Here is a 111,011-nt window from a genome sequence, read left to right on the forward strand (position 1 = left end):
CGCGGATGGCGTGCGCGAACTCCAGAACCGCCGGGTGGAAATCACCTACGGTCCGGGCTCGGGCATGTAAGCCAAAGCCTTACCAGGCAAAACGATTTGGGGGCCGGAGCAATCCGGCCCCCTTTTCGTTATGGTGTCTGGCGAATCGCCAGAAGGAGGCAAGAATGAAGCCGATCGCCAGTATCGTCCCCCTCGCAATCAGCATCCTGTCAACGAGCTGCGCCAGCGTCGGCCAGATCCCGACCCAGAAACTGGCGACCGCGACCCTTCATCAGGCGAATGGTGCCCCGGCTGGCTCGGCAATCATCACGGCCGCAGGCACCGAGGTTTCCATTACGATCGCAGTCGTCGGACTTCCTCAGGGTCCCCACGGGATGCATTTGCATGCCATAGGCAAATGCGACGCCCCGGCGTTCACCAGCGCCGGTGCGCACCTCAATCCGCATGCCCGGCAGCACGGCCTTGAGAATCCGGCTGGCAGCCACCTGGGCGACCTGCCTGGCATCACCGCCAATTCGATCGGTGCCGGTACGGTGACGGCCAGCCTGCGCGGCTCGCGTGAAGAGATTGAGGCAGCGCTGTTCGACGCCGATGGGACGGCCATCGTGGTGCACGCCGCAGCCGACGACAACCGCACCGATCCCACCGGCAACAGCGGTGTCAGGATCGCCTGCGGAGTCTTGACGCGCTAGTCGCGCTCCCCCGCCCGCTCCACCCGGCTCGCCTCGGCAGAGGGAACCGCACGATAGGCATAGACCAGCAGCGCCAGGGCAATCGGCGCGGTGACCAGCAAGGCCAGGATCCCGGCCTGCAGGTTGCCCTGTAATTTGCCGTCCACGATCGTTCCAGTGAGATCGGAGATCTGTCCGACGAAGTACGGGCCAAATGACAGCCCGACCAGGGTCGTTCCCAGAAAGAATGCTGCTGTGGCGGTACCGCGCATGCGGGTGAGGACCAGATCCTGCGTCGTCGCCGCTGCCGCTCCCAGCGCCGCAGCGCCGCACAGGCCGGCGACGAAGTTCCAGGCATAGAAGGCGAACGGATCCTGAGTCGTGAAGCCCAGCCAGATTGGCACCACCGGTGCGACAACCCCGAACATGATCACCAGAATTCGTCCGGCTGGGTTCCGCGCACGCAGTGTATCAGCGACACGGCCGCCCGCAATCACCCCCAGAAAGCCCGACAGCGCACCATTGGCGCCCAGCACCGTGGCCAGTTCCTGCTTGGGAATATGCAGCACGGTTTCGGCATAGGGTGCCGACCAGAAGGCCAGCGCATAGGACACGAACGATATCAGGCCATAGCCCAGAGTGGTGCAGATGAACGCCGGCGTGCCCCAGATCAGGCGAAAAGTGGCCGGATCGCGCGCGCGCAGGTCACTTGCCCAGGAAAACACCGCATAATAGCCAAAGCTGACCGCCGACCATTGCGGCACATTCCCGGTCAGCGCGATCATGGTCAGCGCGAACGTCGCGAGCATGGCCGCCGCTGCCAGGTTGATCAGCAGCGCAACCGGTCCGCGCTTCCACGCTCCCCACAAGGTAAATGGCGGGACGATCGTCGACAGGTCCTTGAAGAACAGCGCGAAGGGCCGCTCTGGTGTGACCCGCGCTTCCCCATCCATTGCTCCGCGCGCCGGTTCGCGCAGCGTCGCGACCCAGACTGCCGCGATCAGCCCTGGCAGACCGACCGCCAGGAACGCCGCCTGCCAACCAGCCAGACCCAGCGGTGCATCAACCGGATAGGCCTTGTTCCAGGCCTGCATGATCTCTGCCCCGATCAGCAGTGAAACGCCCCCGCCAATGTAGAGGCCTGAGGAATAGACCGCGAGCGCGGTTGCGCGCTGGCGCTTGGGAAAATAGTCGGAAATCAGCGAATAGGCCGTCGGGCTGGCGGTTGCCTCGCCCACGCCCACGCCCATTCGCGCGAGCGTCAGGGTCCAGCGATTGTTCGCAAAGCCCGAGAGCGCCGTCATCCCCGACCACAGCGCCAGGCCCAGGCTGAGCAGGCGCACCCGGTGCCAGTTGTCGGCCAGCCGCCCCAACGGGATTCCAAACAGTGCATAGAACACGGCAAAGGCCGCGCCGCCCAGGAACCCCATTTCGCTATCGCTGAGCTGCAGGTCCCGTTTGATCTCAACCGCAAGGATGCTGACAATCTGCCGGTCGATAAAATTGAGGACATAGACCACGACCAGGATCGAGAGCACGTACCAGCTGTAAGAGCTGGCCCGATCCTGCCCAACACCGGGCTGTTTCGTGGTATCCAAATGCTCTCTCCCCATTCCTTCAGGCTGCATAGCGGGTCGGATCGACCAGCCCGGCCTTGGCAAATCCTTCGCGCCGCAGCCGGCATGAATCGCACAGTCCGCAGGCCCGCCCATCGGGCTGCGGATCGTAGCACGACCAGCTCATCCCCGCATCCAGCCCAAGCCGGTCCGCCTCGCGCGCAATGTCGGCCTTGCCCAGAAATTGCAGCGGCGCGTGGATGGTGATCTGGTCCCCTTCCGCCCCGGCCTTGGTGGCCAGCCGCGCCAGATCTCCAAAGGCTTCGATGAATTCAGGGCGGCAATCGGGATAGCCCGAATAGTCGAGCGCGTTGACCCCTATGAATACATCGCGTGCGCCCAGTGCTTCGGCCCAAGCCAGCGTCAGTGACAGGAACACCAGATTCCTCGCCGGCACATAGGTGACCGGGATATCTTCCCCCACACCTTCCTTGGGAACGTCGATCTCATCAGTCAGCGCCGATCCGCCGAACTGCCGCAGATCGAGCGGCAGAATCACATGGCGCTGGGCACCAACATTTTCGGCGATCGTCCGCGCCGCCTCGATCTCACGCCGGTGGCGCTGGTTGTAGTCGATCGTCAGCGCCTGGATCGCATAGCCTGCTTCGCGCGCAAGGCCTGCGCAGACCATCGAATCGAGCCCACCCGAAAGCAGGACGACTGCGTTGCGGCCAATGCCTGATTGTCCTGCATCCATGCCCTGTCGCTAGCCGCTGACCGCGACCAAGGCAATGGCTTCAGCCGCCGGTGCAATCTCCCACCCGCCGGGCCTCGGCGGCGAATTCGAACGGCAGACCACCAGAGATCCCCTGGCTCTGCACCTGGACCAGGCGATTCGTTTCGCGGCGGATTTCGGTGCGGCCATAGCCCTTGCCGCGGCAGGTGTATTGGACCACCACTTCGCCGGGGCTGTCCGTCACCACGAAAGTCTCGCACGGCAGGCCGGCATGGCGCAGCTGGATCAGGCGGCGCCCGCTCTGCAGGCAGATCCGCTGTGGGGCCGCGCCAGTACGCTCGCGCAGTTCCCAACGCCCGGCCTCAAGCTGATCAAGCATGGCCAGCGACGGCCCGCCACCGTAAGCCGGTGCAGCCAGTGCGATGAAGCCCGCCAAGGCGGCTTTGGCCATCGAAACCCTGATCTTCCCCACCTGCGTTAATCCTTGCAACGAAACGCCAGGTCATCTGGCTATTCGCGACCGCACTGACTTGTAACACAGCGTCAATCGCCGGCCAACCGTGCAATCTTATCGACGAATGGTTTAACCTAAGCTGAAATTTCGAACAGCCGCGAACAAAATGCGCAATCGACCACGATCAGCCCGCGTTCGTCGCGCATGTCGGTCCGATCAGCTTCGGGGAACTTGGCGATCACCGATTCATAATGCGCAACACTGCAGCGGCAGCCCCGCTGGAGCGGACCGCCAAGGTCGAAACGCACTTCCGCTTCGTCGTGAAACAACCGCCAGACCAGCGCTTCAAGCGACAGGTCGGGATCAACCAGTTCATCATGCCGGATCGATCCGGCCAGCGCGGCGACATGGTCCCATTCGGGGTGATCGAGCCGGACGTGGAGCCGCTCGCGCCCTTCCTCGCCTTCAGGCAAGTGCTGGACCAGCAGGCCGCCCGCAACACAGCCCGCGCCATCGTTGCGCGCCGCAACGCGGATCAGCGTAGGCACCTGTTCCGACTGGAAGAAATAGGCCTGGCAAGCCTCGGCCAGCGAATCGCCTTCGAGCGGGACAATCCCCTGATAGCGCTGCCCGGTGGAGGCCAGATCGAAGGTGATTGCCAGATAGCCCTGGCCGAACAGTGCATAGAGCGATGGATTGGCGCCCAGCGCGGCCAGCCGATCGGCATCGTGGCGGACATAGCCGCGCAGCTCGCCATTGCGATAATCGCAGACCAGCAGGTCAATGATCCCGCTTTCGGTCTGGGCCTGCATGGTCAGCTGCCCATCCCCGTCCTTCATCAGCGAACCGATCAGCGCGGTTACGGTCAGGGCTTCGGCCAGCAGGTGTGTGATCGCCGGCGGATAGGCATGCGCGCCCAGCACCGTATCGAGCACAGGGCCCAGCCGCACCACCCGCCCGCGCACATCGCGCGCCGGGATGGTGAAGCTCATCACCCGGTCATAGCCGGTCTCGCCATCGACGATGTGCTGGGCGGCGCTCACAGCTGGCCGAAGACCCAGCGCAGCACACTCTTCTGCGCATGGATCCGGTTCTCGGCCTCATCCCAGACCACCGAAAGCGGCCCGTCGATCACGGCGTCGGTCACTTCCTCGCCGCGATGCGCAGGCAGGCAGTGCAGGAACAGCGCATCCGCCGCCGCCCCGGCCATCAGCGCCTCGTTGACCTGATAGGGTGACATCGCCGCAACTTTCGCTGCGCTGTCGGCCTGGCCCATCGAGATCCAGGTGTCTGTGACCACGACCGCCGCACCGGCGATTGCTTCCTGCGGGTTGCGGGTCAGCGTGATCTGCGCGCCCTGTGCGCGGGCACGCTCGATGTAAGCCATGTCCGGATCGAAGCCCTCGGGCACGGCCACGCGGACGTTGAACTTCATCAGGCCCGCCGCCTCGACGATCGAGCTCAGCACGTTGTTGCCATCACCCAGCCAGGCCACTTCCAGCCCGGGCAGCGGCTTGCCGTGTTCGACGATGGTTTGCAGGTCAGCAACGATCTGGCAGGGGTGCGACTGGTCGGTCAGCCCGTTGATCACCGGCACGCTGGCATAATGGGCCAGTTCTTCGATCTTCGCGTGATCATGGGTGCGGATCATGATCGCATCGACCATTCGGCTGAGCACCCGCGCGGTATCGGCAATCGTCTCACCGCGGCCAAGCTGAGTGGTGCCGGCATCGAGCACCAGCGCACTGCCGCCCAACTGGCGCATCGCCATATCGAACGAAACGCGGGTGCGGGTCGAAGCCTTTTCAAAGACCATCGCCAGCACATGCCCGGCCAGCGGCGCATCGCCATCGGGCGCGCCCTTGGGCACGCCGGCGCGATAGGCCTTGCGCTCCATCGCATCGCCCAACATCGCCGCCAGCGCATCGCCGCCGGCATCGCTCAGGTCAAGGAAGTGCCGGGTCATGACGTGGCCGCCGGAGGCTGATAGCTGGCCGCGCCGGCCGAGAGCTTGTCGAAGAATTCGTCGATTTCGACATCGCCGATCACCAGCGGCGGGACCAGCCGCAGCGTCTGGTCACCGGCAGCAACGGTCAGCAGCTGGTGATTGTCGCGCAGGTGGCCAACGAATTCGCGCGGCTCGAACTTCATCCTGATGCCCAGCATCAGGCCCTTGCCGCGAACCAGCTCGAACAGTTCGGGATAGTTGCCGATGAACTGTTCAAGGCGGGTGCGCAGACGTTCCGAAGTGGCGCGGACCTGGGCCAGGAATTCATCGTTGGCCACCGCATCGAGCACCGCTTCGCCAGCCGCCATGGCCAGCGGGTTGCCGCCATAGGTTGAACCGTGAGTGCCGATCACCATGCCGCGCGCGGCCTTTTCGGTGGCGAGACAGGCCCCGATCGGAAAGCCGCCGCCCAGCCCCTTGGCGCTGGCCATCACATCGGGCACGATCCCGTACTGCTCGTAGGCATAAAGCGTGCCCGAACGCGCCATCCCGCACTGCACTTCATCGAGCGCCAGCAGCAGGTCATGCTCATCGGCCAGCGCGCGCAAGCCCTGCATGAATTCCTGCGAGGCCGGACGGATACCGCCTTCGCCCTGCACCGGTTCGACCAGGAAGCCCGCGGTGTTGGGACCGATCGCCGCCTTGGCACCTTCAAGATCGTCGAAATCGACGTATTTGAAGCCTTCGAGCAGCGGGTAAAAGCCCTTGTGCATCTTCTCCTGGCTGGAGGCGCTGATCGTCGCCATGGTCCGGCCGTGGAAGGCGTTGCGGAAGGTGATGATCTCGTACTTGCGGTTGTTGCCGACATGCTGGTGATAGGCGCGGACAGTCTTGATCGCGCATTCGACCGCTTCGACGCCCGAATTGGTGAAGAACACCGTATCGGCAAAGGTCAGGTCAACCAGCCGCTGGGCCAGGTGTTCGCCCTGCGGGCTGCCATAGAGGTTCGACACGTGCATCAGCGTGGCGGCCTGACGCTGGATCGCGCCGATCAGCCCTTCATGGCTGTGGCCCAGCAGGTTGACCGCGATGCCCGCCGCAAAATCGAGATATCGGCGCCCGTCCTCCCCGATCAGGTGGCAGTGTTCACCCTTGACCGGGCGAAAGCCGCAGCGGGGATAGACTGGCATCAGCGGGGTAATGGACATTGCGGTTTCCTTCTTGAAATCGGGTGTTTCGGCAATTCGAAAACGACAAATGGCGGCCCCGTAAAGGACCGCCACCTGTGCTTCTCTAAAGCTTCGCCAAGGCCGGGACAACCCCGGCCCAAACGAAAGCAATCAACCCTGAAGCGGAGTGAGGTTGACCGCCGAGTACTTGCCTCGTCGATCGACTTCGATGTCGAACTCAAGCCGGTCGCCCTCATTGAGGCCCGACATGCCCGAGCGTTCGACCGCGCTGATGTGCACAAAGGCATCGGCCTGGCCATCATCGCGAGTGATAAAGCCGAAGCCCTTCATCCCGTTGAAGAACTTGACCGTGCCGCTGGCGCGTTCTCCGGTCAGCTGACGCTGCGGCGCTTCGCGCTTTTCAACCGCGATCACATCGCCGACGACTTCAAGGTCGCTGGCCGAAATCTTGCCGCCGCGATCGACCAGCTGGAACTTGAGCTGCTGACCTTCGGCCAGGCCTTCAAGCCCTGCACGTTCAACCGCGCTGATGTGGACGAACACGTCTTCGCCGCCGGCATCCTGCTGGATGAAGCCGAAGCCCTTGCCCGCGTTGAAGAACTTGACCGTGCCGGTGCCTTCGCCAACGACCTGGGCCGGCATGCCGCCGCCACCGCCGCCGCCGCGCGGGCCGCCGAAGCCGCCACCACCGCCGCCGCCGCGCGGGCCGCCGCCAAAGCCGCCACGATCGCCGCCGCCGAAGCCGCCGCGACCACCACCGCCGCCGCCGAAGCGGTCACCGCCGCCACCGCCGCCGCCCATGAACGGATCGAAATTGTCTTCGCCGAAACCGTCCCGCTTGTCGCGGCCACGCCCGCGACGCCCTCTATCAAAACCCATAAATTCGCTACTTACCTTCGATTCGCCCCACGCAAGACCCCCGGTGGCGCGGACGAATCGCACCGGGCGACAGGGCAAACGGCTGTAAAGCCCCCTCCTCTGCACTTTTCCACATACCCGAATCATTTGCGATTGGCGAACGGAATCAGCGCCGCGCCTGCGAGCACCGGCAACTGTGACATTTCTGCACGAAACATAACTACGCAGCGGTGCCGGATCGCGACTCTTTGCTGCCGCGCCGCGCACCATGCTTGCCAGCGGCGGCGCGGCTTGGCACAGCAGGCGGATGTTCCGCCAACTCAACGATCGCATCCTGGCCAGCCCGCAGATCGGCCTGGCCGAAGTGGCCGAAGCCGCCCGGCTGGGCGTGGGCCTGATCATCAACAATCGCCCCGAAGGCGAAAGCGACGATCAGGTTCCCGGCGCCGAGATCGAGGCTGCGGCCCGCGCGGCGGGGATCGACTATCTCGCCATCCCGGTCACCCATGCCGGCTTTTCCGAAAGCCAGGTCCGCGCCATGGCCCAGGCCCTGGCCGCGAGCGAGCGCAAGGTGCTGGCCTATTGCCGCTCGGGCACGCGTTCGACGCTGCTGTGGGCCCTGGCCGAAGCCAGCCGCGGGCAGAGCCCGCATGCGCTGACCGCCGCCGCCGCCCAGGCCGGCTATGACCTGACCCCGGTGCGCGCACTGATGGACATGCTGGCCGCCCGCGGAAGCGAGGGGCAATGATCGGCCAGCTGCTGCAACTGGCCGGATCGGTGCTGGGGGTGCTGCTGCTGGCCTTCGTCTGCAAGCAGCTGGGGCTGGGTGAAGACGTCCGGATCGGTTCCGAAGACGAAGCGCGCCGGCTGGCCGCCGAAGCGCTGTGCGGGTTCGAAGCCACCGATCTGGCGCTCGACCGGGCCGGGATCGGGGCCTTGCTGCGCGATGGCCAGGGCCGGGTTATGCTGCTGCGGCGGCACGGCGCGCATTTCGCCTCGCGCCTGCTCGACAGCCATGCCTTTGCCCGGCTCGACCGCAATTTCCTGACCATCGGCACCGGCGAAGACTCGTTCGGCCGGGTCACGCTCGATCTGGGTGACAAGGCCCAGGTCTGGGCCAGCAGCCTGCGCCACGTGGGAGGGGGAGCCCGTGCCTGATTTCAATCCCGTCGATTACGCGGTGCCGGGCTTCATCCTGCTGGTCCTGATCGAAATGCTCTGGGCGCGGGCCAGGGCGCCCGACAAGTACGAAGCGCGCGACACGCTGGTTTCGCTGGCCATGGGGGTGGGCTCGACCGTCGCCGGGCTGCTCACCGGCGGACTGGTCGCCGCGCTCTATTTCGCGGTCTATCCCTATCGTCTGGTCGAGATCGGCTGGCAGTGGTGGGCCTGGATCCTGTGCTTCGTGCTTGATGACATGGCCTATTACTGGTTCCACCGCTTTGCCCACCGGGTGCGCTGGATGTGGGCCAGCCACGTCAACCACCATTCCAGCCAGCACTACAACCTGTCGACCGCGCTGCGCCAGACCTGGACCGGCACGATTGCGCTGGGCTTCCTGTTCCGCTTGCCGCTGGTGGCCATCGGGTTCCATCCGGCGATGATCTTCTTCTGCGGCGGGCTCAACCTGATCTACCAGTTCTGGTTCCACACCGAAGCGATCGACAAGTGCCCGCGCTGGTTCGAAGCGGTGATGAACACCCCCAGCCACCACCGCGTCCACCACGCCACCAATCCGCTCTACCTCGACAAGAACTATGCCGGGGTGTTCATCGTCTGGGACCGGATGTTCGGCACCTTCCAGCCCGAACTGGCGGGGGAGCGGATCCACTATGGCATCGTCAAGCAGCTGGGCAGCTTCAACCTGCTGTGGGTGGCCTTCCACGAATGGATCGGGATTGCCAGGGATGTCTGGTATGCGCCGTGGGGGTCGAAATTCGGCTATGTCTGGCGCCCGCCCGGCTGGACCCACGATGGCAGCCGCGACACATCCGACATGATCCGCGAGCGCTGGCTCGCGCAGCGCGGCGAGGCTCCTGCCGAATAGCATTGCCCCCGTTTAACCGAACGCTTAAGTCCTGACCCGAAGCAAGCGGAGTCAGGTGCGTGGACCAATTCGATGTGGTGGTGATCGGCGGCGGCAGCGCGGGCAGCGCGGCGGCGGCCAGGCTGGCGGCGGATGGCAGGCTGAAGGTCTGCCTGCTCGAAGCCGGCGGGGCCAACACCACCATGGCGGTGCGCACCCCCGGGCTGCTGGGCTTCCTGCCCAAGGGTTCCAACTGGGCCTTCGATACCGAACCGATGGCCGGGCTGGGTGGCCGGATCGGCTATCAGCCGCGCGGCCGCGGGATGGGCGGGTCCAGCTCGATCAACGGCATGGTCTATATCCGCGGCAACCAGTGGGATTACGACAACTGGGCCGCGCTGGGCTGCACCGGCTGGGCCTGGGACGATGTGCTGCCGGTGTTCCGCCGCCAGGAAGACAACCAGCGCGGCGCCAGCCAGTTTCACGGTGCCGGCGGGCCGCTGCATGTCAGCGAGCTGATCTCGCCCAGCCCGGTCGGGCAGGCCTTTGTCGATGCCGCCAGCCGGCTGCAACTGCCGCTCAACGACGATTTCAACGGGGCGCGGCAGGATGGCTTTGGCCAGTACCAGGTCACCCAGTACAAGGGTGAGCGCTGGTCGGCGGCGCGGGCCTTCATCGATCCGCTGGCCGGCAAGGGCAACCTGGTGGTCAGGACCGGGGCAACGGTCGAACGGATCGTGATCGAACAGGGCCGCGCCACCGGCGTTGCGGTGCGGCTGGGCAATCGCAGCGAGGTGATCCGCGCCCGCGGCGGCGTGGTGCTTTCAGCCGGGGCCTTTGGCAGCCCGCAGATCCTGATGCTGTCGGGTATAGGCCCGGGCGCGCATTTGCAGGAGCACGGGATCGACGTCGTGCTCGACAAGCCGGCGGTCGGCGCGGACCTGCAGGACCACTGTGACTATCTGGTCGGCTATGAGCTCAACGATCTGTCGCTGTTCGGCGGATCGCTGCGCGGCCTGATGAAAGTCGCCGCCTCGTTCATCGAACACCGGCTCAAGCGCACCGGGATGCTGACCACCAATTTCGCCGAAAGCGGCGGTTTCGTGAAGATCCGCCCCGATGCCCCGGCGCCCGATGTGCAGTACCACTTCATCCGCGCGATCATCCAGAACCACGGGCGCGACCGGCTGAAGGAACACGGCTTCTCGCTCCACGCTTGCGTGCTGCGGCCCGAAAGCCGCGGCTGGGTCAGGCTGAAATCCCCCGATCCGCTGGCCGCTCCGGCGATCAATCCCAACTTCCTTGATGACGAGCGTGACATGGCCCTGCTGCGCGATGCCGCGCGGCTGATGTACCGGATCGCCGAAACCCCGCCGCTGTCGCAGCTGGGCGCGCGCGAACGAAACCCGATCGACTACAACGACGATCAGGCGCTCGAAGCCCGGATCCGCGAGGTTTCGGACACGATCTATCACCCGGTCGGCACCTGCCGGATGGGCAGCGATTCGGCTGCGGTGGTCGATCCCAGGCTCAAGTCGCGCGAGATCGAGGGGCTGTGGGTGGCCGACGCCTCGATCATGCCGCGGTTGGTTTCGGGCAACACCAATGCCCCTTCGATCATGATCGGCGAACGCGCCGGGGAATTCGTGGCGGCCGCCCTCCAATGAGCGTCGCCTTCCGCCGCGAGAGCGACGACGAACATCTCGAGCCCAAGTTCGAACTGCCGATCCCGCCCGGCCCCAACCTGGTCACCGCGCGCGGGCTGGCCCTGATCGAAGCAAAAGTGGCCGAGCTCGAAGCCGCGCTCCCCGCCCTTACCGAAGAAGAGCCGCGCAAGAAGCACCTGCGCGAACTGCGCTACTGGCGCACCCGCCTCGCCACCGCCGAACCGACCGAAGCGAAGGGCGCCGAGGTGGTCGGCTTCGGCAGCCGGGTCGAACTGCTGCTGAACGGCCAGCCGCGCGTGATCGAACTGGTCGGCCATGACGAGGCCGATCCGGCGGCTGGGAAGCTTGCCTTTACCGCCCCGCTAGCCCGCGCGGTGATGGGCGCCGAGGTGGGGGATGTGCTGGACTTTGGCGGGAAAAAGGGGGCGGTTGAGGTGATGGGGGTTGGGGCGATGACCTCTCCTTCCTCACAATCCATCTAACACTCCCCCGTCACCCCGGGCTTGACCCGGGGTCCCGCTTTTTGGCGAGAGGTTCGAAAAGGCAGTGGGACCCCGGGTCAAGCCCGGGGTGACGGAATGGGGGGATGAGGTGCCGAGGTCTAGGGCTGAAGCGCAACTGCTGAGACGCAACATCCGCGCCTAGTTCAGATGCTCAAACAGATCGGACCAATCGGGATTGGCGCGCTCGATCAGATCGAACTTCCATTCGCGGCGCCAGCGTTTGATCCGCTTTTCGTGGGCAATGCAGTCTTCGATCGAATCGCCACGCTCCGCCCAGACCAGCCGGTCGAGATTGTAGCGCTTGCAGAAATCGGACCCGTCACCTTCTCGGTGCTGGAAGATGCGGGCCGCGAGGTCAGCGGTAACCCCTACGTGCATCGTGCCGCGATAACGGTCGGCCATGATGTAGACCCAGCCACCCTTTCGTTCACGATCCATTGATGGAGATGAAACGCAAGCGGGACCCCGGGTCAAGCCCGGGGTGACGGGGTGGTTTGAGGATAGTTACCCCCGCGGCCCCTTCGGGCGGCCCTTGTGGAACACCCGCTTGCCCGCGCCGCCCGGGCCGCCCTGGCCGCGGTGCGGTTTGGGTGGCGGGCCCTTGCGGCGTTCGCGGGCTTCCATGCGGGGCGGTTCGCTGGGTTCGATCGTGACCCCGCTTTCATCCTCGCCGCCGGGGCTGGCGGTGCGCTTGACCGCGTCGGCGAATTTGCGGGCCACCGCGCTGGGAACCTGGAACCAGGTTTCGTGCTGGCCGATCCGGATTGCGCCCACCTCATTGCGGGTGATGTGCCCGCGCCGGCACAGCAGCGGCAGGATCCAGCGCGCGTCGGCGTTCTGGCGGCGGCCGACGTCCATCCGGAACCAGACCACATCCTCGAACCCCGGACGGTGGCGTTCCGCCTGGGCGGCGCGCTGGGCTTCGTGGGTGCCGGCAATCAGCTCTTCGGGCGCAGGCAGCTGCGCGCGGTGCGCACGGACCAGTGCGGCGGCGATATCTTCCGGGCTGCGTTCGGCCAGCAGCCGCGCGGCGAGATCGCGGTCATCCTCATCCAGCTCGACCGGCGCGAGCAGGGTGGCAAGCAGGCGCTCATGGTCATTGCGGCGGATATCCTCGGGGGTCGGCGCCTCGCGCCAGTCCGCCTGGATTTTGGCGCCGCGCAGCATCGATTCGACCCGCTTGCGGCGCGGATAGGGGACCACGATCACCGCAGTGCCCTTTTTGCCCGCGCGCCCGGTGCGGCCCGAGCGGTGCTGGAGCGCTTCGGCATCGCGGGGGATTTCGACGTGGATCACCAGGCTGAGCGTCGGCAGGTCGATCCCGCGCGCCGCAACGTCGGTCGCCACGCAGACCCGCGCGCGCCGGTCACGCAGCGCCTGCAGCGCGTTGTTACGCTCGGCCTGGCTGTGCTCGCCCGACAGCGCCACGGCGGCGAACCCGCGCTCGATCAGGGTGGCGTGGAGGTGGCGGACATTGTCGCGGGTGGCGCAGAACAGCATCGCCGTTTCGGCCTCGTGAAAGCGCAGCAGGTTGACCACCGCGTGCTCGATCTGGGCCGGGGCAACCGTGACCGCCTGATAGGCGATATCGCCGTGGCCGCGCTCTTCGCCGATGGTCGAGATCCGCAGCGCCTCATGCTGGTAACGCCGCGCCAGTGCGACGATCGGTTTGGGCATGGTGGCCGAGAACAGCAGCGTGCGGCGGCTGGCGGGGGCGGCATCGAGCAGCTCTTCCAGATCCTCGCGGAAACCCATGTCGAGCATTTCGTCGGCTTCATCGAGCACCACGCTGCGCAGGGTCGAAAGATCGAGCGCGCCGCGCTCAAGGTGGTCGCGCAGGCGGCCCGGCGTGCCGACCACCACATGCGCGCCATGGCCCAGCGCACGGCGTTCCTTCGACGGGTCCATCCCGCCCACGCAGGTCGCGATCCGCGCCCCGGCCTTGGCATAAAGCCAGGTCAGCTCGCGGCTGACCTGCAGCGCCAGTTCGCGCGTGGGGGCAATCACCAGCGCGAGCGGCGCAGCGGCCTGCGGCAGGGCGCCTTCCGCCAGCAATTCGTGCGCCACGGCCAGGCCGAAGGCGACGGTCTTGCCCGATCCGGTCTGTGCCGAAACGATCAGGTCACGTCCGCGCGCCTCGGGCTCAATCACCGCGCTCTGGACAGGGGTCAGCGCAGTATAGCCATGCGCGGCGAGCGCTTCGGAAAGAAGCGGGGTTACATCGGGGAAGGACATGATTGGCCGCCCCGTAGAGGAAATGACGGCGTTTGGCTTGGATTCTTTTTTGGCCGGCTGACGCCGGTGCGGCCGGACATCCGTCCGGCCTGGCAACACCGGCCCGCTCCCCCTCCCGGCCACCCATACCATAGGGATACCCTAATGGGTGGTCGGGAGGGGGAGCGGGCCGGTGTTGCTAGCCAATCGCGGAGGCGATTGGCGCATCCGATCAATGACCCCCGCAGGCCAGCGCCTCGACCACGTCTTCGACCCGCGCCGGATCGCCCAGCGCCAGCACGTGGCCCGAGCTGGCAGCGTGGAGCGGGTCGCCGTTCCAGTCGCACATCACCCCGCCGGCACCTTCGACCACCGGGATCAGCGCGGCATAGTCATGCAGCTTGAGGTTCGCCTCGCAGACCACGTCGAGCTGGCCCATGGCCAGCATGGCATAGTTGTAGCAATCGCCGCCCATCACCATCCGTTTGTGATCGGTCTTGGCAGCCAGCGCCATGAAGTGTTCGCCGTCATGGTCGTCGAAATAGTGCGGGCCGGTCGTCGCAAGGGCGGCTTCGGACAGGCTTGGGCACGGCCGTGTGCGCACTTGGGTACCGTTGAAGGTCGTCGGTGTGCCGGTCAGGCCCACCCAGCGTTCGCCCAGAATCGGCTGATCGATCACCCCCAAAACCGGCCAGCCTTCCTCGACCAGCGCGATCAGGGTGCCGAAGATCGGCCGGCCGGCCATGAAGGCAGTGGTCCCGTCGATCGGATCGAGCACCCAGGTCCGCCCCGAATTACCGGCGGTCGCCCCGAACTCTTCCCCATGCACCGCATCGCGCGGAAATTCGGCCTCGATCAACCGCCGCATCGCCTGCTCGGCAGCGCGGTCCGCCTCGGTCACCGGGGTCCGGTCGCCCTTGCGTTCGCTGCCGATCCCGGTGCGGAACAGTGGCCGGATCGCCTCGCGCGCGGCATCGGCCAGGCGGTGGGCAAGCGCCAGTTCGGCTTCGAAAGCCATCAGTCGAACAGGCTGGAGACCGAGCTTTCCTCGGCAATGCGGTGGATTGCTTCGCCCACCAGCGGCGCGATCGAGAGCACGCGGATCTTGCTGCCCGGGGCCAGCGCGGCCTCGCTCGGCTGGATCGAATCGCTGATTACCAGCTCCTTCAGCGCCGAGCCGTTGACCCTTTCTACAGCCGAGCCCGACAGCACCCCATGGGTCAGGTAGGCGGTGACGCTGTTGGCGCCCGCATCCATCAGCGCGCTGGCGGCATTGCACAGCGTGCCGCCCGAATCGATGATGTCGTCAATCAGGATGCAGTCCCAGCCCTTCACATCGCCGATGATGTTCATCACCTCGGAAACGCCCGGCTTGTCGCGGCGTTTGTCGACGATCGACAGCGGCGCGTTGTTGAGCCGGCGGGCCAGCGCCCGGGCCCGGACCACCCCGCCGACATCGGGCGAAACCACCATCAGGTTGTTACCCCCGGTCCGCTGGAGGATGTCGGCCGCCATCACCGGCGCGCAATAGAGATTGTCGGTCGGGATATCGAAAAATCCCTGGATCTGCCCGGCGTGGAGGTCCACCGCCAGCACCCGGTCAGCCCCGGCCTGGGTAATCAGGTTGGCCACAAGTTTGGCCGAAATCGGGGTGCGCGGACCGGGTTTGCGGTCCTGCCGGGCATAGCCGAAATAGGGCAGCACCGCGGTGATCCGCTTGGCCGAGGCGCGGCGCAGCGCATCGATGCAGATCAGGAGTTCCATCAGGTTGTCGTTGGCCGGGGCCGAAGTCGACTGGATCACAAACACGTCCTCACCACGGACGTTTTCCTGGATCTCGACGAAGATTTCCTGGTCGGCGAAGCGCCGCACATCGGCCTGGGTCAGCGGCAGCTCAAGATAGCCTGCAATTGCCCGTGCCAGCAGCAGGTTGGAATTTCCGGCCAGAAGTTTCATCGAGTCGCCCTTTCCCGCACAAATCAGCCCGCGCCCGGCCTTAGCGGGGCGCGGAGCGATTGCAACACGGGGGGCGAGTGAAGGTGTGGATCAGCGTTTGTTGCGGTGTTCACCCGAAACCCAGCGGACCGTGCCAGAGCTGGCGCGCATCACCACCGAATTGGTGGTGATCAGCCCGTCCTTCATCCGCTTGACGCCCTTCAGCAGCGAACCATCGGTCACCCCGGTAGCGGCGAAAATGCAGTCGCCCTTGGCCAGCTCGTCGCGGGAGTAGATCTTGTCGAGGTTGTCGATCCCCCACTTGCGGGCACGCCCGCGCTCGTCTTCGTTGCGGAACACCAGCCGGCCGTTGAACTGCCCGCCGACGCAGCGCAGCGCGGCTGCGGCCAGCACGCCTTCCGGCGCGCCGCCCTGGCCCATGTAAAGGTCGATGTTGGTTTCCGGGTTGGTCACCGCGATCACCCCGGCCACGTCGCCATCCCCGATCAGCACCACCCCGCAGCCCAGACCGCGCAGTTCGGCGATCAGATCGGCGTGACGCGGCCGGTCGAGCACGCAGACGATGATTTCGTCGGGCTCGACGCCCTTGGCTGCGGCCACCGCCTTGACGTTTTCGGTCGGGCTCTTGGCCAGGTCGATGATCCCGTCGGGATAGCCCGGGCCGACCGCCAGCTTGTCCATATAGACGTCAGGCGCGTTGAGCAGGTTGCCTTCTTCGGCCACCGCCAGCACGGCCAGCGCGTTGGGTCCGGCCTTGGCGGTGATCGTGGTTCCTTCCAGCGGATCGAGCGCGATGTCGATCTTCGGGCCGGTGCCCTGGGCCGAGCCGACCTTTTCGCCGATGAACAGCATCGGCGCCTCGTCACGCTCGCCCTCACCGATCACCACGGTGCCGTCCATCGCCAGCTCGTTGAGCGCGGCGCGCATGGCTTCGACCGCGGCATGGTCGGCGGCCTTCTCGTCACCGCGCCCGATCAGCGTCGAGGCGCCGATTGCGGCAGCTTCGGTGACGCGCACCATTTCGAGAACGAGAACGCGGTCGAGCACCTTGGAGGCGGGAGTCGTGGTCATCTTGCTTGGTCAGCCTTTTGCATAGGTATGTAGTGGCGCGCTTAGCCGCGCCGCCGCGCTCTGTCGAGGGGGCGGACAATGCGTCAGGCGCGATATGAAAGACAAATGTTCAGCGAGGATTAAGCGCCGCTCGGCTCCCTGCCGGTCCTTACACAAGGAGCAACAATGCGGCGCATCACCCTGGCCCTGCTGGCCAGCCTGACCCTGACCAGCGCCGCTGCGCATGCGCAGGATAGCGCCGCCGCTCCGGCCGGCGATGCGCTTGACCAGAAAGTTGCCGAGCGGCTGAAGCAGACCCGCGAGGTCTATGGCCCGACCGAGAAGAAGAAGACCTGCGCACCCTCCTCGGCTGGCGAGCTGGTGGTCTGCGCCGATCACGGCCGCGACCAGCGCATGCCGCCAACGTCGCAAACCGACCCCAATTCGCTGGCGGCGCGGCGCGCGCTCAACAACGGCATCCCGCGCGCACCCCAGCTCGACAAGGGCTATTGCCCCAGCTGCCCGCATTTCGGCTGGGCGCCGCCGCCGGTCTATTATGTCGATGTCAGCGCGCTGCCGCAGGCGCCCGAAGGGTCGGACGCAGACAAGATCGCCAAAGGCGAAATGCCCGCGCCCTGAGGCTCACTCGCCCAGGATATGCAGCACCAGCGGCGGCTCGCTCAGGCTGGGCGAACCGTCAAGCAGGCGCAGCGCCTCGCTCACCGCGCTTTCGGGGCCTTCGTGGGTGACCATCGCCACCATCACCGCCCCGGCATCGCCCGCGCGGCCCTTCTGGATCAGGCTTTCGATCGAGACCCCGGCATCGCGCAGCGCGGCGGTAATCTCGGCCAGCACACCCGGACGGTCGGCAACCATGAAGCGGATGTAGGCACGGCTCTGGCGGTGCCCGGTGGCCGCCGGGGCCAGCGCCTCAAGCTCGGCCACCGGCATCGAGAAAGCGGGGCCAAGTTCGCCCCCGCCCACTGTCGTGCGGGCAATGTCGATCAGGTCGGCCACCACTGCGCTGGCAGTGGGACCATCGCCCGCGCCCGCGCCCTGGAACAGCAGCCGGCCCGAGAAGTTGCCCTCGGCCACCACCGCATTGGTCGCGCCATCGACGTGGGCCAAGGGATGGTCGAACGGCACCAGGTGCGGCTGGACCCGCTGGAACAGGCCATCCGCGCCGGCCTCGGCCATGCCGATCAGGCGGATCACATAGCCCAGCGAGTGTGCCTGGGCGATATCGGCAGCGCGCAGCCGGGTGATCCCCGAAGCAGCGACCGAGGCGAAATCGACCTTGGTGCCGAACGCGACCGCCGACAGGATCGACAGCTTGTGCGCGGCATCGATCCCTTCGACATCGAAAGTCGGATCGGCCTCGGCATAGCCCAGCGCCTGGGCTTCGGCGAGCACGTCGGCAAAATCGCGGCCCGTGTCTTCCATGGTTGAGAGGATGTAGTTGCAGGTGCCGTTGAGAATTCCATAGACCCGCTCGATCGCATTGGCGGCGGCGCCTTCGCGCAGCGCCTTGATCACCGGAATCCCGCCCGCGACCGCAGCCTCGAATTTGAGAGCAACCCGTTTGGCTTCGGCCTTGCCGGCCAATTCCAGCCCGTGGTGCGCGATCATTGCCTTGTTGGCGGTAACCAGCGCCTTGCCGGCCTCGATCGTGGTGCGGGCCAGCGCCAGCGCCGGGCCATCGGAGCCACCGACCATTTCGACCACCACGTCAACATCGTCGCGTTCGCCAAGGATCACCATGTCGTCTTCCCAGGCATAGGGCGAAAGATCGACCCCGCGCGACTTGCTCCGATCGCGGGCCGATACCACCGTAATCTGGATTGGCCGCCCGGCGCGGCGCTCGATCAGCGCGCGGTTTGCTTCGACCAGGCGGATCACCCCGGCACCAACGGTGCCCAGGCCAGCCAGTGCAATCTTCAACGGTTCGGCCATCTTGCTCCCTTTCACCGCGCGGGCCTTAGGCACGGCGCAGCGGCGGAGCAAGGAAACTCGTTACTTGCGGGTGCGCGGGCAGGTTCCGAGCTGGCCGATCACGAAGGCATAGTCCTGCGCGGTCATTGCCCGGTCGCGTTGCCGCTCGGAAATGTTGGCGGCGGCGGGCAGCTGCGGCGGCAGGAAGCAGGCCAGGCGATACCAGCCCAGGGTCTCGCGGCGCGGGGCCAGATCACTGGCGACCAGTTCCGAGAACGACGCCCCCCAACGCGGTTCGCTACCCGGCTTGCGGGTGACTGTGATTGCGGCCGGTTCACCGTTGGCAGCCGTCAGGAAGATCTGCGTTTCACCCTCACCCGCCAGCTCGCCGCTGACGTGGATCGCCTCGCGCACGCCGGTAATCCGCTGCGGTGCACCCTGGGCATAGAGTTCGCCCAGCAAGGCCTTGGTCCTGCCTTCCAGCGCCGGATCCCACAACAGCTGCGCATCGGGAGCGACCAGTTGCAGCTCACCCGGGCGCGACGGGACCGGGCGGGCAAACAGGATCACACTCTTCTTCTTGAACGGTACCGGCTTGCCTTTGGCATCGAGTGGCAGGTCAACCAGATAGATCAGCGCGCCGCCCAGCGGGGCCGTGCCGGCGATCAGCGCCTCGGTTTTGGCCTCGACATAGAAGCGCCCCCAACCCGCGCGCAGACCGCGCGCGCGCTCAGGCTCGACCTGGACGATCTTGCGCGGCTGGGCGCGAATCACCAGCGGCGCATGGTCGGCAAGATCGGCAAGATCGGCATAGGAAACCGGGATCGGGACCGGTTTGGGCTGCGAATCGGCCTTGGCCAGGCCTGCCGCAAGCAAGGCGAGCAGCGCCAGACATTGCCCTCCAGATCGAATCGTCAATCGCATGACAGTGCTTCCCATGTTCTGCGCCACTCCCGTCGATGCCTTGCTGAAGCGCAGGAATCAGCGCGATTTTCAAGGCTTTTGATCTTAACATAAGTGAATCGAGGGTTAACCGATAAAGCGTTGCGCACCGGGCTGCTCGGAGCTAAAGCTCGGGCAAAACCGGGCTAAACAAAAAGCAAAGCCCGCGATCTGGCCTTTGGGAGCGTCGGGCGTTCGCAAGGTTTTCCGGATTGACCCGCAGGGTGGAAATTAAGAATTTGGGCGTCCGGGTCTCTTTCGGGGATTCGGGCGTCGGGACCGGGTTTCGGCCCGGAGGGACTGTTATGGAGTGATGCGTCTGAATGGCCTACGCTGACCAAGAGATGAGTGGCAACCGGATTGCCGCCTTTGTCGTCGTCGCCCTTCTTCACCTCGCCCTTGGCTATGCGCTGGTTACCGGCCTGGCCTATGAAGGGTTCAAGCAGGTGATGAAGAAGGTGACCACCGTCGACATCAAGAAAGAGGAGAAGAAGGAGGAGAAGCCCCCGCCACCCAAGAAGGTTGCGGCTCCGCCTCCGATTGTGGCTCCTCCGCCGAAGATCAACGTGAGCACCGTCTCGCCGCCGATCCAGACGGTAACCACGCCGCCTCCGCCGGCGCCGATCGTTCCGGTCGCTGTGCCTGCGCCGCCGTCGGCTCCGCCGGCGCCGCCGCCAAAGGTCGCCACCAAGCCGCTGCAGCCCAAGGGCAACCCCGGCAACTGGGTGACCAACAACGACTATCCGACCCGCGCCCTGCGTGAAAATCGCAGCGGGACCACCGGCTTCCGGCTTACTGTCGGCACCGATGGCCGACCGACCGGGTGCGACATCACCAGCTCCAGCGGCAGCCCGGATCTCGATTCGACCGCCTGCTCGCTGCTGATGCGTCGCGCCAAGTTCCAGCCCGGTGTGGATAGCGACGGCAATCCCGTAGGCGGCAGCTGGAGCAGCCGTTTCCGCTGGGTTATCCCGGAAGAGTGACAGTTTCACGGGCATCCGCCCAAAGATTTTTGGTTTCAAATTTTTCTTCTTGAGAGGACTATCGCATGGTTTTTGAACTTCTCGCCGCTGCGACCAGCGCTGCACCGCAGAACAAGTTCGGTTTCGCCGAAGCGCTCGAGCAGGGCGGCTTCATCGCCTATGCCACGGTTATCATCCTGGGCATCATGTCGTTCGGTTCGTTTTTCATCCTGATCACCAAGTGGATCGAGCAGAACAAGATCCTGCGCCAGTACAAGGAACTGCGCGCTTCGTTCTGGCGCGCTCCTTCGCTCAAGGAAGGCGCTGCCAAGCTCGAAAAGAACAGCGCATGGCGCCAGATCGTTGACGATGGCATGGCTGCTGAAGAACAGCACGGCAAGATGGTCAACGAAACCGACGCCCATGACTGGCTGCACGGCTCGCTCGCCGCTTCGGTCAACTCGGTCAACTCGAAGCTGGCTGGCGGTCTTCCGTTCCTCGCCACCGTTGGCGCGACCTCGCCGTTCATCGGTCTGTTCGGGACCGTCGTCGGCATCTACCGCGCGCTGATCGCGATCGGCATTGCCGGTTCGGCCTCGATCGACAAGGTCGCGGGTCCGGTCGGTGAAGCTCTGATCATGACCGCGCTCGGTCTGCTCGTCGCGGTTCCGGCCGTGCTTGCCTACAACTACCTGCAGGCTCGCAACAAGAGCATCGCCGAACTGCTGAACGGCTTCTCGTCGGCCGTTCTCGCGAACATCAACTCGAAGGGTGCCGTGAAGCCCGCCGTGGCTGCTGCCCCGGCTGCTGCTGCCAAGCCCGCTGCTGCTGCTCCGGCTGCCAAGCAGTAAGCCTGTCCGATAGCGCCGGGCGACCTGGTCGCCCGGCCTTCGGAACCAGCCGGATTGCGCGCCACAAGGCACCAAAGGCAATCCGGGGCAATGCATTAGGATAGGATGTAACCATGGCGATATCGATGGGCGGCGGCGGCGAAGAGAAGCCGATGTCAGACATCAACACCACGCCCCTCGTGGACGTGATGCTGGTGCTCCTGATCATCTTCCTCATCGCGGTTCCGGTCGCGATCCAGACCATCCAGAAGCTCAAGATCCCTGTGATGCCTTCGCAGGAATCCAAGGACAAGGTCGAGAACCTGCTGCTGACCGTCAGCACCACTGATGGTGCCGGCCGCAGCGCAGGCGATCCGGGCTTCGAGGGCGCACAACTGGGCGGCGAATGCCGGGTCTATTTTAACAACATCACTGCGGTCGATTCGAACGAGCTGCTCAAGCTCTCGTACGAACGTCTCGACAAGATCGTGAAGCGCGCAGGCGGTCCGGAAGCTCTCAAGAACAATCCGGAACTGGTCCCGCAGGTTCATATCCGCGGCGACATTGCGGCTCCGTGGCGCTGTGTTGCGGGTGCGATCTACAATGTCCAGATGGCCGGCTATCCGACCGTCGGGTTCATTTCGACCCCGGTCGATCCCAACGGCTGATCGGCCCAACGGCCAAACCAGCCCGGTCAACTTTTTCAGGAGTAACCCACCATGGCAATGTCAGGCGGCAAGGACGATGGCGAGCCGATGATGGAAATGAACACGACGCCGTTGATCGACGTCATGCTCGTTCTCCTCATCATGTTCATCATCACCATCCCCGTGGCCACCCACGCCGTGAACATCGACCTTCCCAATCCGTCGGCTCCGCCGCCGGACACCGTGATCAAGCGGGACAAGAACAAGGTCGTGGTCATGCCCAACAACGACATCCAGTGGAACGGAACGTCGGTGACCATCAGCCAGCTGCGCGGCGCTCTGAACGCCACGCTGGCAATCAAGCCCGAGCCGGAACTGCAGTTCCAGCCCGATGGCCAGGCACCGTACGACACCACCATCCAGGTGTTGAACGTCATCAAGGTTTCGGGCGTCACCGCCTTCGGCTTTGTCGGCAACGAACAATATGGCGCCTTCGGCAAGGCAGCCAACGCTCCGCCGGCCAAGTAAGGCCAGCCACAGCAAACAGAACCAGGGGGCGGAGCAATCCGCCCCCTTTTTCTATGCCCGGCATCCACTGACACCCGGTCAAACGCCTATACACGAATCCCTCTTGCGAACTACATGTTATACTATACCCTGCATGAGGAACGTGACCCGCGTTGATGGAGGTATCCCATGGCAGCCCTAATCCAATCACCCGCCAGCAACCCGATCGGCGAAATCAACACCACCCCGTTGATCGACGTGATGCTGGTCCTGCTGGTCATGTTCGTGCTGTCAGTCCCCGTGGCCAGCAATGTCACCGAATTCGACCTCCCGACCGATGGCGGCACCCCGCCCAGGCAGGTGCTCGAACGCAACCAGGTCACGATCGGTCCGGACGGCGCTGCCAGCTGGAACGGTCAGGCGCTCAGCGACGGCGAACTCGCCGCCACACTCGCCGCAGCCGAGCGACGCGTCCCTGAACCATTGGTGCTGTTCGAACCCGATGGCCGCGCGCCCTATGGACGCTCGGCGCAAATTCTGCGGATCGTCAAGCAATCGGGGCTGTCGGCCTTTGCCTTCGTCGGCAACGAACGCTTTGGTGACTTCGGCAAGGCCTCGGCCCGGCACTGAAGCGCCTTAATCGGCGTGCGGATCGTCCGCCGGATCGATCCGCATCGCCGCACCGGCCAGCCCCTCGGCCTCGAACAGCAGTTCGTCATCGGCCATGCCCTGCGGCACCGATTCGCGCCCGATCATCACCAGCACAGGCACGGCCAGCGGGCTGACCCGATCCAGCCGGACATGACGCAACTGGTGCGCGGCCCGCCCGAGCAGGTCGGCAAGCCGCCCGACATCGGTCATCCGCGCCCGCGCGTCGGCCCAGGCCGCCTCGATCAGGACATGGTCCGGCTCGTATTTGCGCAGCACGTCATAGATAAGATCGGTCGAAAAGGTCACCTGCCGGCCTGATTTGCGCTTGCCCGGATGCTGGCGTTCGACCAGCCCCGAAATCACCGCAACCTCGCGAAAGGCGCGGCGCAGCAGGTAGCTGTCCTGGACCCATTCGGCGAATTCGTGCGCCAGGATATCGGGTGACAGCAGCGCGGCAGGATCTTCAACCGCGCGCAGCCCCCAGACCGCCAGTGAATAGTCATTGGCGACGAATCCCAGCGGCATCAGCCCGCGCTCTTCCATCCGCCGGGTGATCAGCATTCCCAGCGACTGGTTCGCCGGCCAGCCTTCGAAGGTGTAATAGGCGGTGAAGTGCTTGCCTTCGTGCGGAAAGCTCTCAACCAGCAGCTTGCCCGGTTCGGGCAGTTCGGAGCGCCAATCCTGGACTTCCAGCCATTCGCGCACATCATCGGGAAACCGCGCCCAGCCCGCACGGTCAGCCAGCAGCGCCTGGACCCGCTGCGACAGATGCGTCGTAAGCGGCATGCGCTGACCCATATAGCTGGGGATCTGCCCGGCCTTCTTCGCCGCGCGCACCACCAGTTCGCTCTCGCGCATCGCCTCGACCTCAAGGTCAAGCCCGGCAAAGCGGATCGTTTCGCCGGGACGCAGGCTGGCGGCGAAGCTCTCCTCGACCCGGCCCAGCGAGCGGCCGTTGCGGAAGGTCACTTCGACCATCTCGCTGTCGATGATGATCCCGGCATTGAGCCGGTAGCGCGCAGCGTGATCAGGATGGGTCAGCCGCCACAGCCCGTCCCGGCCCTGGGTGATCCGCCGGAACCGGTCATAGGCCCGCAGCGCATAGCCCCCACTGGCCACGAATTCGATCACCCGCCCCCATTGCCCGCCATCAAGCCAGGCATAGGCGCTGGCGCTGCGCACTTCCTCAAACAGCGCGGCAGCATCGAAGGGCCCGGCGCAGGCCCGGCCCATCACGTGCTGGGCCAGCACATCGAGCCCGCCCGGCCGGAACGCCTCGCCATCGCGCTGGCCTTCGGCCACGGCCTGCTGCGCTGCGGTCGCTTCAAGGAATTCGAAGCGGTTGCCCGGCACCAGCAAGGCGCGGCTGGGCTGATCAAGCCGGTGATTGGCCCGGCCGATCCGTTGCAGCAGCCGCGAGCTGCCCTTGGGCGCCCCCATCTGCACCACCAGGTCGATATCGCCCCAGTCCACGCCCAGATCGAGGCTGGCGGTGGCTACCAGCGCGCGCAATTCGCCGCGCGCCATCGCCCCTTCGACCTTGCGCCGCGCCTCTTTCGACAGCGATCCGTGGTGAATGCCGATCGGCAGGTTTTCCTCGTTCGCCTCCCACAGCTTCTGGAAGATGAATTCAGCGAGAAAGCGGGTGTTGCAGAACACCAGCGTGGTCCGGTTGGCACGGATCGCGGCGATCAGCTGCGGCACCGCCCAGGCAGCGGCATGTCCGCCCCACGGCACCCGCGCATCCTGAGGCAGCAGGATCGCCAGCTCGGGCTCCGCCCCTTCCTCGCCCTTGACCAGAGCAACGCGGGTGGCATCGCCGCCAGGTGCCAGCCAGGTGCGGAAGGCATCGGGCTCGGCCAGTGTCGCCGACAGTGCGACCCGTTGCAGCCCGGGTGACAGCGCCTGCAGCCGGGTCAGCGCCAGCGCCAGCAAGTCGCCGCGCTTGGTCGGGGCGAAGGCATGGACCTCGTCGATCACCACCCGCTTGAGACCGGCGAACAGCGCGTCGGCTTCGGGGTAGGACAGCAGCAGCGACAGCGATTCGGGCGTGGTCAGCAGCACATGCGGCGGGCGCACCCGCTGGCGCGCCTTGCGTTCGCTGGGGGTGTCACCGCTGCGCACCTCAACCCGCATCGCCAGTCCCAGTTCCTCGATCGGGGTCAAGAGGTTGCGCTGGACATCGTGCGCCAGCGCCTTGAGCGGCGAGACATAGAGCGTGTGCAGCCCTTCTTCGGGCGCCGTGCCGCCCAGCCGCGAGGGGCAGAAGTCAGCCAGACTGGGCAGGAACCCGCCCAGGGTCTTGCCCGCGCCGGTATCGGCGACCAGCAGCGCGTGCCGGCCGCTGGCGGCCACTTCCAGCATTTCGGCCTGGTGACGCCGCACCCGCCAGCCGCGCGCGGCAAACCATTGCGCCAGTTCGGGGGGAAGCATGCCGGTCATCACGCTCCTTGTAGCAGTCCCCTTCCCTCGCGCCACGGTTCCTGCAATCATCGCCCGGTGAGCGCATCCTCGATCATCACCGAGCAAGCCCTGACCGGCACCGGACTGGCGCTGGCGCTGGGCCTGCTGGTCGGCGTGCAGCGCGGCTGGGCCCAGCGCGGCGAGCCGGCCGGGCATCGCTTTGCCGGGATCCGCACTTATGGCCTGCTGGGCCTGGCGGGCGGGATCGCCGGGGCCCTGCAAGCCCAGGCGGCCGGGCTGGCACTGGTTCTGCTGCTGGCCACGGCGGCGCTGGTGGTGCTGGGCTATTGGCGCTCAACCCAGAAAAATCCGTCGATCAGCGGCACCGCCAGCCTGGCCGGGCTGATTACCCTGGCCGCCGGGTTCCTGGCCGGAAGCGGCGAATATGCCTTTGCCAGTGCGCTGGCCGGGGTGACGGTGCTGGTCCTGTCGCTGCGCAGCCGCCTGCATCACCTGCTGCGCCATATCGACGAAGCCGAGATGATGGCGATCGCCCGCTTTGCGCTGATCGCGCTGGTGATCCTGCCGCTGCTGCCCGATACGCCGATGGGCCCGTTTGATGCCTGGCGGCCGCGCCAGCTGTGGATGGTGGTGGTGCTGGTTTCCGGGCTGTCGTTTGCCGGTTATCTGGGGGTCAAGCTGCTGGGCCCAGCGCGCGGGGTGCTGGCAACTGCCGCAGCCGGGGCAATGGTCTCCTCGACCGCGGTCACCGCATCACTGGGCGGAAAGCTGCGCGATGGCGCGCGCGACGTGCTGCTGCTCAACGCCGGAATCGCGCTGGCCAGCGCGGTGATGTTCCTGCGCGTCATGGTGCTGACCCTGGTGCTGGCGCCGTTCACTTTCACGCCCTTTGCGACCCTGGCTGTGCCCGGCATGCTGGCCAGCCTGGCCGCCACCGCGCTGTTGCTGCGCCGTCACCGCGATGGGGCAGCACCGGACGAAGCGCTGGTCGCAGTGCGCAACCCTTTCGATCTCAAGCCGGCGCTGCTGCTGATGCTGTTGACCATGGCGCTGACCGTGGCGGCGCGCTGGGTGCTCGAACGGTTCGGCAATGCCGGTCTGGCCACCGTGCTGGCGATTTCGGGAACGGTGGACGTCGATTCGGCGGTGATCACCATGGGCAATCTGCCCCCGGGCACGCTGAGCGCGGAAACCGCCGCGCTGGTACTGTGCGCGCCGGTGGTGCTCAACACGCTGTTCAAGTGCGCCACTCTGGCCGGTCTCGCCGGACGCAAGGGGTGGCCGGGGATCGCGGCGATGCTGGCCAGCGTCGCCGCGCTGGGCGGAGCCGTGGCACTGTCCTTGTAGCGATAAGATGAGCAGGCATGGCCGCTTTCGAGCGGCGAGCAATCAATGCCCGGCTTGCGGGCCACGCTCCAGCCCTGACGCCGCCAGCTGCGCATCGACTTCGGCCATCAGCCGGTCGAGCCCGGCCTGGTCATCGCTTTCGGCGCGGGCGACCAGCACGTCCTGGGTGTTCGAGGCGCGCAGCAACCACCAGCCGTCCGGCGTCGAAACCCGCACCCCGTCGATCCCGTCGACATCGGCCCCGGCCGCCTCGAGCCGGGCCTTGACCTCGTCGATCACCGCGAACTTGCGGCTTTCATCGACCTGGAAACGCAGTTCGGGCGTGTTGACCAGCGCCGGCATCGCGCCGCGCAGTTCGGTGACCGACCGCCCTAGCCGGGCCGAGGCTGCGATCAGCCGGATTGCGGCATAAAGCGCATCGTCGAACCCATAGTACTGGTGCGCGAAGAACACGTGGCCGCTCATCTCGCCAGCGAGCGGCGCGCCAATCTCCTTCATTTTGGATTTAATCAGGCTGTGTCCGGTTTTCCACATAGTCGGCCGTCCACCCAGCTGAGAGACCCGGTCGAATAGAGCCCGGCTGGCCTTCACATCGGCGATGATCGCCGATCCCGGCTCCATTTTCAGGAGGTCTTCGGCGTAGATCATGAGCAGCTGGTCACCCCAGATTACCCGGCCCTGTCCGTCGATCGCGCCGATCCGGTCGCCATCGCCGTCAAAGGCAATTCCGAAGTGGAGGTTCTTGGCCGCGACCAGTGCCTTCAGATCGGCCAGGTTCTTTTCTTCAGTGGGATCCGGATGATGGTTCGGGAACGTCCCATCCACTTGGGTGAAGAGAAGATGGTGTTCGCCAGGAAGCTTCTGGACCAAACGTTCGAGCGCGGGGCCGGCGGCGCCGTTACCCGCGTCCCAGCCGATCCTGAGATCAGCCAGCTGCGCGGGATCGATCCCGGCCAGCCCTTCGACCAGCCGGTTGACATAGGTCTCAAGGATCTCGCGCCGGGTGCTGGTGCCGGTGCCGCTGGCCCAATCGCCTTCGGCCGCCATCTGGCCGAGCCGCTGGATATCCGCGCCGAAAAACGGCCGACCCCGAAATACCATCTTGAAGCCATTGTAATTGGCGGGATTGTGGCTGCCAGTTATCTGAATGCCGCCCTGCACCTCTTCAATTGAGGCTTCGGCGTAGTACAGCATCGGCGTCGGTCCCAGGCCAACCCGCAGTGCATCCAGCCCGGCATCGTTGATCCCGCGCACCAGCGCTTCTTCCAGAACCGGCGAGCTGGTCCGCCCGTCAAAGCCGACCGCCACGCAGCGCCCGCCATCGCGGCCCAGCAAGGTCGCAAAACCGCGCCCGATCGCATAGGCATCGGCTTCGCTCAGGGTTTCGCCGATGATCCCGCGGATATCGTATTCGCGCAGCACGGTGGAATGGAACTGGTGGCTCATTGTTTTCCTGCCTCGATCCTGTCGAGCCGCGCGAGCAGTAAATCGCGCGCGGCATTGGCGGCGTGAACCGCCTCGTTGGTACCGCCCCGGTCGGGATGGACCCGGGTCAAGAGACGCCGGTGCGCCTCGCTTATCTCGCTGCGGGTAGCCGCCCGGTTAACGCCAAGCAAGGTGCGGGCCTGAGCTTCCTGCTGGGATTGTTCGCTTTTTCGCCACAGCTCCCACGGCCAGCTGCCGGTCAGCGCCTTGCACAGCACCGAGCCCAGCAGGACGAGAGTGAGTAGCTTGCCCAAGCGCTTGCCCGTCAGCCCGCGCCGCTCAGCGCCAGTTCGGGCTCGCGCCCGGTCGGCATCGGCAGTCCCAGCGCTGCAACCAGCGCACGCAGTTCCTGCCGGGCGACCAGATGACTGGTGCCGAGTTCGCCAAGGTGCCCCTTGTCGAGCAGGGTCAGCCCGGACGGGAACAGCTCGCGATAGATCACGCGCTCGGACAGCCCGCTGGCGATCCGGAAGCCGACGCGCTTCGACAGCTCGGTCAGGGCCTGGTCCAGCCGGCGCATGTTGCGCGCTTCGGTATGCTGGGTGCGGTTGCGCACCACCACCCAGTCCATCTCGCGGCGCTTGTCCTGGATCGTGGCCATGGCCCGCTTCTTGCGCGCTTCCCAGATCAGTTCGGCATAGAACGACAGTCGGCGAACCTTGAAGGTTTCGGCATCGACCTGCCCGATCAGGTCGAAATCGACGAAGCTGTCATTCAGCGGGGTGACCAAGGTATCGGCTTCGGTCGCGACATGCCGGGCGAAGGGATCGTCGCGCCCTGGCGTGTCGAAGATCAGGAAATCGGCCTGCTCGCTCATTTGCGCGGTCAGCGCGTCGAGCTGCTCGATACTATCGCCCTGGAACACCGCGAAGCGGGCGTTGGGCAGATCGATATTGCGGCGGTTTTGCGTGTCGCTGCGGTTTTCGAGGTAACGGTGCAAGGTGCGCTGGCGCGGGTCGAGGTCGATCGCGGCCACCCGGGCGCCCTGATAGGCCAGCGCCACTGCCACATGGACTGCGGTGGTCGATTTGCCCGTCCCCCCCTTTTCATTGGCGAAGACGATACGATGGGGACCGGAATGCGAAGTCACTTTGCTGATCTGACCTGTGTTTGAATGGTTGCCGCATGCTGCAGTGCAGCGTAAAGCGTGCGGCCTGTGGCCGCCATGCGGTCTTTAGTCCAAGGGGTCCCGGCGGTGCAAATCGTGCGTGAGCTTGATCCACTGCGCAATGCGGTGGCGGCGCTGAAAGCGGATGGCGCACTGGCGCTGGTGCCAACCATGGGTGCACTGCACGAAGGGCACCTGACCCTGGTGCGCGAAGCCCGGCGACTTGCAGCCCACGTTGCAGTCTCGATCTTCGTCAACCCGCGCCAGTTCGGCCCCAGGGAAGACCTTGCCAAGTACCCCCGCCAATTGGAGCGCGATTGCGAACTGCTTGAAGCCGAAGGCGTCAGTCTGGTCTGGGCGCCAGGGGTCGAGGCGATGTATCCGGCGGGCTATGCCACCAATGTCTCGGTCAGCGGGGTAAGCGAGGGGCTGTGCGGTGAAGCCCGGCCCGGGCACTTCGATGGCGTGGCTACCGTGGTCTGCAAGCTGTTCAACCAGGTTCGCCCCGACATGGCGCTGTTCGGCGAAAAGGACTGGCAGCAGCTGGCGGTAATCCGCCGGATGGCGCGCGACCTTGATCTGGTGTTGCCGCATGCCGGCGCGATCCGGGGCGTGCCAACCGTGCGCGAGGCTGACGGGCTGGCGCTGTCATCGCGCAATGCCTACCTCTCGCCCACCGACCGGGCGGCCGCCGTGGCGCTGCCCACCGGCATGAAGGCCGCAATCGCCGCGATTCGCGCCGGAACGCCGATTGCCCAGGCCACCGCCCGGCTCAAGGCCGAACTGGTCGAGGCCGGGTTTGCTTCGGTTGACTATGCCGAAGTGCGCGATGCCGCGTCGCTGGCGCCAGTCGAAGCGCTGGACGCTGATCCGGCGCGCCTGTTCGTCGCCGCGCGGATTGGCGGAACCCGGCTGATCGACAATATGCCGGTTTGATGCCGGACACGCGATCTGTCGATTTCATGCAATTCACGCACCCGCGATTCTGACAGCTAGGCGCCAGGCGACGCTCCCTCCCGCGTTGCCGGGGGCAGGGCGGGCTTGCTGCGGCAGGCCCGCCCCTTACTTTTCAGGCCGCGCCATCGCCAGGGCATAGTCGCGCCGCGCCAGCGCCATCGCGGCCAGCGCCAGCAGGCAGGGCAGCGGCAACAGCTTGAGCGCGGTCAGCAGGTCGCTGCGATCGGCGATCCAGCCGGTGAAATAGGGTCCGGGCGCCAGTCCCAGCAGGTTGTTGGCCAGGGCCAGCATCGCCATCGCGGTGCCATGGAACCGGCGCGGGGTGAGATTGGCGACCATCGCGCTGCAGATCCCGGCCACCCCGGCAACCGGCAGCAGCGCCGCCGCCAGCAGCGCGAGCTGGACCGGCCCCGGCGGGGAAAAGAAGCATCCGGCGAACAGCAGGGCGCTGGCCAGCGAATAGGCCATCGCCACCCGCGGCTTGACCTCGGGCGCGCGGCGCGCCAGCCGGTCGGCGATAATGCCCGAAGCGATCATGCCCGCCGCGCAGACCAGCAGGAACAGCCCGGTGGTCTTGCCGGCAGTCGCCACATCCATCGCGTAGTAGCGCTTGAACAGGCCCGGCAGCCAGAACGCCAGGGTGCCGGTGGCATAGAGCTGGATGCCGCTGGCGAAATAGCACAGCAGGATGAGGCGGCTGCCGAACAGCGCCCGGCCCAGATCGCCCCAGACCAGTTTTTCGCGCTGCGGCCTTGTGCCAAGGCGACTTTCGCGCACTACCAGTGGATAGGCCAGCGCCAGCACCAGCCCGGACAGTCCGATCACTTCAAAGGCGACCCGCCAGCCATGCGCCGCGGCAATCGCTCCGCCCAGCGAGACCCCGACAACCTGCCCGATCACCGATCCGGCCAGGAACGATGACGACAGCGTCGCGCGCATGTGCTGCGGGAAGACCGCCAGCACCACCGCGATCCCGACGCTGCCATAGGCGGCCTCGCCCACCCCCACCAGCACCCGCGCGCCAAGCAGCTGCGGATAGCTTTGTGCAAAGGCGCCGCCCAGCGTCGCCAGGCTCCACAAGGTTGCCATCGCGAACAGGCTGCGCACCCGCCCGAAGCGGTCGGCGGCCAGGCTGAGCGGGAAAGACAGCACCCCCACCGCCACCGCCACCACGCTCGACAGGGCGCCCAGTTCGCTGTCGCTGAGTTGCCATTCGCTCTTCAGCAGCGGACTGACCGCGCCGAGCACCTGGCGGGCCATATGATCGCTCATCAACAGGCCAAAACTCAGCGCGAAGACTGCCCAGCCATAGCCGCTGGCGCGCGCCGGGCCGGGTTCGTCGTCGATCACTATTGGTCCGGCCAAGTCAGAACATCCCCCCGTTGGGGCTGATGATCTGCCCGGCGAGATAGTGTCCGTCTCCCGCCAGATAGACCGCCAGGCCCGCATATTCTTCCATCGTGCCCAGCCTTCCGGCGGGCACAAACTGGAACATGCGGTTGCGGGCGTCCTCGTCAAGCTTTTCGAGGTAGGCATCGAACATCGGAGTAGCGACACCGCCCGGGGCAATCGCATTCACAAAGATGTTCGCCCCCGCCACTTCGGTCGCCACCGCACGGGTAAAGGCAACCACCGCACCCTTGGTGGCCGAATAGTGCGGACTGTGCGCACTGTAGGCTGAAAGCCCCGCGACCGAGGCGATGTTGACCACCCGGCCATAGCCACGCGGCTCCATCTGGCGCAGCGCGGCGCGGGTGCAATAGAAAGTGCCGTGGACGTTGACGCCCCAGTATTTCAGCCACTCGGCATCGCTCATCGCGCTGGTGAACCCAAGCGAGCCGCGCGGGACCGGGGTGGTGATATAGGCGTAGTGCTTCGATCGCCGCACCTCGTCCTCGGGCCCGCCCGGCACCAGCGCGGCGTTGTTGATCAGCACTTGGGCCGGGCCAAGCTCCTCGGCGACCCGGGCAAAGAAGGCATCGACCGCCGCGCTGTCGCTGACATCGCAGGGTGCCGCGAAGACCTCGACGCCGCTGGCGCGAAGCTTGTCGGCGGTCTGCGCCAGCTCATCCTCGAGAACATCGCAGATCGCGAGGCGACCGCCGGCAGCGCCCAGCGCCGCGGCGATCGCCTGCCCGAGTCCGCGTGCGCCACCCGTGACGACGCAGACCCGCCCCTCCACTCCGTTGCGGTTTAGGCTCACGCGTATTCCCAGCGCGGCACGCCGCGTTGGCCGGGCTGGCGGTTGGGCGAATAGCCCAGCTTGCGCAGTGTCTCGTCGGTCGACTGATAGAAGGTGCCAATCTGGTAGATCGCCTTGGCTTCGGGCCCGCTGGCAACATCTCGGTGCAGTTCGTTGGCGATCCGCACCATCTGTTCGACCTGCTGGACCGAGGTCATCCGTTCGCCCTTGCGGCTCCACAGGTTGTCCTCAATCCCGCAGCGCACGTGCAGGCCCAGCGCAATCGCGATGGCGCTGAACGGCGCGACATTGCGCATGACCGTCTCGATCGTCAGGACTGCGCCATCGGGCACGCGGCGGGCGAATTCAATCAGGTCGGCGGGATGGGTCCCGGCCGCGCCGCTGCCGATCGCGACATAGTTGAGCACCAGCGGCCCCTGATAATGGCCCTTGCGGATCAGCCGCTCGACCGTTTCCAGCTGGCTCATGTCGCCAACCATGAAGTGCGGCTGGATGCCATTGGCAACCAGGCGCTTGAGGTGTTCTTCCATGAACACCGGGCCGCATTCGAAATACATGTTGCGATAGGCTTCGAACATTGCCGGGTTGGTCAGGCAGGTGCCTTCGATATCGCTGGCGTCCATCAGCGCGGAAATGTCCATCTGGTTGGTGTTGACTGCGATCGTCACCTGGTCGGGCTTGGGGCTCAACTCAGCCAGCATGTGGCGGGTGTCGTCGGACAGCCACTTGGCCTCGCTGCCCTCGCCTTCGGGGGCGAACGAGATCGAACCGCCAACCTGGATCAGCATGTCCGGGCAAGCAGTGCGTATCCGGTCGATCATCTCATTGAACATCGACAGGCGCTTGGAACCCGAACCATCGGCCTCGCGGCAGTGCAGGTGCAGCACGGTGGCTCCGGCGTTGTAGCAATCGACCGCCTTCTGAACCTGTTCTTCCATGGTCACCGGGATATCTTCCGGGAAATCACCGGGCAGCCACTGTGGGCCATAGGGGGCGACCTGGATCACCAGCTTTTCCTGGTTTTCGGGGAGCAGGCTATCGTCAAGGAAATGCATGTTCAGTCCTCCTTGGTGGGCGGCACAGGCAGGCCGCGCTTGTTCATTTCTTCGGCCAGCATCGGCGCGCCCAGCGCAACCGAGTGGATTCCCAGCACCGCGACCAGTTGCAGCACCGCCATCACCTCTTCGGGAGTCGCCCCGACCTCGAGCGCCTTGGCGATGTGGCGGCGGGTGCCCGGCGCGTACATGTGGGTACAGCTGGCATCGACCGCGATCGCGATCAGCTCGTAGGTCTTGGGATCGATGATCCCCTTGCGGACCGAATGGGTTCCCATGTCGAGGAACTTTTCCATCCATTCCGCGTCAAAGGCTGCGGCCTCGTCCCAGGCCTGGTTCCACTGCCCGCCGGCCCGCATCGCGTCGCTGATCGGTGTCGCGCTCACTTGGCTCTCCCCTGTGTCTATGCCGTGCCTCTAGCCGGGATAGCGCTTGCGTTCTTTACAATTTGCGCCATATTCTTTCGAATATGAGCCATGCCGGCCTGACTGTTCGCGCCGCCGCCCTGACCGGGCTGGCCGCGCTGTGCCGCAGTTACGGTGTCGATGCCGCGCCGCTGCTGCGCCGCGCAGGGCTGCCGGCCGGGGCTGAGGCGCAACCCGACCGCCGCCTGCCGGTAGGCGCGGTCAACATGGCGTTCGAGCTGGCGGCGCTGGAATGCGGGCGCGAAGACTTTGCGTTGCGACTGTCCGAACTGCGCGGCTTTGCCAACCTTGGCCCGATCAGCCTGCTGGCCCGCGACGAGCCGACAGTCGGCGCGGCGCTGGCCGCGATCGAGGCCTACCTGCCGCTTCACAACGATGCCCTGGCGGTGACCCGCGAACAGTTTGGCGATCTGGTGGTGTTTTACTCGCGCGTGCTGGCCTCCGGACCGAAAGCCCAGGCAACCGACATTGCCGTCGCGATGCAGCACCGGATCATCAAGCAGCTGGCCGGTCCCGCCTGGCAGGCCGAGGAGGTCTGCCTGACCCGCCCGCGCCCGGCCGACAGTGCCAAGTACCGTCAGGTCTTCGGGCCGCATGTGCGGTTCGGGGCCGATTTCGACGGGATCGTGATCCGCGCCGAACTGCTGGCCCGCCCCAACCCGATGGCCGAGGCGGGTCTGCGCCCCTATGCCAGCCAGCTGCTGCGGCTGACCGATCCGGGCGCAGGCGAAAGCATGACCCAGCGGGTGCGGCGGGTACTGGGGCTGCTGCTGTCGAGCGGGCGCTGCACCGCCGCGCATGTCGCCGCGCAGCTCGGCGTCTCGCGCCGCACCCTGACCCGGGCGCTTGAGGCGGAAGGCACGCGGTTCCTTGCGCTGCACGATGCCGAGCGCGAGGACGTGGCCTTGCGGCACCTCTCGGCCGGAGCGCGGAACATGGGCGAGATTGCCGATCTCTTGGGTTTTTCCAGCCCTGCGGCTTTCAGTACCTGGTTCAAGGGGCGGTTTGGGGTGAGCCCTCGGGAGTGGCGAAGGAGATCTGCAGGTCTGCGCTAACTCCCCCACCAAACTCTCTGCAACCGTCGCCCCGGGCTTGACCCGGGGCCTGGCTTTTCTTCTCGGCACCTGCACCAGCTTGCGACCGTGGAAAGGCAGCTTGACCCCGGGTCAAGCCCGGGGCGACGATGAGGAAATGGTTGGTCTAGACAGATAGTCGTTGGATCAATTCCAGCCCTTCCGGCCAGGGACCGAAACCGGCGGGCGGATTGAGGTGGCCCACCTCGCCCGCGTCGAGCAGCTCCGCACCCCAGGCGGTCGCCAGCTCGGCCACCTTGTCGAAGCCCGCCAGCGGATCGTTGCGACTGGCCGCGACAATGGCCGGAAACGGCAAGGGTGAACGCGCAATCGGCACCCAGCCGTTCGCATCAAGCTCTTCATATCCGGGATAGCCCGGCGGCAGCGGGTTCTCGACGTCCGCCGGGGTGGCCAGCAAGGCGCCCTTGATCGGCCGCGTCGGGTTCTGCGCCCAGGCCGCGACCATCAGGCAGCCGGCCGAGTGCGCCGCGATCACCACTTCGCCTGCGATTCCCTGCAAGGCCGCATCGAGCGCCGCCACCCGCGCCGCGCACGATAGGCGATCGCTGGTCAGCGGTGCGACCGTCACCGATCCGGGCAAAGCCCGGGCCGCGTGCGTCTGCCAGTGGTCTTCCACATGATCACGCAGCCCGGGGACGAAGAGAATAGTCGGTCCTGGCATCAAAGCTTCCTTCCCCCCTCCCGCAAGCGGGAGGGGGACTGGATGAGCCGGCCTTGTGCGTGCAATCACGCCGCGGCGCTGAGCGGGGTCGAACGGCGACCGGGACGCGGACCGGGCAGCCAGCCGTTCTTTTCCAGCGTTTCCTCGACGCTCGAATAGAAGGTGCCGATCTGGTAGATTTCCTTGGCTTCCTTGCCGCTGGCAATCGGGCGCCACAGCTCTTCGGAAATCCGCACCGCCTTTTCGATCTGCTGGACCGAGGTGGCGCGTTCGCCCTTGCGGCCCCACAGGTTGTCTTCCTGACCGACCCGGACATGCAGGCCCATCGCGATGCCCATGGTGATCAGCGGGTACATCGAGCGCATCAGCCCTTCGACCGTGCAGACTGCATTTTGCGGAAGCCGGTTGATGAATTCCATCAGGTTGCGCGGATTGGGGCCATCGTGCCCGCCACCGATCGCCACCCAGTTGCAAACCAGCGGGCCCATGTAGTGGCCGTTCCGCACCAGTCGCTCAACCGTTTCAAGGTCGCGCGCGCAGCCGATCTGGAAGTGCGTCTGGATCCCCGCTGCGGTCAGCCGCTTCATGTGTTCCTTCATGAAGGCCGGACCGGCATCGTAATACATCTCGGTATAGGCTTCGCGGTAGACGTCCCACATGGTGGTGCCCTTGGCGTCTTCCTCGGTGATCAGCTCCATCACGTTCATCTGGTTGGTGTTGACCGCCAGGGTAACCTGATCGGGCACGGGCTTGAGATCGGCCAGCATGTGCCGGGTATCGTCGTCGAGCCATTCCGCCGCCGCACTCTCGCTCTTGGGAGCAAAGCTGATCGAGCCGCCGACCTGCAGCAGCATGTCGGGCACGGCAGTACGCAGCCGGTCGAGCATTTCGTTGAACCGGTCGAGATCCTTCGATCCGGTGCCGTCGGGCTCGCGCACGTGCAGGTGCAGCACGGTCGCCCCGGCGTTGTAGCAATCGACTGCCTTCTGGACCTGTTCGGCGTAGCTGACCGGAATGTCGTCGCTGTCCTGCGGCATGAAGCTGGGGGCATAGGGCGCGACCTGGATCACCAGCGGGTCCTGGTTTTCGGGAAGCAGGCTTTCGTCGAAGAATTGCATCTCTCTTCTCCTCTTGGTCCTCAAATTCAGAAGGGTTTGTCGCCAATGATCCCGGCGCGCTCCATCTGGCGCACGCAGGGGGGGTAATCCATCACGGCGTAGTGCTGGGTGCAGCGGTTGTCCCAGATCGCCATGGAATTCGGCTTCCAGCGCCAGCGGACCTGATATTCGGGGATCTGTGCGCGGCCGATCAGGTAGTGCAGCAGCTGGGCAGCGCCGGGCGCATAGTCGATCCCGTAGCGGACGTTGGCACTGGTGTGAAAATTGGTGAAATGGGTGGTGAAGCCGCAGACGTAGAGGCTCTTGCGGCCCGTCTCGGGGTGGGTGCGCACCACCGGATGCTCGGCATCGGGAAACTGCGCTTTCAGCGCGAGGCGCTTTTCGGCCGGCATCCGCGCGCCAAAGCTTGCCTCGATCGAGTGGCGGGCCTTCAACGGCGCGATGGTTTCCTTGATGTGATCGGCCAGATCCTCATAGGCGCGTTCCATGTTGGCCCACATCGTGTCGCCGCCCACCGGCGGGCAGGTAACGCAGCGCAGCACCGCGCCCATCTGCGGCGCCTCGCGCCAGGTGGTATCGGCGTGCCACGAATTCTCGTAGAAATCGGGCGGCGAATTCTCATCCTTGTAGATCCGCACCAGCCCGGGATTGTCGGGATCGCTGCCGGCGACCGGGTGATCCTCCAGCTGGCCAAAACGCTGCGCGAAGGCGACGTGGTCGGCCCGGGAAATGTCCTGATCGCGCAAGAACAGCACCTTGTGGTCCAGCAGCGCCGCCCGGATCGCGCCGAACAGGTCATCGTTGCGCGCGGCTTCGGCCAGGTTAACGCCGCTGAGTTCGGCGCCGATATGCTGGGTGAGTTTTTCGATCTTCATAGCACGAACACCGATGAACCGATGGTCTTGCCGGCCTCGAGATCGCGGTGCGCCTGGACGCATTGGTCAAGGCTGTAGCGCTGGCCAATCTCGACCGTGATCGTGCCGGAAGACAGGTTGTCGAACCAGAATTTCGCCATTTCGGCGCGCTCGGCCGGATCGGCAAAGAAGTCGGCGAAGGCTGGGCGGATGAAATAGACCGAGCCTTGCAGCATCAACTGGAAGGCATCGATCGGCGGGATCGGGCCCGAGGCGGTGCCGCAGCCGACCAGCACCCCGCGCCGCCGCAGCGATTTGAGCGAGCCTGCGAAAGTGTCCGCGCCGACGCTGTCGAACACGGTCTGGACGCCTTCGCCATGGGTCAGTTCCTTGACCCGCGCGGCCACATCCTCGCGCCGGTAGAAGACGATTTCGTCGCAGCCCATCGCCCGGGCCTTGGCTGCCTTCTCCTCGCTTGAGACGGTGCCGATGACCCGCAGCCCCAGCAGCTTGGCAACCTGGATCGCCAGCAGTCCTACCCCACCCGCAGCGGCGTGGAGCAGCACAGTATCCCCGGCCTTGAGCCGCGGATCGGCCTTCATCATCCAGTAAACCGCTGTCAGCCCGCGCATGGTCGAGGCGGCGGCCACTTCGAACGAGACCGTGTCGGGCAGCTTGAGCAGCGGCGCGGCGGGCATAACCCGTTCTTCGGCATAGGCGCCCAGCGGCCCGCCGTTGTAACTGACCCGGTCACCCACCTCGACACCGGTCACCCCCTCGCCCACGGCCAGCACTTCGCCCGCGCCTTCAACGCCGATCCCGCAGGGCGGCTGCACCGGGTAATAGCCGGAGCGGAAATAGGTATCGGCAAAGTTGCAGCCGACCGCGTGGTGACGGATCCGCACCTCGCCCGGGCCCGGATCGCCGACTGCCACGTCCTCCAGCCTGAGGACTTCGGGTCCACCCGTTTCGTGAAAGCGCACAGCCTTGGCCATCGCTTGATTCTCCCGTTTGCTTATGGTCACTGGATAGCGCGAAGGTGGCTTGCGGTTTTCACATTTGGTGCCATAGTTTTTGCAATTGGTGACACGCACCACGGAGGCAGGCCTTGGCCCAGTTGATCCGCGCGGCTTCGCTCAGCGGATATCTTGATTGCATGTCGGCGCTAGGGATCGATCCCGGGGCGCTGCTGCGCGAACAGGCTCTGGACCGGCAGACGATCGCGATTGCCGACCGCCCGATCCCCGCGCAGGCGGCGGTACGCCTGCTGGAACGCAGCGCCGCCGTGGCCGGCTGCCCCACGCTGGGGCTGCGGATGGCCGAGGGGCGGCTGCTGGCCAATCTCGGCTCGGCCAGTCTGCTGATCGTCCACCAGCCGACGCTGCGCCATGCCCTGGCAGCGCTGGGGGAGTTCCGCAGCCGGATCAATTCCACGCTGGTGCTGACGCTGAGCGAGGAAGCTGGCGACGCGATCCTGCGCGAGGACCTGGCGCTGGCCGCGCCCGAACCGGCACGCCAATCGATCGAGCTGGCGCTGGGGGTGATGGTGCGGCTGTGCCGGGCGGTGCTGGGCGAAAGCTGGGCGCCGCGGCTGGTCTGCCTGACCGCGCCCGCACCGGCAGCGGCGGACCTGGCGGTTTACCGACGGCTGCTCTGCCCGCAGATGCAGTTCGATGCGGAATTCAACGCGCTGGTGATCGCCGCCGCCGATCTGGACCGGCCCGGCGTGCTGGCCGACGCCGGAATGGCGCAGCACGCGCGCGAACTGCTCGATGCGGTCGGCAAGGGCGCGGCGCGCAGCATCCGCGAGCAAGTCGAAGGGCTGATCTTCCTGCATCTGCCCGCCGGGCGCGCAACGATCCAGTCCTGCGCCGCCGTGCTGGGCCTGACGGTGCGCACGCTGCAGCGGCGGCTGGAAGAGGAAGGCGCGGCGTTCACCACCCTGCTCGAACGCGCCCGCAAGCAGCTCGCCACGCAGTACCTCGCCAATCCGCGGCTCAGGATCACCGATGTCGCGGCAATGCTGGGCTATGGCTCGATCGGGGCCTTCAGCCGCTGGCACGCGGCCACCTTTGGCGAAACCGCCAGCAAGCTGCGCAAGTCTGGGAAGGACTGGAGCGGGTAGCGGGAATCGAACCCGCATAGCCAGCTTGGAAGGCTGGTGCTTTACCACTAAGCTATACCCGCCCGGTACGCCGTGCGTGCCGCGCCCTATGCGTCAGCCGCGCGCCGGGGTCAATCCATCCGATCAACCTGTAGATTTTTCAGGGTTTACCTTACGGCCACGGGCGCGCAGCTTTCCTTGCATCGTATTGAACGATGCATGGAGGGGACAATGAACAACATCAGAAGCTTGTGGGCCGAGACCTTCGGCACCTTCTGGCTGGTCTTCGGCGGCTGCGGCAGCGCGGTCTTTGCCGCCGCCTGGCCAGAGCTGGGGATCGGCTTTGCCGGGGTCGCGCTGGCCTTCGGGCTGACCGTGCTGACCATGGCCTATGCCGTGGGACATATTTCGGGCGGGCATTTCAACCCGGCGGTCACCGTGGGCCTGTGGGCCGGCGGACGGTTCGAGGCGCGTAACGTGCTGCCCTATGTGGTGGCGCAGGTGGTGGGCGCGATCCTGGCCGCTTTCGTGCTCTACTGGATCGCCAGCGGCAAGCCGGGCTGGGATCTGGCCGCCAATGGCCTGGCCAGCAATGGCTATGGTGATCATTCGCCGGACAAGTATTCGCTGGCCGCGGCCTTCGCGACCGAGGTGGTGCTGACCGCGTTCTTCCTGATCGTGATCATGGGATCGACCCACAAGCTGGCCCCGACCGGCGCGGCGCCCATCGCGATCGGTCTGGCGCTGACGCTGATCCACCTGATCTCGATCCCGATCACCAATACGTCGGTGAACCCGGCGCGCAGCACCGGGCCGGCCCTGCTGGAAGGTGGCATCGCCCTGGCGCAGTTGCCACTGTTCTGGGTGGCCCCGCTGATCGGCGGTGCGCTGGGCGGCTGGATCTATCGCACGCTGCTCTGCGAAAACTGAGCGCGCCGCACTGGCGCAAAACAAGAAACCCCCGGAGCCTTGCGGCGCCGGGGGTTTTCTTGTGGCCGGTCTGGCGAAGAGCTTAGTGGCCCTTCTTCTCCGCCCAGATGTTGCGATAGGACATATAGCCCAGAACGGTCGCAAACAGCATGAATAGCACCCACCACAGTCCGGTCTGGTGGCGCTGCTCAAGCTCAGGCTCGGCAGTCCAGACCAGGAACGCGGCAACATCCTGCGCCATCTGGTCCTTGGTCGCCTTGGTCCCGTCGGTGTAGGTAACCAGGTCGTCCGAGGCGAGCGGCGGCGCCATCGCGATGTTGAGGTTCGCGAAGTAGGGGTTGTAGTGCATGTTCTCGCCGGTCTTGGCGTCAGGGAATTCCTTCAGCAAGGCGGCGGGCTGCTGGGCCTCGTAACCGGTCAGCAGCGAATAGACGTAAGCCGCACCGCCATGACGCGCCTTGGTGATCAGCGACAGATCGGGCGGATTGCCGACCCCGGCATAGATCACCTTGGGGAACTTGTCCGAGGGCTGGCCCGGACGGTCCTTGATCTCGCCGGTCAGCGGGTCCTTGGCGCTAACGGTCGCCTTGGCGGCGATCGCCTTCACTTCGGTTTCGCTGTAGCCCAGCGCAGCGAGGCTGCGATAGGACACCTGGCCCATCGAGTGGCAGCTGGCGCAAACCCCTTGATAGACTTCGAAGCCGCGCTTGAGCTGGGCCTTGTCGAACTTGCCGAAAATGCCGTCGCTCTTGAGCTTGAGGTCCTTCAGGTGGTGGTTGACATAGGCCTTCTCAACCGTGTGCGGCAGGCCGTCCTTGCTGAGCTGGATCGTGTCGAGCGTCAGCGACCAGAGCAACGCAGCCGTAAAGAACAGGCCGGTGAGGATGGAGATGATGCGGATCATGGTTATCTCTTTCCGTCTGTCCTGAAGGTCAGCTCTTGGTGGTGGTCAGCTTGGCCGCACCGTCGCTGCCCAGCACGCTCTCGGTAATCGAGAAGGGCAGCGGGTCGGGGCGTTCGATCGAGGAAACGATCGGCACGATCACCAGGAAGTGCAGGAAGTAGTACATCGTCGCCAGCTGCGAGATCAGCACATAGGGTTGTTCAGCCGGAGCCTTGCCCAGGTAGCCCAGGATCAGCACGTCCACCACCAGCAGCCAGAAGAACTTGCGATAGAGCGGGCGATAGGTGGCCGAACGGACCGGGCTCTTGTCAAGCCAGGGCAGGAAGAACCAGACCAGGATCGCCGCGAACATCGCCAGCACGCCCAGCAGCTTCGCATCGAAGATCAGGAAGTTCTGGGTGAAGCTGCGCAGGATCGCGTAGAACGGCCAGAAGTACCATTCGGGCACGATGTGTGCCGGCGTCTGCATCGGGTTGGCCGGGATATAGTTGTCCGGGTGGCCCAGCGCGTTCGGCATGTAGAAGACGAACAGCGAATAGATCACCATGAACAGGCCCACCGTCCAGCCATCCTTGGCGGTATAGTAGGGGTGGAACGGAACCGTATCGCTTTCGCTCTTCACCTCGACGCCGGTCGGGTTCGACGAACCCGGGATGTGCAGCGACCAGATATGCAGGATCACCACACCCAGGATCACGAAGGGCAGCAGGAAGTGCAGCGAGAAGAAGCGGTTCAGGGTGGCGTTGCCCGGGGCAAAGCCGCCCAGCAGCCATTCGCGCAGCGGATCGCCAACCAGCGGGATCGAGCTGAACAGACCGGTGATCACCTGCGCCGCCCAGTAGGACATCTGGCCCCACGGCAGCACATAGCCCATAAAGGCGGTGGCCATCATCAGCAGGAAGATGACCACGCCCAGCAGCCAGATCATTTCGCGCGGGGCCTTGTACGAACCGTAATAGAAGCCGCGGAAGATGTGCAGATAGATGACCGCGAAGAAGGCCGCCGCGCCGTTGGCGTGGCCATACCGCAGCATCCAGCCCCAGTTGACGTCGCGCATGATGTGCTCGGTCGAATTGAAGGCCACCGACGTATCACCGCCGTAATGCATCGCCAGGATCACGCCGGTGACGATCTGGATCACCAGACAGAAGCCGGCCAGGAACCCGAAGTTCCAGAAATAGTTGAGATTGCGCGGCACTTCATAGCCGCCGCCAACCGCGTTGTAGACCAGCCGCGGCAGGGGCAGCTTTTCGTCCAGCCAGGTCATTACCGGATGGCTGGGGGTGTATTGCTTGGACCAGGGAAAGCTCATGATGGTCTACCTCAGCCGATCTTCACGACAGTGCCGTTGATTTCATACTCGGGCACTTGCAGGTTCTTGGGAGCCGGACCCTTGCGGATGCGCGCGGCGGTATCATAGTGCGAACCGTGGCAGGGGCAGAAGTATCCGCCGAACTCACCCTTCACTTCGCCAGCGCCGGCGCCCTGCGGCACGCAGCCCAGGTGGGTGCAGACCCCCATCGTGATAAGCAGGTTCTCATGACCTTCCTTGGTGCGCTCAGCCAGGGTCTGCGGATCGCGCAGGCTGGCGGCGTCAACCTTGTTGGCCGCTTCCACTTCGGCCGGGGTCAGGCTGCGGATGAACACCGGCTGCTTGCGGAACACCGCCTTGATCGCCTGGCCGGGCTGAACCGCGCTGATATCCACTTCGGTCGAGCTTTCGGCCAGAACGTCGGCCGAAGGGGCCATCTGGCTGATCAGCGGATAGACAACGGCAACGCCGCCAACCCCCGCCGCACTGACCGCTGCGATATTGATGAAATCGCGCCGCCGCACACCTTCGCCGCTCTGGGCAGCGGGCGTGTCGATTGCCGCTTCTTGTGCCATGGTCGAACCGATCCTGTTCTTGCTGGCCGCGGCTTGGACGTGTTGCCACGCCCGCGCTTTGACCCTCATTGTTTCCTGCCTTCAGGAAGCCCCTATTCCAACCGCCCGTACCCCGCAAGATGCGGCTTGGCCAGACGGTTTGGCGCGCCTGATAGACGCGAAGCAACGCGCTGCCAACAGCCAATTTGTGCTTAGCTGTTGAACTCTTTGCAACGACCTGCGGGCATGCTCCGCTGGCGCGGAAACAACCCCGGCCCGCTCCCCCTCCCGGCCACCCAATTCTGCGACAGGCTGTGGGTGGCCGGGAGGGGGAGCGGGCCGGGGTTGAAACTGTTTCAGGAAAACTGAAACAGATCAGCCAAGCCCGATCAGGGATATCTGCCGGCCATAGTCCGGCTCGGCGCGGTGGGTGGCGCGGCGGAAAGAAAAGAACCGCGCTTCATCGCTGTAGGTATCAAGCGAAAGCGGCTCGATCGCGCCGATTCCCGCCTGTTCGAGCCGATTGGCGACATAGTGTTCAAGATCGAACTGGAAGTGATCGGGGCGGCCCTGGGCAAAGAATCGTGCGTTGGCCGGATCAAGGCCGGTCAGCCGCTCGCGAAAGCCGGTATCGACTTCATAGCTGGCCTGGGCAATGCACGGCCCGACCGCCGCCACGATCCGGGTCCGCCGGGCCCCCAGCCGTTCCATCGCCGCAATCGTGGAATCGGTCACGCCCGCGACCGCGCCTTTCCACCCGGCATGGGCCGCGCCAACGACTCCGGCTTCAGGGTCGGCCAGCAGCACCGGCGCGCAATCGGCGGTGAGAATGCCCAGCAGCACGCCGGGCCGGTCGGTCACCAGCGCATCGGCAGGCGGACGGGCGCCCTCGTCCCAGTCTCCCGCCTCGACGCAGTCCGCGCCGTGGACCTGATAGACCCCGACCAGCCGCGCGGCGGCGGTTCTCATGAACCGCGGCGAGCGCCGGATCCGCCGGGTCCATTCCGCGCAGGCCGGTGTCGAGCCCGGCGACCAGGCCGGTCGAGATCCCGCCACGCCGCCCCAGGAAGCCGTGCGGCACTCCGTCCAGCACCCGGGCGCGGATGACTTCGACCTCGTCAGCCAAGGCTTTTGCTCACTTGCTCGAACGTGTCCTTCGACAGCCCCGGCTGGGCGACAATCCGTTCCAGTTCGGCCCGCATCAGCGCGGCCCGGCCCGGCTCGATCCGCCGCCAGCGGCCCAGGGGGGCAACGAAGCGCGCCGCAGTCTGGGCGTTGAGCGGGTCAAGCGCCAGGATCAGGTCGGCGATCAGCCGGTAGCCCTCGCCGCTCGCGACATGGAACACGCCCGCGTTCATCGCCGCCGCCATATAGAGCGCGCGCACCCGGTTGGGATTGGCCAGGGTGAAATCGTCATGCCCGGCCAGCGTCTTGACCTGTTCGAGGACCTGCGGGTGGAGCGATCCGGCCTGCAGCGCGAACCATTTGTCGATCACCAGCGCATCGCCGGCGTGGCGGGCGTGGAAAGCCGCCAGCTTGTCGGCGCGCAGCGGGGTATCGAGCCCGCACAGCACCGCGAGCGCGCCCTGCCGGTCGGTCATGTTGTCGGCCGCATCGAATTGCCGCGCGGCCAGTTCGGCGGCGAGTTCGGGGCTGCCCGCAGCGAGCAGTGCCAGGGCCAGCGACTTGACCTTGCGCGCGCCGCGCGCCGGGGCCGACAGGTCATAGGGCACCGCACTGGCGCGGGCGTGGAGCGCGGCCAACGGATCGGCCAGCGCCTGGCCCAGATGGGCCTTGAGCCCTTCGCGCGCCGCGCGGATCGCGCCGGGATCGGCCTGTTCGAACTGTTCGGCCAGATAGCCTTCGGCCGGAAGGATCAGCAATTCGCCGCGCATCAGGTCATCAAGCGCCGGATCGGCGATCACTGCGGCAAAGACCCCGGCCAGCGCTTCGCGTCCGGCAGCCTGCGCCGCCGCGTCCAGCTGACCGCCGGCAGCGGCCACCAGGTGGCGCACCACCAGCTGCTGGAGCGCCTCGAACCGGGCAAAGGGATCATCGTCATGCGCGGCGAGGAAGACCAGGTCGTCATCCGCCACTTCGGCGGTGATCGCCACCGGGGCCGAGAAGCCGCGATTGAGCGACAGCACCGGGGCATGGTCGAAGCCGGGAAAGGCGAACTGCATTTCCGCGCGGTCCAGCACCACCAGCTGCTCGCCCCGGTGCCGCCCGCTCGCCCGGTCGAACAAGGCCAGCCGCAGCGGGATCACCATCGGCTGCTTGGCCGCTTGCCCCGGGGTTGCCGGCACTTCCTGAGTCAGGGTCAGGGTGGCGACCCCGTCCTCGTGCTCCAGCCGCGCGCCGACCCGGGGGGTTCCGGCCTGGCTGTACCACAGACGGAACTGGCCGAGATCGATCCCGGCTCCGTCCTCGATCGCCTTGACGAAGTCCTCGCAGGTCGCCGCCTCGCCGTCGTGGCGGTCGAAATAGCGGTCGGTGCCGAGCCGGAACCGCTCAGGCCCGACCAGCGTGCGCATCATCCGGATCACCTCGGCGCCCTTGTTATAGACCGTCGCGGTGTAGAAGTTGGAGATCTCCTGATAGGCATCGGGCCGGATCGGGTGGGCCAGCGGGCCCGAATCCTCGGGGAACTGAGCAGCGCGCAGCACCCGCACGTCCTCGATCCGCTTGACCGCCTCGCTGCCCATGTCCTGGCTGAACAGCTGGTCGCGCAGCACGGTGAAGCCTTCCTTGAGGCTCAGCTGGAACCAGTCGCGGCAGGTCACCCGGTTGCCCGACCAGTTGTGGAAGTATTCGTGCGCGACCACGCCCTCGATCCCGTCATAGTCGGCATCGGTCGCGGTATCGGGATCGGCCAGGATGTAGCGGGTGTTGAAGACGTTGAGGCCCTTGTTCTCCATCGCCCCCATGTTGAAGTCCGACACGGCGACGATATTGAACAGGTCGAGGTCGTATTCGCGCCCGAAGGTCTCCTCGTCCCATTTCATCGAATTCTTGAGCGCCTGCATCGCATGGTGAGTGCGGTCCTGATCGCCATCGCGGACCCAGATGTTGCATTCCACCTGACGCCCGCCCATCGTCGTGAAGCTGTCGCGGTTGGCTACCAGGTCACCCGCCACCAGCGCGAACAGATAGCTCGGCTTGGGCCAGGGATCGTGCCATTCGGCCCAGTGGTTGCCGCCCTCGCCCGCGCCGCTGGCCACCTGGTTGCCGTTCGACAGCAGCACCGGGAACTGCGCCTGCGGCCCTTCCATCCGCACGGTATAGACCGACAGCACATCGGGCCGGTCGGGGAAGAAGGTGATCCGCCGGAATCCTTCGGCCTCGCACTGGGTGCAGAGCATCCCGTTCGAGGCATAGAGCCCCATCAGCTGGGTGTTGGCGCCGGGATTGATCCGGGTCTCGATCGCCACTTCGTGCGCTTCGCCGGCCAGCTCGACCAGCAGGTCATCGCCGTCCATCCGCCAGGAATTGCTCGGCTGGCCATCGACCGTGACGCGCTGTGCCGCAAGGCCATCGCCATTGAGCCTGAGGGTCTGCGAAGTGCCATTGCGGTGCACCTTGAGTGTTGCCTTGACCACCGTGGCATCGAAGCCCAGCGCGAAGTCCAGCCGCACTTCGGGCACCAGCCATTCGGGCGGGCGGTAATCTTCACGGCGAATGACCTGGGGGGCGGGCGGGGTCTGTGCTGAGGCGTCCATGGCGCCACCATAGTCGCGCCAGCTGCGAGAAGTCGAGACGGTGTCGGCATCTGAGCGCTTGACTTGACCCACGTATCGGGCATGCTGTGTTGTAATAGCAATACACCGCGTCTGGAGGATGGCCATGAGCCGCAACCACCTGAAGTTCGCCGCCATCGTCCTGGCGCTGATCCCGCTGGCGGCCCACGCCGCCGAATTCGATGTCGAGCAGGCCACCCGCGCCTGGCTCGATACCCTGCAGGGGCCCGCCCGGGCCAAGTCCGACGCCTATTTCGAAGGCGGTTACTGGCTGACCGTCTGGGGCACCCTGGTCGCGGTCCTGGCCGATGGGCTGCTGCTGCGCTTTGGCCTGGCCGCGCGTTTCCGGACCTGGGGCGAAAAGCTGTTCAAGCGGCCCGCCGGCGTCACCTGGGTGACCGCGCTGTGCTACACCATCGCCGGCACGCTGCTGACCCTGCCATGGTCGATTTACACCAGTTTCGTGCGCGAAGGCCAATATGACCTGATGAACCAGACCTTCGGCGAATGGCTGTTCGACGAAGGCAAGGACCTGCTGATAAGCGCACTGATCGCACCGCTGATGATCATGGCGGTCTACGCCGCGATCCGCCATTTTCCCAGGCGCTGGTGGCTGCTGGGCACCGGGCTGTTTACCGTTTTTATGGGCTTGGGGATACTGCTGGCCCCGGTTTACATCTCGCCGCTGTTCAACACCTATACCGAGCTTCCCGCCGGCCCGGTGCGCGACCGGATCGTCGCCATGGCCAAATCGCGCGACATCCCGGCCGAGCATATCTACCTGTTCGATGCCTCGAAGCAGACCAAGCGGATTTCGGCCAATGTCTCGGGCATCGGGCCGACCATCCGGATCAGCATGAACGACAATCTGCTCAACCGCAGCACGCCTGAGGAAATCGCGGCGGTGATGGGCCACGAGATGGGCCACTACAAGCTGAACCACTCGTGGTGGAACCTGGCCTTCTTTACGGGCCTGATGGGCCTGATCCTGTTCGCGACATCGCGGATCGCGCCGGGCCTGATTGCCCGGCACGGTGAAAAATGGGGCATCCGCGATCTCGCCGATCCGGCTTCGATGCCAGTTCTGGGAATCCTGGTGTCGGTGTTCAGCTTCCTGGCCGTGCCGCTGACCAACACCCTGATCCGGGTTGACGAAAGCCAGGCCGATGCCTTCGGGCTTGACGTGGCGCGGGAACCCGACGGGTTCGCCTCGGTGGCGATGAAGCTGTCCGAATACCGCAAGATCGAACCGGGCAACATCGAGGAAATGCTGTTCTACGACCATCCATCCGGCGCCACTCGCGTGCGCATGGCGATGCAGTGGAAGAAGGATAACGTCCCCGGCGCGCAGATGGTCACGCCCCCGCCGATGCCCCAGTCCGACCTGAAAGAGCAGTGAAGCCCCGCCTGTTCATCTTCGGGCTGGGTTACACCGCCGGGCGGATTGCCGACCGCGCCGCAGCGCAGGGTTGGGACGTAGTCTCAACCGGGCGCAATGGTATGCTGTCATTCGATGACGAAGGCTCGGTCCGGCTTGCGCTGGCGGATGCCGATCAGGTGCTGTCCTCGGTCCCGCCCGGTGCCGATGGCGATCCGGTGCTGGAGCGCTATGGCGGGGCGCTTACCGGCAAGGCGCTGACCTATCTCTCCTCGACCGGCGTCTATGGCGATTGCGCCGGGGCCTGGGTGGATGAGAGCGCGCCGACGGGAACCGGCCGCCGCACCGCGCGCAGCGAGGCCGATGCCGCATGGCTGGCGCGCGGCGCACGGGTGCTGCGGCTGCCGGGGATCTACGGCCCGGGCCGCTCGGCGCTTGACCGGGTGCGCGAAGGCACGGCGCGGCGGATCGACTTGCCCGGGCAGGTGTTCAGCCGGGTCCATGTCGATGACATCGTCAGCGGGGCAATGCTGGCGCTGGAGGCTGCGCCGGACGCCTACAACCTGGCCGACGACGAGCCTTGCAGTCAGAACGCGGTGATCGAGCACGCCTGCCGTCTGCTGGGTGCCCCGCTGCCCAGGCTGCAAAGCCTTGATGACGCAGGCCTCAGCCCGCAGGCCCGTGCCTTCTATGCCGAAAACCGCCGCGTTGCGAATGGCAAGGCCCGCCGCGAGCTGGGCTGGGTGCCGCGCTATCCCAGCTATCGCGAGGGGCTGGCCGCGCTATTTGCGGCCGCTCAGGGCGATCAGTAACCCGGCCATCGCCAGCACCGCTCCGCCGATCGCCAGCCCGGTCCAGCGGAAGCCTTCGAACAGCGTTGACAGCGCCATGGCCACGACCGGTACCGCCACGCCGTTATAGGCGGCCTTACCCGCCCCCCAGTCCCGGATCAGCGCGGTGTAGATCGGAAAGGTCAGAACCGTTCCGGCCAGCGCCAGATAGGCGATTCCCATCAGGTATTCGGGACGCGGGTCAAGCACCGGCGCACCATGGAGCGCATAGGCATAGGCCGCATCGCCCAGGGCTCCGATCGCCATCCCCCAGGCCAGCATGGTCGCCATCGGCTGGCTGCGCGCCATCCGGGTCCCTTGCAGGACATTGCCGACCGAAGCGCAGAGCACCGCTCCGCTGACCAGCAGCACGCCGGTGACAACGTCGATCCCGGCGGGCGCCTCGCGGTATTCGTGGAGCAGCAGCAGTCCGATCCCGGCGATCGCGACCAGACTGCCCAGAATGAATCGCGCCGAAAAGCGCTCGCCCAGAAACAGCCGCGCGAACAGCGCATTGGGGACCAGCAGCAGGGCAAAGAACACCGCGACCAGTCCCGAAGTCAGGTAGTGTTCGCTGGCATAGACGAACTGGAAATTGATCGAAAACTGGGCCAGCCCGAACAGCAGCGCATGGCGCGTCGCCGCCCGCCCAAGCAGCAGCGGCTCACCGCGCCACTTGGCCAGCGCAAACATCGCGGCGGCGGCCAGGGTAAAGCGCCAGGTAACGCTCCAGGCGGCGGGAACCACGCTGATCTGGTCCTTGATCACCAGCCAGGTCGATCCCCAGATCAGGGCGATCAGCACGAACCCGGCAAGGTTGCGGGCGTTCCGGCCCGCGGCGGCATCGGCGCTCACAGCGCAGCGATCGCTTTGGCCAGCGCGGCAACGTGATCGGGATCGCTGTTCCAGGCGGTGACCAGCCGGGCGGCATGATCGCCCCAGTCGTAGAAGCCAAAACCGGCCGCACGCAGCGCGGCGCGTTCGGCCACGCTGACTTTCAGGAACACCTCGTTCGCCTCAACCGGGTAGAGCAGCCGTTCGCCCGCGGCCGCGGCGAGTTCCTGCGCCCCCAGATTGGCCTGGCGCGCATTGGCCAGCCACAGATCGCCGTCCAGCATGGCGAGCAGCTGGGCGGCCAGGTAACGCCCCTTCGATTGCAGGTGCCCGGCGCGCTTGCGGCGGATCCGGGCGAGTTCCGCCAGATCGGGATCGAACAGCACCAGCGCCTCGGCGCTCATCCCGCCGTTCTTGATGAACCCGAACGACAGCGCATCGGCCCCGGCGCAGGCCGCCCACGGCGTGCAGCCCAGAAAGGCGACGGCATTGGCAAAGCGCGCGCCGTCAATGTGCAGACGCAGCCCCAGACGGCGGCAGGTTTCGGCAATGCCCGCCAGTTCGTCCGGGCGGTAGGTGCAGCCAAGTTCGCTGGTCTGCGAGATCGAGACCGCCTGCGGCTGAACCTCGTGCACGTCCTTGCCGATTCCCGCCCAGATCCGCTCGATCTCCGACCCGGTGATCTTGCAGCCATGGCCCTGGCCCAGAATCAGCTTGGCGCCATGGGTGAAAAAGCCCGGCGCGCCGCCTTCGTGGTGTTCGATATGGGCCTGCTCGTGGCAGATCACCCCGCCATGCGGCTGAACCAGACAGGCCAGCGCCAGACAATTGGCGGCGGTGCCCGAAGCCACCCACAGCGCCGCGCAGGGCCGGCCGAACAGCGCCGAGAAGGCGGCATCGAGCGCAGCGCTGAGATCGTCCCCGTCATAGGGCGCTTGCGGCGCATCGGCGGCATGCATCGCCGCCCACAGGGCGGGATGAACGCTGGCGGCATTGTCGGACAGGAATTGCATCGCCATGTTGCATTGAAGAGCGGGCACGGCCCCGTCAAGCAAGGAGGCGGCAATGGAAGCGGTCAGTATTACCCGTCATGGCGACGATCAGCGCGGCGAATACCATGCCCATGTCGAAGGCGCGAAGGCGATCGGCCGGCTGACCTGGGTTGCGCGGGGCAATGTCAGGGTGGCCGATCACACGCTGGTCCCGCGCGAGATCGGCGGGCGCGGGGTGGCGCTGAAACTGGTCGAGGCGCTGATCGCCGATTCCCGCGCGCAGGGCTTCCGGATCGAACCCGAATGCTCCTATGTCGCCGCGCAGTTTGACCGGCACCCGGACTGGGCAGAGCTGCGGGCACGGTAAAAACGCGGTTAAAACGCCTTAGGCTTTCCCCGTTACACTTGGTTCACGCGCCACCGGCAGATTCGTCTGCGACCAGGGACAAACGTCAGTGGAGTCGCACCATGCGTTATGTCTTTCTAGCCTTTGCCGGGCTGGCGATTGCCATAGCCCTGGCCAACTACAGCCCCAAGGGCCGCGCGCTCAAGCGGCAGCTCATGGAGCACCGCGCGGAGCCGGCGAAGCTTTATTGAGTTCGCCCGGACTGGCAGGGACCTTGCCGGGCCTTAGCCGCAAAGGCGCTCGACCAGACGCCGAATATCGCTTTCCAGTTCGAGCCGGTTGGTTGCGCGTTCCCCGATTCCGATCGATGCGTTGAATACCGTTCGCGCAATCGCCGCGGCATCGCGCTCACCGCGATCAGCCAGCAGCTGAGCAATTGTCTGTTCAATCTCGGTATCAATCCGGGCGAAGGTCTCACCGACCAGGTTATGCTTGGTCGCGAGCAGTTCAGCCGCATTGGGTGAGGCAACGACCAGTTCGAACGCCAGGCCGTGTTTGACAATCAGTGCCCGGGCAATTCGATCGGTGCAACTGCCCGGCCCAACCAGTGCAGTCCGGGCCTCGACGATCATCTGTTCCGCAAGCCGCTCGGCTACCGTTACATAGACCGTGAATTTATCCGGAAAGTAGGCGTAGAGCGTGGCCTTCGAAACGCCTGCTGCCTCGGCGATCGATTCCATCGTTGCAGCCTTTAGTCCGATCCGAGCAAAAGTCCGCTCAGCAGCATCAACGATCCGTTCACGGCGCGCCAGTTTGGTCGGAGTCAGTCCCCGCCACTGATCAGAAGCTGAGCTCATTGCGGTTCCTTGCAGACACGATCAGGCGATTGCAAGAGTTGACTCTACAAATTGAACGATTATCGTTTACATCGTTCAATTTGGGAGGGACATTCACATGGCCCAGCGAATCTTGGTCAGCGGGGCCAGTGGATTCATCGCATCGCATACCGTCGCCAAGCTGCTTCGGGCCGGATATTCAGTCCGGGGCACTGTCCGCGATCCCCAGAAATCGGCGGCGGTAGACTTTCTCAGGACCCTGCCTGGTGCCGAAAGGCTCGAACTCGTCGCTGCCGACCTGAGCGATGAGAACGCCTTCCACGCCCATGCCGCCGATGTCGATTTCGTACTGCACATGGCCAGTCCCTATGTGCTCGACGTCGAGAATCCGCAGCGTGACCTCGTTGATCCGGCAGTCAATGGAACCTTGGCAATGCTCGAAGCCGCTGCCGCATCCACGCAGGTCAGGCGAGTTGTCGTTACCTCGTCAATGGCGGCGATCACTGACGAACCGGACGGACGAATTCTGACCGAAGCAGACTGGAACACAAAATCGTCGCTTTCCCGCAATCCTTACTACTTTTCAAAGGTAGAGGCAGAACGCGCGGCGTGGACCTTCATGGAACGACGCAACCCAGACTTCGATCTGATCTCCATCAACCCGTTTATGGTCGCAGGTCCGGCGCTGAACAGCTCGATCAACACCACCAACCAGCTCTTCGTCGATCTGGCCAAGGGCAGTTATCCGGCATTGATGGCGCTGGAATGGGGCTTTGTAGATGTTCGCGATGTCGCCCTGGCCCACATCAGGGCAATGGAGGCTCCAGCAGCCTCAGGCCGCTATATTTGCGCTGCTGAAAACATGAACATGAGCGAACTGGTGCGAACTCTGGCGGCGGCTGGGATCGGCGGAAAATTGCCGAAAATTGATCTCAGCGGGCAGTTTGGCACTGCAGTGATGAGGTTCGCCGCACGCTTCCAGCCACCTGGCGTGGGCAGCTATCTGCGCACTCATCTCGGTCGAGTGCCACGATTCGACAATGCTAAAATCAGACGCGACCTCGGTGTGGCTTTCCGCCCGGTGGCAAAGACCATTTCTGAAACGGCCAGAAATCTCATTTCTCTGGGTCACGTTCCTGCGGCAAAACTCAAGTAGGAAGCATCAGCATGGCTAATCTGACTTCAATAGGACTGTTCCACACTGCGATATCGTTGATCGCATTGACCGTGGGCTTCATCTCCCTTGCCAGAAATGCCGAAATCAGAACCGAAGAGGCGCCAGGAAGAGTCTATCTGGTTTCAACCGTTTTGACCGCACTTTCTGCTCTGTTGATTCATGAACGAACCGCGTTCGGGCCGGGGCACATTCTTGCCGTGCTGGCACTTGGCGCGATTGGGCTGGGTTTGATTGCAGGGCGAAACGCAACTCCAGGTTCATGGCGACATTTGTTGAAAGCCCTTGCGCTGTCCTTCACGATGCTGTGCCACTTGATTCCAGGGGTAAGCGAAACACTTACCAGACTACCCCCTGGCGATCCGGTTGCTGCATCGTTCGATTCACCCTTGCTGGCTCCAATTTTCTTGGGACTTGTTGTCAGCTATGCCGTGTTCGCACTCTATCAGATTGTAAGGCTGCGGCGCACCAGGGCATAGGCCGGCAAGATTTGCTCGCGCATTGTCACCCCAAAATCCCAGGCAGGTCCAGCCCCTTTTCGCGCGCGCAGTCGAGGGCGATTTCGTACCCCGCATCGGCGTGGCGCATCACGCCGGTGGCGGGATCGTTCCACAGCACGCGTTCGAGCCGCTTGGCGGCTTCGGGGGTGCCATCGGCGACAATCACCATGCCGGAATGCTGCGAATAGCCCATGCCCACGCCGCCGCCGTGGTGGAGCGAAACCCAGGTCGCGCCGCTGGCACAGTTGAGCAGGGCGTTGAGCAGCGGCCAGTCGCTAACCGCATCGGTACCGTCCCGCATCGCCTCGGTCTCACGGTTGGGGCTGGCGACCGAGCCTGAATCGAGGTGATCGCGCCCGATCACCACCGGGGCTTTCAGCTCGCCCTTGGCGACCATCTCGTTGAAAGCCAGGCCCAGCCGGTGGCGGTCACCCAGGCCAACCCAGCAGATCCGCGCGGGCAGGCCCTGGAAGTGGATCCGCTCGCGCGCCATGTCGAGCCAGCGGTGAAGGTGCTTGTTGTCGGGCAGCAGCTCCTTCACCTTCTGGTCGGTCTTGTAGATGTCCTCCGGATCGCCCGACAACGCGGCCCAGCGGAACGGGCCGACCCCGCGGCAGAACAGCGGGCGGATATAGGCCGGAACGAAGCCGGGAAAGGCGAAGGCGTCTGCAACACCCTCGTCGAGAGCAACCTGGCGGATGTTGTTGCCATAGTCGGTGGTCGGCACGCCGCGCTTCTGGAACTCCAGCATCGCCTCGACATGGCGGGCCATGCTGGCCTTGGCGGCCTTGGCCACGACCTCGGGCTCGCGCTCGCGCTTGTCGAGCCATTCGGAAACGGTCCAGCCGGCCGGCAGGTAGCCATTGACCGGATCGTGTGCACTGGTCTGGTCGGTCAGCAGGTCGGGCTTGATCCCCTTGGCCAGCATCTCGGGCAAGACTTCGGCGGCATTGCCCAGCAGGCCGACCGAAATCGCGCGCTTTTCGGCGCAGGCCGCGTTGATCAGTGCCATTGCCTCGTCCAGCGTTTCGGCCATGTGATCGACATAGCCGGTACGCAGCCGCATCTCGATCCGGCTGCGCTGGCATTCGATCGCCAGGCAGCAGGCCCCGGCCATCACCGCCGCGAGCGGCTGGGCGCCGCCCATCCCGCCCAGCCCGGCGGTGAGCAGCCACTTGCCCGACAGGTCACCGCCATAGTGCTGGCGGCCCATCTCGACAAAGGTCTCGTAAGTGCCCTGCACGATGCCCTGGCTGCCGATGTAGATCCACGACCCGGCGGTCATCTGGCCGTACATCGCCAGGCCCTTGCGATCGAGTTCGTTGAAATGTTCCCAGGTCGCCCACTTGGGCACCAGGTTCGAATTGGCCAGCAGCACGCGCGGGGCATCGGCATGGGTCTGGAACACGCCGACCGGCTTGCCCGACTGGACCAGCAGGGTCTGATCGTCCTTCAGCCGGCGCAGGGTCTCGACGATCTTGTCATAGCTCTCCCAGTCGCGCGCGGCGCGGCCGATCCCGCCATAGACCACCAGCTCCTCGGGCCGCTCGGCCACATCGGGGTGGAGGTTGTTCATCAGCATCCGCAAGGGGGCTTCGGTCAGCCAGCTTCCCGCCGAGAGTTCGGTGCCGGTCGCGGGCTTGATCACGCGGCTGTTGTCGAGACGGGTCATGCGGTCGTTCCTTCGGCAAAGGTCAGGCAGGCGCCGATCAGCGCCTTGAGTGTCGGGAGAATGGCGGGGTGTGCATGTTTGGTGCCTGGCCAGTTACCCTCATGTGGCACTTCGGGTTCATCCATGTACCCGCGCATGGCGAGTTCCATCTGCACCGCGTGGACGCCGCTTTCGGGTGCGCCATAGTGGCGGGTGGTCCAGCCACCCTTGAAGCGGCCATTGGCGATCCAGGTCTGGCCCGAGGCCTGACACACATCGACCAGCGCGGCCTCCAGTTCAGACGCACAGGTCGCGCCGCTGTTGGTACCCAGGTTGAATTGCGGCAGTTCGCCCTCGAACAGGCGCGGGATGCGGCTGCGGATCGAATGGGCATCGTAGAGCACCACGCGCGGGTGCCGGGCGCGCAGCCGATCGAGCTCAGCCCGCAGGGCGGCGTGGTAGGGATCGAAAAAGGTCCGCCGCCGCCAGTCGATCTCGTCCTCTTCGGGATCGAAGGCGCGGTAGAGCCTTTCGCCGTCGAAAGTGGTGGTCGGGCACAGCTCAGTGGTCGCCATGCCGGGGTAGAGTGAGGCACCCGAGGGATCGCGGTTGACGTCAATCACCGAGCGGCTTACGTCGGTGGCAATCGTGGTTCCGCCCATTTCCTTCGCGAAATCATACAGTTCGGCAATCCACCAATCGGCATCACGCCGGGCCAGCCAGGGCGAGCTGAAGCGCGGCTCAATCCCACCCAGGCCGGTGCCGCCATGCGGGAAGGCGACCACCAGCGGCGCGTCACCGCGATGGATCTGGAGCCAGTCGGTCATGCCACCCCCGGCAGGTCTTGCCCCACCGCAGCAACCAGCGCGCCCGAGCGGACCAGCGCATTGGCGCTTTCCATGTCGGGATGGAAATGGCGGTCTTCATCAAGCGCGGGGACCTGGGCCCGCAGCAGTGCCCGCGCCGCCTCAAGTGCTGCCGAGGACGCCAGCGGCAGGTGGAATTCGCAGCCCTGCGCCGCGGCGAGCAGTTCGATCCCCAGCACCGCTTCGGCATTGGCGACCATCCCGGCCAGCCGCCGCGCGCCGTGCGCCGCCATCGAGACGTGGTCTTCCTGATTGGCCGAAGTCGGGATCGAATCGACCGAGGCCGGATAGGCCATCTGCTTGTTCTCACTGACCAGCGCGGCAGCAGTGACTTGCGGGATCATGAAGCCCGAATTGAGCCCCGGGTGCGGGGTCAGAAAGGCCGGCAGGCCAGACAGGGCGGGATCGACCAGCATGGCGATCCGGCGCTCGGCGATGCTGCCGATCTCACACACCGCCAGCGCGATCATGTCGGCAGCGAAGGCCACCGGCTCGGCGTGGAAATTGCCGCCCGACAGCGCCTCGTCGTTTTCAGCGAAGATCAGCGGATTGTCCGAAACGCCGTTGGCTTCGGTCAGCAAGGTCGTGGCGGCCTGGCGCAGCACGTCGAGCGCGGCGCCCATCACTTGCGGCTGGCAGCGCAGGCAATAGGGATCCTGCACGCGTGGATCGTCTATGGCATGGCTGGCGCGGATCGCGCTGCCGGCCATCAGTTCGCGCAAGGCAGCGGCGGTTTCGATCTGGCCCTTGTGGCGGCGCAAGGCATGGATGCGCGGATCGAACGGGGTGTCGCTGCCCTTGGCCGCTTCGGTCGACAGCGCGCCGGTGACCAGCGCCGAGCGATAGAGCCGTTCGGCGGCGAACAGCCCGGCCAGCGCATTGGCGGTCGAAAACTGCGTGCCATTGAGCAGCGCAAGACCTTCCTTGGGGCCCAGCTCTAGCGGGGCGAGGCCCGCTGCGGCCAGTGCAGCAGCGGCGGGCTGGCGGACCCCCTCCACCCAGATCTCGCCCACCCCGATCATCGCTGCGGTCATGTGGCTGAGCGGGGCAAGGTCACCGCTCGCTCCGACCGAGCCCTGACACGGCACCACCGGGGTCAGCCCGCGTTCGAGCATGGCTTCGAGCAGCGCCACCGTTTCGGGCCGCACTCCGCTGGCACCCTGGGCGAGGCTGGCCAGCTTGAGCGCCATCATCAGTCGCACCACCGGCACCGGCGAGGGTTCGCCCGTTCCCGACGCGTGGCTCAGCACGATATTGCGCTGGAGCGCGGCGAGCTGATCGTCATCGATCCGCACCGAGGCGAGCTTTCCGAACCCGGTGTTGATGCCATAGACCGGCTCACCCTTGGCCAGGATCCGCTCGACCGCCGCAGCGCTGGCGGCAATGCGCGGGGCGCTGGCCGGATCGAGCCGGGCGGGCGCGCCGGCGTGGATCGCGTGCCACTGGGCATAGGTTACGTCACCGGGAACAAGCGTGATCATTGCGGCATCTCTTGCAGTTGCCCGTCGGACCAGACGAGCGGGAACAGGGGGTCGGTCATCGCCGCGCCGGCGGGCAGGCGATCGGCCAGGCCATCGAACTGGGGCGAAGTGCGCCAGGTGCGCGGGGCATGGCGCACATCGTCGCCGATGAAGCGCAGCGACAGCACCCGGCGGCGGCTGGCCGAACCGGCCGCGCGGTGCAGGCTGAGCATGTTGAAGGCCACCACGTCGCCCGGCTCCAGCGCCCAGCCCAGCACCGGATAGCGCGCCGGATCGGCATCGATGTCGGGCAGTTCGGCCAGGCTCCCTTCGGGGAACCACCTGGCCTGATTGTCCATGAAAGTGCGCGGCATCAGCCACGGGCCACGGTGCGACCCGGCGACGAATTCTAAGCTCGCCGCGCGCGGGACCGGATCGGCGGGGATCCAGAAGCTGACGGTCTGGTGGCCGTCGATATTGTAATAGGGCTGGTCCTGGTGCCACGGCGTCGGCTGGCGAGTGCCGGCAGCCTTGGTCAGCATGTGATCGTGATAGAGCCGCACGGCGCGGCTGCCGGTCAGTTCGGCTGCAAGCTGCGGCAAGCCCGATTGCCAGATCACCGCGCGGTAGTGCGGATTGGCCTGCCAGCAGCAGAAATCCTCGATGAACTGGCCGGGGTCTTCGGCGCTTGAAGCCACCTTGGCATGCGCGCTGGGTGCGGCCAGGTTGGCATCGATCCCGGCGCGCAGCGTATCGAGCATGGCGGGCGAGAGCATCCCGCGCAGTACGATGGCGCCATCGCGGGCAAACTGCCGGGCCGGGGTCATTGTCCCCTCCAGACGCGGCCATGAAGCCTGTTGGCGCCGATCCGGTAGACCAGTTCGGCCGGCTCTTCGATATCCCACAACGCCAGGTCGCAGCTCTTGCCCGGCTCCAGCATTCCGCAGAGGTCCTGCAGCCCCAGCGCGCGGGCGGCGTTGACGGTAACCCCGGCAAGGCATTCGGCTACGGTCAGGCGGAAACAGGTGGCGGCCATGTTCATCGCCAGCAGCAACGAGGCGAGCGGGCTGGTGCCGGGGTTGCAATCGGTCGCGACTGCGATTGGCACTCCGGCTTCGCGCAGCAGCGCAACCGGTGGAGCCTGCGTTTCGCGGCAGAAGTAATAGGCCCCGGGCAGCAGCATGGCGACCGAGCCGCTGGCTGCCATGGCGGCAACACCCGCCGAGTCGAGATGTTCGAGATGGTCGGCCGACAGCGCCCCATATCGCGCCGCCAGCGCCGCGCCGTGGAGGTTGGAGAGCTGTTCGGCATGGAGCTTGACCGGCAGGCCCAGCCCACGCGCGGTCACGAAAACGCGTTCGATCTGGGCAGGCGAAAAGCCGATCCCCTCGCAGAAGCCATCGACCGCGTCGGCCAGTCCTTCGGCAGCGACAGCGGGCAGCATTTCTTCGCAGACCGCGTCGATGTAGCCATCGGCATTGCCGGCGAATTCGGGCGGTAGTGCATGCGCGCCCAGGAAGGTGGTGACGACGCGAACCGGCCGCAGCTCGCCCAGCCGCCGCGCGGCGCGCAGCATGTTGAGTTCGGCCTCAAGTTCAAGGCCATAGCCGCTCTTGATCTCGATCGTGCCCAGCCCTTCGGCCAGCAGCTGGTCGAGCCGGAGCAGGGCCGCTGCGACCATTTGTTCGACCGAGGCAGCGCGGGTGGCGCGCATGGTCGAGACGATCCCGCCACCGGCCCGCGCGATCTCTTCATAGCTTGCACCCTCGAGCCGCAGTTCGAATTCGCGCGCACGATTGCCCATGTGGACCAGGTGGGTGTGGGCGTCGATCAGCGCGGGGGTTATCCAGCGCTGCTGGCAATCGATCGTTTCGGCAGCGTCGAACCGGGGGGCATCGTCTGAGCTTCCAACCCAGGCGATTCGCCCGTCGAGCGCAGCGACCGAACCGCCAAGGATCGGCGCGGCACCGGGCACCGAAGTCAGCAACTTGGCATTGGTCCAGACCCTGTCGACGCGCATCGTTTCTCCCCGGAGTCGGAATATGTATAGACATATTGGCGCGGCTGTATAGAGTGATTTGCATGAACCAGGCTCTGCATTTTTCCGAAGCCCTGCTGCCCACCGGCTGGGCCCGCAATGTGCGGGTCACCATCGCCGATGGTCGCTTTGCCGGTATCGAATGTGTAGTGCCGCCCCGGCCCGACGATCAGCGCCACACGGTCGCCCTGCCCGGCTTGCCCAACCTCCATTCGCACGCCTTCCAGCGCGGGATGGCCGGCCTCGCCGAACGACGCGGCAGCAGTGCCGACAGCTTCTGGACCTGGCGCGAGGCGATGTACCACTTCCTAGACCGGATGCAGCCGCACCATGTCGCTGCGGTGGCGGCGCTGGCCTATGCCGAAATGCTTGAAAGCGGCTTCACCCGGGTGGGCGAATTCCACTATCTCCACCATGATCCCGCCGGGGCCGCCTATGGCAATGTGGCCGCGATGGCCGGGGCGGTGGCCGAGGCCGCGCACGAAACCGGGATCGCGATGACCCTGCTGCCGGTGTTCTATGCCCATGCCGATTTCGGCGGAGCGGCGCCCAAGCCAGGGCAGCGCCGCTTCATCTGCGACCTTGAGAGCTTCGCACAACTGCACCAGGGCTGCGGCGCGGCAATCGCGGACCTGGCCGACGCCGTGCTGGGCCTGGCCCCGCATTCGCTGCGTGCGGTGACTGCAGAAGAACTGGCCGCGCTGCTGGCGCTCCATCCCGCCGGCCCGGTCCACATCCACGCCGCCGAGCAGGTGGCCGAGGTGGAGGCAAGCCTGGCCTGGAGCGGGCAGCGCCCGGTCGAATGGCTGCTGGACCATGCCCCGCTCGATCCCCGCTGGTGCCTGATCCACGCCACCCACACCACTGCCGCCGAAGCCAAGGGCATGGCGGCACGCGGCGTGGTTGCTGGGCTGTGCCCGGTGACCGAGGCCAATCTGGGCGACGGGATCTTTCCCGCGCTCGAATACCGCGCGGCGGGCGGGCAGTTCGGCCTGGGAACCGATTCGAATGTGCTGATCGACGCTTCGGAAGAGCTGCGCTGGCTGGAATACGTCCAGCGCCTGAGCCACCGTGGGCGCAACCTGCTGGCCGGGGGGCACGAGGCGAGCACCGGCGGCGATACCTACCGTGCCGCGCTGGCCGGTGGTTCGCAGGCGCTGGGCGCCCCGGCAGGCCTGGCCGAGGGCAACCCTGCCGATTTCCTCACGCTCGATCCCGGCCATCCCTCGCTGGTCGGGGCCAGCCGGGATCGCTGGCTCGATGGCTGGATCTTCGCGGCTGGTCGCAGTGCGATCGACGGGGTCTGGCGCAGTGGGCGGCAAGTGGTTGCAGCTGGGCGCCACCTGCAACGCGAAGGAATCGTCCAGCGCTATCAGGCAGTCCTGGCCGAGCTGCTGGGATGAAACCCGCGCCGCTGCACGAGCAGATCCGCAGTGGGATCGAGGCGCGGATCCTGTCCGGCGCCTGGCCGCCGGGCCATCCGGTGCCGAGCGAAGCCGAGCTGATGGCCGAGCACCAGTGCGCACGGATGACGGTCAACAAGGCATTGACCGCGCTGGCCGCCGCCGGCCTGGTCGAGCGCCGCCGCCGCGCCGGGACCTTTGTCGCGCGTCCGCGCAGCCAGGCCATGGTGCTGGAGATCACCGACTTGGCACGCGAGGTTGCCGCGCGCGGCGAAGACTATCGCTGGGATCTGGTCCGCCGCAGCACCGAACGGTCGGACGCGCTGGGACCCATGGCACCCCTGCTGCGGATCGAGGGCGTGCATCATGCCGCAGGGCATCCGCTGGCCTTCGAGAGCCGGCTGGTCAACCTGGCCGAAGTGCCCGCGATCGCCGATGCGGACCTTGCCGCCGAAGCCCCCGGCACCTGGCTGCTGGCGCATGCTCCCTGGACCGAGGCCGAGCACCGGATCACCGCCGAAGCGGCGAATGCCGCGCTGGCCGAGGCATTGGCCTGTCCGCTGGGGAGCGCCTGCCTGACAATCCATCGCCGGACCTGGCGCGGCGCGGCACCGGTGACGCTGGTGACCCAGCATTTTGCCCCGGGCCGCCACGAACTGGTTGCGCGGTTCGGGGCCAGGACGGGCTAACCCCCCCTGCAGATCAGAACCGCAGCCGCACTCCGGCGCGCACGGCGTTGTCGCCCAGCATGTCGGACCCGGTGCGGTAGGTGTACTCAAGATCGATCAGCAGGCTTGATCCCAACTCAAGCTCACCGCCCGCCCCGACCAGGAACCGGTCACGGTCAAAGCCGTTGAGGGTGATGGTCGAGAACTGGGAAACCGCCTGGTTGGCATAGCCGACCCGGGCGAAGGAATCGCCCTGCAGATCGCGCTGGTATTCCATCCGCACCTTGGGCGAGAACCGCCCGCGGCTGAGCGCGAAGTGGTGCTGGTAGACCCCGCCGACCGACAGCGCGGTGAAATCGACGTTCTGGTCAAGGAAGCTCAGATCGAACAGCGAACCGCTGTATTCGACATAGGCCCCCAGATTGCCGCGCGCCAGATCGAGCCGCAGGTAGGGCGCGAACCGCCAGGTTTCACGATTGAAGTCCGCAGTGGCGCTGACCGAGGCGAACCACTGGTGACCCTTGCGGTTGGAATCGACCGTACCGCCGGTTGACGTGATGTAACGGCGCAGGCCAAAGTCGATCCATTGGTATCCGGCCAGCCAGTCAACGAACACTTCGGGAGTGATCCGGTGGCTGGCATAGCCGACCACCGACTGGCTCGAGGCGGAAATCCGCGAGCCGTTGTCGCCCAGATCCTGGCGTTCATGCCCGAAGCCCAGACCGACACCCGCCGTCAGGCTTTCGCCAAAGCGGCGGTCAACCCCCATCGACAGCCCCTGGGTCAGGAACTCGTACGAGGGGCGCCCGGTTGTCGCATCGCGGTCGCCGAAGCGGATCGTGCCTGCAGTCCAGACCCCGATCCGGCCTTCATCGCCCGGCGCGGTTGACCCGGTCGGACCGGCATGGGCCGCTCCGCCAGGTGCCGTGTCGTTGGTCTTGAGCAGCGGGCCGCGGCCATCGAAACCGCATTCCGGCATCGAGTTGCGGATCTGCATGTCGCGGCACAGCGATGTGGTCGCCGCCAGCCGCATCCCGTTCGAGACGCTCAGCGGGCCCGGCTTGTGGAGCTGCTGGAGCCGGTTCTGGAAGTTTTCGATCTGCACATCGGCAAAACGGCGGGCAATCACGGCCTGGCCCTCAACCATGCTGCGCACTTCGGGATCGTTTGCCGGATCCGGCCGCGCGATGACCGAGAAGGTATAGGCCCGCGACCCGGTCCCGGCGGTGCCGCCGGTGCTGTCGGTCGCGGTGATCGTCACGGCAAAGGTGCCGCTGACCGTCGGTGTGCCGGTGATCGCGCCGGTGGTGGTGTTAAGCCCCAGCCCGGCCGGCAGTGACCCGGCAGTCACCGCATAGCTGTAGGGCGCGTTGCCGCCACTGGCCACCACGGTCTGGCTATAGGCGATCCCCATGTTGGCCGCCGGCAAGGTGGCCGGGTTGATCGTCAGCACCGGCGCCGCGACCTGCAGGGTATAGGCCTGCTGCCCGGACTGGCCGAAGTTGTCGGTGGCGCGGACGGTGAAGTTGAAGGTCCCCGAAGCCGTGGGCGCCCCGCCCAGCAGTCCGGTTGCGCCCAGGTTCATACCCGGCGGCAGCGCCCCTGAGGAGAGCGTGAAGCTGTAAGGACCAACCCCGCCACTGGCAGTCAGCTGCTGGCTGTAATTGCTTGCAGCCGTCGCCCCGGGAACGACCGCAGGCGTGACCACGATGGTCGGCGCGGCCACAGTCAGCGTATAGTTCTGGGCGATGGTGAACGGAGCCCCGACCCCGGTCAGACCCTGGTCGGTGGCGGTCACCGTGACCGGATAGACGCCGGGCGCGGTGGGCGTGCCTGACAGCGTTCCATTCGATGCCATAGTCAGCCCAGTCGGCAAGGACCCCGTCAGCACATAGCTGTAGTTCCCGCTCCCGCCGACTGCGACAAAGGTCTGCGAATAGGCGGTGCCATAGCTGGGGTTCAGCGTCCCCGGAGCCGGGGTCATGCTGAGGGTCGGCCCCGCCACGGTCAGCGAGAAGGCCTGGCCCACCGTGAAGGGCCCGTTGCCGGTGCTCGAATCGGTGGCCGAGACATTGAGGTTGAAAGTGCCGACCTGGGTCGGCGTGCCTGAGATGGTCACCGAATTGGCAGTGGTGCCGGTAACCGTCAGCCCGGCGGGCAGGTTGGTGACCTGATAGCCGCTGAACGGCTGGGCGCCGCCGTTGAAGGTGAAGGTGTTGCTGTAGGGCGCCATCGCACTGGCTGCAAAACCGCCCGCCGGGGTGATGGTGATCACCGGGTTCTGCACTGTGACCGTCACTGTGGCGGGGGCCGAAGTGCCCGAGACGTTGCTGGCGGTGTAGGTAAAGCTGTCAGGCCCGGCATAGCCCGGGGTCGGCTGATAGGTGATGCTCGTGCCGCTGGCGATGGCAGTGCCGTGGCTGGGCGCGGTGGCAACCGCGACGCTGGTCGCCGCCCCGCCGCTGAGCGCCAGCGCGACATTGCTCGCGGCGGCGTTGTATGGAACCGTGATCGTTACGGCACTGGCAATCGGCGGCCCCAGGACCTCGATCGAATAGGCCTGCGAAGCGCTGTAAGGCCCGGTTCCGGTGCTGGAATCGGTGGCGGTGACGGTGAAGTTGAAGGTTCCGATCGCGCCCGGCGTCCCCGTGATCGCTCCGGTGGCGGAGTTCAGGTTCAGGCCCGTCGGCAGCGCTCCGGCGGTGACCGCATAGCTGTAGGGCGCAGTGCCCCCGCTGGCGGCCGGGATCGAGGCCGAATAGGGCGTCGAGACCAGACCGTTCGCCAGCGCTGCTCCAGCCAGGCTGACGGCCGCCGGGCTGATTGTCAGCGTATAGGCCTGGCTACCGGTATAGGGTCCGGGGGAGGCCGAGGCGTCATTGGCGGTGATCGTGAAGTTGAAGGTGCCGCCAGCCGTGGGAATGCCACCGAGCACGCCGTTTGCCTCCAGCGTGAACCCGGCCGGGAGCGCACCTGCGGTCACCATAAAGTTATAGCCGGGGGTTCCGCCCGATGCGGTCAGCGTCTGGCTATAGGCAGTGCCGACCTGGCCATTGGGGATCGAGGCCGGAGAGACAGTGACCGGAACGTCATCGTTCTGGATCGTTACCAGGCCCTGATTGTCCGCCATCGTCGCATTGATGGCGGCAGACAGGTTGACGAAGAAGGTCTCGTTGGCTTCCGGCAGAGTTTCACCCAGAACCGGTACCGTAATGGTCTGGGTGGTCTGCCCCGGTGCGAATGTCAGCAGACCAGCGGTCTGGGTATAATCGTTCGGGTTCGAAGCCGTGCCATCCGCAGTGCCATAGTTGACTGTGATGGTTTGCCCGCTGGGGGCCGAGAGCGAAACGGTGAGCACCGCATTGGTGGTGCCGCTGTTGCCTTCCACCAGCGATACATCGTTGATCGACACCGTGGGCTGCGCATCGTCGTTAACGATCGTGCCGACCCCCTGGCCGTCAACCACAACCGCGTTGACCACCCCGGTCACGTTGACGAAATAGCTTTCGTTCGGCTCGGCCAGGGTGTCGCCGTTGATCTGAGCCGTGAAGGTATAGGTGCTCGACCCGGCGGGAATCGTCTGCCCGGTAAACGAGCTGGCCACATAGTCACCGCTCGCCGCGCTTGCCGAGCCATTGGCCGTGGCGATATTGAAGGTAACGCCGCCCGGACCGGCCGGAGCCGACAGGCTGACGGTGAAGACCGCATTGGTCACGCCGGAATTGCCTTCCGAGATCGTGACGTCGTTGATCGTCAGGTTCGGGAGATCGTCGTTGAGGATCGTGCCGGTGGCCGAATTGGGCACACCCACGGTGTAGCCGGTACCCGCCGCCAGCGTCAGGGTAACGGTTTCGTCAGCCTCGATCGCGGTATCGGCGGTGGGGTTGACGGTGATCGTCCCGGTGGTGTTACCGGCCGGGATGACCAGCGGCGAGGCGATCGTCGCATAGTCGGTCCCGTTCGCGGCCGTGCCGCCGATGGTATAGTTGAGCGAGATCGCGCCAAAGGCGGCCTGGTTGAGCGTGACCGTATAGATCAGGTTCGGCGCGCCGTCTTCGGCAACTGCGGCGGGCGAAGCGCTGATCGTCGCCGAGGGCACGTCGTCGTTGAGGATCGTGCCGGTCGCCGAAGACGTCCCGCCGACCACATATCCGCTGCCTGCGGCCACGATCAGGGTGACCGTCTCATCCGGTTCGACGGTGCCATCAACCGACGGGTTGATCACCACGGTGGCGGTGGTCGATCCCGCCGGGATCGTCACGCTGGCGACATTGCCGGTATAGTCGGTCCCCGCGGTTGCGGTTCCGGCAGTGGTCAGATTGACAGTCGTCGCCGACCCGGCCGCAGAGCTGAGCGTGACGGTATAGGTCAGGTTGGTAGCGCCGTCCTCGGACACCGAAGCCGGGGTGAGCGCGATCGACGCCGAAGGCGCATTGATCACATTGATCGTCAGCGTTTCGACTTCGAAATAGCTGCCCGGCCCCGAGCTGGCATCGGTCACCCGCAGCTGCACGGTGGATGACCCGGCGGTGGTTGGCGTGCCGGTGATCAGTCCGTTGCTGGCCAGGCTGAGGCCAAACGGCATCGGCGCACCGGGCGGTTCTGTGGCATAGACGTGGGGCGCCACGCCGCCATTGGTGACAAGCTGGCTTGAAGCCGGCTGGTTCACCACCAGGTTGATCGTACTGGTCGTCAGGGTCAGCGTGGGATTGGCAACCGTCCCGGTATAACCCTTGTCCACGAACTGTGCGGTGGGCGAGGTCGAATCCGTCGCCCGGACGCTAAAGCTGTAGGCTCCGCGCTGGGTCGGCGCGCCGCTAAGCGTGCCGCCGCTCGAAAGAGTGATGCCAGGAGGCAATGCTCCGGCCTGCAGGCTATAGGTATAAGGCGCCAGTCCACCCGACGACGTGAGTGTTTGAGAAAATGCCGCGCCGGCGGTCATCGCTGGCAGGGATCCTGGCGTCACCGTGATCGGCGATGCCGACGGGGTAATCGTGATCGTTACGCGAACGGTATTGCCGGCGATTGTTCCATCGGTAAATTCGAATACATCGCTGGTCGCACTATCGCCATTGTGGCTGTAGTCGACGAGCCATTGTGAGCCTGAAATTCTTAGCGTCGCCGCCCCATGAGCCGGAAGAGTCGGGCCATCGACCGCACCAATCCCGGCGAACCCGATGCTGGTGGCGCAGTTGGTCACATCGATCGTAACGGTGCCGCCATTGCTTACGGTTCCCGTCTTGGCTGTGCACAGCACCGATGTGTGCCCGGCCAGGACCGTCAACGTATAGCTCTCGAGTTCAAAATAGGATCCGGGGCCGGTGCTGGAATCGGTGACCCGGATGGTAACCGGATAATTGCCCGGAGCCGCGCTGGTGGTGCCAGCCAGCGTCCCGGACGGACTCAGCGTGATTCCGGCAGGCAAGCTGCCGGTTTCAAGCAGGTAGGAATAGGGTGCGACCCCGCCGTTGGTCGAAAGCGTTGCCGAAAAGGCTATGCCCTGGACGGCTGATCCCGCATTCGAAGCAAGGGATAAGGCGGGGGTCTGGACCGTGCCGGTATAACCCTTGTCCACGAACTGCGCGGTGGGCGAGGTCGAATCAGTTGACCGAACGGTGAACGCGTAGCTGCCACGCTGGGTTGGCGTGCCGCTAAGCGTGCCATTGCTTGCCAGGCCGATGCCCGGCGGCAAGGTGCCTGATTGCAGCGTGTAGGAATAGGGCCCGGTGCCGCCGCTCGAGGTCAGGGTTTGGCTGAAAAAGGTCCCGGCAGTCATCGCGTTAAGCGATCCGGGCGCAACGGTAATGGGCGAAGCGGCAGGCGTGATCGTCACGTTGATCGTGATGAAGTCACTGTTGTCATCCAGCACGACAAAGGTATCGGACGTCGCGCTATCGCCATTGTGGGCATAGGCATATGAATGGGTCGGGGAACCCACTGGCGTTGCAGTGCCGTGGGCCGGGGCGGTTGATACGACACCCAGGCCAAAGAAGTGGCAGGTAGAAAGGTCAACCGTGACGGTTCCGCCATTCGCCACGGTGACATTGCGGGTCGCGCAGCCAGCATAGGTCGATGGCACCCCCACCGCCAGAGCAGGGCTTGCCATTGCCAGCATAGATGCCACGAGCAGCGCCAGCGCCAAAATTGCACGCTTCGCACCCGACGAAACCACTCGAGCAAATTGCATTCGCATCCCCACCTGTTGCGATCTGCCCGCATCACCAAGGACGCCAGCAGGCCAACACTTCTGCATTCGGCGCGATCAATGCGCCCAGGCCTCTATCCGGATGCGACCCCTTGCCCGGACAGCAGACTGGCACACAGTCAAGCAATCTGCAATTCCGTGGATGTACCGGTTCTTCACCGGACTTGACGACGGAATCCCCACAAATTCAGGGGTTTCGACGGGATGGGGATGGGTAGGAATGGTGCTGCTGGGGAGGATTGAACTCCCGACCTCAGCCTTACCAAGGATGCGCTCTACCACTGAGCTACAGCAGCACACCATTCCGTCTGGCCGCCACGGCGCTGGGCCGGGGGCAGGGGCGCGCTATTGGCCGCACCCCCTTGCTTTGTCAAGCGGGACGCCTGATAGCGCGCAACAATTGCCAATGCGTGAAAAAGTCCCGCCCCTGTCGCGCGAAGAGCGCCTGGCCGCAAAGCTGCGCGAGAACCTGAAGCGCCGCAAGGCCCAGTCGCGCGAGGCTGCTTCCCAAAGCGGCGGCAAGTCGCTAGGGGGCGATGCTCCTGACAGCTGAGGGAGCCTACCTTGCCGCGCCTGATTCTCGTTCGCCACGGCCAGAGCCAATGGAACCTGGAAAACCGCTTCACCGGCTGGTGGGATGTTGACCTGACCGACAAGGGCGTGGCCGAAGCGCGCGCCGCGGGCGAATTGCTGAAAGCCAAGGGCATGCTGCCCAGCCTGGCCTTCACCAGTTTCCAGACCCGTGCGATCAAGACGCTGCACCATGCGCTGGAAACGGCCGGGCGGCTGTGGATCCCCGAGATCAAGGACTGGCGGCTCAACGAACGGCACTATGGCGGCCTGACCGGGCTCGACAAGGCCGAGACCGCGGCCAGGCATGGCGATGAACAGGTCAAGATCTGGCGCCGCAGCTTCGACACCCCGCCGCCGGTGCTGGAAGACGGGTCCGAATTCGATCTCAAGGCCGATCCGCGGTACGCCGGGATCGCGATCCCCAGCACCGAAAGCCTCAAGGACACCATCGCGCGGGTGCTGCCCTATTATGAAAGCACGATTGCCCCGGCGCTGAAGGCCGGCGAAGTGGTACTGGTCGCCGCGCATGGCAATTCGCTGCGCGCGCTGGTCAAGCATCTGTCGGGCATTTCCGATGCCGAGATCACCGGGCTCGAGATCCCGACCGGCCAGCCGATCGTCTATGAGCTCGACGACAATCTCAACGCGCTTGAGCGTTACTATCTGGCGGAGCGCTGAGATGGGCGCACCGGTCGCCATCATCATGGGCAGCCAGTCGGACTGGCCGACGATGAGCCGCGCCGCCGAAGCGCTCGACAAGCTGGGCGTGGCGCACGATGCGCGGATCGTTTCGGCGCACCGCACCCCGCAGCGGCTGGTCGAATTCGCCGAAGGTGCGGCCGCTGAAGGCTTTCAGGTGATCATCGCCGGGGCCGGCGGCGCCGCCCACCTGCCGGGCATGGTCGCCAGCATGACCCACCTGCCGGTGCTGGGCGTGCCGGTGCAGTCGAAGGCGCTGAGCGGTCAGGACAGCCTGCTTTCGATCGTGCAGATGCCCGCCGGGGTTCCGGTTGGCACCCTGGCGATTGGCGAAGCCGGGGCGACCAATGCCGGGCTGCTGGCCGCTTCGATCCTGGCGCTGAACGATCCGGCGCTGACCCAGCGGATCAAGGAATTCCGCGCCGCGCAGACCGCCAGCGTCGCCCAGCGGCCAAGCTGAAGGAACCCAGATGATCCCTCCCGGCGAAACCATCGGCATTCTGGGCGGCGGGCAGCTGGGCCGGATGCTGGCCAAGGCGGCGGCGCAGCTGGGCTATCGCTGCCACGTCTATGCCCCCGAGGCCGATAGCGTTGCTGCCGAGGTCTGCGCCGCGCACACCCGCGCCGCCTGGGATGATGCCGCAGCCATGGCGCGCTTTGCTGCCGACTGCGCGGTGGTGACCTATGAGTTCGAGAATGTGCCGGTCGGCCCGCTCAAGGCGCTGGGCCAGGTGCCGCTTTTCCCCAGTGCCCGCGCGCTTGAAGTGGCGCAGGACCGGCTGAACGAAAAGCAGTTCGTCGCGCAATTGGGTGGCCGCACCGCGCCGTTCCTGGCAGTCGATACAGCCGAGGATCTTGACGAGGCCCTGACCGTGATCGGATCGCCCGGGATCCTCAAGACCCGCCGCGAAGGCTATGACGGCAAGGGCCAGCACCGGATCATGTACGATCACGAGGCCGAGGGGATCGCGCTGGGCGGCCAGCCGATGATCTTCGAAGGTTTCGTGCATTTTTCGGCCGAATTCAGCGTGATCCTGGCGCGCGGGCAGGACGGCCAGGTGGCGTTCTGGGACAGCGCCGAGAACGTCCACGAAAACGGTATCCTGGCCCTGTCGCGTGTCCCCGCCTCTGCAACAGTGCTGGCCCAGGTCGAGGAAGCGCGCGCGCTGGCCCGCAAGGTGGCCGATGCGCTGGGCTATGTCGGGGTGGCGGCGTTCGAATTCTTCGCCACCGAGGACGGCCCGGTGTTCAACGAAATGGCGCCCCGCGTGCACAATTCGGGCCACTGGACGATCGAGGGCGCCATCACCAGCCAGTTCGAAAACCATGTGCGCGCGGTCTGCGGCCTGCCGCTGGGCGATACCCGGCTGGCGGCGCGGGCGGTCGAAATGCGCAATGTGGTTGGCGATGCGGCCGAAGACTGGTCGGCGATCCTGTCTGATCCGGCCAATCACCTGCACCTCTATGGCAAGGCCGCTGCCCGGCCCGGGCGCAAGATGGGCCACGTTACCCGGCTGATGCTGTGAAGGGGCCCGGACTTTGACGCGATCTGAAGTGTTCCTTGCGGTTGCGATCGGGTCCAACGGTGTGATCGGCAGCAATGGCACCCTGCCCTGGCACATCCCGGCCGACCTCAGGCGGTTCAAGGCGCTGACCATGGGATACCCGATGGTGATGGGGCGCAAGACTTTCGAATCGCTGCCGGGGCTGCTGCCGGGGCGGCGGCACATCGTTTTGACCCGCGATCGCGATTGGAGCGAGGAGGGGGCCGAGTTGGCCCACTCGCTGGAAGACGCGCTCAATCTTGCCAATTCACCGCACATCGCCGTGGTCGGCGGAGCCGAGATCTATCGCCTGTTCCTCCACCGCGCCAACCGGATCGAGCTGACCGAAGTCCATGCCGCGCCCGCAGGCGACACGCGCTTTCCGCCGTTCGACCGTGCCGACTGGATCGAAACCTTTCGCGAGGCCCATCCCGCCGAGGGACGCAATCCGGCCTTTGATTTCGTCACTCTGGTGCGTAAACCGGCCGGGTAACGGGGGATAGTCATGCGCAAGCGTTTTTGGATGCCGCTGGTCACGATCGCCTTCGCCGCGCTGGTTTTCTACCGCGTGGTGCCGGCCTATATGGAATCGGGCATGAACCGGATCGACGGCCAGCCGTTGATCGAGGTCAGTCCCGAAGCCCTGGCCCTGCACCAGAGCTTCAATGTGGTCGATCTGCATTCCGACACCCTGATGTGGGACCGCGAACTGACCGAAAAGAGCAATCGCGGCCATGAAGACCTGCCCCGGCTGGTCAAGGGCAATGTCGCGTTGCAGGTGTTCTCGTCGGTTTCGAAGACCCCCAAGGGGCTCAACTACGATGCCAATTCATCGGATTCGGATGTCCTGCCCGCGCTGCTGATCGCGCAGGGCCAGCCGCGCAAGACCTGGTTCTCGCCGTTTGAGCGTTCGCTTTACCATTCGCACAAGCTCGACGTGTCGGTTTCGCTGTCGAACGGGATGCTGCGCAAGGTCACCAACCGCTATGGGCTGGACCAGTTGCTGGCCGCGCGCGCCGCGCCGGGCGGGCCGGTTGGCGCCTTGCTGTCGATCGAGGGGCTGCAGAACCTTGAAGGCAAGATCGGCAACCTCGACAAGCTGTACGAAGCCGGGTTCCGCATGGCCGGGCTGACCCATTTCTTCGACAACGAAGTGGCGGGTTCGATGCACGGCATGCAAAAGGGCGGGCTGACCCCGCTGGGCCGGCAGGTCGTTACCCGGATGGAAGACCTGGGAATGATCGTCGATGTGGCCCATTGCAGCCGCCAGTGCGTTGCCGAAGTGCTCAAGATGGCGCGCCGTCCGGTGGTTTCCAGTCACGGCGGGGTCCAGGCGGTGTGCAAGGTCAACCGCAACCTCAATGACGATGAAATTCGCGGCATTTCGCGCACCGGCGGGGTGATCGCGATCGGCTATTGGGATGCGGCGGTCTGTGACACCAGCCCGCGCTCGATCGCGAGATCGATCAAGTACGTCCGCGATCTGGTCGGGATCGATTTCGTTGCGCTGGGCAGCGACTATGACGGCGCGACCACGGTGCGTTTCGATACCAGCCATTTGGCCCAGATCACCCAGGCGCTGCTTGATGAAGGCTTCCGGCCCGAAGAGATCCGCGCGGTGATGGGCGGCAATGCGCTGCGCGTGATCCGCCAGGGCATGCTGCCCTATGCCGAATGGCGCAAGGACTACAAGCGCGGCTGAGATGGACCTGCGGTAATGGGAATCGTCCGGCTTGATGCCCGCGAAGTCACGCCCGAAAGCCTGCGCGGCGCGATTGTCGCGCTGGGCAATTTCGATGGCTTCCACCGGGGCCACCAGGCGGTGGTGGGCGAAGCGCTGGACTGGGCCCGCAGCGAGGGGCGCCCAGGGATCGTCGCCACCTTTGATCCGCATCCGGTCCGCTTTTTCGCGCCGGAAAGCCCGCCGTTCCGGCTGACCACGCTCGACCAGCGGGAGGAATTGTTTGCCGGGGCCGGGGCCGATGCCATGCTGGTGTTCCGGTTCGACGCCGCGCTGGCCGCAACCACGGCCGAACAGTTCATTGACCTTTTGGCCGGGCAGCTGGGCGCGGCTGGGGTGGTGACCGGTGAAGACTTCACCTTTGGCAAGGGTCGCGCCGGCAATGTCGGCGTGCTCAAGACCCTGGGCGCGGAAAAGGGCCTGGCCGCGCGCGCGGTGGGTCCGGTCAGCGAGGACGGCGAAGTGGTTTCCTCAAGCCGGATCCGCGAGGCGCTGAAGGATGGCGATTGCGGCGCTGCCACGCACCTGCTGACCCGCCCCTTCGCGATCCGCGGCACGGTGCAGCACGGCGCCAAGCTGGGCCGCTCGATCGGCTATCCCACCGCCAACCTTGACCTGGGCAGCTATCTGCGCCCGCGTTACGGGATCTATGCCGTCACTGCGGTGCTGCCCGGCGGTACGGTGGTGCACGGCGCGGCCAACCTGGGAATCCGGCCCAGTTTCGATCCGCCGATCGAACTGCTCGAGCCCTATTTCTTTGACTGGTCGGGCGATCTTTACGGGCAGGAAATCGAAGTCGCGCTGCATCATTACTTGCGGCCCGAGGCAAAGTTCGATTCACTCGAAGAACTGACCGCGCAGATGGAGCGCGATTGCCTCAAGGCCAGGGAGCTGCTGGGTTGAAAATCTGGATCAAGCGCGTCGCGCTGGTGCTGGCGATAGCCTTTCTGGCCCTGTCGTTCGTCAACGCCTCGTGGCTGGCCGACAGTCCCCGGGGCTATATCAAGCTGATCGCGCATCGCGGCACCTACCAGCTGTTCAGCCACGACGGGCTGGAGCGCGATACCTGCACCGCCACGCGGATCGAGGCCCCCAGCCACGACTATCTGGAAAACACCCTGGCCGGGATGGGCCAGGCGGTCCGCAACGGCGCGCAGATGATCGAGCTCGACATCGCCCCGACCCGCGATGGCAAGCTGGCAGTGTTCCACGACTGGACGCTCGATTGCCGCACAGATGGCAAGGGCAATGTCCGCGATGCGACCATGGCCGAGCTCAAGGCGCTCGACGCCGGCTATGGCTACAGCGCCGATGGCGGCAAGACCTTCCCGCTGCGCGGCAAGGGCGTGGGGCTGATCCCCGAACTGTCCGAAGTGCTGGCGGCCTTTCCCGATCGTCCGCTGCTGTTCAATTTCAAGAGCCAGGACCCGGCCGAAGCCGACCTGCTGTTCGCCGCGCTCAGGGCGGCGGGGCGCGATCCGGTGGCGCGCGGCGATGGCTTCTATGGCGGTACCGAACAGGGTCCGATCGCGCGGATCCGCCAGTTGCTGCCGCGCGCCTGGGTGTTCAGCAAGGAAAGCGCCAAGGCCTGCACCAAGGCCTATGCGCTGCAGGGCTGGCTGGCGCTGACCCCCGAGGCGTGCCGGGGCGGCACGCTGATCATCCCGCTCAACCGGCAATGGCTGTTCGCGGGCTGGCCCAACCGGCTGGTCAAACGCATGGACGCGGTCGGCGCGCGGATCATCATCGCCGGCCCGCAGGATGGGCCGGGCGGGCTGGGGCTCGATCTGCCCGAGCAGATCCGCCAGATCCCGGCCGGGTTCACCGGCTATGTCTGGGTGGAAGACATCCGCGCAGTCGGCCCGGCAGTCCGCCCCGCCTTCGGCAAGCGCAACCCGCGCGAGGAGAAGGAATTGCAGGACGCCCTGCAAAAGCGCCGCACGGCGCGGGAGTGATGGGGTTCACACGAAGACACGAAGACATGAAGATGTAGCGCAAGCGGCGAAGCCGCATTCGAACTGCTGCGTTGAACAGACCGCAAGGCTGAAGTCAGGCGATATGCCTGCGGCACACCACAACCTCTTGGTGTCTTCGTGTGAACCAAAAAATTGCGCTAAGCCCGGTCCCCCGCTAAGGCCCGCGCGCTATGACTGAAGCGCGCGACTATCGAGACACCGTCTTCCTGCCGAAGACCGAGTTCCCCATGAAGGCCGGCCTCCCCCAGAAGGAGCCGACGATTGCCGCGCGCTGGGAAGCGGAAAAGCTGTACGAACAGCTGCGCGATGCGCGCCGGGGGCGCGAGACCTTCATGTACCATGACGGCCCGCCCTATGCGAACGGCGACATGCACATCGGCCACGCGCTGAACCACACGATCAAGGACATGGTCTGCCGCACCCAGAACCTGCTGGGCAAGAACGCGCCCTATGTTCCGGGCTGGGATTGCCACGGCCTGCCGATCGAATGGAAGGTCGAGGAACAGTACCGCAAGGCCAAGAAGAACAAGGACGAGGTGCCGCTGCTCGAATTCCGCGCCGAATGCCGCGCCTATGCCCAGCACTGGGTCGATGTGCAGCGCGAACAGCTCAAGCGGCTGGGGGTGATGGCGGATTGGGACAACCCGTACCTGACCATGCAGGCCGAGAGCGAGGCGACGATCGTGGCCGAACTGCTGAAGTTCGCCACCAGCGGCCAGCTCTATCGCGGGGCCAAGCCGGTGATGTGGTCCCCGGTCGAAAAGACCGCGCTGGCCGAAGCCGAGGTCGAGTATGAGGATATTGTCTCGACGCAGATCGACGTGGCATTTGAGATTGTCGAGTGTCCCAACGATCCGAGCCTGGTTGGAGGCTACGCTGTCATATGGACAACGACCCCGTGGACGATTCCAACTAATCAGGCGATCGCTTATGGCCCGGACATTAAATATCGTCGGCTATATGTCGGCGATACGCCGTACATCGTCGCAGATGAATTGGTTGAAGCGTTTGCGGTGCGATGGCTCGGTCCAGACTGGCTCAAAGATCAGTCTGAACGGCAATTCGCGATTGTCGATCAAGAGCTTTACCTCAAGCCTGAGGCGCTACTGGGAGCCGTCGCCCGCCACCCGATGCACCACCTCGGCGGGTTCTTTGCCGAGCCGCGGCCGTTCCTGCCGGGGGACTTCGTCACCACCGACAGCGGCACGGGTCTGGTCCACATGGCGCCCGATCACGGCGAGGACGATTTCGAGCTGTGCAAGGCCAATGGCCTAAACCCCAAGTTCGCGGTCGAAGGCGATGGCAAGTACCGTGAGGACTGGCCATGGCTGGGCGGGCAAGGCTCGGTCATCAATCCCAAGTTCAACGCGCCCGACGGGCCGATCTGTACGGACCTGCGCGAAGCCGGGGGCCTGCTGGCGGCCAGCGCCGACTACCAGCACTCCTACCCGCATTCGTGGCGGTCCAAGGCCAAGGTGATCTATCGCTGCACCCCGCAGTGGTTCGTGCCGATGGACAAGCCGCTCGCCGATGGCCGCACCTTGCGCGACACTGCCCTCGCCGAAATCGAGCGGGTCCAGTTCACCCCCGACAAGGGCCGCAACCGGATCGGGTCGATGGTTGCCGGACGGCCCGACTGGGTGCTCAGCCGCCAGCGCGCCTGGGGCGTGCCGATCACGCTGTTCGTCAACCGCAAGAGCGGCGACTATCTGATCGATCCCGAAGTCAACGCACGGATCGTCGCCGCCGTGCGCGAACAGGGCATCGACGCCTGGACACCCGAAACCGCGCACAGCTTCCTGGGCGACGCCTACAACCCGGACGAATGGGAAGCGGTCAGCGACATTCTCGACGTCTGGTTCGATTCGGGCACCAGCCATGCCTATGTGCTGGAGAGCGACCGCTGGCCCGACCTGTCGTGGCCGGCCGACATCTATGTCGAAGGCTCTGACCAGCATCGCGGCTGGTTCCAGTCGTCACTGCTGGAAAGCTGCGCCACGCGCGGCCGCGCGCCCTATGACCGGATCCTGACCCACGGCTTCACCATGGATTCGAAGGGCATGAAAATGTCCAAGAGCCTGGGCAACACGGTCGACCCGATCAAGGTCATGGAAACCTATGGCGCAGATATCATCCGGCTGTGGGCGCTGTCGGTCGATTTCACCGAAGACCACCGGATCGGTGACGAAATCCTGAAAGGGGTTTCGGACCAGTATCGCAAGCTGCGCAACACCTTCCGCTATCTGCTGGGCGCATTGGACGGCTTCGGCGAAGCCGAACGCGTCGCGCCCGAGGCGATGCCCGAGCTGGAACGCTACATCCTGGCCTTGCTGGCCCGGATGGACGTGAGCCTGCGCGAAGCGGTCGAGACGTTCGACTTCAACACCTATGTCCGCACCCTGACCGACTTCTGCAACGAGGACCTTTCCGCGTTCTTCTTCGATGTGCGCAAGGACTGCCTCTATTGCGACGCGCCGACCGATCCCAAGCGGATGGCCTACCGCACGGTGCTCGACACGCTGTTCCACGCACTGGTCCGCTGGGCCGCACCGGTGCTGGTGTTCACCAGTGAGGAAGTGTGGGGCACGCGCTTCCCCGATGCGGGGTCGGTGCATTTGCTGGAATGGCCGGTGCTGCCCTCCTCCGCCCCTGACCGTCAGCCCGTGCTTGACACGGGCCTGGGCTCTTCTTCGGTGACGGCAGCGGAAGAAAGCCAAGCCCCGGATCAAGTCCGGGGCGACGAACTGGTTGAGAAGTGGACGCTACTCCGCAACACGCGTTCGCTGGTCAATGAACGCATTGAACCTTTGCGGCGCGAGAAGGTGCTTGGGTCCAGTCTGGAAGCGAATGTAACGCTGCCGGTCGATCTGGGTGATGTTGATTGGCAGGAACTGCTGATCGCATCCGATGTAACGACGGGTCCGGACTGGAATGTCACCCGCACCACCCACCACAAATGCGGCCGCTGCTGGCGGCACCTGCCCGAGGTAGAGGAAGACGGCGCGCTTTGTTCACGCTGCGATCAGGTTGTGAGCGGCATGGACGGCGCGGCATGACCCTGACGTCCCGCAATCGCCTGATCGGCCTGGTGCTGGCCGCACTGCTCTTTGTCGCCGACCAGGCGGTGAAGTGGTGGGTGACCGTGCCGCTGGGGCTGAACAGCGATGGCGATCAGATCGTGATCAATTCGATCTTCAACCTCACCCGCACGTCCAACTATGGCGTGTCGCTGGGCATGCTCACCGCCGAATCGATGGAAATGCGCTGGGGTCTGGTGGCGCTGACTGCGGCAATCGCGCTGGTGGTATTCATCTGGCTGCTCAAGGAAAAGAAGCTGGGTGACATCGTGCCGCTGGGCATGGTGCTGGGCGGCGCGCTGGGCAATATCCGCGACCGGTTCAAGTTCGGCCACGTGATTGACTATGCCGACCTGCATTTTGGTGACTTCCGCCCGTTTCTGGTCTTCAACCTGGCCGATGCAGCGATCACCATCGGGGTGGTGATTATCCTTGCCCGCAGCTTCCTTATCCGCGAAAAGCAGGCCACAGATGCGGGCGCGCCCGCGACGGAGAATTAATGATGCGTAAGATGACCGGTGTGATGCTTGTAACCACTTCGGCCCTGCTCCTGGCGGGCTGCGGCGGTGGCGGGCTGTTCAACCGCCAGCGCCCCGATGAATTCGCGGTCCAGCGCCAGGCGCCGCTGGTGATCCCGCCCGATTTCAGCCTGGTCCCGCCCGCCCCCGGCGCGCCGCGGCCGACCGACACCAGCACCGCCCAGCAGGCGCAGAGCGCGCTGTTCGGTGCGCCGCAGCCGCGCTCGGGCGTGGAAACCAGCGTTGGCGGCAAGGCCGGTGCAGCCGCCCCGGCGATCCGTTCGACCGTGGGTGATCCGGCGACCAACACCGTCGACAAGGGCGAAGTCGCCCGCGACATCGTCGCCGCCCCGCAGGGTGACGGCCGCGAAGCCACCACTTCGGTCGGCGGCAACTGAACCCGCTTTCAGTGTGAAGTTCACAAGGGGGCTCACCAGTTGGCGGGCTCCCTTTTTTGATTTGGTTCACACGAAGACACGAAGATGTCTCGTCCGCGGCGAAGCCGCTTGCCGTTCTGCCGCCAGATTGCGCGGCAAGGTCGATGGATAAAGTTTCGCCTGCGGCGCAGCACGCCAGCTTCGGTTCTTCGGGTGAACCTTACTCGCCTTCGCTGCTCGCCTCGCGGCTCGCCAGCAGTTTGTCGATCTTGCGGCCATCCATATCGACCACTTCGAACCGCCAGCCCTGGTCGTGGAAGTATTCGCCCTCGCAGGGCAGCTTCTTGAACACCGACAGGGCATAGCCGGCGGCAGTGGCAAAATCGCGGTCGTCGGCCAGGTCCAGCCCCAGCCGGTCGATCAGCGCATCAGCCGGCAGCGCGCCGGCCAGCAGCAGCGATCCGTCCTCGCGCTCGACCAGCAGCGGCGCATCGCCCTCGTCCTGGTAACTGGCGAAATTGCCGACGATCGCCGCCAGCAGGTCGGCCGGGGTAACCACGCCTTCAAGGTGGCCGTATTCGTCGTGGACCAGCGCCATCGACACTTCGCTTTGCTGCATCATCCGCAGCGCATCCATCGCATCAAGCTGGTCGGGAATGATTTCGGCCTTGCGCATCAGCCGGGTCAGCTGGACCTTGCGACCGGCCAGCAGCGCGGCCAGCACGTCCTTGACCTTGACCACGCCGACAATGTTGTCCGGGCTGCCATCGGCCACCGGCAGCAGCGAATGCGGCGAATGCTTGATCGCGGCGCGCACCTCGTCCTCGCTGGCCTTGCGGTCAATCGTGTCGAGTTCGGTCCGGGGGGTCATCAGTTCGCGCACCGGGCGGTCGGCCAGCCGCATGATCCCGGTCATGATCTGGCGCTCGTCTTCCTCGATCACGCCCGAACGGGTCGCTTCGGCGAAGACCATCTGCAATTCCTCGGCGGTCAGCGCGTGATCGCCGCTGTGGGTCACCCCGGTCAGCCGCAGCAGCAACTCGCTCGACCGGTCAAGCAGCCAGACGAAGGGAGCCGTGATCCGCGCCACCATGGAAATCGGAATTGCCGCGATCACCGCGATTCGCTCGGCGGCCCTGAGCGCCAGTTGCTTGGGCACCAGCTCACCCACCACCAGACTGAAATAGGTGGTCAGCGCGATCACCAGCGCGAACCCGGCCTCGGGCGCCCACCGCTGGGGCACGCCCAGCATGGCCAGCCGCTCACCCGTCGGACCGCCCAGGCTGGCGCCCGAATAGGCACCCGCGATGATCCCGACCAGGGTGATCCCGATCTGCACTGCCGACAGGAACCGCCCCGGATCGGCGGCCAGCTCGATCGCCTTGCGGGCTCCGGCATTGCCCTGCTCGGCCAGCAGACGCAGCCGCGCGGTGCGCGCCGAAACGATTGCCAGTTCCGACATCGAAAACAGGCCGTTAAGCAGGATCAGCGCCGCAATGATCAGCACGTCGGTAAGGGGGAACGGGTTCACGGCCCATCCGATAGCAGAAACGTCCCACAAGGCCAAAGCAGACATTTGATTGACATCAGTGCGGTGAAGCTCCCATTCAGGTTCAAGGGTTTAGGGTTAATACAAACCAAACCTGGAGAAGGGGACAGAAGATGAAGACAAAGACCCGTTGGCTCACTTCGGCAATGGCCGCCACCGCGCTGCTCGCGACCTCGGCCTGCGTCACCGATCCGAACACCGGTGAAAAGAAAGTTTCGCGAACCGCAATCGGCGGCGTCGGCGGCGCTGTGGTTGGCGGCCTGCTGGGCGGGCTGATCGGTGGCAAGACCGGGCGCATCGTCGGCGCCGGGATCGGCGGCGTGGCCGGCGGCGTGGTCGGCTACAAGATGGACCAGCAGATCAAGACGCTTAAGGAAAAGACCGCCGGTTCGGGCGTTGACGTGACCGAAACCGATGGCGGCAAGGCGATCCTGGTCAACCTGCCCGACGGCGTCACCTTCGATGTCGGCTCCTACACGCTCAAGCCCGAATTCCGCACCACGCTGGATCAGGTTGCGCAGAGCCTGCTCGAATATCCCGACAGCCTGGTTGACGTCTATGGCCACACCGATTCGACCGGCAGCGATGCCTACAACCAGACGCTGTCGGAAAACCGCGCGCGCACGGTGATGAACTACCTCGTCTCCAAGGGCGTGCCCGCCGCGCGGCTGCGCAGCCAGGGCTTTGGTGAAACCATGCCGGTGACCACCAACGATACGCCCGAAGGCCGGGCCAAGAACCGCCGGGTGGAAATCAAGATCGTGCCGATCACCCAGGAAGAAGTGAACGCCGCGCGCGCCGGCAGCTGATCGTCCTCACGGGATCGATGCCAAGGGGCTCGCCTGCAAGGGCGGGCCTCTTTTCGTATCAGCCCGCCAGTTCCCTGGCCCGGCCCGCCAGCCGCTCGACCGCCGCTGCATGGATCAGCGGCGAGCTTACCAGCACGCCAAAGGCGCGCGGATCGCGCTTGTTGTAGGCCAGCGGCTGGCCGAAGGCGTCGGTTACCGCCGCCCCCGCCTCGCGCGCGATCAGCGCGGCGGCGCCGATGTCCCATTCGTAACCCCAGCGCAGCGTCGCAACCAGATCGGCCTCGTCAGCCGCGACCAACGCCATGCGCAGCGCGATCGAATTGGGCTGATCGACCGGGGTGAGATCGGAGTCGGCCTTGGGCAGGGCATGGGCCGGCACCCGCGCACCCGGCAATTCGGCGCGGCGCGAGGCGACCAGCCGCTGGCCGTTGCGCCATGAACCCTGCCCGGCCTCGCCGCTCCAGAATTCACCGCGCGCCGGGGCGTCGAGTATTCCCAGCAGCGGCCGCCCGGCGCTGACCAGCGCAACCGACACCGCCCAGCCGGTGCGGCCGCGGATGAAGTCGCGCGTCCCGTCGATCGGATCGACCAGCCAGATCAGCCCGCCATCGAGCCGTTCGGGCGCATCGACGGTTTCTTCCGACAGCCAGCCCGCCGCCGGCAGCAGCGCGCCCAGTTCGCGCTTGAGGAAGCTGTCCACCGCCAGGTCCGCCGCGCTGACCGGACTGTCGCCCCCCTTGTCCCAGCTTTCGAGCGCATGGCCATGCCCCGGCCAGGTATCGAGCGCGATCCGCCCGGCCGCGCGCACGATCGCTTCAAGGCGCGCACGATCGATCAAGCCCTGGCTTTTCCGGTAATTGAGAATGGCTCGCAACTGGCGTTCATATTTCTACCCTAGTGGGGCTTTCAGGGTCTTTTCAAGCCCTGCCCGCTGTGCTTATGCGGCACCGCACAATGGGCCGCACGCCCCTCCCCTCCCCCAGGCTGGAGACTTCCTGATGAACATTCACGAGTACCAGGGCAAGGAACTGCTCGCCAAGTTCGGCATCGCCATCCCCAAGGGCATCCCCGCGATGACCGTGGCCGAAGCGGTCGAGGCCGCCAAGGCCCTGCCCGGGCCGCTCTATGTCGTGAAAAGCCAGATCCACGCCGGCGGGCGCGGCAAGGGCAAGTTCAAGGAACTGGGCCCCGACGCCAAGGGCGGCGTTCGCCTCGCCAAGAGCCTCGAGGAAGTCGAAGCCCACGCCAAGGACATGCTGGGCAATACCCTGGTGACGATCCAGACCGGCGACGCCGGCAAGCAGGTCAACCGGCTCTACATCACCGACGGGGTCGATATCGGCAAGGAATACTACCTCTCGATGCTGGTCGATCGCGCCACCGGGCGGATCGCGATGATCGCCTCGACCGAAGGCGGGATGAGCATCGAGGACGTTGCCCATGACACCCCGGAAAAGATCGTCACCATCACGATCGATCCGGCGCAGGGTTTCATGCCGCACCACGGCCGCGCGCTGGCTTTCGGGCTCAAGCTCAAGGGCGATCTGGCCAAGCAGGCGCAGGTGCTGGGCAAGCAGCTGTTCGACGCCTTCGTGGCGCTGGACTGCGCGATGATCGAAATCAACCCGCTGGCCGAATGCGACGGCCAGCTGATGGTGCTCGACACCAAGATGAGCTTCGATTCGAACGCGCTCTACCGCCACCCCGAAGTCATGGCGATGCGCGACGAGACCGAGGAAGACCCGGCCGAGATCGAAGCCAGCAAGTATGACCTCGCCTACATCAAGCTTGATGGCAACATCGGCTGCATGGTCAACGGCGCGGGCCTGGCCATGGCGACGATGGACATCATCAAGCTGAACGGCGAATTCCCCGCGAACTTCCTCGACGTTGGTGGCGGCGCCAGCAAGGAAAAGGTCACCGCGGCGTTCAAGATCATCCTGCAGGATCCGGCGGTGAAGGGCATCCTCGTCAACATCTTCGGCGGGATCATGAAGTGCGACATCATCGCCGAAGGGATCGTCGCCGCAGCCAAGGAAGTGAACCTTTCGGTTCCGCTGGTGGTCCGCCTTGAAGGCACCAATGTCGAGCTCGGCAAGCAGATCCTCGAAGGCAGCGGCCTGCCGATCGTTTCGGCCAGCGACCTGGGCGATGCCGCCCAGAAGATCGTGGCGGAAGTGCGCAAGGCGGCCTGATCGGAAAACCGCTCCGGACGCGTCCGGATCGACTGCTTCTTGCAGAGGGCCGGCCCGGTGGGTCGGCCCTTTCGCATTGCGCGGCGCGATCTGTAGCATTTTTGCTGCAAAGCATGAGCAAACTCGACTTGACCGCAAGGACACGCGCGGCAATGGCGGTTGGCGCTACGCCGTCAGCCGGGACTCAATTTGACCGGGTTGACGTTTACGTAAACGACAACTATGCCGCCCCCGAAATCCGTTCACTGGGCAGCATTTGCTGGGAAAGGTCTGGAACCGATGAAAGCCCTGGTCTGCGTGAAGCGCGTGATCGATTATAACGTCAAGCCGCGGGTCAAGTCCGATGGCACCGGCGTCGATCTCGCCAACGTCAAGATGAGCATGAACCCCTTCGACGAAATCGCCGTCGAAGAAGCGATCCGCCTCAAGGAAAAGGGCATCGTGACCGAGATCGTCGCGCTCAGCGTCGGCCCGGCCAAGGCCCAGGAAACGCTGCGTACCGCACTGGCCATGGGTGCTGACCGCGCCGTGCTCGTCCAGGTCGATGACGGCGTCGAAGTCGAGCCGCTGGCCGTCGCCAAGGTGGTCAAGGGCGTGGCCGAGGAAGAAGGCGCCAGCCTGATCATCACCGGCAAGCAGGCGATCGACGACGATTCGAACCAGGTCGGCCAGATGGTCGCCGCGCTGATGGGCCGCCCGCAGGGCACCTTCGCCAACGAAGTCTCGGTCGAAGGCGATTCGGTGGTGGTGAAGCGCGAAGTCGATGGCGGTCTGGAAACGGTCAAGCTGGCGCTGCCGGCGGTGGTCACCACCGACCTGCGCCTTAACGAACCGCGCTATGCCTCGCTGCCGAACATCATGAAGGCCAAGTCCAAGCCGCTCGCCACCAAGGCGCCGGGTGACTACGGGGTCGATATTGCCCCGCGCCTCAAGACCCTCAAGGTCAGCGAACCGCCGTTGCGCAGCGCCGGGATCAAGGTGGCCGACGTGGACGCCCTCGTCGCCAAGCTCAAGGAAATGGGCGTAGCCTAAGACCACTCACCCACCTCCGTTCGTGTCGAGCGAAGTCGAGACACAGCGCGAGGCATCTCGACTTCGCTCGATGCGAACGGAGTCCGGTTGGAAGGAAGTTGAAATGAAAACTCTCGTTTGGGTCGAACACGACAACGCCTCGGTCAAGGACGCCACCCTGGCCGCCGTCACTGCCGCCTCGCAGCTGGGTGAAGTGCATCTGCTGGTCGCTGGCGCGGGCTGCGCCGGGGTTGCCGCCGAAGCCGCCAAGATCGCCGGCGTGGGCAAGGTCCACCTGGCTGACGACGCCGCCTATGCCAATGCGCTGGCCGAAAACGTCGCGCCGCTGGTGGCCGGCCTGATGGCCGATCACGATGCCTTCGTGGCGCCCGCCACCACCACCGGCAAGAACGTCGCCCCGCGCGTCGCTGCGCTGCTCGATGTCATGCAGATCTCGGACATCCTTTCGGTCGAAGGTCCCAAGACCTTCACCCGTCCGATCTATGCCGGCAACGCCATCGCCACGGTTGAATCGAGCGATGCCAAGCTGGTGATCACCGTGCGCGGCACCGCCTTCGCCAAGGCCGAAGCCAGCGGCGGTTCGGGCGCAGTCGAGGCCGTTTCGGGCCCGGGCAATGCCGGGACCAGCAGCTTCGTCGGTTCGGAAATCGCCAAGAGTGAGCGTCCGGAACTGACCAGCGCCAAGATCATCGTCTCGGGCGGCCGCGCGCTCAAGGATGCCGATACCTTCAAGGCGACCATCTTCCCGCTGGCCGACAAGCTGGGCGCGGCAGTCGGCGCGAGCCGTGCGGCGGTCGATGCGGGCTATGTCCCCAACGACTTCCAGGTCGGCCAGACCGGCAAGATCGTCGCCCCCGAAGTCTATGTCGCGGTCGGCATCTCAGGCGCGATCCAGCACCTTGCGGGGATGAAGGATTCGAAGACCATCATCGCGATCAACAAGGACGAGGACGCGCCGATCTTCCAGGTCGCCGACATCGGCCTGGTCGCCGACCTGTTCAACGCGGTGCCGGAACTGACCGGCAAGCTTTGATCAAGGCGCCAATCGCACATTGAGTTGAAGAGGGCCCCAAGCGATTGGGGCCCTTTTTGCAACCAACTGGCAAGCGGTTACTAACCCACCGGCGAGCCGCCAAGACGTCCCAGAGGCGCATTTTCCTACACCCCCCTGATCTGTCATCCTGACCGGCTGCACCCCCGACTCAGGAGTTTCGGACGATGGATCTTGCCCCCGATCAGCAACTTGTCCCCCTGCGCCAGCGCGATGATGGCTGGACTGCGCAGCGCCAGCGGGATTTCCTTGAGGCGCTCGCCGCTTGCGGATCGGTCAGCAAGGCCGCGCTGAACGTGGGGATGAGCCGCGAGAGCGCCTATGCCTTGCGCCGCCGCGCCGATGCGCGCGGCTTTGCCCAGGCCTGGGACGCGGCGCGGGCCATGGCGGTTGAGCATCTGACCGAAGTGGCCTGGGACCGCGCGCTGGAGGGCGAGGTGCGGCAGGTCTATTACCACGGCGAGCTGGTGGGCGAGACGCGGCATTTCGACAACCGGCTGCTGCTGGCGCTGATCGCGCAGAACCGGGCGTTGCTGGCAGGCCACCGGGCCGGACCGGCGCTGGCTTCGCCCGCGCTGGTTGCCGAGGTTGCGGCGGACTGGGAAGCGGCATTGGACCGGGCCGAGCGCGGCGAGGCGCTGGTCGAGCCGGAAGCAGCCCGCGCTGCCGTGCCCGGGGCTGACAGCCGGACGAGCGATGAAGCCCAGCGGCTTGAGATCGGGCTGTTCGATCACTGGTGGGACGAGGCCGGCGAGCGCTGGCTGACAAACTGGCCCGCGCCCGAGGGCTTTACCGGAGCGGAATTCTGGATCAACCAGCAGGGCGAGGTGATCGCCGCCTATGATCCCGACGCCGACCCGGTCGAGGACAGCTATGGTCGCCCGATCGAGCGCGACTGGGCACGCGAGCTGAGCGATGAGGAACTGGCCGGGATCGAGCAGGCCGCAGAGGACGAGGAAGAGGTGCGCGCCGCGCGGATCGATCTGTATCGGCGCGCTGCCTTTGGACTGGCCAGCAAGGCCGAACGAACCGCACTGGCCGCTGCCAATGGGGGCCGGATCGGGGTTCGCACGGCAGGGGGCGGGTGATGGCTTTTTTGTCGCCCCCGGACCCTGTGAACTTTGTCAGCTTTGTACCCGCAAGCGAACGCTAGACCCGCTCGTACAGCACCAGCGCGGCGCCACCGTCAGGCTGGTGCAGGCCATAGCGCACGAAGCCCAGCTTGCCTGCCAGCGCGTCCGAAGCCGCGTGCCCATGCTCGATCATGCAGGCGATTCGCTGGCGGCCGTGGACCTGGTCGAACCAGGCCAAGGCGGCTTCCATTGCCTCGCCGGCAATGCCCTGGCCCCAGTGGTCCTGGTGGACGATCCAGCCCGCTTCGGCGACATTGTCGAGGCCCTGGTCGGCGCCGAACCCCCGGTGGCTGCGGAACACACCGCAGTTGGCGACGATCCGGTCATGCCCCTTCAGACGGACCATGAAGGTGCCATAGCCGTGCAGCGCCCAGGACCCGGCATTGCGGTGCAGGCGGTTGAAGGCGTCCATCTCGGTGGGGACGAACGAGCCCAGAAAGCGGCGGGTCTCCTCGGCCAGGGTCAGGTCGAACAGGCCCGGCAGGTCGCGCAGCGCGGGCTGCCACAGTTCAAGCCGGCGGGTGGTGAGCAGCGGGGTCAAAGCAATTGATCCACCGCGTGAATCAGCACGCCCACCAGCCCGCCGACCAGCGTTCCGTTGATCCGGATGAATTGCAGGTCGCGGCCCACCGCGCCTTCGATCCGGTCGGTCACGGTTTCGGCATCCCAGCGCTTCACGGTTTCGGACACCAGCCGGACGATCTGGTCGCCATAGCGCACCGAAATGCCGACCAGGGTGCGCCGGGCAAAGCGGTTGATCTGGATCTGCAGTGCGGGATCGTCACGCAGATGCTTGCCCAGTTCGGTCAGCGCTTCGGCCAGCTGGCCGCTGCCTTCGCCGGCCGGACGGCGCAGGCGGGTAAGCATGCCGGTGCGCAGCCGTTCCCACACCCCCTGCCACCACTTCGACACCGCCGGGTTGGCGATCAGTTCGCCCTTGAGCCGCTCAACCCGGGTCCGCAGTTCTTCATCCTGCTGGAGGTCCTGGGCGAGCTTGGCGAGGCCTTCCTCGATCTTGCCGCGCAGGGGATGGTCGGGATCGACGATCACTTCGGCCAGCAGCTTGTAAAGCCCGTCGAGCACCGAATTGGCCACGGTCTCATCCAGCCCGGTCCAGCGCAGCACGGCATTGGCGCGGCGGTGGATCAGTTCGCGGATCAGTTCTTCGTTGTCTTCCAGCGTCAGCCCGGCCCAGCGCACCAGCGATTCGATCACCGGCATGTGGCGCTTGTCGGCAATCGTGGTGGTCAGCATCTGGCCAAGCAGCGGCGATACCTCAAGCTTCTCGACCTGGCGGAACAGGCCGCCGCGCACCTGGGTGCCAAGCCGTTCGGGATCGAGCGATTCGAGCACCTGCGCGGCGAGTTCCGCCGCCCCGTCGCGCAGCCGGGTCGAACCGCCCTTTGCCGGATCGGCCAGCCAGTCACCCGCCGCGCCAGCGAGGTTCATCGACCGCAGCCGCCGCGCGACCACCGGCGGGATCAGGAAGTTGTCGCGCAGGAACTGCGCCATGGTTTCGGCGATCCGGTCCTTGTTCTCGGGGATGATCGCGGTGTGCGGGATCGGCAGGCCCAGCGGATGACGGAACAGCGCGGTCACCGCGAACCAGTCGGCCATGCCGCCAACCATACCGGCTTCGGCAAAGGCCAGGACATAGCCCATCGCGGGGTGCAGGTCCTGGAACTGGCGGGCCAGCAGGAACAGACCCGCCATGGCCACCAAGAGCCCGGTGGCGGTTCGGCGCATGGTCCTGGCCCGGTCGACCGGCAGAGCGCTGACCGGGCGGCGCCAGCGCAGCCGAGGCGCCTGCCCGCTCACTCGGCCGGCAAGGCCCCGGCCTGCTGCTGCGCTTCGTGTGCTTCGTCCTCGGGTTTGTAGGTCAGGAAGGTCCGGCGCAGGCGCGGGCCCAGCCGCGCTTCAAGGCCATTGGCCAGGCTGAACCCGGCAGGCACGATCAGCAGGGTCAGCAGAGTGGACAAGATCAGCCCGCCCATCACCACGGTGCCCATCGGCGCACGCCAGGCGCTGTCTCCGGTCAGCGACAGCGCGGTGGGGATCATCCCGGCGGTCATCGCCACGGTGGTCATCACGATCGGCTGGGCGCGCTTGTGCCCGGCTTCGACAATCGCTTCGAACCGCGAGGTGCCCTTGGCCATCTCGTCGATCGCAAAGTCGATCAGCAGGATCGAGTTCTTGGCGACGATCCCGAACAGCATCAGCACCCCGATGAACACCGGCAGCGAGATCGGCTGACCGAGCACGAACAGGAACAGCAGCCCGCCCAGCGGAGCCAGCAGCAGCGAGCCCATGTTGACCAGCGGCGATACGAAGCGATGATAGAGCAGCACCAGCACGCCGAACACCAGCAGCACCGCCGAACCCAGCGCGACCGTGAAACTGTCGAGCAGTTCGGCCAGGATCTCGTCCTCGCCAAAGGCCTTGTCGCTGACGCCCTGCGGCAGGTTCTTGATGATCGGCAGCTTCTCGATCTCGGCCATCACCGTGCCCTTGTTGACCCCCGGCGCCAGATCGGCGCCAATGAAGACGCGGCGTTCCTGGTTGTAGCGGCGGATCGCAACCGGGCCCGAGCCAAAGCTGATGTCGGCCACCCGCGAAAGCGGAACCGATCCGCCCGTAGTGGTCTGCACCGGCAGGTTCTCGATCACCGAAATGTCGCGGCGGGCATCTTCGGACAGCCGCACCCGGATCGGGATCTGGCGGTCGGACAGCGAGAACTTGGCCGCGTTCTGATCGATATCGCCGATCGTGGCGATACGGATCGTCTGGCTCAGCGCGGCGGTGGTCACCCCCAGGCTGGCGGCCAGTTCCTGGCGCGGCTTGATCAGCAGTTCGGGGCGGCGGGTGTCAGCCGAAACACGCGGCGCGACGATCCCCTTTATGCCCTTCATCTGTTCGACCAGCTGGGCTGCGGTCTTTTCAAGCACTTCGGTGTTCGATCCGGTCAGCATCTTGGAAATCGGCCGGCCGATCCCGCCAGGGCCCACCCCGCTGAACGACTGGAAGGTTACCCGCGCATCGGGGATCGCCTGAAGCAGCGGGGTCAGTTCGCGCTCGAACTCCTGACTGGTCTTCTCGCGATCTTCCTTGAGCGAGATGAACAGGCGGCCGTTGCCTTCACGCACGCGCTGCTGGATCCGTTCAACGTCGTCCTTGCGCTGGGCGACGATCGCCGAAACCGCATCGACCACGTCTTCCGTCTGCTTGAGCGTGGTGCCCGGAACCATCTCGATCGCGATCTGGCTGGTATCCTCGTTCACTTCGGGGAACAGCTGGGTGGGAATGGTTCCAGCCAGCACGCCCGAAAGCACCAGCGACAAGAAGCCGATCCCCAGCATCCAGATCCGGTGATCGCGCAGCCGCGCGCCCAGCCGCAGGATCCACATCCGGGACCAGGCGAAAAACCCGCTTTCGCTGCGCGGCATGGCCATGCCAACCAACCAGCCGAGCAGGGTGGTGACGAAGAAGCCGAGCAGGAAGACGATCGGCATGCCCAGGAACAGCACCGACAGCCAGGTCAGCGGTCCCGGTCCGGTGGCTACCTGGCCTTCGACCGGTGCCGCAGCCTTGAACAGCAGCAGATAGATCACCGCGGCCATCGCCACATAGCACAGCGCCAGGAAGGCCGGATGCCCGGGCACGCGCTCAACCTTCGCGCGCATCGCCTTGGCCTTGGTAGTGTCGAGCGACCAGTGCAGGACCTTGAGGTAGCGATCCATCCACGGCCCGCTGCCGTGTTCGGCAATCCCGTGAGCCTTGAGGAAATAGGCCGCGATCATCGGGGTGATCATGCGCGCCACCGCCAGGCTCATCAGCACCGAAGCGACCACGGTCCAGCCGAAGTTCTTGAAGAACTGGCCCGGAATCCCCGGCATCAGCCCCACCGGCAGGAACACCGCGACGATCGAGAAGGTGGTGGCAACCACCGCCAGCCCGATTTCGTCGGCCGCGTCGATCGAGGCCTGGTAGGCGCTCTTGCCCATGCGCATATGGCGCACGATGTTCTCGACCTCGACGATGGCGTCGTCGACCAGCACCCCGGCGACCAGGCCAAGCGCGAGCAGCGACATCTGGTTGAGCGTGAAGCCCAGCATCTGGATGAACCAGAAGCTGGGGATCGCAGACAGGGGAATCGCGATTGCCGAGATCATCGTCGCGCGCCAGTCGCGCAGGAAGAAGAACACCACGACCACGGCCAGGATCGCGCCTTCGACCATCGCCGCGATCGAGCTTTCGTACTGCGCCTTGACGTAGGTGACGGTGGTGAACAGCTTGTTGAAGTGGATCCCGGGGTTCTGCTTTTCGATCTGCTCAAGCTTGGCGACCGCATTGTCGTAAACCGAAACGTCGGATTCGCCGCGCGATCGTGCGATCGAGAAGGTCACCACCGGCTTGCCGTCGGTCTTGCCGAGCGAGGTGATTTCACCGAAGCTGTCGGACACCTTGGCGACATCGGCCAGCTTGACCGTACGCCCGCCGCCCAGCGGGATCTCGGTCTGCGACAGTTCGAAAGCGGTGGCGGCGTTGCCCAGCACGCGCACCGACTGGCGCGATCCGGCGATTTCCGAACGGCCGCCCGCCGCGTTCACATTGAACTGGCGCAGCGCCCCATTGATCTGGCTGGCGGTGACCCCCAGCGACTGCATCTTGGCCGGATCGAGCACCACCAGGATTTCGCGCTCAACCCCGCCGGCGCGTTCGACCGAGGCCATGCCCTGCACGCCCAGCAGGCGCTTGGTCACGGTATCGTCGACGAACCACGAGAGCTGCTCGATCGTCATGTCATCAGCCGAAACGGAGAAATAGCCGATCGGATCGGACGAGGTTTCGATCTTGAAGACCTGCGGCTCAAGGATCCCGTCGGGCAGGCTGCCCCGGGCCTGATCGACCTGGTTCTTCACATCGTTGAGCGCTTCGATGATGCTGGTGCCGATCTGGAATTCGACCACCGTCTCGCTGCCGCCTTCGCGCGCGGTCGACGAGATGTTCTGCACCCCCTGGATCGAGCGCAACGAAGCTTCGATCTTCTGGGTGATCTGGTTCTCGATTTCAGCCGGCGCGGCGCCGGGCTGGCTGATCACCACGACCACGCCGGGGAATTCGATATCCGGATCGTTCTGGACCTTCATCTGCGAGAAGGCGACCATCCCGGCCAGCATCAGGCCCAGGAACAGCACGATCGGCACCACCGGGTTGCGAATGCACCAGGCCGAGATATTGCGGAAGCTCATGGTTAGACTCCTGCCGGTCCCGGCTCAGGGCTTGGGGGCGACGGGCTTGATCGTCTCGCCCGGCTGGAGGAAACCGCCGGCGCGCAGCACAACGCGCTCGCTGCCATTGAGGCCTTCGGCGATCACGATGCCCTGCGGGGTGATCCGGCCCTGCTTGACCGCGCGGCGTTCAACCTTGTTGTCCTTGCCGACCACATAGACATAGCTGCCCTGGGCATCCGACAGCACCGCGCTTTCCGGCAACAGCGGGGCCACCATGGTGCCCGACTTGATCGTTGCCGTGGCGAACCCGCCGGGGCGCAGTTCAGGAGCATAGGCCAGTGCAATCCGTGCGGTGCCCTGGCGGCTGGCCGGGTCGATCACCGGGGCGATCTGCCAGACCTGACCGGTAAAGGCCTTGTCAGTGCCGACCGGAACCACCGAGGCGCTGACGCCCTGGCCCAGCGACGCAAGGTCAACTTCGCCCAGCTGGGCCTTCATTTCCATTTCACCGCCCTTGGCCAGGCGGAACAGCACGCCCGATCCGGCGCTGACCACCTGCCCGGGTTCAACCCGGCGTTCGAGCACCAGCCCGGCCGCCGGCGCGATCACGTTGAGGCGGCGGTTCTGCGCCTGCAGCACACCCAGCTGGGCGCCGGCAACGCGGACCTGGGCAGCTGCGGAATCGCGCTGCGCACGCAGGCGATCGACCTCGGCCTTCGAAATGAACCCGCGATCGACCAGCTTGAGCGCGCGCTGCAGATTGGCCTCGGCCAGATCGGCATTGGCGCGGGCGACCTGGATCTGGGCAGCCTGGCTCGACTGCTGCTGGATCTGGACCGAACGGTCGATCACCGCCATGACCTGACCCTGGCGGACCCACTGGCCGGGTTCGACCAGCACCGAAATCACCTGGCCGCCTTCGCCCGGAATGCCAACCGGCATTTCGCGCCGCGCCGCCAGGGTGCCGGTGGCAGTTATCGTGCCTTCGATCGTGGTCCGGCCCGGAGCCACCACGGTAACCGTCGGCGCCTGGTCCTTCTTGTCAGCCTCTGCCGTAGAGCCCGCAGCAGAGCGGTGAACCAGGAACCAGATCACGGCGACGGCCAGCAGCAGCAGCACACCCCCGGCGATCAGCCGCCGCTTGCTGGAAGCTTCGCCGGCATCGTCGAGCAACGGGTTCTCGGCTGCCATCGCCTTGCTTTCAATCCTTGCATCGAAATTCATGGTTTTCAAAGCCTTCACGCCGGATCACGGAATGGCGGACGGATTCTCCCCACCCGGGCCACCAACTGTATTACTGCGCTAAATCACCTCCGGCAAGCCCCGTTGCAAAAGACTGCGGATGCCCGATTTGCACTTGTTGTCCATAGGCGCGCGCGCTGGTCGCCGCAACGGCTGGGTCTGCCAACCACCTTGGGCGTTCGGTAAACGGCAGGAGCGCAAAAGCAAAGGGCCGGCGCGGGATATCCCGGCCGGCCCTTCATAACGCGATCGCGCGCTGGTTCAGTACTTCAGCTGGCGCTCGTAAAGGTCGCGATAGTGCTGGATGCGGGTCACCCGCAGGCCCTGCATGCCCGAGCGATCGACCGCTCGTTGCCACGAAGCGAATTCCTCGAGCGTCAGGTTGTAACGCTCGCAAACTTCGTCGATCGACAGCAGGCCGCCATTGACCGCCGCGACAACTTCGGCCTTGCGGCGCACCACCCAACGGGTCGTGTCGGGCGAAGGCAGCGAATCGAGCGTCAGCGGCTCGCCGAGCGGGCCGATAACCATCGCAGGTCTGATTTTCTGGTTCTCGATCATCATTGTCCTCGGCCGCCGGCCTGGTGTTGTCCGGCGATGGACCCGTCTATGCCGTCGGGGCCTTTGCCATCTGTTGAATCAGCAGGGTTAACGCGGTGTGAGGGATTTGTTCCGGATCCCCCCACCAGCGCAAAGTCCGCAAAGCCGCCATCGAGCAGCACGGCGCGCGAATCGTCACGGGCCAGTTCGGCCCGGGCGGCATGCGCGGCGACCAGCCGGGCGTGCAGCCCGGACCAGTCGAATCCGGTGCTTCCCGCGCCTTCGGCAACGGGCGACACGCGGTCTCTCAGCGCAGACATAAGGTCTTTTGCAAACTCCATGACACGGCTTCTAGCGCAGACATGGTCAAGATCGGGTAAAGCCCGGCTTTACCTGGTGTTGAGAATGCTTACCAAATTGCACCCCCGCCAATTGCCCGCGATCGGGATTCAACATGGCCCTATTCGCCGGGGGCGTGTAAGGCGCGCGGCACCATGACCCAGCCTGCGCTTGTCCTTCCCGATCTTGCCGAGTTGTTCCAGCTCGATGCCCCGCTGGCAGGCAAGCGGATCGTCGTGGCGATGTCGGGCGGGGTCGATTCCTCGGTGGTGGCGGCGCTGGCCGCGCGCAGTGGCGCCGAAACCATCGGCGTCACCCTGCAGCTTTACGATTCGCCCGCCGGCAGCGGCCGCAAGGGCGCGTGCTGCGCCGGCGACGATATCCGCGATGCCCGTTCGGTTGCCGACCGGCTGGGCATTGCCCACTATGTGATCGACCATGAGAGCCAGTTCCGCGAGGAGGTGGTCGAACGCTTTGCCGACGATTACCTGGCCGGGCGCACCCCGATCCCCTGCATCCGCTGCAACATGGGCCCCAAGTTCACCGACCTGTTCGCCATGGCCCGCGAACTGGGCGCCGATTGCCTGGCAACCGGGCACTATGTCCGGCGGGTGCCTGGCCCGGCCGGACCCGAACTCCACCGTGCGCTCGATCCGGCGCGCGACCAAAGCTATTTCCTCTACGCCACCACCGAGGCTCAGCTCGACTATCTGCGCTTTCCGCTGGGCGGCCTGCCCAAGCCGGTGGTGCGCCAGATCGCCGAGGCCGAAGGGCTGCGCGTGGCGGCCAAGCCCGACAGCCAGGACATCTGCTTCGTGCCCGATGGCGACTATGCCAAGGTGGTCCGCGCGGTGCGTCCCGAAGGGGTTGAGGGCGGCGAGATCGTTCATGCCGAAACCGGCGCAGTGCTGGGCCGGCACAGGGGGATCATCCACTATACCGTCGGCCAGCGCCGCGGGATCGAGATCGGCGGCCAGCCCGAACCGCTCTATGTCATCGGAATCGATGCGGCGAGCCGCCGTGTGCTGGTCGGCCCGCGCCGCCTGCTGGCGGTCGGCGCGGCGCGGATTGTCGAAACCAACCGGATCGGCCCGCTGCCCGATACACCGCTTTGCGCCAAGGTCCGTTCGCTGGCCAGGCCGGTGCCGGTGCGGATCGAAGGTGCGCTGGGCCAGGGCGCGGCCTGCACCCTGCACTTCGCAAGCCCCGAATACGGGGTCGCGCCAGGCCAGGCGGCGGTGATCTATGCCGGGGACCGGGTGGTCGGCGGCGGCTGGATCGATTCGACCGAGCCGGCCTAACAGGACTGCGCGACCAGCGCGGTGCCGGTGCAGGTCACCCCATCGAGCGTTCCGGCCAGGGCGCATTCACCCGCCCGCACCAACCGGCCATCGATCTCAGCCTCACCGGTTAGCGGGATCACCAGCAGCGGGCCGACGAAGCGCGCCTTCAGCTGCGAATCCGGCGCTCCCGAGATCCGGGCGAGCCGGAAGTGCGGGCCATCGACCAGCAGTACATCGCTGTGATCCGGCACATGGCGGTGCAGCGTGGCGGGATAGGGTTCACCCCGGGCTACTGCCATCCCGGCATCAAGGTGCAGTTCGCGCGGGCGGCCATAGTCATAGAGCCGATAAGTAACATCGCTGTTCTGCTGAACTTCGACCAGCGACAGACCGGGCCCGATCGCGTGGACCGTCCCGGCCGGAATGTAGAAGAAGTCCCCGGCCCGCGCCGGGTGCCATTCCAGCAGCTGTTCAATGCTGCCATCAAGCGCCGCCACGCGCATCGCCCGCGCATCCAGGTTTTTCCGGAACCCGATCCCCAGCCGGGCATCAGGCTCGGCCGCGATCACGTACCAGCATTCTTCCTTGCCACGCTTGCCGGCCGGAGCCTGGGCATCGCCGGGATGGACCTGAACCGACAGCGCCTCGCTGGTGAAGATGTATTTGACCAGCAACGCATCGAGCGCCGCGGGCGGTTCAAACCAGACTTCGCCGATTGTCTCACCCGCCGGGGCAACGAACGGCGCGGGCAGGCTGGTGCGCCCCCACGGCCGTTCGACCATCCGGGTGGGCAGGAGGTGGCTCACTGATTGGCTGCGCCCGGCAGCTTGCCGACCAGCTGGGCCCCGGCGCGCGTTGTCACCAGCACATCCTGGCCATCGACCACGATCACCACGTCTTCCAGCCCGATCGCCGAAACCCGCGGGCCGTCGCTTTCAACCAGCACATTGCGGCACTGGACCAGATCGGCCTGGCCGGTCACGCTGTTGCCCTGGTCATCGCGGTCGCGCGCGACCAGCAGGGCATCCCAGTTGCCGATGTCAGACCAGCCCATGCTGGCCGGAACCATTGCGGCATGCGCGGTGTTTTCCATCACCGCGTAGTCAACCGATTCGCTTTCGATCCGGGCAAAGGCCTGGGCATCGGGGTGGAACCGCGCGCCATCGGCCCGGCCGCCGGCAACCGCCGCTTGCACTGCTGCCGCAATCGCCGGGCGGTGCGCCGCAAGTTCGGTCAGGAAGGTGCCGACCCGGAACGCGAAGATCCCGCCGTTCCAGGCATAGCCGCCATCGGCCAGGAAAGCCTCTGCCCGGGCCTGATCGGGCTTTTCGATGAAGCGCGCGACCTTGAAGCCCAGATCGCCGATCGGCGCGCCGCGCTGGAGATAGCCGAACCCGGTTTCGGGCGCAGTCGCGGCGATCCCGAAGGACACCAGCCAGCCCTGGCGCGCCAGCTGCGCGGCGGCCCGGGCGGCGGCCTGGAATGCCGGGGCATCGGCAATGTGATGATCGCTGGGGCAGACCAGCATGATATCGTCTTCGCCCAGCCGCAGTGCCGCCAATGCGATCGCAGCAGCGGTGTTGCGCGCCGCAGGCTCGACAATCACCTGCGCTCCGTCGCGATTGCCCAGCTGGGCTTCGACATGGGCCAGGTGCGCGGTGCCGGTCACCACGATCGGCGCGGCAAACCCGGCCGCCGGATCGCAGCGGGCCACCGTCGCTTCGAACAGCGTGCTATTGCCCACCAGCGGCAGGAACGGTTTGGGCATGCTGGCCCGGCTGCGCGGCCACAACCGCGTGCCGCTGCCGCCGCACAGGACAACCGGATGGATCGGAGAATCGCTCATCGTCACAGTCTTAGCACACCATTTTCGGCAAAGGGTTACCCCTGCCAGGGTTCAAGCTGGCAGCCCAGGCCCGGACGATAGCTGGCGGTCTGGCTGGCCAGCCCGGGAAACCTTGCGGTGACACTCTTGGCCTGGGCATCCTCGCTCAGCATCACAAGTTCCATGCCCGGTTCGAAATCCTTCTTGCAATCGCCCAGTTCGCGCCCACCCAGGAACCGGCAGGAACAGGCCACCCGCGCGCCATAGGCCGCGCCGGTGCGGGCATAGGCGTTGAGCGGACCCCAGAACCAGGCCAGCAAAGCCGCCAGCAGCACCAGCCCCAGCGTCAGGACGCGGCGGCGGAACGGGGATCTGGATCGAATAGCCGGGTTTTGAGTTGCCATTGCGCTGCCTTTGGGCGAGTGACGACGCGATGTTCGTGCGTCGCCCGTCCCTTATCCTGCCGCTGCTTGCGCTGCCAGCCCTGATCGGCTGCGGCAACGAAAAGGCGGCACCGCCACCCCTGCCGCCGATTGGCGAAGCGGCGATGAAGGCGGTGATCGACAAGCCCGGGGTCAACCGCGAACGGCTGGCCCGCGCGGTTGATGCGCTGTTCAGCCGCGATGAAACCAGCGAAACCCGGGCCGTGGTCGTGGTTCGGAACGGCAAGGTCGTGGCCGAGCGCTATGGCCCGGGCTATCACGAGAACACCCGGTTCGTATCCTGGTCGATGGCCAAGACCGTGACTGCGGTGATGATCGGCATGCTGGCGGCCGATGGGCGGCTGCGGCTGGACGAAGGCGTGCCGATCCCGGCCTGGCAGCGCCCGGGCGATCCGCGCGGCGAGATTACCCTGCGCCATCTGCTGCAGATGCGTTCGGGCCTGAAGCATCTTGAAACCAGCGACCCGCCCTATGAAGCCGATACGGTGCGGATGCTGTTTCTTGACGGGCGCGACAACATGGCGGCCTATGCCGAGGCACAGCCGCTGGAAGCCGAACCGGGCAAGACCTGGGAATATTCGTCGGCCACCACAGTGATCCTGGCCGACCTGGCCGCGCGCGCGCTGACCCAGAGCCAGGACCCGGCCGAGCGGGCGCGGGTGGTCAGCGATTACCTCAAGACCCGGATCTTCGAACCGCTGGGGATGAAGAGCATGGTCCCCGAGTTCGATCAGGCCGGCACCCTGATCGGTGGCAGCCTGATCCATGGCACGGCGCGCGATTGGGCCAGGTTCGGCGAATTCCTGCGCGAAGGCGGCGCGATCAGGGGGGCGCAGCTGGTCCCATCGGCCTGGATCGATTTCATGACCGAGCCCAGCCCCGGCAACAAGGGCTATGGCGGGCAGACCTGGCTGAACCGGCCCCAGCCGGATGCCCCGCCGCTGTGGCAGGGGCTATCGCCGGGCACCTTTTCGATGAATGGCCATCTGGGTCAATTCGTGGTGGTTTCGCGCACGAATGCGGTCACCGTGGTGCGGCTGGGCAAGACCAACGACGGGCTGAACGATCCGGTGCGGGCCGGGATCGTGCAGATCATCAAACTGTTTCCAAGCGAAGGTGTAAAGTGAGCGGCAAGACGGCCTTGATTACCGGGGTGACCGGACAGGATGGTGCATATCTGGCGCGGCTGCTGCTGGCCAAGGGCTATCAGGTCCACGGCATCAAGCGGCGCAGTTCCTCGTTCAACACCGGGCGGATCGACGATATCTATCAGGATCCGCACGTGCCCGCGCCGCAGTTCACGCTGCATTATGGCGATCTGACCGATGCGACCAACCTGATCCGCGTGGTCCAGGAGGTCCAGCCCGACGAGATCTACAACCTGGGTGCGCAAAGCCACGTTCAGGTGAGCTTCGAGACGCCCGAATACACTGCCAATTCCGACGCACTGGGCACGCTGCGCCTGCTTGAGGCGATCCGGATCCTCGGGCTGGAGCGCAAGACCCGGTTCTATCAGGCCTCAACCAGCGAGCTTTACGGTCTGGTCCAGGAAGTGCCGCAGCGCGAAAGCACGCCGTTCTATCCGCGCAGCCCCTATGCTGCGGCCAAGCTCTATGCCTACTGGATCACGGTCAATTACCGCGAGGCCTATGGCCTGCATGCCTCGAACGGGATCCTGTTCAACCATGAAAGCCCGCTGCGCGGCGAAACCTTCGTGACCCGCAAGATCACCCGCGCCGCCGCCGCGATTTCGTTGGGCAAACAGGCTGTGCTCTATCTCGGCAACCTCGATGCGCAGCGCGACTGGGGCCACGCCCGCGAATATGTCGAAGGGATGTGGGCCATGCTCCAGCAGGACCGGGGCGACGACTATGTGCTGGCCACCGGCGTGACCACCACGGTGCGCCAGTTCGTCGAATGGGCCTTTGCCGATGCCGGGATCGTGCTTGAATGGCGCGGGACGGGGGTGGACGAGCAGGGCTTCTGCACGCGCACCGGCGCGCTGCGCGTGGCGATCGATCCGCGCTATTTTCGCCCGACCGAGGTTGACCTGCTGATCGGCGATGCCGGCAAGGCGCGCGATGTGCTGGGCTGGGAACCGAAGATCTCGGTCCGCGAGCTGGCCCGCGAAATGGTCGAGGCCGATCTGGCCGCGCTGGGCTCGGCGCCGGCATGACCTATTCGCTGGCCGGAAAGCGGGTCTGGGTGGCGGGCCATCGCGGGATGGTTGGCTCGGCGATTGTCCGGCGGCTGGCGCAGGAAGACTGCGAGGTGCTGACCGCGGCGCGCGACGAGCTGGACCTGACCGACCAGCGCGCGGTGCTGGGCTGGATGCACAACCAGCGCCCGCAGGCGGTGTTCCTGGCCGCAGCGCGGGTTGGCGGGATCCTAGCCAACGACAGTCGCCCGGTCGAGTTCCTGCGCGACAACCTGCTGATCGAAACCGCAGTGCTGACCGGGGCCGAATCGGTCGGGGTCGAAAAGCTGCTGTTCCTGGGCTCCAGCTGCATCTACCCCAAGCATGCCGAGCAGCCGATCCGCGAAGAGGCGCTGCTGACCGGCTCGCTGGAGCCGACCAACGAATGGTACGCGATCGCCAAGATCGCCGGGATCAAGCTGGCCGAGGCCTATCGCCGCGAATACGGCTGCGATTTCATCAGCGCGATGCCGACCAACCTCTATGGCCCGGGCGACAATTTCGACCTCAACGCCAGCCATGTGATGCCGGCACTGATCCGCAAGGTGCACGAAGCCAAGCTGGCTGGCGGCGCAGTGACGGTCTGGGGCACCGGCACCCCGCGCCGCGAATTCCTGTACGTCGATGATTGCGCCGATGCCTGCCTGCACCTGATGCAGCACTATTCCGATGCGCCGCACATCAACGTCGGTTCGGGCAGCGACATCTCGATCATGGAGCTGACCCGGCTGGTGATGGAGGTGCTGGACTATGACGGGCCGGTGGTAACCGATTCCGCAAAGCCCGATGGCGCCCCGCGCAAGCTGATGGACAGCGCGCGCCTGGCCGCGCTGGGCTGGCAGCCCAAAACCGCGCTGCGCGACGGGATCGCGCTGGCCTACCAAGCGTTCCTGGCGGGCGAAGGGCGGGGGCTTTAGCCCGCGCGGTCGTGCACGGCCTGCACATCGGCCAGCAGATCGACCGCCGCTGCGCCGGTTTCATTGACCAGCCCGGCCGGATCGGGGTGAATCAGGATTTCCAGGTCCGGAAACTCGTTTGTCAGGATCGCTTCGACCTCGTCCATCACCACATGGGCCTGGCGGATCGTCATGTCGGGATCGACCGCCAGGTGGAACTGCACGAAATCGCGGTTGCCGGCGGTGCGGGTGCGCAGGTCATGCAGCCCCTTGATCTCGGGATGGCGGGAAACGGCGGCAAGAAAGGCGTCCTTGCGTTCTTCGGGCCATTCGTGGTCCATCAGTTGCTCGATCGCTTCCTGCGAGGCCTGCCACGCCCCCCAGCCCAGCCACAGCGCGATGGCAAAGCCGAACAGCGCATCAGCCCCGCCGAATCCGGCATAGCGATCAATCGCCAGCGCCGCGATCACCGCCAGGTTGAGCACAAGGTCACTCTTGTAATGCAGGTGATCGGTTGAGATCGCGATCGAATTGGTCCGCGCGATCACCCGGCGCTGCCAGACGAGCAAAGCCAGCGTGGCCGCCATCGCGATCAGCGAAACCACGATCCCGCCTTCCACCCCTTCGGGCCGCGCCCCGCCCAGCCATTGCTGGACCGATCGGAAGGCCAGGGTCAGCGCCGAGATCGAGATCAGCACCACCTGGAACATCGCCGCCAGCGCTTCGGCCTTGCCATGCCCGAAGCGGTGGTTGTCATCATCGGGCTGGGCGGCAACCCACACCCCCAGCAGGGTCGCCAGGCTGGCGATCAGATCAAGCGTGGTATCGGCCAGGCTGCCAAGCATCGCGGTCGATCCGGTTGACCAGACCGCCCAGGCCTTGAGCCCTAGCAGCAGGCTGGCCACCGCAATCGAGGCATAGGCCGCGCTGCGGTTCAGGGCACCGTGACCGCTCATGGATAAAGCAGCGAGCTGGTCCAGCCGCCCCCTGCCAGCCGTTCAAAGCGGCGGCGTTCATGCAGCCGGAACGGGCGATCCATCCAGAATTCGATCGCCTGCGGGATCAGCCGAAAGCCGGTCCAGTGCGGCGGGCGCGGCACCGATCCGACCAGATAGCGGGCACCGGTCCGGGCGATCCGGGCCAGGAATTCGGCGCGCGATCCCAATGGTGCCGACTGATCGCTGGCATGGGCACCGATCTGCGAATCGCGGCTGCGACTGGCGAAATAGGCGTCAGCCATATCCGCCGGCACCTCCTCGATCCGGCCTTCGATCCGGATCTGGCGGCGCAGGCTCTTCCAGTGGAACAGCATCGCCGCCTGGGGATTGGCGTGGAGTTCGCCGCCCTTGCGGCTGTGCCCGTTGGTGTAGAACACAAAGCCGCCGCCTTCGCCCAGCGCGGCGCCCCAGTCCTTCAGCAGCACCATCCGCACCGATGGCGCAGCCTCAGGCGTGGCAGTGGCCAGGGCCACGGCTTCGGGATCGTTGGGTTCCTTGCCGCGCGCCAGGGCGAACCATTCGCCAAACAGGTCGAACGGTTCGGCGTCGGGAATGGCATCGTGCTGCTGGTCGTCCATCGGCAGCCGCATAGCCCCTGGCCGGGCCCGAGGGAAGCGCAAGCCGCTCGCAACAGTCCAAGATAGCTTGCCGTTTCGCCTCGTCATCCCTAGCTAACCGCTATGGCCGATCCCTATTCGATCCTGGGCGTTGCCCGCGGCGCGAGCGAGAAGGACATCAAGTCCGCCTACCGCAAGCTGGCAAAAGAGTTCCACCCGGACCGCAACCAGGACAATCCCAAGGCTGCGGAGCGCTTTTCCGAAGTGACCCGCGCCTATGACCTGCTGTCCGACAAGGACAAGCGCGCGCGCTTCGATCGCGGCGAGATCGACATCGACGGCAACCCGGCAATGGGCTTCGGATTTGGCGGTGGCGGCCCGGGCGGGTTCGGCGGCGCAGGGGCAGGAGGCGCCCCGCGCGGCGGGTTCGAAGGCTTCGGCAACGAAGGGATCGACCTGGGCGATATCTTCGATGGCCTGTTCGGCGGACGCGGCGGCATGGGCGGCGGGTTTGGTGGTGGCCGCCAGCGCCCCGCGCCCAAGGGCGCGAACGTCAATTACAAGCTGGGCGTATCGCTGGACGATGCAGCGACCCGGGCCACCCAGCGGATCACGCTGGCCGATGGCAAGACGATCGACCTCAAGCTGCCGGCCGGGGTCGAGGATGGGACCCAGATGCGCCTGCCCGGCAAGGGTGAACCCGGCCCGGGCGGCAACGGCGATGCGATGGTGACGATCCACCTGCAGCCGCATGCCTTTTTCCGCCGTGATGGCGACAACCTGCGGCTCGACCTGCCGATCACCCTTGATGAGGCGGTCAACGGGGCCAAGGTCAAGGTGCCGACCGCCGATGGCGCGGTGATGCTGACGGTCGCACCGGGATCGAGCTCGGGCAAGACGCTGCGGCTCAAGGGCAAGGGCTTCAGCCGCAAGGACGGCAGCCATGGCGATCAGCTGGTGACGATCGAAGTGCAATTGCCCGAAGGCGACGAAGACCTGGTCAGGCGGCTCGAAGGCTGGCGCGATCCGCGCAACCTGCGCGCGCGGCTGGGCGTCTGAGGGGCGGCCTGTGGAGGAACGTCAGGTCAACGGTGAGGCACTGCCGCCGCTGACCATTCCCGACCTTTCGCCCGAGGCCCGGCGCCAGCGCGCCCGGCGGCTGCGCGATACCTATGACGAACACGTCGGACCGCAGGGGCGGTTCTGGCACACCCGCTTTTTCCGGGTGATCGCCCGGGTCTGGACCGGAGCCTGGCACGATGGCTTCATCCATGCCGGCAACCTTGCCTACATGGCGATCCTGGCCCTGTTCCCGTTCTTCATCACTGTGGCCGCAGTGTTCAGCCTGGTGGGCGAACAGGCCCAGCGCGAAGCATCGGTCCACACCTTTCTGATGGCGCTGCCCCCGGTGGTGGCCAAGGCGCTGGAGCCGGTGGCGCGCGATGTGATCCTGGCGCGCAGCGGCTGGCTGTTGTGGGTTGGCGGGGTGGTCGGGCTGTGGACCGTGGGCAGTCTGGTCGAAACGATCCGCGATATCCTGCGCCGCGCCTATGGCACCCGCCATGCCTATGCCTTCTGGCGCTACCGGCTGATCTCCAGCGCGGTGATCATCTGCGCGGTGATTGCGCTGCTTTTCGCGCTGCTGGCACAAGTGCTGATCGGCACGGCGCAGGAAGTGGTCGGGGCCTGGTTTCCGCGCCTGCATGGGCTGGCCGATACCTTGACCACCTCCAGCCTGCTGCCGCCGGTGGTGATCTATGCCTCGCTCTATCTGCTGTTCTTCACTCTGACCCCCACCGCCTATCGCCAGCGCCAGTACCCCAAGTGGCCCGGCGCGCTGCTGGTTACCGTGTGGTGGGTGACGGTCAGCACCACCCTGCCATGGCTGCTGCACCGGTTTTTCACCTATGACCTGACCTATGGCAGTCTGGCCGGAGTGATGATCGCGCTTTTCTTTTTCTGGCTGGTCGGCTTAGGAATGGTGGTAGGTGCCGAGCTTAATGCCGCGCTGGCCGAAAGTCCCGAAGAGCGGGACATGCTGGGCCGGGAGGCGGCGGGCGAGGCCATCAAGGACACAACGGGAAAGAACGCATGACCGGATTGATGCAAGGCAAACGCGGGCTGATCATGGGCCTGGCGAACGACAAGTCGCTGGCCTGGGGGATCGCCCAGAAGTTGCACGAGGCCGGCGCAGAGCTGGCCTTTTCCTATCAGGGCGAAGCGCTGGAAAAGCGCGTGCGGCCGCTGGCGGCCAGCCTGGGCAGCGATTTCCTGATCGATTGCGACGTTTCCGACATGGCCGCGCTGGACGCCGCCTTTGCCACCCTGGCGGCAAAATGGCCGACGATCGACTTCGTGGTTCATGCGATCGGCTTTTCCGACAAGAACGAATTGCGCGGCCGGTATTATGATACCAGCCTTGATAACTTCCTGATGACAATGAATATTTCCGCCTATTCATTGGTCGCGGTGACCAAGCGGGCGATGGCGATGATGCCGGTGGGCGAAGACGGGACCGGCGGCGGCTCGATCCTGACGCTTTCGTATTATGGCGCGGAAAAGGTCGTCCCGCATTACAACGTGATGGGCGTGGCCAAGGCCGCGCTGGAAACCAGCGTCAAATACCTGGCCAACGATCTTGGTCCGCAGAACGTGCGGGTCAATGCGATCTCGGCCGGTCCGATCCGCACTCTTGCAGCCAGCGGGATTGGCGACTTCCGCTACATCCTGAAGTGGAACGAGCTCAATTCGCCGCTGCGCCGCAATGTGACGATCGAGGATGTCGGCGGCTCGGCGCTCTATTTCCTGTCCGACCTGTCATCGGGCGTAACCGGCGAGGTTCACCACGTCGATTGCGGGTATCATCTGGTCGGCATGAAGCAGGAAGACGCGCCGGACATCGCCCTGGGCTGAGCCCGGCGCACCGCAGGGCCTATTTCGGCTGCGGCTTTTCCGCTTCGGGCCTGGGCTCGGCTTCGCTAGACGGGGCCGGTTCACCCGAAGCCTGCTGTTCCAGCCGGCGCCGCGCCAGAATCTGTTCTTCCTGCATTTCGACCGCAGCCTGGGTTTCTGCCGCGTCCTGATCGATCGTCGAAAGCCGCTTGGCGCGTTCTTCGGCGATCAGCTGGCTGGCGCGCACGCCCGGTGCGGTCTTCTTTTCGGCATAGGCCTGATTGATCAGCTGGCCGGTGCACCCGGTGAAGCCGCCCGCGCCGACCGGCGAACAGCTCATCGTGCCCGAACGGCCAACCATTTCATAAGCCCGCACCTTCTGGTTCCAGGCTTCGTTCTGCGGGCTGGCGCTGGTGCGCAGCGATTCGGGGATGCGAAAGCGCTCACCCTCGTCATAGCGCTTACAGATCACGATCGTATCGTCCGACGATTCGGGGCACTTATCCTTGCCGAAGACGTCAACCATGTTGACCTTGGGTTCAGCCGCTTCCTGCGCATGGGCCGGCACGGTGGAAACCAGGCCAAGGGCCAGCGTGGCAAAAGCGGCGCAAATCGGACGCATCGTCGAACTCCTGAACTCTTCGCTCCCGATATAGGGAGACCTGCGCTGAATAACAGCTGAAGCGGCGCCATGCCTTAACTTTGGTCAAATTCGCCAAATGGCGAAATTGCGCACCACCGGCCCGCTCCCCCCGGCCCGACCACCCGCGACAGGGTACCCTATGGGTGGTCGGGCAGGGGGAGCGGGCCGGTGGTGCAACGTCGATCGCCAGGCGATCGACCGAAACAAAAAGCGTCAGATCCGTTCGGCGAGACGGATTGCAAAGCGGCAGCCCAGGCGGATTGCGCCCGACAGCAGCGGGTAAGCCGGGGCCTGTTCGGCACCCGCCGCCAGTGCGGTGTCGCGGTGGGCGCGCTCATCCTCGCGAAATTCCTCGATCAGCGCGGAGAGTTCAGGATCCTGATCGCCCAGCTCGTCGAGCTGCTGGGTATAGTGACGGTCGATCTCTTCCTCGACCGCGGCGGTGCAGGCCATCGCCGCCTTGGGACCGATCAGCGCGGTGGCTGCGCCCAGCGCAAAACCGGCCACGTGCCAGAACGGCTGCAAGGCGGTGGGGCGGACCCCGCGTTCACCCAGCAGCGCGTCGAATTTGGCGCGGTGCGCGGCTTCCTGTTCGGCCATGTGGCGGATCTCGCCAGCCAGGGCCGCGCGATCGCCCATCACCGCCAGCTGCCCGGCATAGATCCGGGTCGCGCCGTATTCGCCGGCCTGATCGACCCGCAGCATCCGCTCGGTAGCGGCCCGCCCGCTCATGCCGCGCGGCCCCTGGCCCGACCGGCAAGCACAAAGACCAACAGCGCGGCCGGAACCGAGATCAGGAAGTTGTACCCGGCCAGCGAGATCCCGAACAGGTCCCACTGGACCTGATCACAGCGGACCATCGGGGCATCAAGGATCGCCTTCAGCGGATCGTCACCCACCGCCACTTCGCTGGTGCAGGCGGTGAAGCCCTGCCACCAGCCGTATTCGACCCCGGCGTGGTAGGCCCCGATCAGCCCGCCGATCAGGATCGCCAGGCCTGCCAGGCGCACCAGTACGGTCATCGCAGGGCGGGCCAGCGCCAGCAGGGCCAGGCCCAACGCGGCAAAGTGGGCGTAACGCTGCCACCAGCACATCTCACACGGCCACAGGCCAAAGACATATTCGCCGATATAGGCCCCGCCGAGCAGCGCAGCGGGAACGCCCAGCGCCAGCCACAGGGCAGCGCGACCGGCCGCAGGTCCGGTGGGCAGCAGGCTCACTTGCGCGCCAGCCGGCCGGTGCGGTGGATCGTCTGCAGCGCATAGTGCAGCTGGAAGTCCTTGATCCCCTTGGCTTTCAGCTCTTCCGCGGTCATCTTGAAACGCGGATCGTCCTGACGGTCGCTTTCCAGCTTCTTGTCGTCCATCCCGGCTTCGTTGACCAGGTGGCGGCGCAGATCGCTTTCGCGCACGGTCAGTTCGCTGCGGCGACGGATATCGGGATCGGAGATCTGCGGCACGCGGATATCGGGTTCGATCCCGCCTTCCTGCACCGAGCGGCCAGCCGGTGTGTAATAGCGCGCAGTGGTGATCTTGACCGCGCTGGTCCGGGACCGATCGAGGAAGAACAGCGACTGGACCGAACCCTTGCCAAAGCTGCGGTCGCCCATGATCACCGCGCGACGCTGGTCCTGCAGCGCCCCGGCAACGATTTCCGAGGCCGAGGCCGAGCCGGCATCGATCAGCACGATGATCGGCAGGCCCTTGGCCAGATCGCCGGGCACCATGCTTTCGGCCTTGAAGTATTCATCGTCAGCCGGATCGCGCCCGCGCTGCGAAACGATATCGCCCTTGGTCAGGAACAGGTCGGATAGCGCAACAGCTTCCTCCAGTTCGCCGCCCGGGTTCTGCCGCAGGTCGAGCACGATCCCTTCAAGCTTGCCGCCCGATTTGGCGCGCAGTGCCTCGATCGCCTTGGCGACATCGCTGCCGACCGCGTTGGAGAACTCGTTGACCGAGATGACCCCGACGTTCTCGGTCAGCTCCCAGGTGACCGGTTCAAGCCGGATCACGCCGCGGGTGACGGTCACGTCGAACGGCTGGTCGCGGCCGGGGCGGAAGATCGTCAGGCGGATCTTGGTTCCGGCCTCGCCGCGCATCTGCGCCACGGCATCGTCAAGCTCGCCGCCATAGATCAGCTTGCCGTCGAGGTGGGTGATATAGTCCCCGGCCTTGACCCCGGCTTCGGCCGCCGGGCTGCCCTTCATCGGCGAGACCACCTTGACCGCGCCATCGTCCATCACCACCGACAGCCCCAGCCCCGAATAGTTGCCGTCGATCATGGTGTTGAGCCGCTGCATCGTCGCGCCCGAAAGGTACGAGCTGTGCGGGTCGAGCGAGGAGAGCATGCCCTCGATCGCGCCTTCTTCCAGCTTGTCGTCGTCGGCCTTTTCGACATAGCGCAGCTTGACCAGCTTGTAGACGGTCTCAAGCCGTTCGAACTGAGCCGAGGCGCGGCCATCGACCGCGGCAAGGCCGGCGGTGGTGGCCGGGATCAGCGAAACCGCACCGACCAGCAGGGTGGCACGCAGCAGGGACATGGTCTTCATCGGGCAGGGGCCTTTTGCATCATGGCGCACCTCTTATCGCGCCGGGCAGGTTAACACCAGATGGCGCGGGATCAGCGAACAAAGTCGAGCGGATTGACCGGCTGGCCCTGGCGGCGCAACTCGAAGGTCAGCAGCGGCCGGCCCGGTCCCATCCGCCCCAGCGATCCGCCCGCAACCAGGGCCTCGCCAACCCGGCAATCAAGCTCGGCCAGACCCGTAACCAGCGAGGTCAGGCCCTGGCCGTGTTCGACAATGACGATCAGGCCGTGGCCGCGATAGGGCCCGGCAAAGGCTACCCGCCCCGCCGCCGGGGCAACCACCTGGGCGCCGCCGGCAACCAGGATCGAGAGCCCGCGCGACTGCGGCTGGCCGGGCCTGCTTTCACCGAACCCGGCGACTAGCCGCCCGGCGGCGGGCAGGATAAAACGCCCCGGCCCGGCGGCGGCGGGCATGGCCGGTTCGGGCGAGGGCAACTGCGCCGCCAGCGGCTGGGCCGGACGCAGCACCGGCCCCGGCAGCGCCGCCAGCTGTTCGCGAACCGCCCCGGCCTTCGACAGGTCAACCACCAGCCCCGACAGGTCACGCGCCTGTTCGGCCAGCGCCAGGGCCCGCTCGCTCTCGCGGTCGGCCGAGACACTGGCCGCGCGGGAAGCGAGCCGCTGGCGCGCCTCGATCGCGGCCAGTTCGCTGCGGCGGCGGGTCAGTTCGGCCTGATTGGCGCGCAAGGCCTGGTTGGCCTGACCGGCCTGATCGGCCAGTGCCTTTGACCGGGCCAGGGCATCGCGCAGCCCCTTGGTGCGCCGCGCCACTTCGGGCAGCAGGCTGTTGAGCACCGCGCGCAGGTAAACCGTTTCGTTGAGCGAGCCCGGGCGCAGCAGCGACAGCAGCGGCGGGCGGCGCGACAGACGCTGCAAGGCGGCGGTCAGTTCGACCAGCGGGCGCTGCTTTTCCGCCAGTTCGGCGCGCAGCACCGCCTGTTCGCGGCCGATGATCCGGATCTGGGCCTCGTTCGCGGCGATCTGCGCTTCGGCTTCCTGGACCCGCGCGGCGAGCGCGGCGGCTTCCTGGGCAGTGCGATCGGCCTCGGCGGTGGCCTTGACGGCCTGCGCCTCCAGCGCTTCGGCCCGGCTGCGCGCTTCGCCGCCCTGCTGCTTCGCACGGTCGAGCGCGGCCTGGGCATCCTCGGCACTTTCGACTTGCGGGGGTGTCTGCTGGGCAAAACCGGCGCCGACCGCGCCAAGCACGGCCAGCGGAGCAAGCAACAGGGGCCAGCGCAGCGTCATCGCGCCCTTATCCCGAACGATGATAGGGATGGCCAGCACGAATGCTGGTGGCGCGCCACAATTGTTCGGCCAGCATGGCCCGCGCCAGCATATGCGGCCAGGTCATCGCCCCGAAGGCGATCAGCAGATCGGCCTCGCTGCGAGCCTTGTCGCCATGGCCATCGGCCGCGCCAATCAGGAACCGGACCTCGCGCACGCCCTCATCGCGCCATTTGCCGAGCAGCTCCGCGAAATGCTCGCTCGACAGCTGCTTGCCGCGCTCATCAAGCAGCACGGTGCGCGAATGGGCCGGAGCCGGCGGCACGGTGCCGCCCTGATCGGGCAGCTCGGTCTGGCGGAACGGCCAGGCCAGCCGCTTCACGTACCGTTCGACCAGCTCGGCCTCGGGCGAGCGACCGATCTTGCCGCGAGCGATAACGTGCAGCTGCATCAGGTGCGTGGTTCGCGCGAGCTACCGCTCGCGCTCACGCAACACCGGCCCGCTCCCGTGTCACGAGCGCGGAAACGTCCGGGGGACGTTTTCGTCGGGGCGCCCCGGCCACCCATAGGGTACCATGAACGGGTGGTCGGGGCGCCCCGACAAAACGTCCCCCGGACGTTTTGCGATTTCGGAGCACGGGAGCGGGCCGGTGTTGCATCCAGCCGAAAGGCTGGAAAAGTCATGCGGTGCCCGAATCTCCGAACGCCCACATCCGCTCGAGGTTGTAGAAGCTGCGCACTTCGGGGCGGAACAGGTGGACCACCACGTCGCCGGCATCGATCAGCACCCAGTCTGCTGCGGGCAGGCCTTCGATCCGGGCATGGCCAAAGCCGCCCTGCTTGATCCGCTCAGCCAGCTTCTGCGCCATGGCGGCGACCTGGCGGGTCGAGCGACCGCTGGCGATCACCATGTGATCGGCGATCGAGCTCTTGCCTTCAAGCGGGATGGAAACCAGCTCCTGCGCCTGGTCATCGTCAAGCGACTTCAGCACCAGTTCGTGGAGCGAGCCCGGCTCTGATTCAGGGAGCGGGGTGGGGGTTGCGGCTGTGGCCGCAGTGGGTTGCGCAGGCGTCATTTAAGCGGAAAC

At 65.8% G+C, this 111,011-nt stretch carries 107 protein-coding genes, 2 tRNA genes and 1 pseudogene; 48 read left to right on the forward strand and 62 right to left on the reverse strand.

What is annotated here, in order from left to right:
• The first annotated feature begins 164 nt into the window (after nucleotides 1-164).
• Entirely contained in the window at nucleotides 165-692 is a 528-nt protein-coding gene (locus IT549_RS14450; protein ID WP_292974301.1) for a superoxide dismutase family protein, read from the forward strand.
• Here the strand turns inward: IT549_RS14450 and IT549_RS14455 are convergent.
• From IT549_RS14455 to IT549_RS14485, 7 genes are all read right to left on the reverse strand, one after another.
• On the reverse strand, nucleotides 689-2,269 hold the full coding sequence (locus IT549_RS14455; protein ID WP_292974303.1) for an MFS transporter: 1,581 nt from the start codon (nucleotides 2,267-2,269) through the stop codon (nucleotides 689-691). The two genes, IT549_RS14450 and IT549_RS14455, sit on opposite strands and share 4 nt — an antisense overlap.
• A 19-nt stretch (nucleotides 2,270-2,288) precedes the next feature.
• Entirely contained in the window at nucleotides 2,289-2,984 is a 696-nt protein-coding gene (gene queC / locus IT549_RS14460) for a 7-cyano-7-deazaguanine synthase QueC (protein WP_292974305.1), read from the reverse strand.
• 40 nt (nucleotides 2,985-3,024) lie between these two features.
• Nucleotides 3,025-3,414, reverse strand: a complete 390-nt coding sequence (locus tag IT549_RS14465; RefSeq protein WP_292974306.1) for a hypothetical protein — start codon at nucleotides 3,412-3,414, stop codon at nucleotides 3,025-3,027.
• Between the two features lie 137 nt (nucleotides 3,415-3,551).
• Nucleotides 3,552-4,409, reverse strand: coding sequence for an Hsp33 family molecular chaperone HslO (locus tag IT549_RS14470; protein WP_292974654.1), 858 nt, complete (start codon nucleotides 4,407-4,409; stop codon nucleotides 3,552-3,554).
• Between the two features lie 47 nt (nucleotides 4,410-4,456).
• Nucleotides 4,457-5,383, reverse strand: coding sequence for an ornithine carbamoyltransferase (gene argF, locus IT549_RS14475; protein ID WP_292974307.1), 927 nt, complete (start codon nucleotides 5,381-5,383; stop codon nucleotides 4,457-4,459).
• Nucleotides 5,380-6,573 (reverse strand): aspartate aminotransferase family protein, encoded by a 1,194-nt coding sequence (locus IT549_RS14480; protein WP_292974308.1) that lies wholly within the window; start codon nucleotides 6,571-6,573, stop codon nucleotides 5,380-5,382. The genes argF and IT549_RS14480 overlap by 4 nt, the downstream gene beginning before the upstream one ends.
• A gap of 132 nt (nucleotides 6,574-6,705) precedes the next feature.
• Nucleotides 6,706-7,434 (reverse strand): cold-shock protein, encoded by a 729-nt coding sequence (locus IT549_RS14485; protein ID WP_292974309.1) that lies wholly within the window; start codon nucleotides 7,432-7,434, stop codon nucleotides 6,706-6,708.
• A 286-nt stretch (nucleotides 7,435-7,720) separates the two neighbouring features.
• Here IT549_RS14485 and IT549_RS14490 point away from each other — a divergent pair, with 286 nt between their 5' ends.
• The 5 genes from IT549_RS14490 to IT549_RS14510 are packed head-to-tail and all read left to right on the forward strand — an operon-like array spanning nucleotide 7,721 to nucleotide 11,588.
• Nucleotides 7,721-8,161 (forward strand): TIGR01244 family sulfur transferase, encoded by a 441-nt coding sequence (locus tag IT549_RS14490; protein WP_292974310.1) that lies wholly within the window; start codon nucleotides 7,721-7,723, stop codon nucleotides 8,159-8,161.
• Entirely contained in the window at nucleotides 8,158-8,571 is a 414-nt protein-coding gene (locus tag IT549_RS14495; RefSeq protein WP_292974311.1) for a hypothetical protein, read from the forward strand. Before IT549_RS14490 ends, IT549_RS14495 begins: the two co-directional genes overlap by 4 nt.
• Nucleotides 8,564-9,460, forward strand: coding sequence for a sterol desaturase family protein (locus IT549_RS14500; protein ID WP_292974312.1), 897 nt, complete (start codon nucleotides 8,564-8,566; stop codon nucleotides 9,458-9,460). The genes IT549_RS14495 and IT549_RS14500 overlap by 8 nt, the downstream gene beginning before the upstream one ends.
• Nucleotides 9,461-9,519: 59 nt before the next feature.
• A complete protein-coding gene (locus IT549_RS14505; protein ID WP_292974313.1) occupies nucleotides 9,520-11,106 on the forward strand; it encodes an FAD-dependent oxidoreductase in 1,587 nt (528 codons plus the stop codon).
• The gene (locus tag IT549_RS14510; RefSeq protein ID WP_292974314.1) at nucleotides 11,103-11,588 is read left to right on the forward strand and encodes a GreA/GreB family elongation factor; all 486 of its coding nucleotides are present in this window, start codon (nucleotides 11,103-11,105) and stop codon (nucleotides 11,586-11,588) included. The genes IT549_RS14505 and IT549_RS14510 overlap by 4 nt, the downstream gene beginning before the upstream one ends.
• Before the next feature lie 159 nt (nucleotides 11,589-11,747).
• Here the strand turns inward: IT549_RS14510 and IT549_RS14515 are convergent, their stop codons facing one another.
• From IT549_RS14515 to glpX, 5 genes are all read right to left on the reverse strand, one after another.
• The gene (locus tag IT549_RS14515) at nucleotides 11,748-12,047 is read right to left on the reverse strand and encodes a GIY-YIG nuclease family protein (protein ID WP_292974315.1); all 300 of its coding nucleotides are present in this window, start codon (nucleotides 12,045-12,047) and stop codon (nucleotides 11,748-11,750) included.
• A gap of 66 nt (nucleotides 12,048-12,113) precedes the next feature.
• The gene (locus IT549_RS14520) at nucleotides 12,114-13,844 is read right to left on the reverse strand and encodes a DEAD/DEAH box helicase (protein ID WP_292974317.1); all 1,731 of its coding nucleotides are present in this window, start codon (nucleotides 13,842-13,844) and stop codon (nucleotides 12,114-12,116) included.
• Between the two features lie 211 nt (nucleotides 13,845-14,055).
• Nucleotides 14,056-14,841, reverse strand: coding sequence for a histidinol-phosphatase (gene hisN / locus IT549_RS14525; protein WP_292974319.1), 786 nt, complete (start codon nucleotides 14,839-14,841; stop codon nucleotides 14,056-14,058).
• On the reverse strand, nucleotides 14,841-15,779 hold the full coding sequence (locus IT549_RS14530; protein WP_292974320.1) for a ribose-phosphate pyrophosphokinase: 939 nt from the start codon (nucleotides 15,777-15,779) through the stop codon (nucleotides 14,841-14,843). Before IT549_RS14530 ends, hisN begins: the two co-directional genes overlap by 1 nt.
• A gap of 90 nt (nucleotides 15,780-15,869) precedes the next feature.
• A complete protein-coding gene (gene glpX, locus IT549_RS14535; RefSeq protein WP_292974321.1) occupies nucleotides 15,870-16,850 on the reverse strand; it encodes a class II fructose-bisphosphatase in 981 nt (326 codons plus the stop codon).
• Nucleotides 16,851-17,015: 165 nt separating this feature from the next.
• Between glpX and IT549_RS14540 the strand changes: the two genes are divergently transcribed.
• Nucleotides 17,016-17,468: a hypothetical protein gene (locus IT549_RS14540; RefSeq protein WP_292974323.1), complete on the forward strand. Its 453-nt coding sequence runs from the start codon at nucleotides 17,016-17,018 to the stop codon at nucleotides 17,466-17,468.
• A gap of 3 nt (nucleotides 17,469-17,471) precedes the next feature.
• On the opposite strand, the gene IT549_RS14545 is transcribed toward IT549_RS14540, so the two are convergent.
• Together IT549_RS14545 and IT549_RS14550 are read right to left on the reverse strand one after the other, a co-directional pair.
• Nucleotides 17,472-18,782 (reverse strand): homoserine dehydrogenase, encoded by a 1,311-nt coding sequence (locus tag IT549_RS14545; RefSeq protein WP_292974325.1) that lies wholly within the window; start codon nucleotides 18,780-18,782, stop codon nucleotides 17,472-17,474.
• Between the two features lie 60 nt (nucleotides 18,783-18,842).
• The gene (locus IT549_RS14550; RefSeq protein WP_292974327.1) at nucleotides 18,843-19,685 is read right to left on the reverse strand and encodes a hypothetical protein; all 843 of its coding nucleotides are present in this window, start codon (nucleotides 19,683-19,685) and stop codon (nucleotides 18,843-18,845) included.
• Nucleotides 19,686-20,026: 341 nt separating this feature from the next.
• Between IT549_RS14550 and IT549_RS14555 the strand changes: the two genes are divergently transcribed.
• The 5 genes from IT549_RS14555 to IT549_RS14575 all read left to right on the forward strand — a co-directional run bounded on the left by IT549_RS14555 (nucleotide 20,027) and on the right by IT549_RS14575 (nucleotide 23,279).
• Nucleotides 20,027-20,686 carry an energy transducer TonB gene (locus IT549_RS14555; RefSeq protein ID WP_292974329.1) on the forward strand — a complete coding sequence of 220 codons (660 nt, stop codon included), beginning with the start codon at nucleotides 20,027-20,029 and terminating at the stop codon, nucleotides 20,684-20,686.
• 65 nt (nucleotides 20,687-20,751) lie between these two features.
• Nucleotides 20,752-21,516 (forward strand): MotA/TolQ/ExbB proton channel family protein, encoded by a 765-nt coding sequence (locus IT549_RS14560; RefSeq protein WP_292974330.1) that lies wholly within the window; start codon nucleotides 20,752-20,754, stop codon nucleotides 21,514-21,516.
• A gap of 113 nt (nucleotides 21,517-21,629) precedes the next feature.
• A complete protein-coding gene (locus IT549_RS14565) occupies nucleotides 21,630-22,163 on the forward strand; it encodes a biopolymer transporter ExbD (RefSeq protein WP_292974332.1) in 534 nt (177 codons plus the stop codon).
• Between the two features lie 51 nt (nucleotides 22,164-22,214).
• Entirely contained in the window at nucleotides 22,215-22,670 is a 456-nt protein-coding gene (locus IT549_RS14570) for a biopolymer transporter ExbD (RefSeq protein ID WP_292974333.1), read from the forward strand.
• A gap of 168 nt (nucleotides 22,671-22,838) precedes the next feature.
• Nucleotides 22,839-23,279 (forward strand): biopolymer transporter ExbD, encoded by a 441-nt coding sequence (locus tag IT549_RS14575; protein ID WP_292974334.1) that lies wholly within the window; start codon nucleotides 22,839-22,841, stop codon nucleotides 23,277-23,279.
• A 6-nt stretch (nucleotides 23,280-23,285) separates the two neighbouring features.
• Here IT549_RS14575 and IT549_RS14580 read toward each other — a convergent pair whose 3' ends face one another.
• A complete protein-coding gene (locus tag IT549_RS14580) occupies nucleotides 23,286-25,742 on the reverse strand; it encodes a ligase-associated DNA damage response DEXH box helicase (protein WP_292974336.1) in 2,457 nt (818 codons plus the stop codon).
• Between the two features lie 57 nt (nucleotides 25,743-25,799).
• Between IT549_RS14580 and IT549_RS14585 the strand changes: the two genes are divergently transcribed.
• Nucleotides 25,800-27,071, forward strand: a complete 1,272-nt coding sequence (locus IT549_RS14585) for a DUF4010 domain-containing protein (RefSeq protein WP_292974338.1) — start codon at nucleotides 25,800-25,802, stop codon at nucleotides 27,069-27,071.
• A gap of 42 nt (nucleotides 27,072-27,113) precedes the next feature.
• Here IT549_RS14585 and pgmG read toward each other — a convergent pair whose 3' ends face one another.
• The 3 genes from pgmG to IT549_RS14600 are packed head-to-tail and all read right to left on the reverse strand — an operon-like array spanning nucleotide 27,114 to nucleotide 29,646.
• Nucleotides 27,114-28,517 (reverse strand): phosphoglucomutase/phosphomannomutase PgmG, encoded by a 1,404-nt coding sequence (pgmG, locus tag IT549_RS14590; protein ID WP_292974340.1) that lies wholly within the window; start codon nucleotides 28,515-28,517, stop codon nucleotides 27,114-27,116.
• Nucleotides 28,514-28,810: a DnaJ domain-containing protein gene (locus IT549_RS14595; protein WP_292974342.1), complete on the reverse strand. Its 297-nt coding sequence runs from the start codon at nucleotides 28,808-28,810 to the stop codon at nucleotides 28,514-28,516. Before IT549_RS14595 ends, pgmG begins: the two co-directional genes overlap by 4 nt.
• Nucleotides 28,811-28,821: 11 nt before the next feature.
• Complete coding sequence (locus IT549_RS14600) at nucleotides 28,822-29,646, reverse strand: division plane positioning ATPase MipZ (RefSeq protein WP_292974343.1); 825 nt, start codon at nucleotides 29,644-29,646, stop codon at nucleotides 28,822-28,824.
• A 105-nt stretch (nucleotides 29,647-29,751) separates the two neighbouring features.
• Here IT549_RS14600 and panC point away from each other — a divergent pair, with 105 nt between their 5' ends.
• Complete coding sequence (gene panC, locus IT549_RS14605; RefSeq protein ID WP_292974345.1) at nucleotides 29,752-30,600, forward strand: pantoate--beta-alanine ligase; 849 nt, start codon at nucleotides 29,752-29,754, stop codon at nucleotides 30,598-30,600.
• 126 nt (nucleotides 30,601-30,726) lie between these two features.
• On the opposite strand, the gene IT549_RS14610 is transcribed toward panC, so the two are convergent.
• The 4 genes from IT549_RS14610 to IT549_RS14625 are packed head-to-tail and all read right to left on the reverse strand — an operon-like array spanning nucleotide 30,727 to nucleotide 34,265.
• Nucleotides 30,727-31,986 (reverse strand): MFS transporter, encoded by a 1,260-nt coding sequence (locus IT549_RS14610; RefSeq protein ID WP_292974346.1) that lies wholly within the window; start codon nucleotides 31,984-31,986, stop codon nucleotides 30,727-30,729.
• 1 nt (nucleotide 31,987) lies between these two features.
• Nucleotides 31,988-32,824, reverse strand: coding sequence for an SDR family NAD(P)-dependent oxidoreductase (locus IT549_RS14615; RefSeq protein ID WP_292974348.1), 837 nt, complete (start codon nucleotides 32,822-32,824; stop codon nucleotides 31,988-31,990).
• Nucleotides 32,821-33,879, reverse strand: a complete 1,059-nt coding sequence (locus tag IT549_RS14620) for a 3-keto-5-aminohexanoate cleavage protein (protein WP_292974350.1) — start codon at nucleotides 33,877-33,879, stop codon at nucleotides 32,821-32,823. Before IT549_RS14620 ends, IT549_RS14615 begins: the two co-directional genes overlap by 4 nt.
• 2 nt (nucleotides 33,880-33,881) lie before the next feature.
• A complete protein-coding gene (locus tag IT549_RS14625) occupies nucleotides 33,882-34,265 on the reverse strand; it encodes a carboxymuconolactone decarboxylase family protein (protein WP_292974351.1) in 384 nt (127 codons plus the stop codon).
• An 83-nt stretch (nucleotides 34,266-34,348) separates the two neighbouring features.
• Here IT549_RS14625 and IT549_RS14630 point away from each other — a divergent pair, with 83 nt between their 5' ends.
• A complete protein-coding gene (locus IT549_RS14630; RefSeq protein ID WP_292974353.1) occupies nucleotides 34,349-35,359 on the forward strand; it encodes an AraC family transcriptional regulator in 1,011 nt (336 codons plus the stop codon).
• A 145-nt stretch (nucleotides 35,360-35,504) separates the two neighbouring features.
• Here IT549_RS14630 and IT549_RS14635 read toward each other — a convergent pair whose 3' ends face one another.
• From IT549_RS14635 to IT549_RS14650, 4 genes are all read right to left on the reverse strand, one after another.
• Nucleotides 35,505-36,059 carry an alpha/beta hydrolase gene (locus tag IT549_RS14635; protein WP_292974354.1) on the reverse strand — a complete coding sequence of 185 codons (555 nt, stop codon included), beginning with the start codon at nucleotides 36,057-36,059 and terminating at the stop codon, nucleotides 35,505-35,507.
• 65 nt (nucleotides 36,060-36,124) lie between these two features.
• On the reverse strand, nucleotides 36,125-37,177 hold the full coding sequence (locus IT549_RS14640) for a 3-keto-5-aminohexanoate cleavage protein (RefSeq protein WP_292974356.1): 1,053 nt from the start codon (nucleotides 37,175-37,177) through the stop codon (nucleotides 36,125-36,127).
• A gap of 26 nt (nucleotides 37,178-37,203) precedes the next feature.
• On the reverse strand, nucleotides 37,204-38,052 hold the full coding sequence (locus tag IT549_RS14645; RefSeq protein ID WP_292974358.1) for a TauD/TfdA family dioxygenase: 849 nt from the start codon (nucleotides 38,050-38,052) through the stop codon (nucleotides 37,204-37,206).
• Nucleotides 38,049-39,026, reverse strand: coding sequence for a quinone oxidoreductase (locus tag IT549_RS14650; RefSeq protein WP_292974359.1), 978 nt, complete (start codon nucleotides 39,024-39,026; stop codon nucleotides 38,049-38,051). Before IT549_RS14650 ends, IT549_RS14645 begins: the two co-directional genes overlap by 4 nt.
• 113 nt (nucleotides 39,027-39,139) lie before the next feature.
• On the opposite strand from IT549_RS14650, the gene IT549_RS14655 reads away from it, so the two are divergent.
• On the forward strand, nucleotides 39,140-40,156 hold the full coding sequence (locus IT549_RS14655) for an AraC family transcriptional regulator (RefSeq protein WP_292974360.1): 1,017 nt from the start codon (nucleotides 39,140-39,142) through the stop codon (nucleotides 40,154-40,156).
• On the opposite strand, the gene IT549_RS14660 is transcribed toward IT549_RS14655, so the two are convergent.
• Nucleotides 40,145-40,218, reverse strand: a tRNA-Gly gene (locus tag IT549_RS14660). The genes IT549_RS14655 and IT549_RS14660 overlap by 12 nt on opposite strands.
• Before the next feature lie 148 nt (nucleotides 40,219-40,366).
• Between IT549_RS14660 and aqpZ the strand changes: the two genes are divergently transcribed.
• Nucleotides 40,367-41,065 carry an aquaporin Z gene (gene aqpZ, locus IT549_RS14665; RefSeq protein WP_292974361.1) on the forward strand — a complete coding sequence of 233 codons (699 nt, stop codon included), beginning with the start codon at nucleotides 40,367-40,369 and terminating at the stop codon, nucleotides 41,063-41,065.
• An 82-nt stretch (nucleotides 41,066-41,147) separates the two neighbouring features.
• Here aqpZ and IT549_RS14670 read toward each other — a convergent pair whose 3' ends face one another.
• The 5 genes and pseudogenes from IT549_RS14670 to pepN all read right to left on the reverse strand — a co-directional run bounded on the left by IT549_RS14670 (nucleotide 41,148) and on the right by pepN (nucleotide 47,554).
• Nucleotides 41,148-41,969, reverse strand: coding sequence for a cytochrome c1 (locus tag IT549_RS14670; RefSeq protein WP_292974362.1), 822 nt, complete (start codon nucleotides 41,967-41,969; stop codon nucleotides 41,148-41,150).
• Between the two features lie 28 nt (nucleotides 41,970-41,997).
• The gene (locus IT549_RS14675; protein ID WP_292974363.1) at nucleotides 41,998-43,281 is read right to left on the reverse strand and encodes a cytochrome b/b6; all 1,284 of its coding nucleotides are present in this window, start codon (nucleotides 43,279-43,281) and stop codon (nucleotides 41,998-42,000) included.
• Nucleotides 43,282-43,292: 11 nt separating this feature from the next.
• Nucleotides 43,293-43,856 carry a ubiquinol-cytochrome c reductase iron-sulfur subunit gene (petA, locus tag IT549_RS14680; RefSeq protein WP_292974365.1) on the reverse strand — a complete coding sequence of 188 codons (564 nt, stop codon included), beginning with the start codon at nucleotides 43,854-43,856 and terminating at the stop codon, nucleotides 43,293-43,295.
• 354 nt (nucleotides 43,857-44,210) lie between these two features.
• Nucleotides 44,211-44,961, reverse strand: a pseudogene (gene pgeF, locus IT549_RS14685) (peptidoglycan editing factor PgeF).
• The gene (gene pepN, locus IT549_RS14690) at nucleotides 44,954-47,554 is read right to left on the reverse strand and encodes an aminopeptidase N (protein WP_292974367.1); all 2,601 of its coding nucleotides are present in this window, start codon (nucleotides 47,552-47,554) and stop codon (nucleotides 44,954-44,956) included. The pseudogene pgeF and the gene pepN overlap by 8 nt, the downstream one beginning before the upstream one ends.
• Nucleotides 47,555-47,678: 124 nt before the next feature.
• Between pepN and IT549_RS14695 the strand changes: the two genes are divergently transcribed.
• Both IT549_RS14695 and IT549_RS14700 read left to right on the forward strand, forming a co-directional pair.
• Nucleotides 47,679-48,971, forward strand: a complete 1,293-nt coding sequence (locus tag IT549_RS14695) for a M48 family metallopeptidase (RefSeq protein ID WP_292974368.1) — start codon at nucleotides 47,679-47,681, stop codon at nucleotides 48,969-48,971.
• The gene (locus IT549_RS14700; protein WP_292974370.1) at nucleotides 48,968-49,762 is read left to right on the forward strand and encodes an SDR family NAD(P)-dependent oxidoreductase; all 795 of its coding nucleotides are present in this window, start codon (nucleotides 48,968-48,970) and stop codon (nucleotides 49,760-49,762) included. The genes IT549_RS14695 and IT549_RS14700 overlap by 4 nt, the downstream gene beginning before the upstream one ends.
• Here IT549_RS14700 and IT549_RS14705 read toward each other — a convergent pair.
• Together IT549_RS14705 and IT549_RS14710 are read right to left on the reverse strand one after the other, a co-directional pair.
• Complete coding sequence (locus IT549_RS14705) at nucleotides 49,733-50,635, reverse strand: EamA family transporter (protein ID WP_292974372.1); 903 nt, start codon at nucleotides 50,633-50,635, stop codon at nucleotides 49,733-49,735. The two genes, IT549_RS14700 and IT549_RS14705, sit on opposite strands and share 30 nt — an antisense overlap.
• Entirely contained in the window at nucleotides 50,632-51,627 is a 996-nt protein-coding gene (locus tag IT549_RS14710; protein WP_292974655.1) for a beta-eliminating lyase-related protein, read from the reverse strand. Before IT549_RS14710 ends, IT549_RS14705 begins: the two co-directional genes overlap by 4 nt.
• 52 nt (nucleotides 51,628-51,679) lie before the next feature.
• Here IT549_RS14710 and IT549_RS14715 point away from each other — a divergent pair, with 52 nt between their 5' ends.
• A complete protein-coding gene (locus IT549_RS14715) occupies nucleotides 51,680-51,973 on the forward strand; it encodes a GNAT family N-acetyltransferase (protein WP_292974373.1) in 294 nt (97 codons plus the stop codon).
• A gap of 101 nt (nucleotides 51,974-52,074) precedes the next feature.
• Nucleotides 52,075-52,203 carry a hypothetical protein gene (locus IT549_RS14720; RefSeq protein WP_292974374.1) on the forward strand — a complete coding sequence of 43 codons (129 nt, stop codon included), beginning with the start codon at nucleotides 52,075-52,077 and terminating at the stop codon, nucleotides 52,201-52,203.
• A 33-nt stretch (nucleotides 52,204-52,236) separates the two neighbouring features.
• On the opposite strand, the gene IT549_RS14725 is transcribed toward IT549_RS14720, so the two are convergent.
• Nucleotides 52,237-52,809: a TetR/AcrR family transcriptional regulator gene (locus IT549_RS14725; RefSeq protein WP_292974376.1), complete on the reverse strand. Its 573-nt coding sequence runs from the start codon at nucleotides 52,807-52,809 to the stop codon at nucleotides 52,237-52,239.
• A 97-nt stretch (nucleotides 52,810-52,906) separates the two neighbouring features.
• On the opposite strand from IT549_RS14725, the gene IT549_RS14730 reads away from it, so the two are divergent.
• On the forward strand, nucleotides 52,907-53,944 hold the full coding sequence (locus IT549_RS14730) for an NAD-dependent epimerase/dehydratase family protein (RefSeq protein ID WP_292974377.1): 1,038 nt from the start codon (nucleotides 52,907-52,909) through the stop codon (nucleotides 53,942-53,944).
• An 11-nt stretch (nucleotides 53,945-53,955) separates the two neighbouring features.
• Entirely contained in the window at nucleotides 53,956-54,441 is a 486-nt protein-coding gene (locus tag IT549_RS14735; RefSeq protein WP_292974378.1) for a hypothetical protein, read from the forward strand.
• Nucleotides 54,442-54,466: 25 nt separating this feature from the next.
• On the opposite strand, the gene hutU is transcribed toward IT549_RS14735, so the two are convergent.
• Genes hutU through hutI form a run of 5 tightly spaced genes read right to left on the reverse strand, consistent with a single transcriptional unit; the run spans nucleotide 54,467 to nucleotide 60,459 of the window.
• Complete coding sequence (gene hutU / locus IT549_RS14740) at nucleotides 54,467-56,134, reverse strand: urocanate hydratase (protein WP_292974380.1); 1,668 nt, start codon at nucleotides 56,132-56,134, stop codon at nucleotides 54,467-54,469.
• Nucleotides 56,131-56,940, reverse strand: a complete 810-nt coding sequence (gene hutG / locus IT549_RS14745; protein ID WP_292974381.1) for an N-formylglutamate deformylase — start codon at nucleotides 56,938-56,940, stop codon at nucleotides 56,131-56,133. Before hutG ends, hutU begins: the two co-directional genes overlap by 4 nt.
• Nucleotides 56,937-58,460: a histidine ammonia-lyase gene (gene hutH / locus IT549_RS14750; RefSeq protein WP_292974383.1), complete on the reverse strand. Its 1,524-nt coding sequence runs from the start codon at nucleotides 58,458-58,460 to the stop codon at nucleotides 56,937-56,939. Before hutH ends, hutG begins: the two co-directional genes overlap by 4 nt.
• On the reverse strand, nucleotides 58,457-59,266 hold the full coding sequence (locus IT549_RS14755) for a phytanoyl-CoA dioxygenase family protein (RefSeq protein WP_292974384.1): 810 nt from the start codon (nucleotides 59,264-59,266) through the stop codon (nucleotides 58,457-58,459). The genes hutH and IT549_RS14755 overlap by 4 nt, the downstream gene beginning before the upstream one ends.
• Nucleotides 59,263-60,459: an imidazolonepropionase gene (hutI, locus tag IT549_RS14760; protein ID WP_292974385.1), complete on the reverse strand. Its 1,197-nt coding sequence runs from the start codon at nucleotides 60,457-60,459 to the stop codon at nucleotides 59,263-59,265. The genes IT549_RS14755 and hutI overlap by 4 nt, the downstream gene beginning before the upstream one ends.
• 62 nt (nucleotides 60,460-60,521) lie before the next feature.
• Between hutI and IT549_RS14765 the strand changes: the two genes are divergently transcribed.
• Nucleotides 60,522-61,880 carry a formimidoylglutamate deiminase gene (locus IT549_RS14765; protein WP_292974386.1) on the forward strand — a complete coding sequence of 453 codons (1,359 nt, stop codon included), beginning with the start codon at nucleotides 60,522-60,524 and terminating at the stop codon, nucleotides 61,878-61,880.
• A complete protein-coding gene (locus IT549_RS14770) occupies nucleotides 61,877-62,569 on the forward strand; it encodes a UTRA domain-containing protein (RefSeq protein ID WP_292974387.1) in 693 nt (230 codons plus the stop codon). Before IT549_RS14765 ends, IT549_RS14770 begins: the two co-directional genes overlap by 4 nt.
• A gap of 13 nt (nucleotides 62,570-62,582) precedes the next feature.
• On the opposite strand, the gene IT549_RS14775 is transcribed toward IT549_RS14770, so the two are convergent.
• A complete protein-coding gene (locus IT549_RS14775) occupies nucleotides 62,583-68,654 on the reverse strand; it encodes a putative Ig domain-containing protein (RefSeq protein WP_292974388.1) in 6,072 nt (2,023 codons plus the stop codon).
• Nucleotides 68,655-68,974: 320 nt separating this feature from the next.
• Nucleotides 68,975-69,049 (reverse strand) — tRNA-Thr (locus tag IT549_RS14780).
• 110 nt (nucleotides 69,050-69,159) lie between these two features.
• On the opposite strand from IT549_RS14780, the gene IT549_RS14785 reads away from it, so the two are divergent.
• The 11 genes from IT549_RS14785 to IT549_RS14835 all read left to right on the forward strand — a co-directional run bounded on the left by IT549_RS14785 (nucleotide 69,160) and on the right by IT549_RS14835 (nucleotide 79,279).
• On the forward strand, nucleotides 69,160-69,306 hold the full coding sequence (locus IT549_RS14785; RefSeq protein ID WP_292974389.1) for a hypothetical protein: 147 nt from the start codon (nucleotides 69,160-69,162) through the stop codon (nucleotides 69,304-69,306).
• An 11-nt stretch (nucleotides 69,307-69,317) separates the two neighbouring features.
• Entirely contained in the window at nucleotides 69,318-70,004 is a 687-nt protein-coding gene (gpmA, locus tag IT549_RS14790) for a 2,3-diphosphoglycerate-dependent phosphoglycerate mutase (protein ID WP_292974390.1), read from the forward strand.
• 1 nt (nucleotide 70,005) lies between these two features.
• Nucleotides 70,006-70,485 (forward strand): 5-(carboxyamino)imidazole ribonucleotide mutase, encoded by a 480-nt coding sequence (purE, locus tag IT549_RS14795; RefSeq protein ID WP_292974391.1) that lies wholly within the window; start codon nucleotides 70,006-70,008, stop codon nucleotides 70,483-70,485.
• Nucleotides 70,486-70,495: 10 nt separating this feature from the next.
• On the forward strand, nucleotides 70,496-71,551 hold the full coding sequence (locus tag IT549_RS14800; RefSeq protein ID WP_292974392.1) for a 5-(carboxyamino)imidazole ribonucleotide synthase: 1,056 nt from the start codon (nucleotides 70,496-70,498) through the stop codon (nucleotides 71,549-71,551).
• A 13-nt stretch (nucleotides 71,552-71,564) separates the two neighbouring features.
• Nucleotides 71,565-72,062: a dihydrofolate reductase gene (locus IT549_RS14805; protein ID WP_292974393.1), complete on the forward strand. Its 498-nt coding sequence runs from the start codon at nucleotides 71,565-71,567 to the stop codon at nucleotides 72,060-72,062.
• A 12-nt stretch (nucleotides 72,063-72,074) separates the two neighbouring features.
• Nucleotides 72,075-73,271, forward strand: a complete 1,197-nt coding sequence (locus tag IT549_RS14810; RefSeq protein WP_292974394.1) for a dipeptidase — start codon at nucleotides 72,075-72,077, stop codon at nucleotides 73,269-73,271.
• Nucleotides 73,272-73,292: 21 nt separating this feature from the next.
• Nucleotides 73,293-74,213, forward strand: a complete 921-nt coding sequence (locus IT549_RS14815; RefSeq protein ID WP_292974656.1) for a bifunctional riboflavin kinase/FAD synthetase — start codon at nucleotides 73,293-73,295, stop codon at nucleotides 74,211-74,213.
• Nucleotides 74,210-75,265: a glycerophosphodiester phosphodiesterase family protein gene (locus IT549_RS14820; protein WP_292974395.1), complete on the forward strand. Its 1,056-nt coding sequence runs from the start codon at nucleotides 74,210-74,212 to the stop codon at nucleotides 75,263-75,265. Before IT549_RS14815 ends, IT549_RS14820 begins: the two co-directional genes overlap by 4 nt.
• A 191-nt stretch (nucleotides 75,266-75,456) precedes the next feature.
• Nucleotides 75,457-78,342, forward strand: coding sequence for an isoleucine--tRNA ligase (ileS, locus tag IT549_RS14825; protein ID WP_292974396.1), 2,886 nt, complete (start codon nucleotides 75,457-75,459; stop codon nucleotides 78,340-78,342).
• Entirely contained in the window at nucleotides 78,339-78,863 is a 525-nt protein-coding gene (gene lspA / locus IT549_RS14830) for a signal peptidase II (protein ID WP_292974397.1), read from the forward strand. The genes ileS and lspA overlap by 4 nt, the downstream gene beginning before the upstream one ends.
• A complete protein-coding gene (locus IT549_RS14835) occupies nucleotides 78,863-79,279 on the forward strand; it encodes a DUF3035 domain-containing protein (protein ID WP_292974398.1) in 417 nt (138 codons plus the stop codon). Before lspA ends, IT549_RS14835 begins: the two co-directional genes overlap by 1 nt.
• Before the next feature lie 199 nt (nucleotides 79,280-79,478).
• Here the strand turns inward: IT549_RS14835 and IT549_RS14840 are convergent, their stop codons facing one another.
• On the reverse strand, nucleotides 79,479-80,789 hold the full coding sequence (locus IT549_RS14840; RefSeq protein ID WP_292974399.1) for a hemolysin family protein: 1,311 nt from the start codon (nucleotides 80,787-80,789) through the stop codon (nucleotides 79,479-79,481).
• Nucleotides 80,790-80,920: 131 nt separating this feature from the next.
• Between IT549_RS14840 and IT549_RS14845 the strand changes: the two genes are divergently transcribed.
• A complete protein-coding gene (locus tag IT549_RS14845) occupies nucleotides 80,921-81,616 on the forward strand; it encodes an OmpA family protein (RefSeq protein ID WP_292974400.1) in 696 nt (231 codons plus the stop codon).
• Nucleotides 81,617-81,674: 58 nt separating this feature from the next.
• On the opposite strand, the gene IT549_RS14850 is transcribed toward IT549_RS14845, so the two are convergent.
• A complete protein-coding gene (locus tag IT549_RS14850; protein ID WP_292974401.1) occupies nucleotides 81,675-82,454 on the reverse strand; it encodes a 3'(2'),5'-bisphosphate nucleotidase CysQ in 780 nt (259 codons plus the stop codon).
• 160 nt (nucleotides 82,455-82,614) lie between these two features.
• Here IT549_RS14850 and sucC point away from each other — a divergent pair, with 160 nt between their 5' ends.
• The 4 genes from sucC (at nucleotide 82,615) to IT549_RS14870 (ending at nucleotide 86,982) form a co-directional block, all read left to right on the forward strand.
• Nucleotides 82,615-83,811, forward strand: a complete 1,197-nt coding sequence (gene sucC / locus IT549_RS14855) for an ADP-forming succinate--CoA ligase subunit beta (RefSeq protein WP_292974402.1) — start codon at nucleotides 82,615-82,617, stop codon at nucleotides 83,809-83,811.
• A 279-nt stretch (nucleotides 83,812-84,090) separates the two neighbouring features.
• Nucleotides 84,091-84,843, forward strand: a complete 753-nt coding sequence (locus tag IT549_RS14860) for an electron transfer flavoprotein subunit beta/FixA family protein (protein WP_292974404.1) — start codon at nucleotides 84,091-84,093, stop codon at nucleotides 84,841-84,843.
• 103 nt (nucleotides 84,844-84,946) lie between these two features.
• A complete protein-coding gene (locus tag IT549_RS14865; protein WP_292974405.1) occupies nucleotides 84,947-85,876 on the forward strand; it encodes an electron transfer flavoprotein subunit alpha/FixB family protein in 930 nt (309 codons plus the stop codon).
• Nucleotides 85,877-86,061: 185 nt separating this feature from the next.
• Nucleotides 86,062-86,982, forward strand: a complete 921-nt coding sequence (locus IT549_RS14870; RefSeq protein ID WP_292974407.1) for a hypothetical protein — start codon at nucleotides 86,062-86,064, stop codon at nucleotides 86,980-86,982.
• A gap of 61 nt (nucleotides 86,983-87,043) precedes the next feature.
• Here the strand turns inward: IT549_RS14870 and IT549_RS14875 are convergent, their stop codons facing one another.
• The 6 genes from IT549_RS14875 to IT549_RS14900 all read right to left on the reverse strand — a co-directional run bounded on the left by IT549_RS14875 (nucleotide 87,044) and on the right by IT549_RS14900 (nucleotide 94,339).
• A complete protein-coding gene (locus tag IT549_RS14875; RefSeq protein ID WP_292974408.1) occupies nucleotides 87,044-87,568 on the reverse strand; it encodes a GNAT family N-acetyltransferase in 525 nt (174 codons plus the stop codon).
• Nucleotides 87,565-88,773: a DUF445 domain-containing protein gene (locus IT549_RS14880; protein ID WP_292974657.1), complete on the reverse strand. Its 1,209-nt coding sequence runs from the start codon at nucleotides 88,771-88,773 to the stop codon at nucleotides 87,565-87,567. The genes IT549_RS14875 and IT549_RS14880 overlap by 4 nt, the downstream gene beginning before the upstream one ends.
• 68 nt (nucleotides 88,774-88,841) lie before the next feature.
• Nucleotides 88,842-92,276 (reverse strand): efflux RND transporter permease subunit, encoded by a 3,435-nt coding sequence (locus tag IT549_RS14885; RefSeq protein ID WP_292974410.1) that lies wholly within the window; start codon nucleotides 92,274-92,276, stop codon nucleotides 88,842-88,844.
• Between the two features lie 24 nt (nucleotides 92,277-92,300).
• Nucleotides 92,301-93,482 (reverse strand): efflux RND transporter periplasmic adaptor subunit, encoded by a 1,182-nt coding sequence (locus IT549_RS14890; protein WP_292974412.1) that lies wholly within the window; start codon nucleotides 93,480-93,482, stop codon nucleotides 92,301-92,303.
• A 279-nt stretch (nucleotides 93,483-93,761) separates the two neighbouring features.
• Nucleotides 93,762-94,061, reverse strand: a complete 300-nt coding sequence (locus IT549_RS14895) for a DUF1153 domain-containing protein (protein ID WP_292974414.1) — start codon at nucleotides 94,059-94,061, stop codon at nucleotides 93,762-93,764.
• On the reverse strand, nucleotides 94,061-94,339 hold the full coding sequence (locus IT549_RS14900; protein ID WP_292974415.1) for a hypothetical protein: 279 nt from the start codon (nucleotides 94,337-94,339) through the stop codon (nucleotides 94,061-94,063). Before IT549_RS14900 ends, IT549_RS14895 begins: the two co-directional genes overlap by 1 nt.
• Nucleotides 94,340-94,534: 195 nt before the next feature.
• Between IT549_RS14900 and mnmA the strand changes: the two genes are divergently transcribed.
• Nucleotides 94,535-95,680 (forward strand): tRNA 2-thiouridine(34) synthase MnmA, encoded by a 1,146-nt coding sequence (mnmA, locus tag IT549_RS14905; RefSeq protein ID WP_292974417.1) that lies wholly within the window; start codon nucleotides 94,535-94,537, stop codon nucleotides 95,678-95,680.
• Here mnmA and IT549_RS14910 read toward each other — a convergent pair.
• The 3 genes from IT549_RS14910 to IT549_RS14920 are packed head-to-tail and all read right to left on the reverse strand — an operon-like array spanning nucleotide 95,677 to nucleotide 97,891.
• On the reverse strand, nucleotides 95,677-96,468 hold the full coding sequence (locus tag IT549_RS14910) for a class I mannose-6-phosphate isomerase (RefSeq protein ID WP_292974418.1): 792 nt from the start codon (nucleotides 96,466-96,468) through the stop codon (nucleotides 95,677-95,679). The two genes, mnmA and IT549_RS14910, sit on opposite strands and share 4 nt — an antisense overlap.
• On the reverse strand, nucleotides 96,465-97,508 hold the full coding sequence (locus IT549_RS14915) for a sugar phosphate nucleotidyltransferase (protein ID WP_292974419.1): 1,044 nt from the start codon (nucleotides 97,506-97,508) through the stop codon (nucleotides 96,465-96,467). Before IT549_RS14915 ends, IT549_RS14910 begins: the two co-directional genes overlap by 4 nt.
• 35 nt (nucleotides 97,509-97,543) lie before the next feature.
• Nucleotides 97,544-97,891, reverse strand: coding sequence for a hypothetical protein (locus IT549_RS14920; RefSeq protein ID WP_292974420.1), 348 nt, complete (start codon nucleotides 97,889-97,891; stop codon nucleotides 97,544-97,546).
• Nucleotides 97,892-97,920: 29 nt separating this feature from the next.
• Here IT549_RS14920 and IT549_RS14925 point away from each other — a divergent pair, with 29 nt between their 5' ends.
• The 3 genes from IT549_RS14925 to IT549_RS14935 are packed head-to-tail and all read left to right on the forward strand — an operon-like array spanning nucleotide 97,921 to nucleotide 101,044.
• Complete coding sequence (locus IT549_RS14925; RefSeq protein WP_292974422.1) at nucleotides 97,921-99,057, forward strand: serine hydrolase; 1,137 nt, start codon at nucleotides 97,921-97,923, stop codon at nucleotides 99,055-99,057.
• Nucleotides 99,054-100,106, forward strand: coding sequence for a GDP-mannose 4,6-dehydratase (gene gmd, locus IT549_RS14930; RefSeq protein ID WP_292974423.1), 1,053 nt, complete (start codon nucleotides 99,054-99,056; stop codon nucleotides 100,104-100,106). The genes IT549_RS14925 and gmd overlap by 4 nt, the downstream gene beginning before the upstream one ends.
• Nucleotides 100,103-101,044 (forward strand): GDP-L-fucose synthase, encoded by a 942-nt coding sequence (locus tag IT549_RS14935; protein ID WP_292974425.1) that lies wholly within the window; start codon nucleotides 100,103-100,105, stop codon nucleotides 101,042-101,044. The genes gmd and IT549_RS14935 overlap by 4 nt, the downstream gene beginning before the upstream one ends.
• On the opposite strand, the gene IT549_RS14940 is transcribed toward IT549_RS14935, so the two are convergent.
• Both IT549_RS14940 and pdxH read right to left on the reverse strand, forming a co-directional pair.
• Nucleotides 101,041-101,979 carry a cation diffusion facilitator family transporter gene (locus IT549_RS14940; protein ID WP_292974427.1) on the reverse strand — a complete coding sequence of 313 codons (939 nt, stop codon included), beginning with the start codon at nucleotides 101,977-101,979 and terminating at the stop codon, nucleotides 101,041-101,043. The two genes, IT549_RS14935 and IT549_RS14940, sit on opposite strands and share 4 nt — an antisense overlap.
• On the reverse strand, nucleotides 101,976-102,611 hold the full coding sequence (gene pdxH, locus IT549_RS14945) for a pyridoxamine 5'-phosphate oxidase (protein WP_292974428.1): 636 nt from the start codon (nucleotides 102,609-102,611) through the stop codon (nucleotides 101,976-101,978). Before pdxH ends, IT549_RS14940 begins: the two co-directional genes overlap by 4 nt.
• A gap of 90 nt (nucleotides 102,612-102,701) precedes the next feature.
• On the opposite strand from pdxH, the gene IT549_RS14950 reads away from it, so the two are divergent.
• Genes IT549_RS14950 through fabI form a run of 3 tightly spaced genes read left to right on the forward strand, consistent with a single transcriptional unit; the run spans nucleotide 102,702 to nucleotide 105,491 of the window.
• Nucleotides 102,702-103,637, forward strand: coding sequence for a DnaJ C-terminal domain-containing protein (locus tag IT549_RS14950; protein ID WP_292974429.1), 936 nt, complete (start codon nucleotides 102,702-102,704; stop codon nucleotides 103,635-103,637).
• Nucleotides 103,638-103,647: 10 nt separating this feature from the next.
• Entirely contained in the window at nucleotides 103,648-104,673 is a 1,026-nt protein-coding gene (locus IT549_RS14955) for a YihY/virulence factor BrkB family protein (protein ID WP_292974430.1), read from the forward strand.
• Nucleotides 104,670-105,491 carry an enoyl-ACP reductase FabI gene (gene fabI / locus IT549_RS14960; RefSeq protein WP_292974431.1) on the forward strand — a complete coding sequence of 274 codons (822 nt, stop codon included), beginning with the start codon at nucleotides 104,670-104,672 and terminating at the stop codon, nucleotides 105,489-105,491. Before IT549_RS14955 ends, fabI begins: the two co-directional genes overlap by 4 nt.
• Before the next feature lie 19 nt (nucleotides 105,492-105,510).
• Here the strand turns inward: fabI and IT549_RS14965 are convergent, their stop codons facing one another.
• From IT549_RS14965 to rsfS, 7 genes are all read right to left on the reverse strand, one after another.
• A complete protein-coding gene (locus IT549_RS14965) occupies nucleotides 105,511-106,092 on the reverse strand; it encodes a hypothetical protein (protein ID WP_292974432.1) in 582 nt (193 codons plus the stop codon).
• 234 nt (nucleotides 106,093-106,326) lie between these two features.
• Complete coding sequence (locus tag IT549_RS14970) at nucleotides 106,327-106,845, reverse strand: demethoxyubiquinone hydroxylase family protein (RefSeq protein WP_292974433.1); 519 nt, start codon at nucleotides 106,843-106,845, stop codon at nucleotides 106,327-106,329.
• The gene (locus IT549_RS14975; RefSeq protein WP_292974658.1) at nucleotides 106,842-107,327 is read right to left on the reverse strand and encodes a disulfide bond formation protein B; all 486 of its coding nucleotides are present in this window, start codon (nucleotides 107,325-107,327) and stop codon (nucleotides 106,842-106,844) included. Before IT549_RS14975 ends, IT549_RS14970 begins: the two co-directional genes overlap by 4 nt.
• Nucleotides 107,328-107,329: 2 nt before the next feature.
• Entirely contained in the window at nucleotides 107,330-108,661 is a 1,332-nt protein-coding gene (locus IT549_RS14980) for a S41 family peptidase (protein WP_292974434.1), read from the reverse strand.
• A gap of 71 nt (nucleotides 108,662-108,732) precedes the next feature.
• Nucleotides 108,733-109,944, reverse strand: a complete 1,212-nt coding sequence (locus IT549_RS14985; RefSeq protein WP_292974435.1) for a peptidoglycan DD-metalloendopeptidase family protein — start codon at nucleotides 109,942-109,944, stop codon at nucleotides 108,733-108,735.
• A gap of 7 nt (nucleotides 109,945-109,951) precedes the next feature.
• Nucleotides 109,952-110,374, reverse strand: coding sequence for a 23S rRNA (pseudouridine(1915)-N(3))-methyltransferase RlmH (locus IT549_RS14990; protein ID WP_292974436.1), 423 nt, complete (start codon nucleotides 110,372-110,374; stop codon nucleotides 109,952-109,954).
• A gap of 229 nt (nucleotides 110,375-110,603) precedes the next feature.
• Nucleotides 110,604-110,999, reverse strand: a complete 396-nt coding sequence (gene rsfS / locus IT549_RS14995) for a ribosome silencing factor (RefSeq protein WP_292974437.1) — start codon at nucleotides 110,997-110,999, stop codon at nucleotides 110,604-110,606.
• Nucleotides 111,000-111,011: the final 12 nt, after the last annotated feature.

This window comes from Novosphingobium sp. (genome assembly GCF_020852455.1).
Taxonomy (GTDB): domain Bacteria; phylum Pseudomonadota; class Alphaproteobacteria; order Sphingomonadales; family Sphingomonadaceae; genus Novosphingobium.

What these genes read in the sequence shown, in the direction of transcription:
- IT549_RS14540 (WP_292974323.1), top strand. Translation starts at nt 17,016, where the DNA reads ATGCGGCGCATCACCCTGGCCCTGCTGGCCAGCCTGACCCTGACCAGC.
- mnmA (WP_292974417.1), top strand. Translation starts at nt 94,535, where the DNA reads ATGACCCAGCCTGCGCTTGTCCTTCCCGATCTTGCCGAGTTGTTCCAG.
- IT549_RS14765 (WP_292974386.1), top strand. Translation starts at nt 60,522, where the DNA reads ATGAACCAGGCTCTGCATTTTTCCGAAGCCCTGCTGCCCACCGGCTGG.
- hutI (WP_292974385.1), bottom strand. Translation starts at nt 60,459, where the DNA reads ATGCGCGTCGACAGGGTCTGGACCAATGCCAAGTTGCTGACTTCGGTG.
- IT549_RS14870 (WP_292974407.1), top strand. Translation starts at nt 86,062, where the DNA reads ATGGATCTTGCCCCCGATCAGCAACTTGTCCCCCTGCGCCAGCGCGAT.
- IT549_RS14770 (WP_292974387.1), top strand. Translation starts at nt 61,877, where the DNA reads ATGAAACCCGCGCCGCTGCACGAGCAGATCCGCAGTGGGATCGAGGCG.
- purE (WP_292974391.1), top strand. Translation starts at nt 70,006, where the DNA reads ATGGGCGCACCGGTCGCCATCATCATGGGCAGCCAGTCGGACTGGCCG.
- IT549_RS14880 (WP_292974657.1), bottom strand. Translation starts at nt 88,773, where the DNA reads ATGCGCCGAACCGCCACCGGGCTCTTGGTGGCCATGGCGGGTCTGTTC.
- IT549_RS14530 (WP_292974320.1), bottom strand. Translation starts at nt 15,779, where the DNA reads ATGAAACTTCTGGCCGGAAATTCCAACCTGCTGCTGGCACGGGCAATT.
- hutU (WP_292974380.1), bottom strand. Translation starts at nt 56,134, where the DNA reads ATGACCCGTCTCGACAACAGCCGCGTGATCAAGCCCGCGACCGGCACC.
- IT549_RS14720 (WP_292974374.1), top strand. Translation starts at nt 52,075, where the DNA reads ATGCGTTATGTCTTTCTAGCCTTTGCCGGGCTGGCGATTGCCATAGCC.
- pepN (WP_292974367.1), bottom strand. Translation starts at nt 47,554, where the DNA reads ATGGACGCCTCAGCACAGACCCCGCCCGCCCCCCAGGTCATTCGCCGT.
- IT549_RS14785 (WP_292974389.1), top strand. Translation starts at nt 69,160, where the DNA reads ATGCGTGAAAAAGTCCCGCCCCTGTCGCGCGAAGAGCGCCTGGCCGCA.
- IT549_RS14755 (WP_292974384.1), bottom strand. Translation starts at nt 59,266, where the DNA reads ATGACCCCGGCCCGGCAGTTTGCCCGCGATGGCGCCATCGTACTGCGC.
- IT549_RS14985 (WP_292974435.1), bottom strand. Translation starts at nt 109,944, where the DNA reads ATGACGCTGCGCTGGCCCCTGTTGCTTGCTCCGCTGGCCGTGCTTGGC.
- IT549_RS14915 (WP_292974419.1), bottom strand. Translation starts at nt 97,508, where the DNA reads ATGAGCGATTCTCCGATCCATCCGGTTGTCCTGTGCGGCGGCAGCGGC.
- IT549_RS14635 (WP_292974354.1), bottom strand. Translation starts at nt 36,059, where the DNA reads ATGCCAGGACCGACTATTCTCTTCGTCCCCGGGCTGCGTGATCATGTG.
- IT549_RS14465 (WP_292974306.1), bottom strand. Translation starts at nt 3,414, where the DNA reads ATGGCCAAAGCCGCCTTGGCGGGCTTCATCGCACTGGCTGCACCGGCT.
- IT549_RS14675 (WP_292974363.1), bottom strand. Translation starts at nt 43,281, where the DNA reads ATGAGCTTTCCCTGGTCCAAGCAATACACCCCCAGCCATCCGGTAATG.
- IT549_RS14520 (WP_292974317.1), bottom strand. Translation starts at nt 13,844, where the DNA reads ATGTCCTTCCCCGATGTAACCCCGCTTCTTTCCGAAGCGCTCGCCGCG.
- pgmG (WP_292974340.1), bottom strand. Translation starts at nt 28,517, where the DNA reads ATGAGCCACCAGTTCCATTCCACCGTGCTGCGCGAATACGATATCCGC.
- IT549_RS14565 (WP_292974332.1), top strand. Translation starts at nt 21,630, where the DNA reads ATGGCGATATCGATGGGCGGCGGCGGCGAAGAGAAGCCGATGTCAGAC.
- IT549_RS14515 (WP_292974315.1), bottom strand. Translation starts at nt 12,047, where the DNA reads ATGGATCGTGAACGAAAGGGTGGCTGGGTCTACATCATGGCCGACCGT.
- IT549_RS14695 (WP_292974368.1), top strand. Translation starts at nt 47,679, where the DNA reads ATGAGCCGCAACCACCTGAAGTTCGCCGCCATCGTCCTGGCGCTGATC.
- IT549_RS14890 (WP_292974412.1), bottom strand. Translation starts at nt 93,482, where the DNA reads ATGAATTTCGATGCAAGGATTGAAAGCAAGGCGATGGCAGCCGAGAAC.
- IT549_RS14490 (WP_292974310.1), top strand. Translation starts at nt 7,721, where the DNA reads ATGTTCCGCCAACTCAACGATCGCATCCTGGCCAGCCCGCAGATCGGC.
- IT549_RS14555 (WP_292974329.1), top strand. Translation starts at nt 20,027, where the DNA reads ATGGCCTACGCTGACCAAGAGATGAGTGGCAACCGGATTGCCGCCTTT.
- IT549_RS14920 (WP_292974420.1), bottom strand. Translation starts at nt 97,891, where the DNA reads ATGGCAACTCAAAACCCGGCTATTCGATCCAGATCCCCGTTCCGCCGC.
- hutG (WP_292974381.1), bottom strand. Translation starts at nt 56,940, where the DNA reads ATGACCGACTGGCTCCAGATCCATCGCGGTGACGCGCCGCTGGTGGTC.
- ileS (WP_292974396.1), top strand. Translation starts at nt 75,457, where the DNA reads ATGACTGAAGCGCGCGACTATCGAGACACCGTCTTCCTGCCGAAGACC.
- hutH (WP_292974383.1), bottom strand. Translation starts at nt 58,460, where the DNA reads ATGATCACGCTTGTTCCCGGTGACGTAACCTATGCCCAGTGGCACGCG.
- IT549_RS14990 (WP_292974436.1), bottom strand. Translation starts at nt 110,374, where the DNA reads ATGCAGCTGCACGTTATCGCTCGCGGCAAGATCGGTCGCTCGCCCGAG.
- IT549_RS14550 (WP_292974327.1), bottom strand. Translation starts at nt 19,685, where the DNA reads ATGCGATTGACGATTCGATCTGGAGGGCAATGTCTGGCGCTGCTCGCC.
- IT549_RS14560 (WP_292974330.1), top strand. Translation starts at nt 20,752, where the DNA reads ATGGTTTTTGAACTTCTCGCCGCTGCGACCAGCGCTGCACCGCAGAAC.
- IT549_RS14860 (WP_292974404.1), top strand. Translation starts at nt 84,091, where the DNA reads ATGAAAGCCCTGGTCTGCGTGAAGCGCGTGATCGATTATAACGTCAAG.
- IT549_RS14620 (WP_292974350.1), bottom strand. Translation starts at nt 33,879, where the DNA reads ATGCATTTCCTTGACGATAGCCTGCTCCCCGAAAACCAGGAAAAGCTG.
- IT549_RS14480 (WP_292974308.1), bottom strand. Translation starts at nt 6,573, where the DNA reads ATGTCCATTACCCCGCTGATGCCAGTCTATCCCCGCTGCGGCTTTCGC.
- argF (WP_292974307.1), bottom strand. Translation starts at nt 5,383, where the DNA reads ATGACCCGGCACTTCCTTGACCTGAGCGATGCCGGCGGCGATGCGCTG.
- IT549_RS14925 (WP_292974422.1), top strand. Translation starts at nt 97,921, where the DNA reads ATGTTCGTGCGTCGCCCGTCCCTTATCCTGCCGCTGCTTGCGCTGCCA.
- IT549_RS14895 (WP_292974414.1), bottom strand. Translation starts at nt 94,061, where the DNA reads ATGATCGAGAACCAGAAAATCAGACCTGCGATGGTTATCGGCCCGCTC.
- hisN (WP_292974319.1), bottom strand. Translation starts at nt 14,841, where the DNA reads ATGGCTTTCGAAGCCGAACTGGCGCTTGCCCACCGCCTGGCCGATGCC.
- IT549_RS14980 (WP_292974434.1), bottom strand. Translation starts at nt 108,661, where the DNA reads ATGAAGACCATGTCCCTGCTGCGTGCCACCCTGCTGGTCGGTGCGGTT.
- pdxH (WP_292974428.1), bottom strand. Translation starts at nt 102,611, where the DNA reads ATGCGGCTGCCGATGGACGACCAGCAGCACGATGCCATTCCCGACGCC.
- IT549_RS14865 (WP_292974405.1), top strand. Translation starts at nt 84,947, where the DNA reads ATGAAAACTCTCGTTTGGGTCGAACACGACAACGCCTCGGTCAAGGAC.
- IT549_RS14725 (WP_292974376.1), bottom strand. Translation starts at nt 52,809, where the DNA reads ATGAGCTCAGCTTCTGATCAGTGGCGGGGACTGACTCCGACCAAACTG.
- IT549_RS14580 (WP_292974336.1), bottom strand. Translation starts at nt 25,742, where the DNA reads ATGACCGGCATGCTTCCCCCCGAACTGGCGCAATGGTTTGCCGCGCGC.
- IT549_RS14470 (WP_292974654.1), bottom strand. Translation starts at nt 4,409, where the DNA reads ATGAGCTTCACCATCCCGGCGCGCGATGTGCGCGGGCGGGTGGTGCGG.
- IT549_RS14950 (WP_292974429.1), top strand. Translation starts at nt 102,702, where the DNA reads ATGGCCGATCCCTATTCGATCCTGGGCGTTGCCCGCGGCGCGAGCGAG.
- sucC (WP_292974402.1), top strand. Translation starts at nt 82,615, where the DNA reads ATGAACATTCACGAGTACCAGGGCAAGGAACTGCTCGCCAAGTTCGGC.
- IT549_RS14650 (WP_292974359.1), bottom strand. Translation starts at nt 39,026, where the DNA reads ATGGCCAAGGCTGTGCGCTTTCACGAAACGGGTGGACCCGAAGTCCTC.
- IT549_RS14575 (WP_292974334.1), top strand. Translation starts at nt 22,839, where the DNA reads ATGGCAGCCCTAATCCAATCACCCGCCAGCAACCCGATCGGCGAAATC.
- IT549_RS14885 (WP_292974410.1), bottom strand. Translation starts at nt 92,276, where the DNA reads ATGAGCTTCCGCAATATCTCGGCCTGGTGCATTCGCAACCCGGTGGTG.
- queC (WP_292974305.1), bottom strand. Translation starts at nt 2,984, where the DNA reads ATGGATGCAGGACAATCAGGCATTGGCCGCAACGCAGTCGTCCTGCTT.
- IT549_RS14775 (WP_292974388.1), bottom strand. Translation starts at nt 68,654, where the DNA reads ATGGCAAGCCCTGCTCTGGCGGTGGGGGTGCCATCGACCTATGCTGGC.
- petA (WP_292974365.1), bottom strand. Translation starts at nt 43,856, where the DNA reads ATGGCACAAGAAGCGGCAATCGACACGCCCGCTGCCCAGAGCGGCGAA.
- IT549_RS14450 (WP_292974301.1), top strand. Translation starts at nt 165, where the DNA reads ATGAAGCCGATCGCCAGTATCGTCCCCCTCGCAATCAGCATCCTGTCA.
- IT549_RS14495 (WP_292974311.1), top strand. Translation starts at nt 8,158, where the DNA reads ATGATCGGCCAGCTGCTGCAACTGGCCGGATCGGTGCTGGGGGTGCTG.
- IT549_RS14940 (WP_292974427.1), bottom strand. Translation starts at nt 101,979, where the DNA reads ATGAGCGGTCACGGTGCCCTGAACCGCAGCGCGGCCTATGCCTCGATT.
- IT549_RS14640 (WP_292974356.1), bottom strand. Translation starts at nt 37,177, where the DNA reads ATGCAATTCTTCGACGAAAGCCTGCTTCCCGAAAACCAGGACCCGCTG.
- IT549_RS14935 (WP_292974425.1), top strand. Translation starts at nt 100,103, where the DNA reads ATGACCTATTCGCTGGCCGGAAAGCGGGTCTGGGTGGCGGGCCATCGC.
- IT549_RS14800 (WP_292974392.1), top strand. Translation starts at nt 70,496, where the DNA reads ATGATCCCTCCCGGCGAAACCATCGGCATTCTGGGCGGCGGGCAGCTG.
- IT549_RS14735 (WP_292974378.1), top strand. Translation starts at nt 53,956, where the DNA reads ATGGCTAATCTGACTTCAATAGGACTGTTCCACACTGCGATATCGTTG.
- IT549_RS14545 (WP_292974325.1), bottom strand. Translation starts at nt 18,782, where the DNA reads ATGGCCGAACCGTTGAAGATTGCACTGGCTGGCCTGGGCACCGTTGGT.
- IT549_RS14970 (WP_292974433.1), bottom strand. Translation starts at nt 106,845, where the DNA reads ATGAGCGGGCGGGCCGCTACCGAGCGGATGCTGCGGGTCGATCAGGCC.
- IT549_RS14670 (WP_292974362.1), bottom strand. Translation starts at nt 41,969, where the DNA reads ATGATCCGCATCATCTCCATCCTCACCGGCCTGTTCTTTACGGCTGCG.
- IT549_RS14570 (WP_292974333.1), top strand. Translation starts at nt 22,215, where the DNA reads ATGGCAATGTCAGGCGGCAAGGACGATGGCGAGCCGATGATGGAAATG.
- IT549_RS14730 (WP_292974377.1), top strand. Translation starts at nt 52,907, where the DNA reads ATGGCCCAGCGAATCTTGGTCAGCGGGGCCAGTGGATTCATCGCATCG.
- IT549_RS14510 (WP_292974314.1), top strand. Translation starts at nt 11,103, where the DNA reads ATGAGCGTCGCCTTCCGCCGCGAGAGCGACGACGAACATCTCGAGCCC.
- IT549_RS14810 (WP_292974394.1), top strand. Translation starts at nt 72,075, where the DNA reads ATGCGCAAGCGTTTTTGGATGCCGCTGGTCACGATCGCCTTCGCCGCG.
- IT549_RS14965 (WP_292974432.1), bottom strand. Translation starts at nt 106,092, where the DNA reads ATGCGTCCGATTTGCGCCGCTTTTGCCACGCTGGCCCTTGGCCTGGTT.
- glpX (WP_292974321.1), bottom strand. Translation starts at nt 16,850, where the DNA reads ATGACCACGACTCCCGCCTCCAAGGTGCTCGACCGCGTTCTCGTTCTC.
- IT549_RS14710 (WP_292974655.1), bottom strand. Translation starts at nt 51,627, where the DNA reads ATGCAATTCCTGTCCGACAATGCCGCCAGCGTTCATCCCGCCCTGTGG.
- IT549_RS14645 (WP_292974358.1), bottom strand. Translation starts at nt 38,052, where the DNA reads ATGAAGATCGAAAAACTCACCCAGCATATCGGCGCCGAACTCAGCGGC.
- IT549_RS14835 (WP_292974398.1), top strand. Translation starts at nt 78,863, where the DNA reads ATGATGCGTAAGATGACCGGTGTGATGCTTGTAACCACTTCGGCCCTG.
- lspA (WP_292974397.1), top strand. Translation starts at nt 78,339, where the DNA reads ATGACCCTGACGTCCCGCAATCGCCTGATCGGCCTGGTGCTGGCCGCA.
- aqpZ (WP_292974361.1), top strand. Translation starts at nt 40,367, where the DNA reads ATGAACAACATCAGAAGCTTGTGGGCCGAGACCTTCGGCACCTTCTGG.
- IT549_RS14715 (WP_292974373.1), top strand. Translation starts at nt 51,680, where the DNA reads ATGGAAGCGGTCAGTATTACCCGTCATGGCGACGATCAGCGCGGCGAA.
- IT549_RS14485 (WP_292974309.1), bottom strand. Translation starts at nt 7,434, where the DNA reads ATGGGTTTTGATAGAGGGCGTCGCGGGCGTGGCCGCGACAAGCGGGAC.
- fabI (WP_292974431.1), top strand. Translation starts at nt 104,670, where the DNA reads ATGACCGGATTGATGCAAGGCAAACGCGGGCTGATCATGGGCCTGGCG.
- IT549_RS14630 (WP_292974353.1), top strand. Translation starts at nt 34,349, where the DNA reads ATGAGCCATGCCGGCCTGACTGTTCGCGCCGCCGCCCTGACCGGGCTG.
- rsfS (WP_292974437.1), bottom strand. Translation starts at nt 110,999, where the DNA reads ATGACGCCTGCGCAACCCACTGCGGCCACAGCCGCAACCCCCACCCCG.
- IT549_RS14845 (WP_292974400.1), top strand. Translation starts at nt 80,921, where the DNA reads ATGAAGACAAAGACCCGTTGGCTCACTTCGGCAATGGCCGCCACCGCG.